Here is a 103,063-nt window from a genome sequence, read left to right on the forward strand (position 1 = left end):
GGCAGTTGCCATTGTTTTCTCCTTCAGGTTCAGATGAGAGATCAGTTCAAACTACACCCTTCGTCAAAACCCGCTTCTCGCGGGCGCTTTTCACGGCGCGCACTACGAAGCGGGCTATTCATCGGCGTACGCAGATCCTTCGCGCTTACGCTAATGAATACGGTAAGGCGCGCGATGCCGTCAGGCACCGCGCGCCAAGTCCATCCGGCAGCGGATTCCGATGCCGGCCAACGTTTGATGAGGGCGCCGGCTATGCCGGCGCCCTTTTCCGGGGGGAAGTTTGCCCATCCCACTGAAGGGTTCGCAAAGTGCCTCTCGTATTGGTGGGCCGTTAAGGCACCCGGCACGCTTTGCATCAGGCGTTCCTGCTCCTAATCGTCAGCCGGCGTGCGCATTGCGCGCCAACGCCGGCATCCCCAAAAGACTGCATCGTGGTGCGCCCGGGTTCACTCCCAGGACAGTGCACCGCCCGTCTGATATTCGATGACGCGCGTCTCGAAGAAGTTGCGCTCCTTCTTCAGATCGATCATTTCGCTCATCCACGGGAATGGATTTTCTTCGTTCGGGAACAGCGGATCAAGGCCGATCTGCTGGCAACGGCGGTTGCAGATGAAGCGCAGATAGCTCTTGAACATGGCCGCGTTCAGGCCGAGTACGCCGCGCGGCATGGTGTCTTCGGCGTAACGGTACTCGAGGTCGACCGCATGCTTGAACAGCTCGCGGATTTCCGCGCGGAATTCCGGGGTCCAGAGGTGCGGGTTTTCGAGCTTGATCTGGTTGATCAGGTCGATGCCGAAATTGCAGTGCATCGACTCGTCGCGCAGGATGTACTGGTACTGCTCCGCCGCGCCGGTCATCTTGTTCTGGCGGCCGAGCGCCAGAATCTGCGTGAACCCGACGTAGAAGAACAGCCCTTCCATCACGCAGGCGAACACGATCAGCGACTTGAGCAGCTTCTGATCGGCCTCGACCGTGCCGGTCTTGAACGACGGGTCGGTCAGCGTGTGGATGAACGGAATCAGGAACTCGTCCTTGGCGCGGATCGACTCGACTTCGTGGTACGCGTTGAAGATCTCGCCTTCGTCGAGGCCGAGCGATTCGACGATGTACTGATAGGCGTGCGTGTGGATCGCTTCCTCGAACGCCTGGCGCAGCAGGAACTGGCGGCACTCGGGCGCCGTGATGTGCCGGTAGGTGCCGAGCACGATGTTGTTGGCGGCGAGGGAATCGGCCGTGACGAAGAAGCCGAGGTTGCGCTTGACGACGCGCCGCTCGTCCTCGGTCAGACCGTTCGGGTCCTTCCAGAGCGCGATGTCGCGGGACATGTTGATTTCCTGCGGCATCCAGTGGTTCGCGCAGCCGGACAGGTATTTCTCCCAGGCCCACTTGTACTTGAACGGCACCAACTGGTTGACGTCGGTCTGGCCGTTGATGATGCGCTTGTCGGCGACGTTCACCCGCGCTTCGGCGGCGGGTGCGGGCACCGGTGTCGGCGCGACCGCGAAGTCGTTCGCGAAGATGTTTTGTGCGGAGACGGTTTGGGGAACGGCGCGCGTGGCGAATTGCGCGTCAGCAGCCGGTCCTGCGGAGGCGCGCAACGCATCGTGTTGCGTGCCGCTCGACGGAGCTACGGCAGTGATCTCGTCATCCCAGTTGAGCATAAATGTCACCATCAATTTAGAACGGTTTGTACCATCTTTTCGTGAGCGATAAAAGGGTTCGCTCACGAAAATGCCTGTTTTCGATTCGTGTTGAGACCTGCATACAACACTTTGTCATCGCACTGCGTGAATCGCATCGCGTGAGCCGCATCGCGAGCGTGTTGCCGGGGGCCTCGTCGTGATCGTCGTTGCGATCGAACGGAGCACCGGCAGGGCGGGTTCGCGATGCGCAGCGAACGCTCTCGGGACGCTGCGCCGGTGCCTGCGCCCGACGAGCTTCGCTGCTTGGCGCGCTGCATGAACGACTGCGCTTCGCGAGGAAGTCGCGGCGTTCGGGGCGTGCGCGAGTTGGGAAAAAATCGCCGCGCGAGACGCGCTGCGATCACATCTGCCGGAGCGGACAACGATGCGCAATTGCAATGTCGTTCGTCGGACGGTTGGCGCCACCGATATCGAGCTTCGCGTCCGGCTCGCGCCGGATGCTCGCAGGCATCGATTGCCGGCATGGCGTGTGGTCACGACGCCGGCAGGTTCGCTGCATCACTTCGGTTCGCGGTGGCGATATTCATCTTCTTCCTCCAGAGAAAAGCAGACGCGTCAACATCCACGGCAATCGACTTCAGTACTGCAACCAACCTGTACGCGAGTGTAGCATTCGAAAACGCACAGGAGAAGAAAAAACTACCAAATATTGTGCGGGTCGGATAGACCAAATCAATATCTTGTATGCCGGGTTGGGCGGGCAAAAGAGGGATCAAGGCAGGGAAAAAACGCGTCATAAGCCGGTTTCATGGCCTTGCCGGGCGAATCGCGGCCGCGCGCGCTTCGACTGAACGGAAGGCGAGGTTGTTCGAGTAGAAGAGGCGCCCGGGTCGGTCGGACCACGAGCAGACAAAGACAACGGGCCGGTATCCGGAATCGGGTCGATGGCTTCGCACATTGCGCTCATCGCGCGCGTCGTTTTTCCGGACGCCCGTCGACCCGGCCGGATCGGGTCATGAAAAAAGGCGCATGTGCAGGGAAGCGCATGCGCCAGAGACGTCCGCGAACGGCACGATGTCCGTCCGCGGCACAGGGGAAGGGGGCGTCATGCCGGCAGGTCGTAGCCGAACGCCTTCCTGAATCTCGCGTTGATGTCAGCGCGCGTCGGCGCGTAGTTCTGCGGCCCCTGGTGTTCGATCTTGAGCGCGCCCATCAGGCTGGCGAGGCGTCCGGCCGTCGCCCAGTCGAAACCCTTCTCGATGCCGTAGAGCAGACCGCCGCGGAATGCGTCGCCGCAGCCCGTCGGGTCCAGCACGCGCTCAGCCGCGACGGGCGGAATGTCGTCGACGCCCTTGCCGTGATAGATCTGCGATCCGTGCTCGCCGCGCGTGACGACGAGCGCGTCGACGCGGCTCGCGATCTCCTCGAGCGACCAGCCCGTGCGGTGGCTGACCAGGTTGGCTTCGTAGTCGTTGACCGCGACGTAGGTGGCGAGCCCGATGGCGTGCCGCAGCGAATCGCCGTCGAAGAGCGGCAGCCCCTGGCCCGGATCGAAGATGAACGGCACGCCCGCCGCCGCGAACTGCTCCGTGTGCTGGACCATGCCGTCGAAGCCGTCCGGCGCGACGATGCCGAGCTTGATGCCGGTCGCCGCGTCGGCGCGGTTCAGATGCGACTGCATCATCGCGCCGGGGTGGAAGGCCGTGATCTGGTTGTTCTCGAGATCGGTCGTGATCATCGCCTGGGCGGACCAGGCTTCGGGCACCACGCGCACGTAGTCGCGCGCGAGGCCCAACTGGTCGAGGCGGTCGAGATAAGGGCCGGCGTCGGCCGCGCCGAGCGTCGCCATGATGCGCGCGTCGCCGCCGAGCAGATGCAGCGAGTAGGCGATGTTGCCTGCGCAGCCGCCGAATTCGCGGCGCATCGTCGGCACGAGAAAACTCACATTCAGGATGTGAACCTGCTCGGGCAGGATGTGTTCCCGAAAGCGGCCTTCGAAGGTCATGATGTTGTCGTAGGCGAGCGAGCCGCAGATCAGCGTAGCCAAGGCGGAATGTCCTGTAGTGCGTGTGAAAGGAAAAGCGGGGAGGCGGATGCGTGCCGCGCGGCTTCCGCCGGAGCGGAGCGCCGCGCGGACGGGCCCGGTGAGTTACTTGAGCGCCGCGAGCGCGCCGTCGTAGTTCGGTTCGCTCTTGATTTCGCCGACGCGCTCGGCGTAAATCACGTTGTCCTTTTCGTCGATCACGACGACCGCGCGCGCCGTGAGCCCGGCGAGCGGGCCGCTCGTCACGTCGACGCCGTAGGCCTTCGCGAAGTCGCGGCCACGGAACGTCGAGGCGGTGACGACGTTTTCGATGCCTTCGGTCGTGCAAAAGCGCGCCGCGGCGAACGGCAGGTCGCCGGACACGACGACGACGACCGTGTTCGCGAGCTTGCCCGCGGCTTCGTTGAATTTGCGCGTCGAGGTGGCGCAGACCGGCGTGTCGAGGCTCGGCACGATGTTCAGCACCTTGCGCTTGCCGGCGAAGTCGTCGAGCGAGACGGGCTTCAGGTCGCGGCCGACGAGCGAGAATGCGGGCGCCTTCTGCCCGGCCGACGGGAACGTGCCGGCAACTTCGATGGGGTTGCCCCCCAGCGTGACTTGACTCATGTTGACTCTCCGGAAATCGGTGATGTGACGGAAAACCATGGCCGGCGCAGCCGGACACGGGACGTGCGCCGCGCCGGGCACGGCGCGCGGGGTGCTACCTACGGATAGAAAATCTCGAGCCGGAAGTTCGACGCGACGACGTTGCCGGTGTCGAGCCGCACGATCATCGTCTGCGTCGCGTTGGCGGGCAGGCCGGCTTCGATCGGCGTGCCGGGCTTCACGTAGTCCTGCGGCCGTAGCACGCGGCGTACCACGACGTTGTTTTGCCGGTCGAGCAGCGTGAGCTCGATCGACGGATACGCGAGCGCGACGCCGAAGCGGTTGCGCAGCGGCATTCTCAGTTCGAGGTGATGCGGGTCATCGATTTCGCGCAGATCGGAAGGCTCCACCTGCAGGCCGTCTATGTCGCGCGGCGGCTGCACGCGGCAGCCGAACTCGCGGCACACGTCGCCGTAAATGCCTTCCGAGGTCGGCCAATAGACCATCACGGTTTCGCGCAGCCACCAGGCCAGTTGTGCGGCGAGCAGGACGAGCAGCACGAGGGCGATCAGCGTGCCGGCGATTCTCCAGCCGACGTGGCGCGAGGCTCGGGCCGGCGTTTCGCGCGTGACGGCGAACGGCGCGGCGCCGTCTTCTTGTCCGGACAGCGTGGCGAACGGCTGCGAGGCGTCGCCCTGGGGGGGCGCCTTGGGGGCTGCCCCGGCGTTCCCGCGAGGCGCCGAGAAATGCGGCTCGGGATCGGCGCCGGATGCGGCGCGCGGCGCGGTCGCGAGCGTGGGCTCGGCGGCGCCGGGCTTGGCCGCCGCCCAGTCTGCGCGACGGAGTTCGGGTTCGGGCGGCGTGACGCTCGCTGCGGACGAGGCGGGTTGATTCCGGCTCGCGGCGGCGTCGTCCGCGAACCGGCCGGCGGCGCCCGGCGGCAACGGGCGTTGCGGGTCGGGCCGGTTGTCCGGGGCGCTGGCCGGCGAGTCGGCGGGCGGGGCGCGTCGCGCGTCGGTGCCCGTCGAGAGGGACGGCGACGCGCCTTGCGTCGTCGTGCCGTTGTCGGTCATCAGGACGGCGGCGACGTCAGCGCCTACCGGCGCGGCACCTTCGAATTCGCCGCTGGCGGGCAACTGATAGAGGCTGCCGGATGCGTCGAAGGTCTCCTGGCAGTGGCCGCAGCGCACGAGGCCGCGGCGCGCGGCGAGTTGCGGGGACTGGATACGGAAGACGGTTTCGCAGAATGGGCAGCGCGTTGCCAGGAGCATGAGGGCCGCGGATCCGGACAGATCGGTGGGTTGGCGATATCCGCCATTCTACTGGCAATCTATGCGCGGTCGACGCGCGTTCCCGCAAGGCAGACCCAGCCGTCGTGCTCGCGCCAGACGGCGATGTCGATCCAGCGCGCGTAGACGCGCGCCACCTCGTCGGCCTGCCGCGCCAGCACGCCGGAGAGCGCGATGCGCCCGCCTGGCTTGACCCGCGACGCGAGCATCGAAGCCATCAGCTTGAGCGGATTCGAGAGGATGTTGGCCACGACGATGTCGAACGTGCCCTCGGGGCAGTCGTCCGGCAGGCCGTAAGTCACGTCCGCGTGGTTGCGCAGACTGTTCTGGCGGGCCGATTCGACGGCCTGCGGATCGATGTCGATGCCGACCACGGGGTTTGCGCCGCATTTCTTCGCGAGGATCGCGAGGATGCCCGAGCCGCAGCCGTAATCGAGTACCGACTGGCCCGGCTGTACCGCCTGTTCGAGCCATTCCATGCACAGCCGCGTGGTCGGGTGGCTGCCCGTGCCGAACGCGAGGCCGGGATCGAGCTCGAGCACGAGCGCCTGCGGGTCGGGCGCCTCGTGCCACGACGGCACGACCCAGATGCGTTCGCCGATCCGGATCGGGTCGAACTGGGACTGCGTGAGGCGCACCCAGTCCTGCTCCTCGACTTCGCGCAGCGTGAAGGCCGGCGTTTCGTCGAGGCCGAGCGCGTTGGCCGCGGCCGCGACGAGCAACGCCGGATCGTGTTCTTCGGCGACGAGCGCGATCACGCGTGAGCGCTGCCAGGCCGTGCGCTCGGGCGTCAGGCCCGGCTCGCCGAAGAGCGGCTGCTCGTCGGGCGTGTCGGCGTCAGCGTCCTCGACCGAAACCGACAGCGCGCCGAGTTCGAGCAGCGCGTCGGACAGTTCGTCCGCGCGCTCCCGGTCCAGCTCCGCGATCAGTTCCCGGTAGCTCATGGATTACGCTTCTTCCGGCGCCACCTGCTGCCGCGCGGCGAGCCGGTTTTCGAGGTAATGGATGCTCGTGCCGCCCTCGACGAACTTCGCGTCGAGCATCAGTTCGCGGTGCAGCGGGATGTTGGTCAGGATGCCTTCGACGACCATCTCCGAGAGCGCGATGCGCATCCGGCGGATCGCCTGGTCGCGCGTGGCGCCGTAGGCGATCAGCTTGCCGATCATCGAATCATAGTTCGGCGGCACGAAATAGCCGTTGTAGGCGTGCGAGTCGACGCGGATGCCGGGGCCGCCCGGCATGTGCCAGGACGTGAGGCGGCCCGGCGACGGCGTGAACTTGAACGGGTCCTCGGCGTTGATCCGGCACTCGATCGCATGGCCCTTGAGCTGGATGTCGCGCTGGCGGAACGCCAGCTTCTCGCCGGCCGCGATGCGGATCTGCTCCTGCACGATGTCGATGCCGGTGATGAGCTCCGTCACCGGGTGCTCGACCTGCACGCGCGTGTTCATCTCGATGAAGTAGAACTCGCCGTTCTCGTAGAGGAACTCGAACGTGCCCGCGCCGAGATAGCCCATCTTCTTGCAGGCGTCCGCGCAGCGGTCGCCGATGCGGTCGAGCAGCCGCCGCGCGATGCCGGGCGCCGGCGCCTCCTCGATCACCTTCTGGTGGCGACGCTGCATCGAGCAGTCGCGCTCGCCGAGCCAGACGGCGTTGCGGAACGAATCCGCGAGCACCTGGATTTCGATGTGGCGCGGGTTCTCGAGGTACTTCTCCATATAGACCTGCGGGTTGCCGAACGCGCGGCCCGCTTCCTCGCGCGTCATGTTGACCGCGTTCACGAGCGCCGCCTCGGTGTGCACGACGCGCATGCCGCGCCCGCCGCCGCCGCCGGCCGCCTTGATGATGACGGGGTAGCCGATGGCCCGCGCGATCTTCACGATCTCCTTTGGGTCTTCGGGCAGCGCGCCTTCCGAGCCCGGCACGCACGGCACGCCGGTCTTGATCATGGTCTGCTTGGCCGTGACCTTGTCGCCCATCATGCGGATCGTCTCGGGGCGCGGGCCGATGAACACGAAGCCCGACTGCTCGACGCGCTCGGCGAAGTCCGCGTTCTCGGAGAGGAAGCCGTAGCCGGGGTGGATCGCCTCGGCGTCCGTCACCTCGGCGGCGCTGATGAGCGCCGGCATGTTCAGGTAGCTCAGGTTCGACGGCGCCGGCCCGATGCAGACGGCCTCGTCGGCGAGCTTCACGTACTTGGCTTCCTTGTCGGCCTCCGAGTAGACGACGACCGTCTTGACGCCCAGCTCGCGGCACGCTCGCTGGATGCGCAGCGCGATCTCGCCGCGGTTGGCAATGAGGATTTTTTCAAACATAGCGGGTATTCGACTCATCAGGGGGCGCCGTCCGAAGCCTTGCGGCGGCTACCCCGGAGAAACGGTCGGGCGCGCGGGGCTTCGGGCGCCGCGCGCGGCATGCAACGGGCGCGAGAACGTCGTCGCGCTCCGCAGGCGTTCAGGCGATCACGAAAAGCGGCTGGCCGTATTCGACGGCCTGTCCGTTGTCCACGAGAATTTCCTTGATGACGCCGGCCTTGTCCGATTCGATTTCGTTGAGCAGCTTCATCGCCTCGATGATGCAGAGCGTCTGGCCTTCCTTGACCGTGTCGCCGACCTGCGCGAACGGATCGGCGCCCGGCGACGGCGAACGGTAGAACGTGCCGACCATCGGCGAGGTCACCACGTGGCCCTGCGGCACGGCCGGCGCCGCGGGCACGCCGGCCGGCGCTTCGGCCGGATGGCCGGCCTGGGGCGCGACGGGGGCCGACACCTGGGTCGGGTAGGACGCGGCGGGCGACTGCACGTAGATGGGCGGCGCGTTCTTGACGATGCGCACCTTGCCTTCGCCCTCGGTGACTTCAAGCTCGGAGATGCCCGATTCGGAGACGAGGTCGATCAGCGTCTTCAGCTTGCGTAGATCCATTGTGCAGTCCCTTTCGATACGTGAAGGCCGGCTGGCGGTAGACGCGGCGCGCCGGCGCAGATGGGTGGTTGTCGGTGTGTCCTGTCGGTCGCGACCGGGCTTCAGGCGCCGGACCGGACGCCGAGTCGGTCGAGCGCGAATTCGAGCGCGTACAGGTAGCCTTTCCAGCCGAGGCCGCAGATCACGCCTTCGGCCTGGTCGGAGAAATACGAGTGATGCCGGAAGGGCTCGCGGCGATGCACGTTCGAGAGGTGAATCTCGACGAACGGAATGCCGACGCCTGCGAGGGCGTCCCGAACCGCCACGCTCGTGTGCGTGAAGGCGGCGGGATTGATCAGGATGAACCCGGTCTTCTCGTTGCGCGCGGCCTGGATGCGATCGACGAGCGCGCCCTCGTGGTTGCTCTGGAACGTCGCGAGCGCCACGCCTGCCTGCGCGGCCCGTTCGGCGAGCGCCTGATCGATCTGCGGCAGCGTCACGTGCCCGTACACCTCCGGTTCCCGGGTGCCGAGAAGATTGAGGTTGGGGCCGTGCAGAACCAGCAGTCGCGTCATGGTCGCTCTATTTCCGTGGAATTGCGCGAACTTTAGCGCTGATTAGAGAATTTTGTCCAGTTTTCCGAATGGTCGCCTCGACCGCTCCCGGGTTTTCCCGAGGCGGAGTCATGCGATCTCGCGGCAAATCGCGCAAAAGATACTGCAAAAAGTACCATTCGGCGCGCAAGATTCGGTCAATTCTTCTTGTCGGTCAGAGCGAATCGAGCGTGTGCCTGAGTTCGGCGGGTTGAATTTCGCCTAATTTTGTCGCGCGAACGGTGCCTTTGGCGTCGATTACGACCGTGAACGGCAGACCGCCCGCGTTGTTGCCGAACGCGCGCGCGAGGTCGGCGCCGCCGAAGCCGATGATGTAGACAGGGTAGTCGACGGGTACCTTTTGCAGGAACGCTTTCACGTTCGTGGCCGAATCCACGCCGAGCCCGACGAACTGGACGCCTTTTTTCGCGTACTCGCGCTGCAGCGACGAGAGTTCGGGCATCTCGCGCACGCAGGGGCCACACCACGACGCCCAGAAGTTGACCACGACCGGGTGGCCCTTGAAGCGGTTCAGCGATTGGGGCTGGCCGGCCGTGTTCGTGACGGCGGCCGACCAGAGTTGGCCGACCGCGCCCGGCTGGCCGGCGGCGCTTGCCGCGTCGGCCGTGCCGATCGCCCAGGGCGCGGCGAAGAATGCGACGAAGGGGCCGCCCACTCCGAAGGCGGCCAGCGCGGCAGCCGTGAGGATACGCTTGAAGTTCATCGTGAAAGGTTTCAGGTCGTGGAGGTCGGGACGCCGCTCTCGCTTTCGTCGAGCAGTTCCTGCAGCGTTCGCGCGTTCGCCCTCGGCAGACGGCCACGCGCATCGGCACGCACGGCGCCGCGCAGATCGTCGGTATTGTAGAGCGCCACGTGGATGCCGACCGGCTCCTCGTCGCGCGACGGCTTCCAGAGGAAGCTCAGCGTTTCCACGAAACCGCGCGCAGCGAAGTGGCGCGTCTCGGAGACGTCGTACTGAATGTTCGCGTTGAGCAGATGAATCGCGACTTCCTTGGGGTCGTCGCAGAAAATTTGCAGGTGGACGTCGGAATGCTCGCCGGCCGTGCCGTTCAGCACCGCACCCGTCAGGTACGGATGGTAGTCGTCGAGCCGCCGCATCCAGTCGAGCGCGACCTCGCGCAGGCGGCGCAGCACGGCCGGCTGGCTGTCGCCCTGGAACAGCGCCTGATATTCGCGGATCTCGTCCTCGATCTGGTCGTTGTCGGGCAGCCAGACGCCCTCGATACGGGTCTCGCCGGCGACCTGCCGTGCCGCCTTGCGCTTGGCCGTCGCGTAGTCGAGCCCGTCCTCGGCGATCATCCGCGCTGCCGCGATCGCGATTTCCTCGCGCACGCGTTCCGGATCGAAATGTGATCTGCGCACCATGGCGCCCATCATACTAGATAGGCAGGCCGGGGTCGCCGGGCGCCTCCGGACGCGCCCGGCGCCGGTCCGCGCCGCCCGAAAACGGCGGGGCCCTCGGGTACAATGACGCTCCTTGCCCGGAGCGGCGCGCGGTCGCCCCGCGTTTTCTTCCCAACCCGATCCACGACGCGCATGCGGCGCAACAGGCTTATGCACATCCATATCCTCGGCATCTGCGGCACGTTCATGGGCGGTCTCGCGGTGCTCGCGCGCGGCGCCGGCCATACCGTGACGGGGTGCGACGCGGGCGTCTATCCGCCGATGAGCACGCAGCTCGAGGCGCAGGGCATCCGCCTGATCGAGGGTTACGACGAGAGCCAGCTCGCGCTGAAGCCCGACCTGTTCGTGATCGGCAACGTCGTCTCGCGCGGCAATCCTCTGATGGAGGCGATCCTCGACCGCGGCCTGCCCTACGTCTCGGGCCCGCAGTGGCTCGGCGAGCACGTGCTCGCCGGCAAGTGGGTGCTCGCCGTGGCCGGCACGCACGGCAAGACGACGACCACGTCGATGCTGACCTGGCTGCTCGAGGACGCCGGCCTGAATCCGGGCTTCCTCGTGGGCGGCGTGCCGCTCAACTTCGGCGTGTCGGCGCGGCTGACCGATTCGAACTTCTTCGTGATCGAAGCCGACGAGTACGACACGGCGTTCTTCGACAAGCGCTCGAAGTTCGTCCATTACCGGCCCCGCACCGCGATCCTGAACAACCTCGAGTTCGATCATGCCGACATCTTCGCCGATCTCGCCGCGATCGAAACGCAGTTCCATCATCTCGTGCGCACCATTCCGCGCATCGGCCGGATCGTCTCGAACGGCTGCTCCGATGCGCTCGAGCGCGTGCTCGCGCGCGGCGCCTGGAGCGAGGTCGAACGCTTCGGCGTCGACGGCGGCTGGCAGGTGCTGCCGGCCGCGGACGGCGAGCCCGTCGACGAACGCTTCGCCGTCTATCACGACAGCGCGCGCGCGGGCGTCGTCGAGTGGCAGATTCAGGGCGAGCACAACCGGCTGAACGCGCTCGCCGCGATGGCGGCCGCGCGGCACGTCGGCGTGCCGCCCGCGCAGGCCGCCCGGTCGCTCGCGACGTTCCGCAACGTCAAGCGCCGCATGGAAGTGCGCGGCAGCGTCGACGGCGTCACGGTCTACGACGACTTCGCCCATCATCCGACCGCGATCGAAACGACCGTCGCCGGCCTGCGCGCGCGCGTGGGCCGCGCGGGCGCGCGCATCCTGGCCGTGCTCGAGCCGCGCTCGAACACGATGAAGCTCGGCGTGATGAAGGCGCAGTTGCCCGCCAGCCTCGCGGACGCCGACCTCGTGTTCGGCTACGGCGCGCCGCACGGCCGCGACGCGCTCGGCTGGGATCTGGCCGCGGCGCTGGCGCCGCTCGGCGCGAAGGCGCAGGCGTTCCACGACCTCGGTGCGCTCGTCGAAGCCGTCGCGGCGGTTGCGCGGCCCGGCGACCAGATTCTCGTCATGAGCAACGGCGGCTTCGGCGGCGTGCATCGGAAGTTGCTCGACGCGCTCGCGGTGCGGAGCGGCGCGTGATCGTCTATTTGCACGGCTTTCGCTCTTCGCCCCAGTCGTTCAAGGCGCGCCTGCTGGCGGCCCGACTCGGGCAGACGGGGCGTGAGCGCGAGTGGCGCTGCCCGGCGCTGCCGGTGTCGCCCGCCGAGGCCGTGGCGCTCGTCGAGCGCGAGGTCGAGCGCGAGGTCGAGCGCGGGGGCGACCCGCGGGGCGGACCCAAAACGCAGGCGACGGGCGGCGCGGCGGATCCGGCGGACGTGACGCTGATCGGCAGCTCGCTCGGCGGCTACTACGCGACGTATCTGGCCGAAAAGCACGGCTGGCGGGCCGTGTTGCTCAATCCGGCCGTCGTGCCGCAGCGCGACCTGGGCCGCCGCCTCGGCGAGCAGCCGCTCTGGCACGGCGGCGGCAGTATCGTGGTCGAGCCGCGCCATCTCGACGAACTGCGCGCGCTGGCCGTGACTTCGGTGACTCGACCCGAACGCTATTATCTGTTTGCCGCGACGGGCGACGAGGTGCTCGACTATCGCGAGATGCTGGCCCACTACCCGGGCGTGCGCACGCGGCTGATCGAGGGCAGCGACCACGGGATCAGCGAATTCGCCGATTACGTCGACGACGTGATCGCCTTCTGCGGGGCCGCGCCGAGGGCGGGATGACCGCCCGGGCGACAAGGCCGGCCGCGCGGCATCGAAAGTGCGGGAGGGCAGCGGCCCCGCGCGCGGCGCTTCTTTCCAGTATGTGGATCTACGGACCGTTCGCGCCTGCCGCGCCGGTCGATGCAAGTCTGAACGAGAGTATTGAGTGAACGTTTTCTTTGAGGAATCAGGCAGTTTCAAGGCCGGCAGCGTGCTGTCGCGCCAGGGCGATGCGTTTCAGGTCGAGTTGCCGGGCGGGCGTCGCGCGAAGGTCCGCGCGAAGGACGTGTTGATCGAGTTCGACAAGCCGGCGGCGGGCGAGCTGATGGAGCAGGCGGACGCCGCCGCCCAGGAAATCGACCTCGACTTCCTGTGGGAATGCGCGCCGCCGGACGAGTTCGCGTTCACGGCGCTCGCCGGCGAATATTTCGGCGCGACCTACGGCCCGGTCGAGCGCGCCGCGCTCGTGCTGCGTCTGCACGGCTCGCCCGTCTACTTTCGCCGCAAGGGGCGCGGCCAGTACCAGCGCGCGCCCGAGGAGCAGTTGAAGATGGCGCTCGCCGCGCTCGAGCGCAAGCGCCAGCAGGCGCTCGTGCAGGCGGAGTACGAGGAGGAACTGAAGGCGGGCCGGCTGCCCGCGGCGTTCGAGGGCAAGGCGCTCGGCCTGCTGACGAAGCCCGACAAGAACGCGATCGAGTACAAGGCGCTCGAGGCCGCCGCCGCCGCGCGCGGCATCTCGGCGCCGCGCCTGATGCTCGAATGCGGCGGCATCGCCTCGCCGCGCGCGCTGCACGAGGCCCGGTTTCTCGCCGAATTCTTCCCGCACGGCACGGGCTTTCCGCCGGTCGAGGTCGGTACGCTGCCCGACGATCTGCCCGAGGCCGCCGTCGAGGCATTCTCGATCGACGACGTGACGACGACCGAAATCGACGACGCGTTCTCGGTCGAGCGCCTGGCCGACGACCGCGTGCGCATCGGCGTGCACATCGCGGCGCCGGCGCTCGGCATTGCGCGCGGCGACACGGTGGACGCGATCGCGCGCGCGCGACTCTCGACCGTCTACATGCCCGGCGACAAGATCACGATGCTGCCCGACGATTTCGTCGACGCGTTCACGCTCAAGGAGGGCGGGCTGCGCCCGGCGCTCTCGCTCTACGTGATCGTCGACCGGCAGACGCAGGACATCGTCGCCTCCGAGACGCGCGCCGAGCGCGTGTTCGTGAAGAGCAACCTGCGGCACAACACGCTCGACGAGCTCGTGAACGAGGAAACGCTCGCGGCGGGCACGGGCGAATATCCGCACAAGGACGACATCGCCGTGCTCTGGCCGTTCGCCCAGACGCTCTTCGAGAAGCGTCAGCAGGCCCGCGCCGGCTACGGGCTGCGCCGCGAAGTACAGCGCAACACCGACTTCAACTTCTACGTCGAGGGCGAGCACGTCACGATCACGCCGCGCCGGCGCGGTTCACCGCTCGACCTGATCGTCGCGGAACTGGCGATTCTCGCCAATTCGAGCTGGGGCGCGTTCCTGCACGACCACGGCGTGCCGGGCATCTACCGCTCGCAGCGGGCCTTCGGCACGCCGGGTGGCCCGAAGCGCACGCGCATGCAGACGACGGCCGCGCCGCACGAAGGGCTCGGCGTCGCGCAATACGCGTGGAGCACGTCGCCGCTGCGCCGCTACGTGGACCTCGTCAACCAGTGGCAGTTGCTCGCCTGCGTGCAGCACGGCGTCGCCGCGAAGCTCGTCGCGCCGTTCAAGCCCAAGGACGCGGATCTGTTCGCGGTCGTGCAGGGTTTCGACGAGACCTATACGGCCTACGCCGACCATCAGCGGCGCATGGAGTATTTCTGGTGCCTGCGCTGGCTCACGCAGGAGCGGCGGCGCGAGGTGGCGGCGACGGTCGTCAAGGACGATCTCGTGCGTCTCGAGGAGGTGCCGCTGCTGCTGCACGTGCCGGCGCTCGGCGTGCATGCGCGCGGCACGCGGGTGCTGCTCGAAATCATGTCGATCGACGAGCTGACGATCGAGGCGTCGGCGCGGATGCTGCGCGTGCTCGACGCGCCGACCGTGACGGGCGCCGGCGACGAGGACGGCGACAGCGACGGCGAGGCGGACGGCGAGGCGGACGGCGAAGAGCAGGAACGGGTCGATACCGAAGAAAACGGGGCGCAGGACGAACCCCCGGCCGCCGGCGAGACCGGGAGCGGAGACGGCGAAGCCGACGGCGCGGCGAAGAACGAAACCGGCGACGCCGCCGGACCCGACGGCCATCACGCGACGGAGTCCCGCGAATGAGCGCGACGAACGACAGCGCGGGCGTCGCGCCCGACCGCTACGCCGTGGTCGGCAATCCGGTCGCGCACAGCAGGTCGCCGTTCATCCACGCGCAGTTCGCGCGGCAGACCGGCGAGCGCGTCGAGTACGGCCGGCTGCTTGCGCCGCTCGACGGCTTCGTCGCCGAGGTCCGCGCGTTCGCCGACGCGGGCGGGCGCGGGCTGAACGTGACCGTGCCGTTCAAGCTCGAGGCGCACGCGCTGGCCGACCGGCTCTCGCCGCGCGCGGCGGCGGCCGGGGCCGTCAACACGCTGCGCTTCGACGCCGACGGCATCTACGGCGACAACACCGACGGCGTGGGGCTCGTGCGCGACATCGAGGCGAATCTCGGCGTTGCGCTTGCCGGCAAGCGCATTCTGTTGCTGGGCGCGGGCGGGGCGGCGCGCGGCGTCGTGCTGCCGATGCTCGAGCGCGCGCCGCGCGGACTGGCGATCGTGAACCGCACGGCCGCGAAGGCCGAGGCGCTCGTCGCGCAGTTCGCCGACGCCGCGCGCGCGGCGCATTGCGCGCTGACGGGCGGCGGCCCGCAGACGGTCGAGCCGCGCCCGTACGACGTGATCGTGAACGCGACGGCCGGCAGTCTCGACGCCGCGCTGCCCGAGTGCGACGACCGCGCGTTCGGCGCGGGCACGCTCGCCTACGACATGATGTACGGCGCGCAGCCGACCGTGTTCATGCGGCATGCGCAGTCGCTCGGCGCGCGCGCGGCCGACGGCCTCGGCATGCTCGTCGAGCAGGCCGCGGAATCGTTCGAGGTGTGGCGCGGCGTGCGCCCGGATAGCGCGCCGGTGCTCGCGGCCCTGCGCGCGCAACTGGCCGGGCAGGCCGGCTGACGGGGCGCAGCGAGGTCCGGCGGGTCTTGCGGCGGTACGGACCGGCCCGCCGCAGACGGCCGGCGACGCGGGCAGGACTGACGAGAACGGGAACGGCCTGACGGGGAGATCGACAACGATGGCGAAGAGAGCGGCTGCGCGCCGCGGGGGCCTTTCACGCTGGCTTTTCTACGTCTGCGCGGTGGTCGTCTTCGCGTGGTTCGCGACCCAGGCTTACTACTTCGTCCAGATCGCCGTCTGGAGCCGCGTGAATCCGCGGACGACGGCGTTCATGCGCAACGACGCCTGGCATCTTCAGGCCGATCGGCCCGGCCTTGCGATCCAGCACGTCTGGGTACCCTACGGGCAGATTTCGCGCAACCTGAAGCGCGCCATCATCGCCTCTGAGGACGCCGATTTCGTCAACAACGACGGCTACGAGACCGACGCCATTCTCGACGCCTGGGAGGCGAACCGGTCGCGAGGCCGGATCGTGCGCGGCGGCTCCACGATCTCGCAGCAGCTCGCGCGCAACCTGTTTCTCTCGCGCGAGCGCAGCTATCTGCGCAAGGGCCAGGAGTTCGTCATCACCTGGATGCTCGAAACGCTGCTCGACAAGGAGCGCATCTTCGAGATCTATCTGAATTCGGTCGAGTGGGGCGTGGGCGTTTACGGCGCTCAGGCGGCCGCCCTTCATTACTACGGCATCCCGGCCTCGCGGTTGAGCGCGTGGCAGTCCGCGCGGCTCGCGGTGATGCTGCCGGACCCGAAGTACTTCGATACGCACCGCAACTCGCGCTACCTGGCCGAACGCGCGGCCGTGATCGCCCGCCGGATGGGCGCGGCCGAACTGCCGCGCTGATCGATCGGCGCTCCCGGCACCCGGCACTTCCCGGCCTTCCCGCGCTTCCCGCGCTTCCCGCATTTTCCCCCGGCGCTGACCGGCCGGCGTTACTGCCTCGCGAGCCGCGCGTTGTCGGGCAGCGGCAGGTTGTAGCTGGTGCGGAACGGATTGATGTCGAGCCCGCCGCGCCGCGTATAGCGGCCGTACACCGCGAGCTTGAGCGGGCGGCACGCGCGCTGGATGTCGACGAAGATGCGCTCGATGCATTGCTCGTGGAACCCGGCGTGGTTGCGGTACGAGATGATGTAGCGCAGGAGCCCGGCCTGGTCGATCTGCGGGCCCACGTAGCGGATCTGCACGCTGCCCCAGTCGGGCTGTCCGGTGACGGGGCAGTTCGACTTCAGCAGGTTCGACGTCAGCGTCTCCTCGACCGGCGCTTCGTCGAACGCGGCGCTCAGCAGCGACGGGTCGGGCTGATAGACGCTCGCCTCCAGGTCGAGCCGGTCGAGCGAGAGTCCCCCGAATTCCTCGAACGGCAACCTGCCGAACGCGGCCGGCAGCTCGAGCCGCACCGACGCGTGCGCGCCGCAGGCGGCGCTGGCGTCGCGTTGCAGTACGTCGCGGACCGCGTCGACCGACTCGAACGGCGTCTGCGAGAACGACCCCAGATAGAGCTTGAACGACTTCGACTCGATGATGTTCGGCGAATCGGCCGGAACGAGGAACGTCGCGATCGCGATCTGCGGCTTGCCGCGCGGGGTGAGCCACGACAGTTCGTAGGCGTTCCAGAGGTCGGTGCCGAAGAACGGCAGCGTCGCGCCGATGCCGATTTCCGCGCGCGCGCCGGCGCGGTCGATCGCAAAGAGCAGCGTCGGGTCGTATTGTCCGGTATAGGCGGCGGGTTTGCCGAGCGGAGAGTGTTCGGGCGTCATGATGATGCGTTGGTCACGCCGCTCGCGACGTGCCCGGTCGCCGTGACCGAGCGGGCCGATTCGCAGTGGCGGATCTGGTCGTCGAAGAAAAAGTCCGGTTCGAATTCGCGCAGGAACGGGCCCTTGTCGAGGCCGCCGAGGAACATCGCCTCGTCGATCTCGATGTTCCAGGCCATCAGCGTCCGGATGGCCCGCTCGTGCGCCGGCGCGGAGCGCGCCGTGACGAGCGCGGTCCGTATTTTCATGCGCGCGTCGCGGTCCGCGAGCTTCTGCAGGCGGTGCAGCGCTTCGAGCAGCGGCTTGAGCGGACCCTCGGCGAGCGGCAGCGCGCGGTTGTCGTGCTCGTGGCTCACGAACGCGCCGAGCCCGTCGCGCTGGAAGATGCGCTCGGCCTCGTCGGAAAACAGGACCGCATCGCCGTCGAACGCGATGCGGATCTCGTCGGCGTTGCGCTCCGACATTCTCGCCGATTCTGGCAGCACGCGCGCGGCCGGAAAGCCGGCGGCGAGCGCGTCGCGCACGTCCTCCTGGTTGGCCGAGAGGAAGAGCGCCGCGTTCAGCGGCTTCAGATAGGCGAACGGCGGGCGTCCGCGCGTGAACACGCCGCGCTCGACGGCGAGGCCGTGTTCGCGGCACGAGTTGAACGCGCGCAGCCCGCTGATCGGATCGCTGCGCGAGAGGATCACCACTTCGACGCGGCGCGCGTCGGCGTTCAGCGCGAGCAGCTTGCGGATCAGCGCGAACGCGACGCCGGGGCGGGCCGGCACGTTCAGCCGCTCGCGCTGCAGCGTCTCGTAGGCGCCCAGGTCGCCGAGCGGCCTGCCTGCCTCGAACACGCGGTTCTCCTCCTCGAAGTCGAAGAGGGCGCGCGACGAAATGGCGACGACCAGTTTGTCCGCAAGCGAAACGGCGGCCATGCGCGGGTTTCTCCCGGAAAGATCGGGTTAGCCGAGAAACAGCCGGTAGGCCGGGTTCTGCGTCTCTTCCCAGTGCGGGTAGCCGAGCGTCGCGAGAAAGCGCCGGAACTCGGCATCCTCCGCGACCGGCACCTGGAGGCCGACGAGAATCGAGCTGTAATCCGCGCCCTGGTTGCGGTAGTGGAACAGGCTGATGTTCCAGTTCGGCGCCATCGACGAAAGGAAGCGCATGAGCGCGCCCGGCCGCTCGGGAAACTCGAAGCGGAAGAGCCGCTCGTCGTGCGCGAGCGGCGAGCGTCCGCCGACCATGTAGCGGACGTGCTGCTTCGAGAGTTCGTCGCCCGTCAGGTCAACGGTCGCGAAGCCGTGCTGCTCGAAGGTTCCGGCGATCTGCGCGGACTCGCCGCGATTGCGGGTCTGCACGCCGACGAAGATGTGCGCGCGCTCGGCGTCGTCGATCCGGTAGTTGAACTCGGTCACGGCGCGCGTACCGACGAGTTCGCAGAAGCGTTTGAAACTGCCGCGCTCCTCGGGGATCGTCACGGCGAACACGGCCTCGCGCGCCTCGCCGACTTCGGCGCGCTCGGCGACGAAGCGCATGCGGTCGAAGTTCATGTTCGCGCCCGAGGTGATCGCAACGAGCGTCTGCCCGTGGATGTCCTCGCGCTCCGCGTACTGCTTCGCGCCGGCCACGGCCAGCGCGCCGGCCGGCTCGAGCACGCTGCGCGTGTCCTGGAACACGTCCTTGATCGCGGCGCACAGCGCGTCGGTGTCCACGGTCAGCACCTCGTCGAGCCAGTCGCGGCACAGCCGGAACGTTTCCTCGCCGACCAGCTTGACGGCCGTGCCGTCCGAGAAGAGGCCGACCTCGGAGAGCTCGACGCGGTGGCCGGCCGCGATCGACCGGGCCATCGCGCACGAGTCGTCGGTCTGCACGCCGATCACGCGGATTTCGGGGCGCACGGCCTTCACGTAGGCGGCCACGCCGGCGGCGAGCCCGCCGCCGCCGATCGGCACGAAGATGGCGTGGATCGGGGCCTGATGCTGGCGCAGGATCTCCATCGCGACGGTGCCCTGGCCCGCGATCACGTCGGGGTCGTCGAACGGATGCACGAACGTGAGGTCGCGCTCGCGCTGCAGTTCGAGCGCGTGGGCGTAGGCGTCGCTGTACGACTCGCCGACCTGCACGATCTCGACGGTCGGGCCGCCGTGCGCGCGCACGGCATCCACCTTGACCTGCGGCGTCGTGACGGGCACGCAGATCACCGCCTTCACGCCGAGCTTCGCGGCCGAGAGCGCGACGCCCTGGGCATGGTTGCCCGCCGAGGCCGTGATGACGCCGCGCGCGAGCGCCTGGGCGCCGAGTTGCGCCATCCGGTTGTAGGCGCCGCGCAGCTTGAACGAGAACACCGGCTGGTTGTCCTCGCGCTTCAGATAGACGGGGTTGCCGATCCGGACGGACAGGTTGGGCGCGCGTTCGAGCTCGGTCTCGCGGGCCACGTCGTAGACGCGGGCGGTGAGGATTTTCTTCAGATAGTCGTCGTGTGAGGCCATGCGGGGAACGCGCCTTGCGCTTGCGATACGGGAAAACGCTCATGATAGCGCCTTCGGCGGGCGCGCCGGCCGCCTGCGGGCCTGCCGATCCGGGATGCCGCGGGGTTTCCCGGGGTGCGGGCGGGCCGGGAAGCAGCCTAGTAAGGGGCCCAGTAAGCGGGCAGCGCGGGCACGGATCATGGGGTAAAATCGCGACTCGGATAAAGGATCGGAAGATGCACTGGCAGCCTCGGACCGCCCATTTGATGCCCGCGCGGCGCGGAACTTGCCCCGCCGCGCAGCGGCACGTCCGCCACGCACGATCGTGTCGCGGAGTCTGAGCGCCGGGAAACCGTCGGCGTGAGCCTTGCCGCCGCCCCCGTTTCCCGCATACCGTCCGCCATCCCCACATTACGGAAAGCGGACTCGATTTACCGTTGCGCCCCACGCGCAGCACCGTCAGTGCCAGTCCGATCCCGCCGGAGGAGCGGGCTGCGCTGACCCAAAGAGTCGTCCAATCATGAACGCACCTCAAGTTTTCGACCCCCACGGGGCCGCCGCTGCCGCGGCCGCCGACCTCGAGCCGCGCCTGCGCGAAATTCCCTACAACTACACGTCGTTTTCCGATCGCGAGATCGTCATCCGCCTGCTCGGCGAGCCCGCCTGGGCGGCGCTCGCCGAGCTGCGGGCCGAGCGCCGCACCGGCCGCTCGGCCCGCATGCTCTACGAAGTGCTCGGCGACATCTGGGTGGTGCGTCGCAATCCTTATCTCCAGGACGACCTGCTCGACAACCCGAAGCGCCGCGCGTTGCTGATCGAGGCGCTGAACCACCGCCTCGCCGAGATCGAGAAGCGCCGCCGGGCCGATCTGCTCGAGCACGGCGACGACGCCGGGCTCGGGCGCGCCGCGCGCGTCGAGACGCTGGTGGCCGCCGCGCGCCGCGCCGTCGAGGCGTTCGCGGGCGAGTTCGAGCATATGGCCGAGCTGCGCCGCCGCGCACTGAAGGTGCTGGGCCGCCGCACGCAGAAGGACAACATCCGCTTCGACGGCCTCTCGCGCGTCTCGCACGTGACCGACGCGACCGACTGGCGCGTCGAGTACCCGTTCGTCGTCCTGACGCCCGATACCGAGGCCGAGATCGCCGGTCTCGTGAAGGCCTGCTTCGAGCTGGGCCTGACCGTGATTCCGCGCGGCGGCGGCACGGGCTACACGGGCGGCGCGGTGCCGCTCACGCCGTTCTCGGCCGTCATCAACACCGAAAAGCTCGAGCAGCTCGGACCGGTCGAGCTGACCCGCCTGTCCGGCGTCGCGCGCGAGGTGCCGACGATCCATTCGGGCGCCGGCGTCGTCACGCGCCGCGTGACCGAGGCGGCCGAGGCCGCCGGCTACGTGTTCGCGGTCGATCCGACCTCGCTCGACGCCTCGTGCATCGGCGGCAACATCGCGATGAACGCGGGCGGCAAGAAGGCCGTGCTCTGGGGCACGGCGCTCGACAACCTCGCGTCCTGGCGCATGGTCGACCCCGAAGGGAACTGGCTCGACGTCACGCGTCTCGACCACAACCTCGGCAAGATTCACGACATCGCCGTGGCGCGCTTCGAGCTGAAGTGGTCCGACGGCGAGCACGCGCCCGGCGAGAAGCTGTTGCGCACCGAAACGCTCGAAATCGAGGGGCGCCGCTTCCGCAAGGCGGGGCTCGGCAAGGACGTCACCGACAAGTTCCTCTCCGGCCTGCCCGGCGTGCAGAAGGAAGGCTGCGACGGGCTCATCACGTCCGCGCGCTGGGTGCTGCACAAGATGCCCGCGCACACGCGCACCGTCTGCCTCGAATTCTTCGGCCAGGCGCGCGAGGCGATTCCGAGCATCGTCGAGATCAAGGACTACCTGTTCGCGACCTCGAAAGAGGGCGGCGCGATCCTCGCCGGCCTCGAGCACCTCGACGAGCGCTATCTGCGCGCGGTCGGCTACGCGACGAAGAGCAAGCGCAACGCGTTCCCGAAGATGGTGCTGATCGGCGACATCGTCGGCGACGATGCGGACGCGGTCGCTGCCGCCACGTCCGAAGTGATCCGCATGGCCAACGGCAAGAGCGGCGAGGGCTTCGTCGCGGTCAGCGCCGAGGCGCGCAAGAAGTTCTGGCTCGACCGCAGCCGCACGGCCGCGATCGCGAAGCACACCAACGCGTTCAAGATCAACGAGGACGTCGTCATTCCGCTGAACCGGATGGGCGAGTACACGGACGGCATCGAGCGCATCAACATCGAGTTGTCGATCAAGAACAAGCTGCAGCTCGTCGATGCGCTCGAAGCGTTCTTCCGGGCGGGCAAGGTGCCGGCCCTCGTCAACGCGGCCAAGACCGACGACGCGAACGAGATTCCGGGCGCCGAGCTGCTCGAAGACCGCGTGCAGCAGGCGCTCGAACTGCTGCGCAACGTGCGCGAGCGCTGGACGTTCCTGCGCGACCGGCTCGACCTGCCGCTGCGCGAGGCGCAGCACTATCTGGTGCAGCTCGGCTACGAGGCGCTGGCGGAGACGTTCGCGGACCGCGTCGACGCGCAGCCCGGCGCCACCGTTTTCCATGTCGCGCAGGATCGCACGGTGCGCGTGTCGTGGAAGCAGGAGATTCGCGCCGAGCTGCGGCAGATCTTCAACGGCGGCGCGTTCGAGCCGGTCCTCGACGAGGCCCAGGCAATCCATAAACAGGTGCTGCGCGGCCGGGTGTTCGTCGCGCTGCACATGCACGCGGGCGACGGCAACGTCCACACGAACCTCCCCGTCAACTCCGACAACTACGAGATGCTGCAGGACGCCCACGCGGCCGTCGCGCGCATCATGGCGCTCGCGCGCTCGCTCGACGGCGTGATTTCGGGCGAGCACGGCATCGGCATCACGAAGCTCGAATTCCTGACCGAGGCGGAGATCGCGGAGTTCCGCGCCTACAAGCAGCGCGTCGATCCGCAGGGACGCTTCAACGCGGGCAAGCTGCTCGAAGGCGCGGACCTGCGCAACGCCTACACGCCGAGCTTCGGGCTCATGGGCTACGAGTCGCTCATCATGCAGCAGTCCGACATCGGCGCGATCGCCAACTCGGTCAAGGACTGCCTGCGCTGCGGCAAGTGCAAGCCGGTGTGCGCGACGCACGTGCCGCGCGCGAACCTGCTCTACAGCCCGCGCAACAAGATTCTCGCGACGTCCTTGCTCGTCGAGGCGTTCCTCTACGAGGAGCAGACGCGCCGCGGCGTGTCGATCAAGCACTGGGACGAGTTCAACGACGTGGCCGATCACTGCACGGTCTGCCACAAGTGCCTGAGCCCGTGCCCCGTGAAGATCGACTTCGGCGACGTGACGATGAACATGCGCAACCTGTTGCGCAAGATGGGCAAGAAGAAGTTCAACGTGGGCAACGCGGCCGGCATGTTCTTTCTGAACGCGACGAACCCGCAGACCATCAACCTCGCGCGCACGGCGATGATGGGCCTCGGCTACAAGGCCCAGCGCCTCGGCAACGATCTCCTGAAGTCGGTTGCGAAGAAGCAGACCGCGCATCCGCCGGCGACGACGGGCCGCCCGCCCGTCGCCGAGCAGGTGATCCACTTCGTCAACAAGAAGATGCCGGGCAACCTGCCGAAGAAGACGGCGCGCGCGTTGCTCGACATCGAGGACAACAAGATCGTGCCGATCATCCGCAACCCGAAGACGACGAACGTCGATTCGGAGGCGGTGTTCTACTTCCCCGGCTGCGGCTCCGAGCGCCTCTTCTCGCAGGTCGGCCTCGCGACCCAGGCGATGCTCTGGGAGGCGGGCGTGCAGACCGTGCTGCCGCCGGGCTACCTGTGCTGCGGCTATCCGCAGCGCGGCTCGGGCCAGTACGACAAGGCCGAGAAGATCGTCACCGACAACCGCGTGCTGTTCCACCGCGTCGCGAACACGCTGAACTACCTCGACATCAAGACGGTGGTCGTGTCGTGCGGCACCTGCTACGACCAGCTCGCCGGCTACGAATTCGAGAAAATCTTCCCGGGCTGCCGGATCATCGACATCCACGAGTTCCTGCTCGAGAAGGACATCAGACTCGACGGCGTGACGGGCACGCGCTACATGTATCACGACCCCTGCCACACGCCGATCAAGACGATGGACCCGGTCAAGCTCGTCAACGAGCTGATGGGCGCGCAGAAGGACGGCTACCGGATCGAGAAGAACGACCGCTGCTGCGGCGAGTCGGGCACGCTCGCCGTGACGCGGCCGGACGTCTCGACGCAAATCCGCTTCCGCAAGGAAGAGGAGATCCGCAAGGGCGCGGCGACGCTGCGCGACCTGCCGGTCCTTGCCGAAGCGGGGGCCGGGGTTGCGCGCGGCGCCGGCACGCCCGACGTGAAGATCCTGACGAGCTGCCCGTCGTGCCTGCAGGGGCTGTCGCGCTACAACGAGGACGCGGGCATCGAGGCCGACTACATCGTGGTCGAGATCGCCCGTCACGTCCTCGGTGAAAACTGGATGGCGGATTACGTCGAACGGGCGAACAATGGCGGCATCGAGCGCGTGCTGGTCTGACGGCGGCCGCGCATGCTTTCGTCGCGTCAGGACGGTTCGGGAGTGAGGAATGGCGACGTGCGTATTCTGCAGTGAGGACGGCGGCGACGTGCTGTGGCAGGACGACCGGCTGCGCGTCGTGCTGGCCGCCGAGGCCGATTATCCGGGCTTTTGCCGCGTGATCTGGACCGCCCACGTCGCCGAGTTCTCGGAACTCGACGCCGCCGCCCGCCAGCACGTGATGCTAGCGGTCTACGCGGTCGAGCGTGCGCTGCGGCAGGTCATGCAGCCGGCCAAGATCAATCTCGCGAGCCTCGGCAACCAGGTGCCGCACGTGCACTGGCACGTCATCCCGCGCTTCACGAACGACGCGCATTTCCCGCTGCCCGTCTGGGCGCCGCGCCAGCGCACGGTGTCCGAGGCGCTGCTCGGCTCGCGCCGCGCGCAGGCGACGTTGCTGCGCGAGGCCGTGCGGCGCGAAATCGAACGGGCGCTCGCCTGATTCCGGAGGACCCGCAGACATGAGCGGATTGACGTCGCAGACGCCGGTGCCGACCGGCATCGTGGTGCACGCGGTATCGCGCGTGCTGGAGTTGCAATACGCGGACGGCCGCCGCTTTCGCGTGCCGTTCGAACTGCTGCGCGTCTACTCGCCGTCGGCCGAGGTGCGCGGCCACGGGCCCGGGCAGGAGACGCTGCAGACCGGCAAGCGCGAGGTCGCGATCACGGCGCTCGAGGGCGTCGGTCACTACGCGCTGCAGCCCACGTTCTCGGACGGCCACTCGACGGGCATCTATTCGTGGGATCTGCTCTACGACCTCGCGACGAACCAGGACGCGCGCTGGGCCGAGTACTTCGCGAAGCTGAAGGCGGCCGGCGTGGAGCGCGACGCGCCGATGCCGGCCGCGACCGCACCGCACGGCCACCGTCACTGACGGTTCCTGATACGATCCGGCCTGGCCCGTTAGCCGGGGCATCCGCCCGGCGTCCATAACCGCGACCCGCACCCGCAAAAGGAAGAGCGCGATGAGCAAGACCCATTTCGGCTATCAGACCGTCGACGAACAGGAAAAGGCGAAGAAGGTGGCCGGCGTGTTCCACTCGGTCGCCTCGAACTACGACCTGATGAACGACCTGATGTCGGGCGGGCTGCATCGCGCGTGGAAGGCCTTCACGATCGCGCAGGCGAACGTGCGGCCGGGCGCGAAGGTGCTCGACCTCGCGGGCGGCACGGGCGACCTGTCGATGGCGTTCGCGAAGAAGGCCGGGCCGACGGGCCAGGTCTGGCACACCGACATCAACGAGTCGATGCTGCGCGTGGGCCGCGACCGGCTCATCGACCGCGGCGTCGTCACGCCGGCGCTGCTCTGCGACGCGGAGAAGATTCCGTTTCCGGACCACTATTTCGACGTGGTCAGCGTCGCGTTCGGGCTGCGCAACATGACGCACAAGGATCTCGCGCTCGCCGAGATGCGGCGCGTGCTCAAGCCGGCCGGGCGTCTGCTCGTGCTCGAGTTCTCGAAGGTGTGGGAGCCGCTGAAGAAGGCCTACGACGTCTATTCGTTCAAGGTGCTGCCGTGGCTCGGCGAGCGCTTCGCGAGCGACGCCGACAGCTACCGTTACCTGGCCGAATCGATCCGCATGCACCCGGACCAGGAGACGCTGAAGACGATGATGGAAGCGGCCGGCCTCGAGGCGGTCAAATATTACAATCTGTCGGCAGGCGTGGTGGCCCTGCACGTCGGCACCAAGTACTGACTGACCGCATCGGCAGGCCCTGCGGTTTCGCCGGCCGACGGATGCCGTGCGGGCCGATCCGCGCGTATCTCATTGATCTGCGTCCCGACGCCGCCGGCTTTCTCCCCGGTCCGCCGGTCGATCTGCGCCGGTTTCCCCGCGTTCGAACGTTACAATAGATGCCCGCGGATGCCCGCGCCAGCCCGTGTCCGCGCGGGTTTCTCCTTTACGATCCGATGACTCTCGCCGCCAAGCCCTTTGCCGCCGCTGTCAATCATCTGCTTGCCCGCGAATCGTGGGCTCGCGAGCGCCTTGCTCCCTATGCCGGTAAAACCGCGCGGCTTTCGTGCGCGCCGGTGGCGCTCACGCTGTTCGTGCAGCCCGACGGCTATCTGGCGGCGGTCGGCGAACCGGGTGCGGGGAACGTCGACGTCACGCTCTCGTTGCCGGCCGGCGCCTTGCCCGCGTTCGCGCAGGGCGGCCAGGCCGCGCTCATGAAGCACGTGAAGATCGAGGGCGACGCCGAATTCGCGACGACGCTCGGCAAGCTCGCCGAGCATCTGCGCTGGGAGCCCGAGGAAGATCTGGCGCGGCTCGTCGGCGACGCGCCGGCTTCGCGTCTCGCGCAGTTCGCCCGCTCGATGGGCGGCGAGGCGCGCCGTACCGGGCGCAATCTGCTCGACTCGGTGATCGAATATCTGCTCGACGAGAATCCGCAGCTCGTGCGGCGCGCCGAGCTCGACGGCTTCAACGCCGAGCTTGCGCGCGCGCGCGACGCGCTGGCGCGAGTGGAAAAGCGCACGGAGCGTCTCGAGCAGAAAGTGGCCGTCAGCGCGGGCGCGTCGCCGCGCGACGCGCGCTAGGCCGCGGGCGCCCATCATGCGTTTCCTGCGCTTTCTGAAGATCGCCTGGACGGTCGTCCGCTTCGGGCTCGACGAGATGATGCTGAGCCGCATCGACGACCGCCGCGTGCGGCTGCTGTTGCGCATCACGACGATCGGCCGCCGCTTCGACGATCCGCCGGGCCGGCGGCTGCGGCTCGCGCTCGAGAGCCTCGGTCCCATCTTCGTGAAGTTCGGCCAGGTGCTCTCGACGCGGCGCGACCTCCTGCCCGTCGACATCGCCAACGAGCTCGCGAAGCTCCAGGACCAGGTGCCGCCGTTCGATTCGGACGTCGCGATCCGGATCATCGAGAAGTCGCTCGGCGCCCGCATCGACGAGCAGTTCGACGAGTTCGAGCGCGTGCCCGTCGCGAGCGCGTCCATCGCGCAGGTGCATTTCGCGAAGCTGAAGTCAGGCGAGCACGCGGGCAAGGCCGTCGCGATCAAGGTGCTGCGGCCGAACATGCTGCCCGTCATCGATTCGGACCTCGCGCTTTTGCGCGACATCGCGGTCTGGGCCGAGCGGCTCTGGTCGGACGGCAAGCGCCTGAAGCCGCGCGAGGTCGTGGCGGAATTCGACAAGTACCTGCACGACGAGCTCGATCTCATGCGCGAGGCAGCCAATGGCAGCCAGTTGCGCCGCAACTTCGCCGGGCTCGATTTGCTGCTCGTGCCGGAGATGTACTGGGAATACTGTTCGGCCGGCGTGCTCGTGATGGAGCGCATGGTCGGCGTGCCGATCAGCCAGGTGGAACGGCTGCGCGCGGCCGGCGTGGACATTCCGAAGCTCGCGCGCGAAGGGGTCGAGATTTTCTTCACCCAGGTGTTCCGCGACGGCTTCTTTCATGCCGACATGCATCCGGGCAACATCCAGGTGAGCCTCGACCCGGCGCATTTCGGCCGCTACATCGCGCTCGACTTCGGGATCGTCGGCGCGCTCTCGGACTTCGACAAGAACTATCTCGCGCAGAACTTCCTCGCGTTCTTCAAGCGCGATTACCATCGCGTCGCGACGCTGCACATCGAGTCGGGCTGGGTGCCGCCGAACACGCGCGTCGAGGAGCTCGAAAGCGCGATTCGCGCCGTCTGCGAGCCGTACTTCGACCGCGCGCTCAAAGACATTTCGCTCGGCCAGGTGCTGCTGCGCCTCTTCTCCACCTCGCGGCGCTTCAACGTCGAGATCCAGCCGCAGCTCGTGCTGCTGCAGAAGACCATGCTGAACGTCGAGGGCCTCGGCCGCTCGCTCGACCCCGAGCTCGACCTCTGGAAGACGGCGAAGCCCTACCTCGAACGCTGGATGACCGAGCAGATCGGCCTGCGCGGCTGGTACGAGCGCCTGAAGGTCGAGGTGCCGCAGTGGAGCAAGACGCTGCCGCAACTGCCGCGTCTCGTGCATCAGGTGCTGCTGCATCGCCAGGACGCGGCGCGTCCGGCCAACGAGGAGGCGATCCGGCAGATTCTCGCCGAGCAGCGGCGCACCAACCGGCTGCTGCAGGGCATTCTCGTGTTCGGCATCGCCGTGGGCGTCGGCATGGTGCTCGCGCGCATCTGGTTCGTGCTGGGCGCGGGCGGCTGAGCGGTCGAAGCCGGCCGGCCCGTGCGCGTCCCGTTTCCGCCCCTGCGCTTCCCCGGTCTCGTTTGATCTCGCTCGGCCCGGCGTCGTCGCGCCGCCCCCGGCTCTTGATTTCGCGCCCTTGCGCCCCCATCTTGCCGGCGGACGCAAGGCGGGCCTTCCGGTTCGGCAAATTCCGGGCCAGCCTGTTGTTTGCGGCTATAATTCAAGGCTTTGCAAGCATTTACTGGATTTCATCAGGAAGAGATCATGCCGATCTACGCTTATCGCTGCGAGTCGTGCGGCTTCGAGAAGGACGTGCTGCGGAAGATCAGCGATGCGCCTCTGACGCAGTGTCCGGGCTGCGGCAAGGACACGTTCCGCAAGCAGGTGACCGCGGCCGGATTTCAGCTCAAGGGTTCCGGCTGGTACGTGACGGACTTCCGCGGCGGCAGCGGCGGGGCAGGCGCGGCGGGCACGGCCGCGAAGCCGGCCGGCGATGCCGGCGGCAGTAGCGACGGCAACGGCAGCAAGGGCGGCGAATCCGGCGGCGCGGCGAGCGGCGAGTCCGGCGGCGGCAAGTCCGCCTCGGGCACGGAGAGTGCGGCGTCGGGCGCCGCGTCGTCCGGCGGCACGGCCAGTTCCTGAAAACCCCTGCGATCCGGGCGGGCTTCTCCGGGTCGCGCATCCGCCGTGTCCGACGGGCATGGCCTTCAGGCGGTGTACATGACGACCAAGACGACCAAGAAAACGACGCTCAAGTCGGTGTTCCTGACCGGGCTGCTGGTGCTGGTGCCGCTCGCCATCACGTTGTGGGTGCTCAATCTCGTCATCGGCACGATGGACCAGACGCTGCTGCTGCTGCCCGAGGCCTGGCAGCCCGAGCGGCTCTTCGGCGTGCGCCTGCCGGGGCTCGGCGCGGTGCTCACGCTCGCGTTCGTGTTCATCGTGGGCCTGCTCACGCAGAACTTCATCGGCCAGAAGCTCGTCGAGGGATGGAACGCACTCGTGCGCCGCATCCCGCTCGTCGGTCCGCTCTACAGCAGCATCCAGCAGGTTTCCGACACGCTGCTTTCGAGCAACGGCAACGCGTTCCGCAAGGCGCTGCTGATCGAATATCCGCGTAAGGGTTCCTACACGATCGCGTTCCTGACCGGCGTGCCCGGCGGCGACGTTGTCAATCATCTGCAGGAAGAGCATGTGAGCGTGTACGTGCCGACCACGCCCAACCCCACTTCCGGTTTTTTCCTGATGGTGCCGAAGCGCGAGGTGGTCGAGCTCGACATGACCGTCGATGCCGCGCTCAAGTATATTGTTTCGATGGGTGTCGTCGCGCCGTCCGCGCCGCCGCGCCGTCCCGCCGATCCGCCGCTGTAATGCCGGCGTGCCTCGCCTTCGGGCGGGCACGTCGTTCAATCTATGCATAACGAAAGACGAACATCATGTCGATGAGATCTGAATACTGCGGTCTGGTGACCGAACATCTACTGGGCCAAACCGTTTCGCTGTGCGGATGGGTACATCGCCGCCGCGACCACGGCGGCGTCATCTTCATCGACCTGCGGGATCGCGAGGGCCTGGTCCAGGTGGTCTGCGATCCGGATCGCGCCGACATGTTCAAGATCGCCGAAGGCGTGCGCAACGAATTCTGCGTGCAGGTGAAGGGCGTCGTGCGCGGCCGTCCGGAAGGCACGATCAACGCCGGCCTGAAGAGCGGCAAGATCGAGGTGCTGTGCCACGAACTGACCGTGCTGAACGCGTCGGTCACGCCGCCGTTCCAGCTCGACGACGACAACCTCTCGGAAACGACGCGCCTCACGCATCGCGTGCTCGACCTGCGCCGTCCGCAAATGCAGCACAACCTGCGCCTGCGCTACCGCGTGGCGATGGCGGTGCGCCGCTACCTCGATGCCGAGGGCTTTATCGACATCGAAACGCCGATGCTGACCAAGAGCACGCCCGAAGGCGCGCGCGACTACCTCGTGCCCTCGCGCGTGAACGCGGGCCAGTTCTTCGCGCTGCCGCAGTCGCCGCAGCTCTTCAAGCAGTTGCTGATGGTGGCGAACTTCGACCGCTACTACCAGATCGTCAAGTGCTTCCGCGACGAGGACCTGCGCGCCGACCGCCAGCCCGAGTTCACGCAGATCGACTGCGAGACTTCGTTCCTCTCCGAGCAGGAGATTCGCGACCTCTTCGAGAACATGACGCGTCACGTGTTCAAGGAGACGATCGGCGTCGAGCTCGACGCGACGTTCCCCGTCATGCAGTACGCGGAGGCGATGCGCCGCTTCGGCTCGGACAAGCCCGACCTGCGCGTGAAGCTCGAGTTCACCGAGCTCACCGACGCGATGAAGGACGTCGACTTCAAGGTGTTCAGCGCGCCGGCCAACACGAAGGACGGCCGCGTCGCGGCGCTGCGCGTGCCGAAGGGCGGCGAGCTCTCGCGCGGCGACATCGACGGCTATACCGAATTCGTGCGCATCTACGGCGCGAAGGGCCTCGCCTGGATCAAGGTGAACGAGGCCGCGAAGGGCCGCGACGGTCTGCAAAGCCCGATCGTGAAGAACCTGCACGACGCCGCGATCGCCGCGATCCTCGAGCGCACGGGCGCGCAGGACGGCGACATCGTCTTCTTCGCGGCCGACCGCGCGAAGGTCGTCAACGACAGCCTCGGCGCGCTGCGCCTGAAGATCGGCCACTCGGAGTTCGGCCGCGCGAACGGGCTCGTCGAGGCCGGCTGGAAGCCGCTCTGGGTCATCGACTTCCCGATGTTCGAATACGACGAGGAAGAAAACCGCTTCGTGGCCGCGCACCATCCGTTCACGAGCCCGAAGGACGAGCACATCGAGTACCTGGAAACGGACCCGGCGCGCTGCCTCGCCAAGGCCTACGACATGGTGCTGAACGGCTGGGAGATCGGCGGCGGTTCGGTGCGGATCCATCGCGAGGAGGTGCAGAGCAAGGTGTTCCGCGCGCTGAAGATCGGGCCGGAAGAGGCGCGTCTGAAGTTCGGCTTCCTGCTCGACGCGCTGCAGTACGGCGCGCCGCCGCACGGCGGGATCGCGTTCGGCCTCGATCGCATCGTGACGATGATGGCCGGCGCCGATTCGATCCGCGACGTGATCGCATTCCCGAAGACCCAGCGCGCGCAGTGTCTGCTGACGCAGGCGCCGAGCGAAGTCGACGAGCGGCAACTGCGCGAACTCCACATCCGTCTGCGTCAGCCCGAGCAGAAAGTGCAGTAAGCGCCTCCGCCGGCGGGCCGGAACCGGCGGCTCGCCGAAGGCAACTACGCGAAAAAGGCGCCTTGTGCGCCTTTTTCATTTCCTGCGCGCTTGCGTTACATTCGTCGGTAGCCGCCGCGCGCGAGCACCCGCCGTCTCCGCCATCCCGTCCGTCGCCATGTCAACGCAAAAGCCGCCGAAGATTCCCGAATCCGTTCTCGTCGTCATCCACACGCCGCAACGGGAGGTGCTGATTATCGAGCGCGCCGACCATGCGGGGTTCTGGCAGTCCGTCACGGGTTCGAAGGACCGGCTCGACGAGCCGCTCGCCGAAACGGCGGCGCGCGAGGTGGCCGAGGAAACCGGCATTGTCGTCGGCAGCGCCGGCGTGCCGCCCGACGCGTTGCTCGACTGGGCGCACCGGATCGAGTACGAAATCTATCCGGTCTGGCGGCACCGCTACGCGCCGGGCATCACGCGCAACACCGAGCACTGGTTCAGTCTCGAGGTGCCCGGGCGCGTCGAGGTAACGCTTTCGCCGCGCGAGCACACCGCCTTCCTGTGGCTGCCGTTCGAGGACGCCGCCGGGAAATGCTTTTCGCCGTCCAATCGCGAGGCGATCCTGCAACTGCCCGAACGTCTCGCGGCCCGAGCACGAGGACGCGGAGAGACACAGCGATGACGGACGGCGATGCGCGCGCCTCGTGCGGCGGAGCCGATACTGCCGGCCATGCGTTATCGTTCGCATGACCGTTTCACGACAGGCAACGAAGTCCGGCTGCTTTCCTCGGGCACCGCGCTGTTCGCCGCGATGATCGGGCGCATCGGCGCGGCAACGAACCTGTATTTTTCTCGATTTTTCGCGCCGACCTGACCGGCCGGGCCGTCTCGGCCGCGCCTGTCCGCACGCGATCGACGGTGCGTAGTGTGGGGTGTGCTGCGCACCAATCCCTATTTCGTGCCGGCCCGCCCGTCTGTTGCGCCTGCTTGTCGAGGTCCGGCCGCCGATCGGACGTAACGGCTTCGCGATGCTCGACCGCGCTGCGCCGTTTCTCTACCGCGCGCGGTTGCCGGCTGGCGTGCAGATTGCCGGGTATGGGACGACAATGCTGCACGGCAAGGTCGCCGCGAGCGATTCGAAAGGGGGCACGGTGGGCTCGTCGAATCCCGGCGCGTCGTGAGCCACGAGGCGAACGTGCCGACGGGTCCTGCATTCCGCCGGGATACGGGCGTTGCGAGAGGCGATCCTCGTCGCGTTCGACAAAGCTCGCTTCATCGAGCGGGCTCGCCACGAAGCGCGTCTGCTCGCGGAGCGCGCGACGAGCGGGTTCGCGTACCCGGCCTCGCGCGCCGGCATGAAGCCGCCGGCGGTCGGCGGTTACGACCGGCGCACCACGCTCGTGCGCCCCGGACCCGGCATGAAGACGTTTCCATGCGCACGGGCCGGCCGGTTAGAAAGCGGTTTCTAATAATTTCCTTGTTTCGTGGGCGGCCGTCCCCAACAATTGGACGTCCGTTCGATTTTTCATTTCGACTTCAACGAAACGGTACTTGAAGCTATGCGAAAAGGCGAACAGACTCGAGCCGCCATTCTGGACGCAGCCCTCGATCTGGCCAGCCGCGACGGACTGGAAGGATTGACGATCGGCCTTCTTGCCGACCGCATGCAGATGAGCAAGAGCGGCGTCTTCGCGCATTTCGGTTCGCGCGAGGATCTGCAGGTCGAGGTGGTGCGCGAGTACCATCGGCGCTTCGAAAACGAGGTGTTCTTTCCGAGCCTGCACGAGCCGCGCGGCTTGCCGCGCCTGCGCGCGATGCTCTCGCGCTGGATCGAGCGGCGCATCCACGAAGTGACGACGGGCTGCATCTACATCAGCGGCGCGGTCGAATACGACGATCGCGCCGACAGCCAGGTGCGCGAACAACTGGTCGCGAGCGTCACGATGTGGCGCGCCGCGCTGCTGCGCGCCATTTCACAGGCGATCGAGGAGGGGCATCTGCGCGCGGACACCGATCCGCAACTGATGCTGTTCGAAATGTATAGCGTGACGCTCGGCCTGCATCACGACGGACGCTTCCTGCACCTGCCGGACGCCGTTCGCCATTCGTGGGCCGCGCTCGAAAAACTGATCGTTTCGTATCGGAGCGCCGACCGCTGACGCCCGCCGTGCCGCAGGCCCTGGTCGCGCGCTTTCGCGCCGGACGACGGGGCCGTCGTGGCTCCCGGCATGGCCGGCTGCTCGAATCTGGAGAAACAGGTGATGGGACAGTACGCTGCGCCGCTGCGCGACATGCAGTTCGTGCTGCACGAGTTGCTCAACGTCGAGGCCGAGGTCCGGCGCATGCCGAAACACGCGGATCTCGACGCGGACACGATCAACCAGGTGCTCGAGGAGGCCGGCCGGTTCTGCTCGGAGGTGCTGTTTCCGCTCAATTCCGTGGGCGATCGCGAGGGCTGCCGGTATCAGGGCGACGGCGTCGTGACGACGCCCGCCGGGTTCCGCGAGGCGTACCGGCAATACGTCGAGGCGGGCTGGCCCGCGCTCGGCTGCGATCCGGCCTACGGCGGCCAGGGGCTGCCCGCGTTCGTCAACAACGCGTTCTACGAAATGCTCAACTCGGCGAACCAGGCCTGGACCATGTATCCGGGGCTCTCGCACGGCGCCTACGAATGCCTGCACGCGCACGGCACGCCCGAGCAGCGGCAGACCTATCTGCCGAAACTCGTCTCGGGCGCATGGACGGGCACGATGTGCCTGACCGAGCCGCACTGCGGCACCGACCTCGGCCTGTTGCGCACGAAGGCCGAGCCGGACGGCGACGGCTCGTACGCGATCACGGGCACGAAGATCTTCATTTCGAGCGGCGAGCACGACCTCGCCGAAAACATCGTCCACCTTGTGCTCGCGCGCCTGCCCGACGCGCAGCCGGGCACGAAAGGCATCTCGCTCTTCGTCGTGCCGAAGTTCGTGCCGGACGCGGCCGGCGCGCCGGGCGAGCGCAACGCCGTGAAGTGCGGCTCGATCGAGCACAAGATGGGCATTCACGGCAACGCGACCTGCGTGATGAATTTCGAGGGCGCGCGCGGCTGGCTCGTCGGCGAGCCGCATCGGGGCCTCAACGCGATGTTCCTGATGATGAACACGGCGCGTCTCGGCGTGGGCATGCAGGGCCTCGGTCTCACCGAAGTCGCCTACCAGAACGCGCTCGCCTACGCGAAGGAGCGCCTGCAGATGCGCTCGCTCTCGGGCCGCAAGGCGCCCGCGCTGCCGGCCGATCCGATCATCGTGCATCCCGACGTGCGCCGCATGCTGCTCACGCAGAAGGCGTGGGCCGAGGGCGCGCGCGCGTTCACCTACTGGGCCGCGCTGCATCTCGACAAGGAGCTTTCGCATGCCGACGAAGCCGAGCGCAAGGACGCGGCCGACCTCGTCGCGCTGCTCACGCCCGTCGTCAAGGCGTTCCTGACCGACAACGCCTTCGAGAGCGTCAACCTCGCGCTGCAGGTGTTCGGCGGCCACGGCTACATCGCCGAGTGGGGCGTGGAGCAGTACGTGCGCGACGCGCGCATCAACATGATCTACGAAGGCACCAACGCGATCCAGGCGCTCGACCTGCTCGGCCGCAAGGTGTTCGGCGACATGGGCGAGCGGCTCAAGAGGTTCGGCCGGATCGTGACCGCGTTCGTCGAGGCCGAAGGCGTGAAGCCGGAGATGCAGGAGTTCGTCAATCCGCTCGCGGATCTTGTCGAGAAGGTGCAGAAGCTGACGATGGAAATCGGCATGAAGGCGATGCAGGACCCGGACGAGGTGGGCGCCGCCGCCGTGCCGTATCTGCGCACCGTGGGGCACCTGGTGTTCTCGTACTTCTGGGCGCGAATGGCGCGCATCGCGCTCGACCGCGAAGCGTCGGGCGATCCGTTCTACAAGTCGAAGCTCGCCACGGCGCGCTTCTATTTCGCGAAGCTGCTGCCCGAAACCGCCGCGACGATCCGCCAGGCGCGCGCCGGCGCAAAACCGCTGATGGACATGGACGAAGCGCTGTTCTGACGGACGGCGCCCCGGAGCCGGCACGCGCCCGTTCGCCGGTCCGGACGGCGCTGGCATACGAGGCCCCGGCGGGCTCGCGGACGCAGGCGCCAGGTTTGCCGATCCGCGTTCTTCCCCGGCGGCGCATCCCCCGGCCCGTTTTGTCCGACGTCGCACATTCCGCTGGAGATATTACGTGAGCAATCCGATCATTCGCAGGGTGGCCGTGCTGGGCGCCGGCGTGATGGGCGCGCAGATCGCGGCGCATCTCGTCAATGCCCGCGTGCCGGTGCTGCTTTTCGATCTGCCTGCCAAAGAGGGTCCGAAAAACGGCATCGTGCTCAAGGCCATCGAGCACCTGAAGAAGCTTTCGCCCGCGCCGCTCGCCCTGAAGGACGACGCGCAGTACGTCACGCCCGCCAATTACGACGACGATCTCGGCCTGCTCGCCGGATGCGATCTCGTGATCGAGGCGATCGCCGAGCGCATGGACTGGAAGCACGCGCTCTATCGCCGCGTCGCGTCGCATCTCGGACCCGACGCGATCTTCGCGACGAATACGTCGGGCCTGTCGATCACCGGGCTTTCGGAGGGCTTCGACGACGATCTGAAGTCGCGCTTTTGCGGCGTCCACTTCTTCAATCCGCCGCGCTACATGCACCTCGTCGAGCTGATTCCGACCGCGCACACGCGGCCCGGGATTCTCGACCGGCTCGAAACGTTCCTGACGAGCGTGGTGGGCAAGGGCGTTGTGCGCGCGAAGGACACGCCCAACTTCATCGCGAACCGCGTCGGCGTGTTCTCGATTCTCGCCGTGATGGCCGAGGCGAAACGGTTCGGCCTGCGCTTCGACGTCGTCGACGACCTGACCGGCAGCCGCCTCGGCCGCGCGAAGTCGGCGACGTTCCGCACGGCCGACGTCGTCGGCCTCGACACGATGGTCCACGTGATCCGCACGATGCAGGACAGCCTGGCCGACGATCCGTTCTTCCCCGTCTATGCGACGCCGGCCGTGCTGACCGCGCTCGTGGAGCAGGGTGCGCTCGGCCAGAAGACGGGCGCCGGGTTTTATCGGAAGGAAGGCAAGGCGATCAGGGTGCTGGACCCTGACAGCGGCGAGTACGTCGAGGGCGGCGGCAAGGCGGACGAGCTGGTCGGCCGCATTCTGAAGCGTCCGGCCGCCGAGCGGCTCAGGCTGCTGCGCGAGACGGAGCATCCGCAGGTGCAGTTCCTCTGGGCGATCTTCCGCGACGTGTTCCATTACATCGCGGTGCATCTCGAATCGATCGCCGACAACGCGCGCGACGTCGATCTGGCGATCCGCTGGGGCTTCGGCTGGAGCGAGGGGCCGTTCGAGGATTGGCAGGCCGCCGGCTGGCAGCAGGTCGCCGAGTGGGTGCGGGCGGACATCGAGGCGGGCAAGGCGCTTTCGGACGCGCCGCTGCCGGCCTGGGTGTTCGAGGGGCCGGTCGCGGAGAACGGCGGCGTACACGGCCCGCAGGGTTCGTGGTCGCCGGCCGCGCGGCGTTTCGTGCCGCGTTCGGCGCTGCCGGTGTACGGGCGCCAGATGTTTCGCGCGCCGCTCGTCGGCGAGGTCGGCAACGATCCGCGCACGCGCGGCCGCACGCTGTTCGAGAACGAGCATCTGCGCGCCTGGGTCGACGATCGCGCGGGCGAGGACGACGTCGTCCTCGTCTCGTTCCGGACCAAGATGAACACGATGGGCGCGGGCGTGCTAGACGGCCTCGTGCGCGCGATCGAGCTCGCCGAATCGCAGTACCGGGCCGTCGTCGTCTGGCAGCCGACCTCGCTGAAGCCCGGCGCGCCGGGCGGTCCGTTCTCGGCCGGCGCGAACCTCGAAGAGGCGATGCCCGCGTTCATGCTCGGCGGCGCGAACGGCATCGAACCGGTCGTGAAGCAGTTCCAGCAGACGATGCTGCGCGTGCGCTACGCGAACGTACCGGTCGTGGCGGCCGTGTCGGGCATCGCGCTCGGCGGCGGCTGCGAGCTGCTGCTGCACTGCGCGAAGCGCGTCGCGCACGTCGAGAGCTACATCGGGCTCGTCGAGGTCGGCGTCGGGCTCGTGCCCGCCGGCGGCGGCCTGAAGGAGGCCGTGCTGCGCGCGGCCGATGCGGCGCGCGCGGTCGGCGCGGCGCCGGGCGATCTGCTGCGGTTCCTGCAGAAGTCGTTCGAGAACGCGGCCATGGCGAAGGTGTCGGGTTCCGCGTTCGAGGCGCGCGAGATGGGGTATCTGAAGCCCTCGGACACGATCGTCTTCAACGTGTTCGAGCTGCTCGACGCGGCGAAGCAGGAGGCGCGCACGCTGGCGGCGGTCGGCTATCGGCCGCCGCTGCGGCCGGCGGGCATTCCGGTCGCGGGCCGCTCGGCGCGCGCGACGATCGTGGCGTCGCTCGTCAATCTGCGCGACGGCGGCCTCATCAGCGAGCACGACTTCCGGATCGCGAGCCTCATCGCGAACGTGGTCTGCGGCGGCGACGTCGAGGCGGGCAGCCTCGTCGACGAGGCATGGCTGCTCGCGCTCGAGCGCCGCGCGTTCGTTGAGCTGCTGGCCACGCCGAAAACGCAGGAACGCATCGTGGGCCTGCTGCAAACCGGCAAGCCGGTGCGTAACTAGGAGCGCGAAATGACGAGACAGTTGCAGGACGCCTACATCGTGGCCGCGAGCCGCACGCCGATCGGCAAGGCGCCGCGCGGCGCCTTCAGGAACACCCGCCCGGACGAGCTGCTCGTGCACGCGCTCAGGGCCGCCGTCGCGCAGGTGCCGGGCCTCGACACGGGCGTGATCGAGGACGCGGTGATCGGCTGCGCGATCCCGGAGGCCGAGCAGGGGCTGAACGTCGCGCGCATGGCCGCGCTGCTTGCCGGGCTGCCCAATACGGTGGGCGGCGTGACCGTCAACCGCTTTTGCGCGTCGGGGCTCACGGCGCTCGCGATGGCGGCGGACCGCATCCGCGTGGGCGAGGCCGACGCGATGATCGCGGGCGGCTGCGAGTCGATGAGCATGGTGCCGATGATGGGCAACAAGCCGTCGCTGTCGCCGCATCTCTTCGACGCGGACGAGAGCCTCGGCATCGCCTACGGCATGGGGCTGACCGCCGAGCGCGTGGCCCAGCGCTGGAGCGTGAGCCGCGAGGCGCAGGACGCGTTCGCGGTCGAGTCGCACCGCAAGGCGCTCGCGGCGCAGCAGGCCGGCGAGTTCGCCGACGAGATCGCCCCGTACGCGGTAGCCGAGCGCACGCCGGACCTGGAGAGCGGCGAGATTCGCGTGGAGAACCGCGTCGTCTCGCTCGACGAGGGACCGCGCGCCGACACGAGCCTCGAGGCGCTCGCGAGGCTGAAGGCGGTGTTCGCGAAAGCGGGTTCGGTGACGGCCGGCAACAGCTCGCAGACCTCGGACGGCGCGGGCGCGCTGATCGTCGTATCGGAGAAGGTGCTCCGGCAGTTCGACCTGACGCCGCTCGCGCGCTTCGTGAGCTTCGCGGTGCGCGGCGTGCCGCCCGAGATCATGGGCATCGGGCCGAAGGAGGCGATTCCGGCCGCGTTGAAGGCCGCGGGCCTTGCGCTGGACGATCTCGACTGGATCGAGCTGAACGAGGCGTTCGCCGCGCAGTCGCTCGCCGTGATCCGCGATCTCGGCCTCGACCCGGCGAAGGTGAATCCGCTGGGCGGCGCGATCGCGCTCGGCCATCCGCTCGGCGCGACGGGCGCGATCCGCTCGGCCACGGTCGTGCATGCGCTGCGCCGCCGCAAGCTGAAGTACGGGATGGTGACGATGTGCGTCGGCACCGGCATGGGCGCGGCCGGAATCGTCGAGCGGCTGTAGGCCGGCCTCGCGCAAGGGCGATCGAATGAGCGCCGGCATTCCGACCGACCGCGCCGACGGCGTGTTCACCGTCACGTTCAACCGTCCGCAGCGCCGGTATGCGCTGACGGCCGCGGCGCTGTGCGCGACCTGGATGTTGATGAAGCGTGCGACGCTCGACGAGGTGCGCGCACAGATAGCCGCGGAAGTGGCGCAATCCGGACGGATGCGGGTCGCGCCGGCGGCGCGCGAAGCATGCGCGGCGTTTCTGCAAAGGCGCAGGCCCGATTTCAGCCGGTTCGATTCATGCGGGCCTGAGCCGCGATTTCGGACCGTGAATCCGGACCCCGATTCCAGGCCGCGACTTCAGACCGTCCCGTAATCGACGTAGCCCGATTCGCGGCAGAAGCTGACGAGCTTCAGCCCGGCGCGGCGCGCGATTTCGATGGCCAGCGACGAGGGTGCGGAAATGGTCGCCACGAGCGGAATGCCGACGCGCGCAGCCTTGCGCACCAGCTCGTAGCTCGCGCGGCTCGACAGGAACACGAAGCCCTGCTGCGGATCGGCGCGCTCCAGCACGAGCTGGCCGATCAGCTTGTCGAGCGCGTTGTGGCGGCCGACGTCCTCGAACGCGCGGACGATCCCGCCGTCGGCCGTGCACCAGGCGGCCGCGTGCAGACCGCCGGTCAGTTGCGTCAGCGCCTGATGTTCGGGCAACTCCCGCGCCGCGCGCGCGAGCGCGCCGGGCGCGAGCCGCTCGAGAAAGCCCGTGGCCGGCACGCGTTCGGGCTCGAGGTCGAGCAGATCGATGCTCTCGATGCCGCATACGCCGCAGCCGGTACGCCCGGCCAGCGCCCGGCGCTTTTCCTTCAGGGCGACGAACGCCTGCTCGACGACGCTCAGCCGCACCTCGGCATAGGGCAGGCCGCCGTCCTCGCGGAATTCGACCTCGATGTCGCGGATGTCCGCGTTGCGGCCGACGATGCCTTCCGAGATCGCGAAGCCGACCGCGAACGCTTCGAGGTCGCGCGGCGTGCACATCATCACGGCGTGCGAGATGCCGTTGAAGACCAGCGCGACCGGCCATTCCTGGCCGACCTGGTCGGTGAGCGTTTGAACGGCGTCGCCGCGGTGCCGGCGAACCTGCTGTTCGACGACTCCGGGCTGGCCGGCGATTTCGAGGGGATTCACGGAAAAGGACTCCATCGGTGCCAGAACGCGTGCGGCGCGGCGCCCCGGAACGCGGGTCCGCAGCCGGCGCGGAAGGCCCTAAAATACCTGAAGCCGGCCGCGCATGCTGCCGCACGCCTGCAAGGATATACCGTCATGGGATTGAACGAAGCGCCCCTGTTGTTCCGGTTCGAAGTCGAATCGTCGGAGAACCTCACCTTCATTCCGATGGCCGTGCGCTTCAATCTGGACCGCTTCGGCCTGCGTATTTCCCTCGATCAGTGGCAGTTGCTGCCGTACGAGGATCGCCGCCTGCTCGCGCGGTTTCCCGTCGACGACGCCGACGTGCAGATCGAGCCGAATTTCGACCACGCGCTTTTCGAGATGCTGCGTACCCACGCGGGCGTCGAGCCCGAGTGGTTTTCGCCCGAGGCGTCGCCGGCCTGGCGCGACACGGCGGCCGTGCCCGAGGGCATCGCGCATCAGGCCGGCCTCGCGGGCCTTGCCGCGCCGGACGTCGCGCAGTGGGCGCGGCTCACGCCGTTCCAGCGCTACGTGCTCGCCAAGCTCTCGCGCAAGCCGAAGGCCAATCACGATTTCGTTCCGGCCATGCGCGAGTTCGGTCTGGCCGGCGGCGTTTCCGGGAACGACGCTGGAAACGATACCGGGACCGATTGATCATCCCCTTTATCTTTTTCTCTCAAGGCCGCCCGCGTCCGTGTCGTTATCCGGTATGGCGTAGCCGACGCCCGGCGGCGGCCGGCCCGTGTTTCCCGATGTCCCGGCAGTCCGGTTAGTCCCGTTATTCCGTTGTCTCCGCCCGGTGCGATTCGAGCGGGGCGAACGATGCCCGGAACCCATGAATTTTCCCTTTTCGAAGCGGTTCTTCATCAATCTGGCGATTCTGGCGCTCGTGATCGGCCTGAACGTGCTCGTCGTTCGCCTGCTGATTCCCGCGCCGCGCCCGGTCGACGGGCCGGTCGGCGCGCAGGCGGCGCTGTCTGTCGTCGCGACGATGCTGGCGAGCGCCGCGCTGCTCGGCTATCTGTTCGGCGCTCGCCGGCAGCCGGGCGCGGGGCGGGCGGGCCTCGCGCTCGGGCGGCTGCGTCACGACGAGCGCTTTCACGATCTATTCGAAGCGCATCCGGTGCCGATGTACGTGTTCGAGCGCGGCACGCTGCGGTTTCTCGCGGTGAACGCGGCGACCGTCGAGCAGTACGGCTATGCCGAGCACGAATTCCTCGCGATGACGCTGCGCGACCTGCACGATCCGGACCACGTGGCCCGGCTCGAATCGCATCTGCAGCACATCGACGCGCTGGCCTCGAGCGGGCGCACGACGGCCGGCGTCTGGCATCACCGCCGCCGCGACGGCTCGCTCGTCTGCGCCGAGGTCTCGCATCACTCGCTGACGTTCATGGGTCGCGACGCGGTGTTCGTGCTCGCCGACGACGTGACCGTGCAGTTGCGGGCCGAGGCCGAGGCGCAGCGCTCGAACCAGATGCTCGAACTCGTGATCGACAACATCCCGCAGCGCATCTTCTGGAAGGACAGCGAGTCGCGCTACCTCGGCTGCAACATGGCGTTCGCGCGCGACGCCGGGCTGGCCTATCCCGAGCAGGTCGTCGGCAAGACCGACCTCGATCTCGCGTGGCGCGAATACGCCGACGCCCTGCGCGAGCAGGACCGCCGGGTCATCGAATCGGGCATGCCGCGCATGAACGTCGAGATCGACTTCCAGATCGACGGCGTGCCCCGCACGATCGTCGCGAGCAAGGTGCCGCTGCTCGACGGCGGCCGCGTGATCGGCACGCTCGGCTCGTACACCGACACCACCGAGCGCAAGCGCGCCGATCTCGCGCTGCGCCTGCAAAGCCGCGCGCTCGACGCGAGCGTGAATGCGATCCTGATCACGGGGCCGGGCGCGGGCGGCAACCTGATCGAGTATGCGAATCCGGCCTTCCGGCGCATCACGGGCTACGACCCGGGCGAGGTGATCGGTCAGGACTGCCGGCTGCTCCAGCGCGACGACCGCGATCAGGACGGCCTCGTGGCGATCCGCGAGGCGCTCGCGGCGAATCGCGAGGTGAGCGCGGTGCTGCGCAACTACCGCAAGGACGGCGCGCTGTTCTGGAATCACCTGCTGATCGCGCCGGTGCCGGACCACGACGGCAGGATTACCCATCACATCGGCATCATCAACGACGTGACCGAGCTCATCCGCTATCAGGAGCAGCTCGAATACCAGGCGAACTACGACGGCCTCACGCTGCTGCCCAACCGCAACCTGCTGCGCGAGCGGTTGCAGCGGGCGCTCGACGCGGCGCGGCGCGGCGCGCGCGGGCTGGCCGTGGTGTTCATCGACCTCGACGGCTTCAAGAACGTGAACGACAGCCTCGGCCACAGCGTCGGGGACCGGCTGCTCGGCGTGGTCGCGGAGCGGCTCGCGCGCTGCGCGCGGCCCGGCGACACGGTGGCGCGTCACGGCGGCGACGAGTTCGTGATCGTGATGACCGACGCGGTGGACGAGCCGGCGCTGATTCAATGGATGGAGCGTGCCCGCGCGATGCTCTCCGAGCCGGTCTGGCTCGACGGCACCGAGCTTTACGTCGGATGCAGCATGGGCGCGAGCGTTTATCCGCGCGACGGCGGCGATGCCGAAACGCTGCTCAAGAAGGCCGACATCGCGATGTACTGCGCGAAGGACATGGGACGCAACACGTTCCAGTTCTTCCGGCCCGCGATGAACGCGAGCGCCGACGAGCGGATGAACCTCGAGCGGCGGCTGCGCCGCGCGCTGCGCGACGACGAGTTCCTGTTGCACTACCAGCCGCAGGTGAGCGCCGACACGGGCCGCATCGTCGGCATGGAGGCGCTCGTGCGCTGGCTCGACCCCGAGGTCGGCCTCGTGCCGCCGTCGATCTTCATTCCGGTGGCCGAGGAGAGCGGGCTCATCGGGCCGCTTTCCGACTGGGTGCTGCGCGAGGCCTGCCGGCAGAACAAGGTCTGGCAAGAGAGCGGACTGCCGCCGGCGCGCGTGTCGGTGAACCTTTCGACGAAAGTGCTCCAGCAGCGCGACGTCGTTCAACTGGTCTCGCAGGTGCTGGCGGAGAGCGGGCTCGAGGCGCGCTACCTCGAGCTCGAGCTGACCGAGAGCGCGCTGATGGGCAACGCCGACGAGGCCGTGTCGATGCTCAGCGAGCTGCACGCGCTCGGCGTCAGTCTCGCCATCGACGATTTCGGCACCGGCTATTCGAGCCTCAGCTACCTGAAGCGGCTCTCGGTGGACCGGCTCAAGATCGACCGCTCGTTCGTCTCGGACATCGGCACGAACACCGACGACGAGACCATCACGTCGGCGATCATCGCGCTCGCGCATTCGCTGCAGTTGCAGGTGATCGCCGAAGGCGTGGAGACGTCGGCGCAGGTCGATTTTCTGCGCGAGCGCGCCTGCGACGAGATGCAGGGCTTCTTCTTCGCGCGGCCGGTGCCGGGCGAGGCCGCCGCCGCGCTGCTCCGGGCGGGCACGGCGCGCGGCGAGCGCGTCAGTCCGGCTTAGGGCCTGTCGTCGGCGCGAAGACCCTGGCGCGAAGATGTCGGCGCGAACCGACCCGGCGGGGGCCGGCCGCCGTCGGCGCGAGCCGGTCAATCGTGCGAACCGACCCTCGGTAGCGGCCGCGGGCGGCGGTTGTTGTCGGTCGCCACGTAGGTCAGCGTGGCCTCGGTCACCTTCACGACTTCGTCCGAGAGGCGCATGCGCTGCGCGTACACCTCGACCTCGATCGTCACCGACGTGTTGCCCGTCTTCACGATGTCCGCGTAGAAGCTCAGCAGGTCGCCGACGAACACCGGCTGCTTGAACACGAACGAATTGACGGCGACCGTCGCCACGCGACCGTTCGCGCGGCGGCTGGCGGGGATGGAGCCGGCGATGTCGACCTGCGACATGATCCAGCCGCCGAATACGTCGCCGTGCACGTTCGCGTCCGAGGGCTGCGGGACGACCCGCAGCGCGGGCGGCTTTTGCGGAAGGAGGACGGATTCGGTCATCGGGGCATCCATGTGGGGACAACGGGCGCGAGCGACGCGCATCGCCTTCTGCGACAATAGGCGGACGATAAATTGTACGGGAAAGCGCGGGGCGGCGACGGGCCGCTTCCGGGCACGGCCGCGGGGCGCCGCTTCTCCCGTCCCCTTCCCGTTTGCAGGCTGGTCCCCTATTCCATGCGCCGTTTTCCCGCTTCGAGCGAACCGCCGCCGCCCGCCGCCGGGCCGCGCAACGACTGGCAGACCATCGTCTCGCTGCTGCCCTATCTGGCCGCGTACCGCTGGCGCGTCGGGCTCGCGCTGACCTGCCTCATCGGCGCGAAGGTCGCCAATCTCGGCGTGCCGATCGTGATGAAGCACATCGTCGACAACCTCGCGTCGGTCCGGCATCTGACCGCGCTCGGCCGCGCCGAACATGCGCCCGGCATCGTGCTGATGGGCGGCGTCGGCCTGCTCGTGCTTGCCTACGCGGTGGTGCGCCTGTCCACCTCGCTCTTCACCGAGCTGCGCGAGATCCTGTTCTCGAAGGTGACCGAGAGCGCGGTCCGGCAGCTTGCGCTGAAAGTGTTCCGGCATCTGCACGGGCTGTCGCTGCGGTTCCACCTCGAGCGGCAGACGGGTGGCATGTCGCGCGACATCGAGCGCGGCACGCGCGGCATCACGCAGCTCATTTCCTACTCGCTCTACAGCATTCTGCCGACGCTCGTCGAGGTCGGGCTCGTGCTCGGCTTCTTCGTGGTTCGCTACGAGGCGTATTACGCCGTCGTCACGCTGATCGCGCTCGTCGCCTACATCGCGTTCACCGTGAAGATGACCGAGTGGCGCAGCCATTTTCGCCGCACCATGAACGAGCTCGATTCGCGCGCGAATTCACGCGCGATCGATTCGCTGCTCAACTACGAGACCGTCAAGTATTTCGGCAACGAGGCGTGGGAGGCGCGGCGCTACGACGAGAACCTCAAGCGCTACCGGGCCGCCGCGATCAAGTCCCAGTATTCGCTCTCGGTGCTGAACTTCGGGCAGCAGGCCATCATCGGCATCGGGCTCGTGTTCATTCTCTGGCGCGCGACGCAGGGCGTGATGGCGGGCCGCCTCACGCTCGGCGACCTCGTGCTCATCAACACGTTCATGCTGCAGCTCTACATCCCGCTGAATTTTCTCGGCGTCGTGTATCGGGAGCTCAAGCAGAGCCTCATCGACATGGATCGCATGTTCACGCTGCTCGATGTGTCGCGCGAGGTGGCCGACGCGCCCGATGCCCCGGCGCTCGCGGTGCGCGGCGGCGAGGTGCGGTTCGAGCACGTGAACTTCGGCTACGAGCCGTCGCGGCAGATCCTGCGCGACACGAGCTTCACGATCGCCGCCGGCACGACGACGGCCGTGGTCGGACACAGCGGCTCGGGCAAGTCGACGCTCGCGCGGCTCCTGTTCCGCTTCTACGACCTGGAACGCGGGACGGGCGGCGCGATTTCCGTCGACGGGCAGGACATCCGCGACGTGACGCAGGATTCGCTGCGCGCGTCGATCGGCATCGTGCCGCAGGACACGGTGCTCTTCAACGACACGATCTACTACAACATCGCCTACGGCCGTCCGTCGGCCACGCGCGACGAGGTGATCGCGGCGGCGCGGGCCGCGCACATCCACGCGTTCGTCGAGAGCCTGCCGCAGGGTTACGACACGCCCGTCGGCGAGCGCGGGCTCAAGCTTTCGGGCGGCGAGAAGCAGCGCGTCGCGATCGCGCGCACGCTGCTCAAGAACCCGCCGATCCTCGTGTTCGACGAGGCGACCTCGGCGCTCGATTCGCGCTCCGAGCGCGCGATCCAGGGCGAGCTCGACCAGATCGCCCGCGAGCGCACGACGCTCGTCATCGCGCACCGGCTTTCGACGGTCGTGCACGCGCAGCAGATCATCGTGATGGATCACGGACGCATCGTCGAGCGCGGCACGCACGCGCAACTGCTGCGCGCGGGCGGCCTGTTCGCGCAAATGTGGGCGCTGCAGCAGCGCGCGCAGTCGGAGACGGCGGAAGCGAAAGAAGAGTCGGCGCACGCCGGCGAGTCGCAGGGCGCGTAGCGGGGCGGAAGCCGAGCCTCGCGGGCGCGGCCGTTCCGTGCCCCAGGCCCCGGTTCCCGGGTCTTTCGGCGCGCCGGCTTCGGGGCATGGTCGGGCCGGATCGGGCTTTAGCGGTCGCTTTTCCCGCGCAGTCGCGCATCGAGCGACGTGAGCTGCGCGGGCGTGCCGACGTTTTCCCAGCATCCCTCGTAAAGCTCGCCGCTCGCGCGGCCCAGCGCGATCGCGTCGCGATAGTACGGGCCGAGCGCGCGCTTCGTGCCGCGCGGCAGGTCGCGGAACATCCGCGTGTCGTACAGACCGATGTTGCCGAACGTGTAGCGTGGCGCGCCGTCCGGCGTATCCGGCGTCAGACGGCCGTTTGCGAGGCCGAAGTCGCCCGCGCGGTGATACGGCGGGTTCGGCACCATCACGAGGTGCATGCCGGGTTCGGGCTGTCGCGCGAGGGCCTCGGCCCGTGCCGCGAGCGTCGCGTAGTCGAAATCGGTGTAGACGTCGCCGCTCACGGCGAGAAACACAGCCGGCCGGCCTCCGGTTTCGAGGCGGTCGAGCGCCTGCGCGATGCCGCCGGCCGTCTCGAGCGCCTCGCCTTCGGCCGAGTAGGCGAGCGTCACGCCCCAGCGCGCGCCGTCGCCGAGCGCGGCCTCGATCTGCGCGCCGAGCCATGCGTGATTGACGACGATCGTCGTGAAGCCGGCCGAGGCGAGGCGCTCGATCTGCCATTCGATCAGCGCCTTGCCGCCCGCGCGCAGGAGCGGCTTGGGGCAGGTGTCGGTGAGCGGGCGCATGCGTTCGCCGCGGCCGGCGGCGAAGATCATTGCCCGGCGGTCGAAGGGGGCCTGGGTCATGGGCGGCAGGGGACGAGGGTCACGGCGGCGGGTCAGAACGTGTAGCCGGTTTCGGCGCCCTGGCCGCGCAGCTCGTCGACGAGTCGCGCGAAGGCCGCGAGCGGCGCGTAGCGGTGCGCGACGCGGCTCGCGTAGCCGAGGAAGCGCGGCAGGTCGGCGAGGTAATGCGGTTTGCCGTCGCGATAGTTGATCCGGCAGAAGATCCCGAGCACCTTGATGTGCCGCTGCAGGCCCATCCACTCGAGCTGCCGGTAGAACTCGCCGAAGTCCGGATCGACGGGCAGGCCCGCCTTCTTCGCCCGTTCCCAGTACCAGGCGAAACAGTCGAGCTCGAAGGCCTCGTCCCAACTGATGAACGCGTCGCGCAGCAGCGAGGCGACGTCGTAGGTGATCGGCCCGCAGACGGCGTCCTGGAAGTCGAGCACGCCGGGGTTCGGCGTCGCGATCATGAGGTTGCGCGGCATGAAATCGCGCAGCATGAACACCTGCGGCTGGGCGCGCGCGCTCGAGGCCAGCAGCGCGAACGTCCGGTCGAGCACGCCGCGCGTCGCCGTGTCGAGTTCGCGGCCCAGGTGCCGGCCGAGATACCACTCGGGCATCAGCTCCATCTCGCGCAGCAGGAACGCCTCGTCGAACGGCGGCAGCACGTTCTCGCGCGAGGCGAGCTGCCAGCGGATCAGCGCGTCGAGCGCGTCGCGCATGAGTTCGCGCGAGCGGCTGCCCTCGCCGGCGTCGCCGAGCGCCTTCAGGTAGGACTGCGTGCCGAGGTCGGTGACGAGCATCAGGCCCGCGTCGAAATCGACCTCCAGCACCCGCGGCACGTGCACGCCCGCCTCGTCGAGCAGTTGCGCGACCTGGGCGAACTCGCGGCACTTTTCGGGCGGCGGCGCGTCGACGGCGATCAGCGTGGCGCCGTGCGCGCCGCCGCTCGCGATCCGGAAATAGCGGCGAAAGCTCGCGTCGGCCGAGGCCGGCACGAGGGTGTCGAGGTCGAGTGCGTATTGCGGCGAACGGGAGCGCAGCCAGGCGCGGAGCAGATCGAGACGGGCGTCGGCGGGACCGGGCGCGGCGGTAGGGGTCATGAAAGCCGGGTGCAAAATCAGGTGGGTCAACGTCTTGCCATATAATACCCCACGACTTTTTTGACGCGATTCGCGCCAGAGCCCGTGCAAGCGGTTCGGCCGCCCCGCCCGTCGCCAGCCTCGCCCGGCGGATGCCATCGATCACGCATGGGCCGGCCGTCGCGGCCCGGCTGCGCGGGCGGCCCGCCGCCACACGGGCGGAAGGGCGGCCGGATCGATTCGCCAAAACCCATACATGCCGCCCAGACAGTTTTTCCAGATACGCTCCACCAGTGACGACGGCATGCCGGGCATGCGGCGGCTCATCGCGGCGCTCATGGCCGTGCCGGGCCTCGTGCCCGCGTTCGCGCACGCGCAGCTTGCGGGCGACGCCGCGCAGCCGCAGCCGCTCGACGGCCAGTGGAGCCTGCGGCTCGCGCCGCAGCTCGAAGACCATCTGCTCGCGCCGGGCCAGCGCCCGTCGGTCTTCGTCATCGGCGATTCGACCACGGGCACGGCGGACACCGACGTCTCGGTGAAGGGCTCGGCGGAGTTGCGCCGCTACCAGTCCGTCATCAAGGCCGACGCGCTGCACTACGACGAAGACACGGACATGGCCGACGCCTACGGCAACGTCCAAGTCAACGAGGACGGCACGCTGTTTTCCGGTCCGGAGGGGCATCTGCAGGTCGACTCGGACGAGGGCTTCATGCCCGCGCCGAAGTACCATTTCACGGAGACGGGCGGCTCGGGCAGCGCCGCGCGGGCGGACCTGCTCGACAACGAGCGTTCGGTGCTGACGAACGGCACCTACACGGCCTGCCAGTGCACGTCGAACCCGTCCTGGTACATCAAGGGCAGCGAATTCGACTTCGACACGGGCAACGACGAGGGCGTCGCGCACAACGCCGTGCTGTTCTTCCAGAACGTCCCGCTTTTCGCGACGCCGTGGATGTCGTTCCCGCTCTCGGGCGACCGGCGCAGCGGGCTGTTGCCGCCGATGTTCTCGGTGAGCTCGACCAACGGCTACGAAGTCGCGCTGCCGTACTACTTCAACATCGCGCCGAACCGCGACCTGACGTTCACGCCGGAGCTGATCTCGAAGCGCGGTATTTTCACTCAGGCGAACTACCGGTATCTGTCGGCGAACTACTCCGGCTCGATCACCGGCGAATTCCTGCCCGACGACGCGATCACGAAGACCAACCGCTACGCGCTGTACATCCAGCACAACCAGAACTTCGGCAACGGTTTCGGCGGCTACATCTCGTACAACAAGGTGTCGGACAACACCTACCCCGAGGATCTGGGCCAGAGCGCGAACGAGATCATCAACGGCACGCAACTGCTGTACCAGCAGGAAGCGGGCCTCACGTACAACAACGGGCCGTGGTCGGTGCTCGCGCGCGAGCAGCACTGGCAGACGCTCGCGCCGTCGGTCGCGCCGTACGGACGCGAGCCCGAGTTGAACGTGAAATACTCGAAGTACAACGTCGACGGCTTCGACTTCGGCGCCACGGCCGACTATTCGCGCTTCACGATTACGACGCCGGATTCGACCGTGGGCGACCGCATCTCCTTCGACCCGTACCTGTCGTACACGCTGATGGGGCCGGGCTATTTCGTTACGCCGAAGGTGCAGTGGCACTTCGCGTCGTACAACCTGACCAACATCGGCACGGGCGCGGTGGCGGGCCAGCCGAAGGACTTCACCGAGTCCGTGCCGACTCTGAGCTTCGATTCGGGGCTCGTGTTCGAGCGCTCGGTTCACCTGTTCGGCGCGGATTACATCCAGACGCTGGAACCGCGCCTGTACTACGTCTACACGCCGTATCGCAACCAGTACTTCGCTCCGTTGTTCGATACGGCCGAGGCGGACTTCGGCCTCGCGGAAATCTTCACGCCGAACACGTTCGTCGGCGACGACCGCATCGCCGACGCAAACCGGGTCACGGCCGCGCTCACGACGCGCTTCATCGACCCGACGACGGGCGACGAGCGCGCGCGCTTCGTGCTCGCCGAGCAGTACTACATCCAGGACCAGCGCCTCGCGCTGCTGCCCGGCGAGACGACGCCCTCGACCGGGAGCCACTCGGACGTCATCGCCGGGGCATCGCTGAAGCTCGGGGCCGGTTTCGCTTCGCAAACCGCGATCTCATATAATGTCGACGACGACGACATCGCCCAGGCGACGGCGGGCTTTGGCTACAGTCCGGGGACCGGTCGCGTGCTGAATCTGGCGTACACGTATACTCGCGCCGACGCCACGCTCGACTACGAGCCGATCAACCAGATCCTGATTTCGGCGCAATGGCCGCTTTCGCACCGGGTGTACGGCGTAGGTCGTTTCAACTACGATCTCAGCGGGCATCAGGTCATCGACGGGCTGATCGGCCTGCAATACGACGCGGACTGCTGGACCATCGGCGTCGGCCTGCAGCACTACGTGAACGGCATAAACACCTCGGGCCTGCCGTCCTCGGGCACGCGCTTCCTGATGCAATTGACGCTCAAGGGATTGTCGAACGTCGACACGAGTCTCGTGACGGCGTTCAGGGAGAGCGTGCCGGGCTACACGCCGTTGCCGGGACCGCCGCCGCCGTCTTCGCGCTTTACCGACTATCAATGACGCACGCAGGGTTTCCGACGCTGCCGCGGCCGGCAGCATGCCGGCGCGGCGCTCGACGGGATGCAGGCAGGCGGGCGCTGTTGCCCGCCATCACTGGAGTATCGTGGGAATCATGAAAAAGCTTCGCCTGGCAGCGCTCGCTGCGAGTCTTTCCATCGCCGCGTGGTTTTTGCCGATCGCTCCGGCACAGGCCCAGCGTGCCGGCGTTCCGGCACCGGTCGCGAGCGCTCCCGCGGCTCCCGCACCGGCCACGGCCGAGGGCGCCAGCGCCCCGGATCAGGCGCAGAGCACGGCCGTCGTCCCGGTGCAGGTCCAGAGCTCGGGTGATACGGCGGATACCGCGGCCCAGCCCCAGCCCGTGGACGCGATCGCGGCCATCGTCAACGAAGGCGTGATCACGCAGCGCGAGCTCGACGAGCGCGTGGGCCTCATCGCGCGGCGCCTCGCCCAGCAGAACGCGCCGGTGCCGCCGATGGACCAGTTGCGCGGCCAGGTGCTCAACCAGCTAGTGCTCGAACGCATCCAACTGCAAAAGGCGGAAGACGACGGCATCAGGATCGACGACGCGACCGTGCAGCGCACGCTCGAGCGTCTCGCGCAGGCCAATCACATGGACCTCGCCACCTATCGCTCGCGCATCGAGGCCGAAGGCGTGCCGTGGACCACGTTCACGAACGACGCGCGCACCGAGCTCACGCTCTCGCGGCTGCGCGAGCAGGAGGTCGACAGCAAGGTCACCGTGTCGGACGCCGAAGTGGCGAACTACGTCGCGAGCCAGCGCGGACCGGATGCCGGCCAGGCCAACGATCTGCACTTCGAGCACATCCTGCTGAAGGCTCCGCGCAACGCGCCCCAGATCGACATCGACGCGGCCGAGGTCAGGGCGCAGGCGGTGCTCAAGGACGCGCTCGGCGGCGCCAATTTCGAGCGGCTCGCGAGGTCCGATTCGCAGGCGGCCGACGCGCGCAAGGGCGGCGATCTCGGCTTTCTGCCGGCCTCGAAGCTGCCGGCCGAATTCGTGACGGCCGCCTCGACGCTGTACCCGGGCGAGGTGAATCCGTCCGTGATCCGGACCGACCAGGGGTTCGAGATCGTGCGCCTCGTCGAGCGCCGCCCGAGTCTCGGCACGAATTCCGGCGACACGCCGAGAATCGTCCAGACGCACGTGCGCCACATTCTGCTGCGCGTCGGCGACGGCGCGTCCGAACAGCAGGCGCGCGACCGGCTGCTCGACATCCGCCGGCAGATTCTGGCGGGCGGCGATTTCGCCAGCTTCGCCCGCACCTGGTCGCAGGACGGGTCCGCGTCGCAAGGCGGCGATCTCGGCTGGGTCAGCCCGGGCGAGACGGTGCCGGAGTTCGAGCGCGCGATGAACAGCCTCCAGGTCGGCCAGGTCAGCGAACCCGTGCGCACCGAGTACGGCTATCACCTGATCCAGGTGCTGGGCCGCCGCGACGCGGAAGGCTCGGTGGCGCAGCAACTGGAACTCGCGCGCCAGGCGATCGGCCAGCGCAAGGCCGAGCAGGCCTACGCGGACTGGCTCCGGCAGCTACGCGACAGTTCCTACGTCGAGTACAAGATCAACATGGCCAGCGCGCAGTAGGGTCGCGCGGGCGTCTCGGGAAAACGTATCGTGAACGTCGCCGCTTCGTCGTCCGGGGTTGCCTCGCGGGGATCGGGGCCGCTGCGCATCGCGATCACGACCGGCGAGCCGGCCGGCGTCGGCCCGGAGTTGACGGCCGCGGCGCTGGCCGGCGCCGCGGCCCGCTGGCGCGACGCGCAGTTCGTCGTGCTCGGCGACCGGACGCTCGTCGCCGCGCGTGCCGCCGCGGTGGGCGTCGACTGGGCCGCGCTGGCCGACGCGACCGACGCCTCCGGGTTCGCGCGCGTGCGCGTCGAGCATCTGCCGCTCGCCGCGCCGGCCGAGGCCGGCCGGCTCGACGCCGCGAACGGCCGTTACGTGCTGGCGCTGCTCGACCGGGCGATCGACGGCGCGGTGGCCGGCGAGTTCGACGCGATCGTCACGGCGCCGCTGCAAAAGAGCACGATCAACGATGCCGGCGTGCCGTTCACGGGCCACACCGAATACCTGGCCGAGCGCACGCGCACGCCGCGCGTCGTCATGATGCTGGCCGGCACGAGCGGGCCGCGTCCGCTGCGCGTGGCGCTCGCGACCACGCATCTGCCGCTGCGGGACGTGGCCGACGCGCTCACCGTCGAGAGTCTCGTCGACACGCTGCGTATCATCGATCGCGACCTGCGCCGGCATTTCGGCGTGCCGCAACCGCGCATACTCGTGACGGGCCTCAATCCGCACGCCGGCGAGCACGGCTACCTCGGGCGCGAGGAAATCGACGTGATCGGCCCCGCACTCTCGATCGTCGGCGCCGGGGGCATCGACGCGCGCGGGCCGTACCCCGCCGATACGCTGTTCCAGCCGCGCTACCTGAACGAAGCCGACTGCGTGCTCGCGATGTACCACGACCAGGGGCTGCCGGTGCTCAAGTACGCGACGTTCGGCGAAGGCATCAACGTCACGCTCGGCCTGCCGATCGTGCGGACCTCGGTCGATCACGGCACGGCGCTCGATCTCGCCGGCACCGGCCGCGCGGACGCGGGCAGCCTGATCGCGGCGCTCGACACGGCCGTTGCGATGGCGCGCCATCGCCGCGCGGCCTGATTTTTCCTTCCTTTCGACGATGTCCACCAGCAGACAGCACCAGGGCCATTTCGCGCGCAAGCGTTTCGGGCAGAACTTTCTGGTCGACATGGGCGTGATCGATTCGATCGTCGGCGTGATCCGGCCGCAGCGCGGCGAGCGCATGGTCGAGATCGGCCCGGGGCTCGGCGCGTTGACCGGGCCGCTCGTCGAGCGGCTCGCGACGCCGGAGGCGCCGCTCCACGCCGTCGAACTCGACCGCGATCTGATCGGGCGGCTGCAACAGCGCTTCGGTGCGCTGCTCGAACTGCACGCGGGCGATGCGCTCGCGTTCGATTTCGGCGCGCTGGCCGCGCCGGGCGAGGTGCCGTCTCTGCGCATCGTCGGCAACCTGCCGTACAACATTTCTAGCCCGCTGCTCTTTCATCTCGCGCGCTTCGCGCCCTGCGTGATCGATCAGCACTTCATGCTGCAGAACGAGGTGGTCGAGCGGATGGTGGCCGAGCCCGGCAGCAAGGCATTCGGCCGGCTCACGGTGATGCTGCAGTACCGCTACGTGATCGACAAGCTGCTCGACGTGCCGCCCGAGGCGTTCCAGCCGCCGCCCAAGGTCGATTCGGCGATCGTGCGGATGATTCCGTACGCGCCGCACGAGCTGCCGGTCGTGGACGAGGCGGTGCTCGGCGAATTCGTGACGGCGGCGTTTTCGCAGCGGCGCAAGATGCTGCGCAACACGCTTGCGGCCTGGCGCGAGCGCCTCGATTTCGAGGCGCTCGGTTTCGATCTCGCGCGACGGGCGGAGGACGTGCCCGTGCCCGAGTACGTGCGGGCGGCGCAGGCGATTGCTGCCGGCGGCACGCCGGCGGGACACTGAGGGAAGGGCGGCCCGAAGCGGTTCGCCGCCCGATTCCCGCCGGGGCAGGACGGGCGGCGGAAACTCAGGCCGCAGCGGCCGTGTCGAGCCCGGCCTCGTAAGCCTTCAAATGACTGTAGGCGATGCGCAGCACGGTCGGCTCCGCGGTCTGCTGCTGGGCCGCGCCGCCGCGGCGCACGAGGTCGCCGAGAATGTGGTCGGCTTCGGTGCGCGAGCCGTTGCGCACGTCGCGCAGCATCGAGGCGGTCAGCGGCGAGCCGGCGGCGAACAGGATCGGGCGAGTGCGCGCGAGAAACGCCTCGCTGACCGCGAAGCCGTTTTCGGCCGCCACGGCACGGCATTCGTCGAACAGTCGCGCGACGACGCGCTGGCCGTCCGGCGTGCCGAGAATGTCGCCGACCGACGCCCGGAACAGGCAGGTGCTGCCCGCCAGCGTCGCGAGGAACACCCATTTCTCCCACATTTCCTGCAGGATCCGCTCGCTTGCCTTGAGGTCGAAGCCGGCGTTGCCGAGCACGTCGGCGACGGCGCGCACGCGCTCCGACAGGCCGCCGCCGAGCTCGCCGAACGCGATCGCGTGAGCCTCGTTCAGATGCACGATCTCGCGCTGGGCGTTGAGCGTCGCCGCGATCAGGCAGGTGCCGCCGAGCACGGCCTGCTCGCCGAAACGCTGCTGCAGCGTTTCCAGATGCCGCATGCCGTTCAGGAACGGCACGATGAGCGTCGACGCGCCGACGGCCGGTGCGAAGGAGGCGATGGCGTCGTCGAGATCGTAGGCCTTGCAGCTCAGCAGGACGAGGTCGAACGGCTCGCGTAGCGAGTCGCGCGTGACGGTCTGAACGTCGCGCAGCGTCAGGTCGCCGTGCGGACTGCGGATGACGAGCCCCGCCTCGCGCAACTGCGCGGCGCGCGCGGGGCGCACGAGAAACGTCACGTCCCGGCCGGCCGCTGCGAGGCGTCCGCCGAAATAACCGCCCAGCGCGCCCGCGCCGATCACCAGAATCCGCATGTCTGCTCCTTCGCCGGCCCCGTTGGGGCCGATGGTCCAATTGTCCGTTCGTGGGGGCGGCGCCTCGTGCGCCAAGTGTCCGGAAACGCCGCCTATGCTAGAGCAAACCGCCCGGCCGCGCTGGCGTCGGCACAGGCAGCGAGAAAACGGGGGCGAGGCGCTGGCCGGCAGGCAATTTGTGTTTTTGGTACAGTCCGGGTTTTCACGAAGGCAAAACGGAGTACACGATGCGCCTGCTTCATACGATGATCCGGGTCGGCAATCTCGACCGCTCGGTCAAGTTCTACACCGAGCTGCTCGGCATGAAACTGCTGCGCCGTCAGGACTATCCCGACGGCAAGTTTACGCTGGCTTTCGTCGGCTATACGGACGAGCGCGACGGCGCCGTGATCGAGCTGACCCACAACTGGGACACGCCGTCCTACGACCTCGGCGCGGGCTTTGGCCACCTCGCGATCGAGGTCGAGGACGCCTACGCCGCCTGCGAGAAGATCAAGGCGCAGGGCGGGACGGTCGTGCGCGAAGCCGGTCCGATGAAGCACGGTACGACCGTCATCGCATTCATCGCCGATCCGGACGGCTACAAGATCGAGTTCATCCAGAAAAAGACGTAAGCCCCGCCCTTGCCGCGTAACGACGGCGGTGCATGTCGCCGTCGTCGCGCGGCAAGCAGGCATGGAATCGGCCGGGCAAGCCGGCCGCGAAATGCGGCTTGCTGCGGCTTGCAACCCCGCGACCCGCGTTTCGCCCGCGTTCGCGCGGGCAGAACGGCCGCCCCGGTGCCGCCCGGCTACAGCGCCGGCACCATCTCCGGCGGATGGTGCCGCAGCGTCTTCCTCGCCTCCCGGAACTCGGGAAAGATCGATTCGACCGTCTGCCAGAATCGCGGGCTGTGGTTCATCTCGCGCAGATGCGAGAGCTCGTGGGCGACGACGTAGTCGACGATCGAAAGCGGGAAGTGAATCAGCCGCCAATTGAGGCGGATGCGTCCGTCGCTCGAGCAACTGCCCCAGCGCGTCGCCGCCGACGAGAGCGCATAGGCGCGAAATTCCACGCCGAGTCTCGGCGCATACACCCGCAGCCGTTCCCCGAAGATCCGCGTCGCCTCGCCCTGCAGCCATCCCTGCACGCGATCCTTGATCTGTTGCGTCTCGGCATGGGGCGGCAGCGGCAGGGCCAGCACGTTCGTCTGCGCGTCGAAGACGAGCTGGCCCGCGCCGAGCGCGACGCGCATGGGTTTGCCGAGATACGGCACCTGCGCGCCGTCACGCCATTCGATGCGCGGCAGGGCGCGCTGTTCGGTGCGCGTTTGCCACTCGGCGAGCTTGGCGAAGATCCAGCGCTGCTTTTCGACGATCGCGCTCTCGATGTCGGCGAGCGTGACCCAACGCGGCGCGGTGATGGTGAGGCCGCTGCCGTCGATGGCGAAGCCGATCGAGCGGCGCGACGAGCGCTTGAGCCGGTAGTGGAGCGTTTGCGCGCCGAGCGCGAGCTTGCGCAGCTTCGTGCCGTCGGGCGCGAGCGGCGCGGCGGGGGACGTGGGAGAGCCAGGGCGCGTCGGGACGGCCGGCGGCGCAGACGAGACCGCAGCGGGCTCCGGCTCCACGAAGAGCGGCAGGTCGAGTTGCCGGTTATCGAGCGCCGCGGCGTGTCTTGGTGTGGGTGGCTTCTTCTGCATCGGACTGGCCTGCTCCGAAAAGGCGGGCGGCGCGAGGATTGCCCTGCGTGTCAGATCCGCGAGGCGACCGCCGCCGTTTGCGTCTCGCCGTACGCGGCGGGATCGATGCGTCGCATCTCGGCTTCGATCCAGGCCTCGACGCGTGTGTTGACTTCGTCCGGCGAGAGCCCGGCGGTGTCGATGGGCGGGCCGATCGACACCGTGACTATACCCGGATATTTGATGAACGAGTTGCGCGGCCAGACGCGCCCCGCGTTGTGCGCGATCGGCACGACGGGCGCGCCGGCCTCGACGGCGAAGCGCGCGCCGCCGCTCTTGTACTGACCCTGCCTGCCGACGGGCGTGCGCGTGCCCTCGGGGAACATGATGACCCAGGCGCCTTCGGCGAGGCGCGCCTTGCCTTGCCTCGTGACCGAGCGGAACGCGCGTATGCCTTCCCGGCGGTCGATGTGGACCATCTTCAGCATGCCGAGCGTCCAGCCGAAGAACGGGATGCGCAGCAGTTCGCGCTTGAACACGTAGCAGAGCGGGCGTGGCATCAGCGCGGGGAAGGCGAGCGTCTCCCAGGCCGACTGATGCTTCGAGAGCAGCACGGCCGGGCCGTCGGGCAGGTTCTCGAGGCCCAGCACGCGGCAACGGACGCCGTTGAGCCAGCGCAGGGCGAACATCGTCGTGCGGCACCAGCCGACCACGATCCGGTAGCGGCGATCCGCGTGCAGGAACGGAAACACCGCCATGCAGAAGATCGCGTAGGGCACCGTGAAGGCGATGAAGTAGACGAAGAGCAGCAGGGAGCGGAGAAAGCGCATCGGTCGGGGCCGGTCAGGACGGGGGGCGCATCGCGGCCACTATGGGGCCTCAGAGCGATTCGTTGGAGAGGAAGTCGAGCGCGAAGGCGCGCAGGTCGTCGTGGATCTGGGTCCCTTCGGGCAGGCCGCCCGCCGCCAGCGTTTTTTCGCCCTTGCCGGTACGCACGAGATGCGGGCGGAAGCCGAGCGCGGCGCCGGCCTGCAGGTCGCGCAGCGCGTCGCCGACGACGGGCGTTTCCTTCGGATCGATCTCGAAGCGCTCGGCGATCATCCGCAGCATGCCGGGCCGCGGCTTGCGGCATTCGCACTGGTCGTCGGCCGTGTGCGGGCAGAAGAACACGGCGTCGATGCGGCCGCCCACCATCGCGGCGAGGCGGTGCATCTTCGCGTGCATGGCGTTGAGCGCGGCCATGTCGAAGAGACCCCGGCCGATGCCCGACTGGTTCGACGCGATCGCGACGCGATAGCCGGCCTGGTTCAGCCGCGCGATGGCTTCGAGGCTGCCCGGAATCGGAACCCACTCGTCCGGCGACTTGATGTACGCGTCGGAGTCGAGGTTGACGACGCCGTCGCGGTCGAGCACGACGAGCTTTCTGGCGGAACTGGTGGGCATGGCGCGCTCGGTCGATGGTCGGAGGTCAGGCGGCGAGCCGCGAAATGTCGGCGACGCTGTTCATCTGCCGGTGCAGCGCCGTGAGCAGCGCGAGCCGGTTGGCGCGCAGCGCCGGGTCTTCCGCGTTGACCATCACGTCGTTGAAGAACGTGTCGACGGTTTCTCGCAGCGCCGCGAGCGCCGTGAGCGCGCCCGTGTACTCGCGCGCGGCGAGTTGCGACTGCACGCGCGGCGCGACCTGTTCGAGCTGTGCGTGCAGCGCCTTTTCGGCGGCTTCGACGAGCAGCGCGGCCTGAATCGCGGCAACGGCTGCGCCGTCGGACTTCTTCAGGATGTTCGAAATCCGCTTGTTGGCGGCCGAGAGCGAGGCGGCCTCGGCGAGCGCCGCGAACTCGCGAACGGCGTCGAGCCGCGCCACGATGTCGTCGAGGCGCGTCGGGTTCAGCGCGAGCACCGCGTCGATTTCGCCGGCCGCGTGGCCGCGCTCGCGCAGCAGACCGCGCAGGCGGTCCATGCAGAACGCGTAGATCGCGGCCGTCGAATCGGCGACGGCCGGCAGGCCGGCGAATTGGGCGTGAACGAGGTTCAGCAGCTCGACGAGGTCGAGCGGCAACTGCTTTTCGACCAGAATCCGCAGCACGCCGAGCGCGTGACGGCGCAACGCGAACGGGTCCTTTTCGCCCGTCGGCGCGAGGCCGATGCCCCAGATGCCGACGAGCGTCTCGAGCTTGTCGGCGAGCGCGACGACGGTGCCCGTCGTCGTCGCCGGCAGCGCGTCGCCGGAGAAGCGCGGCTGGTAATGCTCCGAGCACGCGAGCGCGACTTCTTCCGGCTCGCCGTCGTGGCGCGCGTAGTAGGTGCCCATCGTGCCCTGCAGCTCGGGGAATTCGCCGACCATGTCGGTCAGCAGGTCGGCCTTGGCGAGCCGCGCGCCGCTCCGCGCGAGCGCGGCGTCGGCGCCGAGCCGCTGTGCGATCGCGCCCGCGAGCGCCTCGAGCCGCCCGACGCGCTGCAACTGCGAGCCGAGCTTGTTGTGATAGACCACGTTCGCGAGCAGCGGCACGCGCGCCTCGAGCGGCTTCTTCCTGTCCTGCTCGAAGAAGAACTTCGCGTCGGCGAGACGCGGGCGTACCACGCGCTCGTTGCCTTCGACGATGTCGCCGGGCGTGCCGGTCGCGATGTTCGAGACGATCAGGAAGCGCGAGCGCAGCTTGCCCGCCTCGTCGGTGAGCGCGAAGTACTTCTGGTTCGTCTGCATCGTGAGGATCAGGCATTCCTGCGGCACCTGCAGGAATTCGTCCTCGAAACGGCAGGCGTAGACGACGGGCCATTCGACGAGCGCCGTCACTTCGTCGAGCAGCGCCTCGGGCATCACGACGCGGTCGTCGCCGGCCGCCTCCAGCAGTTGCCGGCGGATCGACTCCCGGCGCGCGGCGAAGCTCGCGATGACGAAGCCCTTGTGTTCGAGCGTGCGCGCGTAGTCGTCGGCGTGGCTGAACGCGATCGCCCCTTCGGAGAGGAAGCGGTGGCCGCGCGTGGTGTCGCCGGCGTCGATGCCGAACGCGCCGACCGGCACGACGTCGCCGCCGTGCAGCACGGTGAGCCGATGCACCGGGCGCACGAACTGGATGTTGCTGCCGTCGGGACGCTGGTAGGTCATCACCTTCGGGATCGGCAGCTTCGAGATAGCGAGGGCCTCGTCGAGCACGGCCTGCAGGCCGTCGGCGAGCGTCGCGCCCGGTGCCGAATAGCGCAGGAAGAACGCCTCGTTCTTGCCGTCCGGCGCGCGTTCGAGCGCGCTCACGGCGAGCCCGGGAAAGCCGAGCGCGGCCAGCTTCTTCGCGAGCGGCGCCGTGGGCTGGCCGTTCGCGTCGAGCGCGACGGAGACGGGCAGCACTTTTTCGCGGACCTGCTTTTCCGGCGCGACGGCGCGCACGTTGCGGATCGTCACCGCGAGCCGGCGCGGGCTCGCATAGCGGTCGAACGACAGCTCGCCTTCGATCAGATCGCGCTCGGCGAGGCGCTTCGCGATGCCTTCGGCGAACGCGTCGTCGAGTTTCGCGAGCGCTCTCGGCGGCAGCTCCTCGGTCAGCAGTTCGACGAGCAGGGTGGCGGTGTGGGCGTGAGTCATGAGTCTGATGGTCCGGTCATTCCGTGTCGAGCTGGCGCTCGATCTTCAGCGGCGGCGCCCAGGCGGGCTTCGCGGCGTCCTCTTCGTCGGTGGCGAGGCCGGGCACGCCGCGCACCGGCTCGCCGATCATCGGGAAGCCGAGCTTTTCGCGCGAGTCGTAATAGGCCTGGGCGACCGCGCGCGAGAGTGCGCGAATCCGGCCGATGTAGGCGGCGCGCTCGGTCACGGAGATCGCGCCGCGCGCATCGAGCAGGTTGAACGTGTGGGCAGCCTTGAGCACGAGCTCGTAGGCGGGCAGCGCGAGCTGCTGCTCCATCATCCGTTTCGCCTCGGACTCGTAGGCGTTGAAGAACGTGAACAGCAGCTCGACGTTCGCGTGCTCGAAATTGTAGGTCGACTGCTCGACCTCGTTCTGGTGATAGACGTCGCCGTAGGTGAGGCGGCGCAGCACGGGGCCGGTCGGGCCCTGTTCCTCCCACTCGGTCCAGACGAGGTCGTAGACGTTCTCGACCTTCTGCAGATACATCGCGAGACGCTCGAGCCCGTAGGTGATCTCGCCGAGCACGGGCCGGCAGTCGAGGCCGCCCACTTGCTGGAAGTAGGTGAACTGCGTGACTTCCATGCCGTTGAGCCACACTTCCCAGCCGAGGCCCCAGGCGCCGAGCGTCGGGTTTTCCCAGTCGTCCTCGACGAAGCGCACGTCGTTCTGCTTCAGGTCGAAGCCGAGCGCCCCGAGCGAGCCGAGGTAGAGGTCGAGGATGTTCTCGGGGGCCGGCTTCAGCACGACCTGATACTGGTAGTAGTGCTGGAGGCGGTTCGGGTTCTCGCCGTAGCGGCCGTCCTTCGGACGGCGCGAGGGCTGCACGTAGGCGGCGCGCCACGGCTCCGGGCCGATCGCGCGCAGGAACGTGTGGACGTGCGAGGTGCCGGCGCCGACTTCCATGTCGATGGGCTGGAGCAGCGCGCAGCCCTGCTTGTCCCAGTAGGACTGCAGCGTCAGGATGATTTGCTGAAACGTGAGCATGAAGTGCCTTTCGGGGCCTTTTGAGGCGGAAATGCGGGCCAAACGCGGCGCGCGCCGGCCGATCCGCGCGCGGATCGCGTCGCTCGCGGCCTCCGGCCGGCGGGCAGACTTTTTGCCGAAACGTCGAATTTTACCGGATTGCCGCTGCCTTGAGACCGTCGCCGCGCGGACGGGGACGGCGCACGGGCGCGCGCCGCGTCTTGCGGCGCCGCGGCCGCGCGCGGCGCGCGGTGCCTTCAGGCCTTGCCGGCGCCGGCCGTCCGGCGCGAGCCGCCGGGGCGCCCCGAACCGAGGCCGAAGCCGAACGCGAGCAGCAGGAACGATATCGCCAGCACCGAGTTGTTGCCGCTCTTCACGTAAGGCGTGAGCCCCGTGGTGCCCTGGATGGCGACGTCGAGCGAGCCGACGGTGAACGTCGGCAGCCGCGCGATCACGTTGCCGTGCGAGTCGATGGCGGCCGTCACGCCCGTGTTGGTCGCGCGCAGCATCGGGCGACCCGTTTCGAGCGAACGCATCCGGGCCATCTGCAGATGCTGGCTCAGCGCGATCGTGTCGCCGAACCAGCCGAGATTGCTCGAATTGATGAGGATGCCCGGCGACGGGTCGTTCTCGTAGACGGTGCGGGCGATTTCCTCGCCGAAGATGTCCTCGTAGCAGATGTCGACGGAAACCGGCTGGCCGTGGACGAGGAACGGCTTCTGGACCGGCGTGCCGCGCGCGAAGTCGCCGAGCGGGATGTTCATGAGCCGCACGAACCAGTGGAAGCCCAACGGGACGAACTCGCCGAACGGCACGAGATGGTGCTTGTCGTAGCGGTACACGCCCGGCGCGCCCGGCGTGATGCCGAACAGGCTGTTCGTGTAGTCGGTCACCTGGCCGTCCGGCGTGACGGTGCCGCCCACCGCGCCGAACAGGATCGCGCTGCCGGTGTCGTCGGCGAACTGCCGGATCGCGAGCCCGAACGCCTGCGGCATCTCCTGCATCAGCACCGGAATCGCCGTCTCCGGCGTGACGATGAGGTCGGCGGGCTTTTCGGTGATGAGCTGCCGGAATTCCGTGAGCGATTCTTCGAAGCCGGCTTCGTCGAACTTCATGTTCTGCGGGATGTTGCCCTGCAGGAGCCGCACCGAGAGCGTCGCGCCCGACGGGACGGTCCACGAGACGAGCGGCAGCAGCAGTCCGGTCGCGATCATTGCCGCGAGGACCACGGCCGGCACGAGCGTGCGCGCGACGGGCGGACGGGGATGGGCCGCGGCGGGTCCGCGCCTGCGCGCGGCCGCCTGCGTGAGCACCTGGACAACCAGCGCCGCGGCGAGCGCCAGCGTCCAGCCGACGCCGTAGACGCCGACGATCGGCGCGACGCCGGCGAGCGGCCCGTCGATCTGGGCATAGCCGCTCGAAAGCCACGGGAAGCCCGTGAACACGGTGCCGCGCAACCATTCGCCGATCGCCCAGGCGCTCGCGAACGCGAGCGCGCCGTGCCAGGTCGGCGCGAACGGCCGGTCGTCGGCGCCGCCCGCGGCATGTCCGGCGCAGAAGGACCAGAGCGTGGCCGCGATAGCCGGATAGAACCCCAGATAGAGCGAGAACAGCGCGACCGCCGCGCCCGCGAGCACGGCCGGCATGCCGCCGTACACGTGCATACTGATGTAGAGCCACCAGACGCCGGTGACGAAATTGCCGAAGCCGAACGCCCAGCCCGTGAAGAGCGCGCTTTTCCAGTTCGTCGTGCGCGTGAGCCAGAAGTAGAGGAACGCGAAGATCGCGATTTCGAGCCACCCGCCGTGCGGCGTGGGCGCGAACGAGAGGGTGTTGAGCGCGCCGGCCGCGGCGGCGGCCGGGTAGTGCCAGCGCGGCAGCGTGCGGCCCGCCGATCCGCCGTCGGCGGTGGCGGCTTCGGGGCGTTCGTCGTGCAGGCGGGTCGGTATCGGTTCAGCCATGAGTTGCCAGGGGTGTCTGAATCGCGGGCGAAAACGGCGCGCTGAAAAAAGAAGGAACCGCTGTTCGCGGCGAAAAACGGGCCGGGCGATGCGTCAGGCGCCGGCCTTGCGCTCGCCGTGCGGGCCGGCGGCGGGCAGGGCGGGCCGCACGAGCAGCATGTGCACCTGGCGCGCGTCGGCGCGCAGCACCTCGAAAACCAGGTTGTCGATGCGGGCCTTCTCGCCGCGATGCGGCACGCGGCCGAAGTGATGCGTGACGAAGCCGCCGATCGTGTCCATCTCCTCGTCCGGGTAGTGCGAGCCGAACGCCTCGTTGAACTGGTCGATGCCGGTCAGCGCGCGCACGCGGTAGCGGCCGTCGGGCGAGGCGATGATGTTGCCGCTTTCCTCGTCGAAGTCGTATTCGTCCTCGATGTCGCCGACGATCTGCTCGAGCACGTCCTCGATCGTGATGAGGCCCGCGACGCCGCCGTACTCGTCCACGACGACGGCGAGGTGATTGCGGTTCACGCGGAAGTCGTGCAGCAGCACGTTCAGGCGCTTGGACTCGGGGATGAACACGGCCGGGCGCAGCATGCCGCGCACGTCGAACTCGTCCTCGGCATAGTAGCGCAGCAGGTCCTTGGCGAGCAGCACGCCGATGATGTTGTCGCGATTGCCTTCGTAGACGGGGTAGCGCGAATGCGCCTTGTCGAGCACGAACGGGATGAACGTGTCCGGGCTTTCCGCGATGTTGATGGCGTCCATCTGGGCGCGCGGAATCATGATGTCGCGTGCGCAGAGCTCCGAGACCTGGAACACGCCTTCGATCATCGAAAGCGAGTCGGCGTCGATCAGATTGCGTGCGTGCGCGTCCTGGAGAATTTCGAGAAGTTCGCCGCGCGAGTCGGGCTCGGGCGAGATGAAGTCGGTCAGCCGCTCGAGCAGCGAGCGCTTTTCATGGGGTTTGTCGGTGTGGCGTCGACTGGGATAGGCGTCGTTCATGGTGGTGCGCCCCGTAAGGCCGGGCGCGCTGTTGCGGAGCGTTAAGCATACACCACGCGTCGGGCGCGGCCGTGTCGGGCCGTGGCCGGGCGCAGGCGTTCGGGCTGGGCCGTTCCATCGTAGCGCAGATGGCCGCGCCGCGACGGCGAATCCTGCAGGGACGGGCCGCTGCCGGTCGGGGCGCGGAGGTAACGCGCGATAGGGTACGACGATAAACGCCCGACCCACAGGCGCACGACCGGACGGAAAATCCGCCGGCTCGGGCCGCTTCGCCCGCATGAACGCTTTCGGCCGCCGTCAGCGGCGGTCGGTCTGCTCCGTCGCGGCCTTCGTCACCCGCATCGCTCGAGCAGCTTCTCCAGCATCCGGTCGGGAATGCCGTTCGCGCGCAGCGCGTCGGTCGTGCGCTTCACGTAGTCGAGCGTCGTGCCGTAGCGCCCGCATGCGCAACCGAGCACGGTCCGCAGCGTGTCGTCGGCGAGCTTGCCCGTGTAGGTCGGCACGTCGCGGCGCATGACGAACGCGAGCGCCGGCACCCGCCGCCCGTCGTCGAGCACGCAGGACAGCCAGGCCGGGCGGTACGAGCCCATCGGCATCTCGCGTCGCCAGAGCGCCTCGAGATGAGGCATCGCGCCCTCGGCCGCCAGCCGGAACGCGATGCCCGTGCACGAGCCGCCGCGGTCGAGCGCGAGCACGAGGCCCGGCTGCTCGGGCGTGCCGCGATTGACGCGCGACCACAGGTAGAGCCCGCGATGGTAGCCGTGCACGCGCGCATGCACGCTCTCGACCGTGGGCAGGCCCGGATTCCAGATCAGCGAGCCATAGCCGAAGATCCAGAGGTCGTCGCGTCCGTTCCAGTGCCCGATCGCGCGCGCGAGCGAAACGCGCAGCTCTTCTTCGCTGAGCAGCCGCGCGTTGCCGAGTTGAGGCGGGTAATCGGGACACGTCCGCGGCCGGCCGGCGGCATCGGACGTGCCGGCTTCGGAGCCGGCGGGCAGGGGCGGGTCGTCGTCGGGGCGCGCGTTCATCGGGCGGGTTCGGGGTTCACTCCGGGGCTCACTTCGCAGGCTAACGGTAGGGATCGGGAAAGCCGAGCGAGGCGAGCACGCCGGTTTCGATCGACTCCATTTCCTCGGCTTCTTCGGGGTCTTCGTGGTCGTAGCCCTGGGCGTGCAGCGTGCCGTGCACGAGCAGATGGGCGTAGTGGGCGGCGAGCGGCTTGCCCTGTTCGACGGCTTCCTTTTCGACCACCGGACAGCAGAGCACGAGGTCGCCCGTTACCGGGTCGTCCGCGCTTTGCGCATAGGCGAACGTCAGCACGTTGGTCGCGTAGTCCTTGCCGCGATAGTTGCGGTTCAGTTGCCGCCCCTCGTCCTCGTCGACGAAGCGCACGGTCAGCTCGGCGTCGGCGAATAGCGCGGCTTTCACCCAGGCCGAGACGGTCGCGCGCGGCAGCGCCGCCTTGTGCGAGGCGAACGCCTTCGCGGCGGGGAACTGCACGGTCAGCTTCAGTTTCGGGGCGCGGGCCATGGGCGTCGGGCGTCGTTGGAATCGCGTTCAGCGCGTCTCGCCGCCGTCCTTCTTCGTGTGCGCGTCGTAGGCCTCGACGATGCGCGCGACGAGCGGATGGCGCACCACGTCGGCGCTCGTGAAGTGCGTCGTCGCGATGCCGCGCACGTTCGTGAGCACCTGCTGCGCCTCGATGAGCCCGCTCTTGTGGCCGCGCGGCAGGTCCACCTGGGTGGTGTCGCCCGTCACGACGGCCTTCGAGCCGAAGCCGATGCGCGTGAGGAACATCTTCATCTGTTCGGGCGTCGTGTTCTGCGCCTCGTCGAGGATGATGAACGCGTGGTTCAGCGTGCGGCCGCGCATGTAGGCGAGCGGCGCGATCTCGATCATCTGGCGCTCGAACATCTTCGCGGTCTTGTCGAAGCCGAGCAGGTCGTAGAGCGCGTCGTAGAGCGGGCGCAGATACGGGTCCACCTTCTGCGCGAGGTCGCCGGGCAGGAAGCCGAGCCGCTCGCCGGCCTCGACGGCCGGGCGCGTGAGCACGATGCGCTTGACCTGGTCGCGCTCCAGCGCGTCGACGGCGCAGGCCACCGCGAGGTACGTCTTGCCGGTGCCGGCCGGGCCGACGCCGAAAGTCACGTCGTGCGAGACGATCTGCCTGAGGTACTCGCGCTGCGCCGGCGTGCGGCCGCGCAGGTCGGCGCGCCGCGTGTAGAGCTTCGGCCCCTGTTCCTCGGGGTTCTCGTCGTCGTGGGCGGGCTCGTCGAACGGGCGGTCGGAATCGACGCGAAAATGCGGCCCGGAAGCCTCGTCGCCGTTGCCGGAATGCCGCGTCTCGACGAGCGCGAGCTGGATGTCGTCGACCGAAAGCGGTTCGCGCGCCTGGTTGTAGAAATTCTCGAGCGCCGTCATCGCGAGCTTCGCGCCGCGCCCGCGGATCGCGATGCGATGGCCGCGGCGCGAGAGCGTGACGTCGAGTGCCTGTTCGATCTGCCGCAGGTTTTCGTCGAGCGGGCCGCACAGGTTCGCAAGCCGCGCGTTGTCGTCGCGCGGCGCGGTGAATTCCAGATGCTGCTGGGTCGTCTTCAAGGTGTCAGTTGGATTCCGGTCGGGGACGGAGGGCGCACGCGCCGCCCGGGCGGCGCGTTTCGTCATTGTCCCACGGGTTGCGGCGGCGCGGCTTCGACGCGGGACCACCGGCCGGCGCGTCAGTGCGCGAGCGCCGGCGCGGCGTCCTCGTCGCGCGCGAGCACGAGTTCGCCGCGCAACGAGTGCGGGTACGCGTGGCCGATCTTCACGTCGACCATCTGGCCGATCAGCCGCGCGTGCGAGGCGACGGGCGCGGGGAAGTTCACGACGCGGTTGTTCCCGGTGCGGCCCGCGAGCTCGGTCGGGTCCTTGCGCGACGGGCCCTCGACGAGAATGCGCTCGACTTTGCCGACCATCGACTGGCTGATGCGCGCGACGTTTTCCTCGATCGTCGCCTGCAGGTGCTGCAGGCGCTTGAGTTTCACCTCGCGCGGCGTGTCGTCGGCGAGGTTCGCGGCGGGCGTGCCGGGGCGCGGGCTGTAGATGAACGAGAAGCTCGTGTCGTAGCCCATCTCCTCGACGAGCGCCATCGTCTTCGCGAAGTCTTCCCCGGTCTCGCCGGGGAAGCCGACGATGATGTCGGTCGAGAGCGAGAGGTCGGGCCGGATCGCGCGCAGGCGGCGGATCACCGACTTGTATTCGAGCACCGTGTAGCCGCGCTTCATGGCCATCAGCACGCGATCCGAGCCGTGCTGCACGGGCAGGTGCAGGTGGCTCACGAGCTTGGGCACTTTCGCGTAGACGTCGATGAGGCGCTGCGTGAACTCCTTCGGATGCGAGGTCGTGTAGCGGATGCGTTCGATGCCGGGAATGTCGGCGACGTACTCGATCAGCGTCGCGAAGTCCGCGATCTCGTGCGCGTCGGCGGCGAGCGCGCCGCCGATTCTCCCGCGATAGGCATTGACGTTCTGGCCGAGCAGCGTGACTTCGCGCACGCCCTGGTCGGCGAGACCGGCGATTTCGGTCAGCACGTCGTCGAGCGGGCGCGAGACTTCCTCGCCGCGCGTGTAGGGCACGACGCAGTAGCTGCAGTACTTGCTGCAGCCTTCCATGATCGAGACGAACGCGCTCGGCCCCTCGACGCGCGCGGGCGGCAGATGGTCGAACTTCTCGATTTCGGGGAACGTGATGTCGACCTGCGGACGACCGCTCGCGCGGCGCGCGTCGATCATCTGCGGCAGGCGGTGCAGCGTCTGCGGGCCGAACACGAGGTCGACGTAGGGCGCACGCGCGACGATGGCCGCGCCTTCCTGGCTGGCGACGCAGCCGCCCACGCCGATCAGCAGGTTCGGGTTCGCTTCCTTCAGCTCGCGCACGCGGCCGAGGTCGGAAAAGACCTTTTCCTGGGCCTTTTCGCGCACCGAGCAGGTGTTGAACAGGATGACGTCCGCGTCTTCGGGCGTGTCGGTCTTCACGAGTCCTTCGGCGGCACCGAGCACGTCGACCATCTTGTCGGAGTCGTACTCGTTCATCTGGCAGCCGAAGGTCTTTACATAAACTTTTCTGGTCATCGGGGTTCGCCGTTCGCAGTGGTTGACCTGGGGGCGTTCTCTTCAAGCGGGCCGCGTCAAGGCGGGCGGATTGCGCGTCGGGCCGTTCGCCGGTTCGTCGGCGCCTCGCGGGCAAGGCGCGCGGCGCGCCGGACGGGCCTTGTGGCCGCCCGGCGCATTTTCCGTATCCATGCGGAAACGCGCCGGTTGCGGCGCGGACGGGACGCTTTCGGGAGCCGCTTTCGAGGGCCCTTTGCGGCTTTCCCGGCTTCCCCGCCGATTCGACGCTTTTTCGATGCCGCCGCCACGGCTTTTCCGCGCAATCCGCCATTATAGCCGTCGGCGCTATTTTTCCGCGGGGTTCCCGCCGGCAGGCCGCCGGGCCTCGCGACCCCGATATCTCCCCGGATTCTTCAATTAAATTTGAAAATGGTTCAAATGCGAAATTAATTATCAAATTGACGCGCTGCAGCGACAATATAGACTTCGTTACCCGAAAAACCCGTTGCCATCCGGCTCGTCAGCCGCGTTCATGCAGCTCGATCACGTCACGCTCGTCACGCCCGATCTCGAAGGCGCCCGGCGCTTCTTTTGCGAGGTCGCGGGCCTCGACGAGGGGCCCCGGCCGCCGTTCCGCGTCGACGGCCACTGGCTTTACGCGCAGGGTCGCCCGGTCATCCACCTGATCGACGCGACGCTCGCCGCGGCGAGACCGCCGTCCGGCCGCGTGGCGCCGCGCATCGACCACCTGGCGTTCCGGGTCGGGTCCGGCGGCGAGTGGTCCGCCTTGCTCGGCCGGCTGCATGCGCACGGCGTGCCGTACCAGCTCGCCGAGGTGCCGGTCAGCGCGGAGTTGCAGCTTTTCGTTGCGCTCGCGCCCGGCATCGTCGTCGAATTCGTGACGGCCGGCCCCGGCGCTTCGGGCGCGACCTACTGATTTCCGGAGATTGATAACCATGCCCATTCCCCTGCTGGCACTCGCCATCAGCGCTTTCGCCATCGGCACCACCGAGTTCGTCATCATGGGCTTGCTGCCCGACGTCGCGCACGATCTGGCCGTGTCGATTCCGGCCGCGGGGCTGCTCGTGAGCGGCTACGCGCTCGGCGTCGCGGCCGGCGCGCCGCTGCTCGCGGTCGTGACGAGCCGCATGCCGCGCAAGATGGCGCTGCAACTGCTGATGGGCGTGTTCGTCGTCGGCAACGTGCTCTGCGCCGTGGCGGCCAGCTACCCGGTACTGATGATCGCGCGCGTCGTCACCTCGTTCGCGCACGGTTCGTTCTTCGGCATCGGCGCCGTCGTCGCCGCTTCGCTCGTGCCGGCCGAAAAGCGCGCGAGCGCCATCGCGCTGATGTTCACGGGCCTCACGCTCGCCAACGTGCTCGGCGTGCCGTTCGGCACGTTCGTCGGCCAGCAGTTCGGCTGGCGCGTGACGTTCTGGATCGTGAGCGGCTTCGGCGTGCTCTCGCTCCTCGGCGTGACCGCGCTGGTGCCGAATCGCCACGACAGCGGGCCGACCGGGCTGGGCCACGAAGTGCGGGTACTGCGCGATCCGCAGGTGTGGCTCGCGCTCGGCATGACGGTGCTCGGCTTCGGCGGCGTGTTCGTCGTGTTCACCTACATCGCGCCGATTCTCGAGCAGGTGAGCGGGTTTTCGCCGCGCGCCGTGACGCTGATCCTCGTGCTGTTCGGCCTCGGCCTCACCTGCGGCAACACGCTCGGCGGCAAGCTCGCGGACCGCGCGCTGATGCCCTCGCTGATGGGCATTCTCGCGCTGCTCGCGCTCGTCATGGCGGTGTTCTCGAAGACGAGCCATCTGCCCGTGGCGGCCGCGGTGACGGTGTTCGTCTGGGGCATCGCGGCGTTCGCGACGGTGCCGCCGCTGCAGATGCGCGTCGTCGAGAAGGCCGCCGCGGCGCCGCATCTCGCCTCGACGCTCAACATCGGCGCGTTCAATGTCGGCAACGCGGGCGGCGCGTGGCTCGGCGGCCTCGCGATCGCGCACGGATTCTCGCTCGACATGCTGCCCTGGGTGGCGGCGGCCGTGAGCGTCGCGGCGCTGCTGATGACGTGGGTGGCCTGGCGGTTCGACGCCCGCGCCGGGCTGGCGGCGAGCCCGGCGGCGATGGCGGGTGGGCAGGATGCCGGGTGCTGAGCGCCGCCTGGTCCGCCGAGGTGATCGTGGCCCGCCGCCGTGCGGGCTTTTTCATGTCCGCTCGTGGGGCTCGTATCGGCAAAGTCTCGACGGCGGCCTGCAACGGTTCCGGCAAGCGCTGCCGATAGGCATCGGCGGCCTGTTCCGCCGTCATGCCGGCCGCGTTGCGGTCGTGCCGGTCACATTCGGATCGAAAGATCCAGCGCCCGGTCGACGGCATCCTGAAGAACGCCAGAATCGGCGACACGGGCGACTCTCGCCGAGAAGGAATCCGGCGACAACGGGAGAAGCCGGCCTATGCCGGCCGTCGATTCCGCCCGCTTCCGCGAGAGCGCGGGAAAGTACAAAAGAACGGACGGAATTTCGGTGTGAAGATAACTTCGTTGGGCACGGCGTAGCCCGATGCTAGTCTTGCCTCCATTACCCGGCCGCGAGGCCGCCCGCGTCGCGCCGCGGCGCTCCATGGAGACAGTCATGCATTCACCGCTCACGCTGGTTCGCGACGACGAAGCCGGCGCCGTCGCCCGGGCCGAGGGTCCGTTCGACGCGCTCGAATATCTGGTCGGCGTCAATCTGGCCCGGCTGCGCGCCGAGCGCCAGCTCTCGCTCGATGCGCTCGCGCGTGCCTCGGGTGTTTCGCGCGCGATGCTCGCGCAGGTCGAATCGGCGCGCAGCGTGCCGTCCATCAAGGTGCTGTGCAAGGTGGCCGCCGCGCTGAAGGTGTCGGTGGCCGCGTTCCTGCGCCGCCATGCCGTCAACGGCTTCGAGCATTTGCCGGCCGATCGGGCGCCTCGCGTCGTCAGCGCGGACGGCCGCTATTCGTCGCGCGCGCTCTATCCCGATGCGCCCGACGGCGGGCCTCGCGCCGCCGAATTCCACGAGCTGCGCATCGCGCCGCTGCACACCGAACCCGGCACGCGCCGCGCGCCGGGCACGACGGTGAATCTCGTCGTGAGCGAGGGCACGCTCGAGGTCGTCGTGAACGACCGCCGCCAGTTGCTCGCGACGGGCGATGCCATCGTGTTCGACGCCGACCAGCCCCACAGCCTGCGCAATCCCGGCGATACCGAGGCGCGAGCGTTCGGCGTCACGCTCAACGCCGAAACGCCGCCGCGCTGGGACGTGCCGTCCGACGCGGTCCGGCACGCGCACTGAAAGAATCTCGCCCGCAAGGGCATGAATAGGCCGCCTGCATGATGCGGGCGGTTGTTGTATGCTTCGCCTTCGCCGGTCGATCCGGCAATCAGTGCGTCTTCAGGGCGGGGTGCAATTCCCCACCGGCGGTATGCCAGCGGTCTTGTCGTTCCCGACGGCCAGGCTGGCGAGCCCGCGAGCGCCTGCGCGACGTTGTTTCCCGTCGCGCGGGGTCAGCAGACCTGGTGAGAGGCCAGGGCCGACGGTCATAGTCCGGATGGAAGAAGATGTGCAGATGGTCATGTTTGCCCATCCGCGAGACCCCGTTTGTCCGGTCGGCGCGGCGCGCGTACCGGTCCGGCTTCGGGCCGCGCGTTGGGCGTTCTGTCTGTTTGCAATGCCCTGAAACGTTTTTCGCCCCATTTTTGCGAGGAGCGTTTCACCGATGTCCCTTACCGCCAGTTCCGCTTTTCCTTCCGCCGACAACGCGCAACCCGACGCGCTCGACGATCTCCCGCTGCTTTCGGCCGTGACGGTGCCGCCGCGCATCGCGGCCGCGTTGCAGGCGATGCGCGAGGGCCGTCCCGTCGTGCTGCAGGACGATCACGACCGCGAGGACGAGGCCGACCTGATCGTCGCTGCCGAGCGGCTCACTCCCGAAACGATGGCCCTTTTGATCCGCGAGTGCAGCGGCATCGTCTGCCTGTGCCTGCCCGACGAGAAGGTGCGCGCGCTCGAATTGCCGCCGATGGTTTCGCATAACGAGAGCCGCAACCGCACCGCGTTCACGGTCTCGATCGAGGCGCGCGACGGGGTGAGCACGGGCGTGTCCGCCGCCGATCGCGTCACGACGATCCGCGCGGCGATCGCGCCCGACGCGCAGCCGGCCGACATCGTGCGGCCCGGTCACGTGTTCCCGCTGCGCGCGGCGCCGGGCGGCGTGCTCGCGCGGCGCGGCCATACCGAGGGAACCGTCGATCTCGCGGTGCTCGCAGGCCTCGCGCCCGCCGGCGTGCTGTGCGAGCTGATGAACGAGGACGGCACGATGGCGCGCGGCGCGCAGGTCGAGCGCTTCGCCGCCCGTCACGATCTGCCGACGCTGACGATCGCCGAGCTCGTGGAATTCCGGCAGTCGCTTTCGGCGGTCCGCGAAACGCGCGAGTGCTGCGCCGACGAAGCCTGAGCGCGGCGCGCCGGCGGCGTTACGACTGCACGTCGCCGAACCCGCCGTTCATGCCGGCCTCGACGAGGGCCGGCAGCTTGTCCATCCGGTCGATGATCCGCGTGATCCCCATTTCGCGCAGCACGTCCGCGTAGCCCGCGGGCACGTGGCTCGCGCCGACGAAGGCGACCGTCTTCATGCCGGCCGCGCGTGCGGCGGTGAGCCCCGAAATGCTGTCCTCGACGACGAGGCAGCGTTCGGGCTCGACGCCGAGCTGCCGCGCGGCGAACAGATAGACGTCCGGATAGGGCTTCGGCCGTTCGACCTGCTCGGCGCTGAAGACGCGGGGCCCGAAGATTTCGTCGAGCCCGGCCAGCTTCACCGAGGCGCTTACGCGCGCCATTCTGCTGTTCGATACCACGGCCGCGGGCAGCGCGATGCGCTGCAGCGCATCGCGCACGCCGTCGATCGGACTCAGCGAGCGGGCCAGTTCGCGCTCGGTGCGGTGCTCGACCGTCTGCAGGAAATCGGCGGGCATCGCGAGGCCGAAACGTTCGGCGAGATGGACGAGAAAGCGCGAGGTCTGCTGGCCGAACGCTTCCTTGACGAGCGGCTTGAAGTCGATGCCGGGGAACGTTTCGGTCAGCGTGTCGAGCATGACGCGGTCGGCGATGATTTCGCTGTCGACGAGCACGCCGTCGCAGTCGCAGATGAGATGGTCGATCATGGGAGGGACGGCAGGGGAGCGGCGGCCGGCCCAGGCCGGTCCGCTCCGGAACGCGCAATGGGGCACAAGGCGACATGATACCGGCCGGCCGCCGTTCGCGTGGCGCCTCGCCGCGCGCGTGAACCGGATCGATCGCATCAATCTCATCAAGCGCACCGTGGCGGGCCGGCCCGCGTTCAATGCAGGTGGACGTAGAGCCAGGCGGCGGCCGCGCCGCCCGCGAGCGGTCCGAGCACGGGAATCCAGGCGTAGCGCCAGTCGCTGTCGCGCTTGCCCGGAATCGGCAGCAGCGCGTGCATGAGCCGCGGCGACAGATCGCGCGCCGGGCTCATCGCATAGCCGGTCGGGCCGCCGAGCGAGATGCCGATGCCGAGCACGAGCAGTCCGACCGGCAGCGCGTCGAGCGAGCCCAGGCCGACCTGCGGCGAGGCCAGGTAGAGCACGCCGAGAATCAGCACGAAGGTGCAGATCATTTCGGTGAGAAAGTTGTGCGGCACGTTGCGGATGGCCGGGGCGGTGCAGAACACGCCGAGCTTGACGTCGGGGTCGGTCTCGTCGGCGAAGTGTTGCCGGTAGGCGAGCCAGACGAGCAGCGCGCCGGCCATACCGCCGAGCATCTGCGCGGCCACGTAGCCGCCTACCTTGCTCCATGCGAACTTGCCGGCAAGCGCGAGCGAGAGCGTGACGACGGGGTTGAGGTGCGCGCCGCTCGACGACGCGGTCATGTAGACGGCGATGAAGACGGCCATCGCCCAGCCCATCACGATGACGATGAGGTCGGCGCCTTTGCCCTTGGTGCGGGCGAGCAGCACGTTGGCGACGGCGCCGTCGCCAAGCAGCACGAGCATGCCCGTGCCGGTGAATTCTGCGATGTACGGTGACATGTTGCGTAATCCTGATTAGCTGGAATGGATGTCGCGGCCCGATGCCGCGTGCCGCCGGTCGTCGGCCGGCGCGCGGATGGGACGAGGCGTGTCGGGAGAAGTCTTTCTGGAGGCGCGTTCGGCCGCGCTGCCTCAGGGCGCGTCGGCCCAGGCCTTCGCCGCGCGCACGGCGCGCTGCCAGCCGGCCAGGTAGCTGTCCACGTCGCGCTGGTCGAGCGCGGGCGCGAAGCGGCGTTCGAGCTGCCACTGCTGCTGGAGCTCGTCGACGCCGCTCCAGTAGCCGACCGCGAGGCCGGCGAGGTAGGCGGCGCCGAGCGCCGTGGTTTCGGCGATCTTCGGGCGCGCCACGCCGACGCCGAGCAGGTCCGCCTGGAACTGCATCAGCAGGTCGTTCGCGCAGGCGCCGCCGTCGACGCGCAGCTCGTCGATGCGGATGCCCGAGTCGGCTTCCATCGCCTTGAGCACGTCGAACGACTGATAGGCGATCGCGTCGAGCGCCGCCCGCGCGACGTGCGCGGCTTGGGTGCCGCGCGTCACGCCGAACAGCGTGCCGCGCGCGCGGGCGTTCCAGTGCGGCGCGCCGAGCCCGGCGAACGCCGGCACCAGATAGACGCCGTCGCTGTGCGGAACGCGCGCCGCCAGCGTTTCGATTTCCGGCGCGCTGCGGATGATGCCGAGGCCGTCGCGCAGCCACTGCACGACCGCGCCGGCGATAAAGATGCTGCCTTCGAGCGCGTACTGCACTTTCCCGTCGAGCTGCCAGCCGATGGTCGTCACGAGGTTGTTGCGCGACTCGATCGGCTTGTCGCCGGTGTTCATCACGAGGAAGCAGCCGGTGCCGTAGGTGTTCTTCACCATGCCGGCCCGGGTGCACATCTGGCCGAAGAGGGCTGCGTGCTGGTCGCCTGCCATGCCGGCGAGCGGCACCTTCGTGGCGAACAGCGTCGTGACGGTCGAGCCGTAGACTTCCGAGGACGGCCGCACGTCCGGCAGCATGCTGCGCGGAATGCCGAACAGCTCGAGCAGTTCGTCGTCCCACTGCAGCGTGTGGATGTTGAAGAGCATCGTGCGCGACGCGTTCGTGACGTCGGTGATGTGCAGCGCGCGCTTCGTGAGGTTCCAGACGAGCCAGCTATCGACCGTGCCGAACGCGAGCCGGCCCTGCTTCGCCTTCTCGCGCGCGCCCTCGACGTGGTCGAGGATCCAGCGGATCTTCGTGGCGGAGAAGTACGAGTCGATCGGCAGCCCCGTTTTCGCGCGAACCTTTTCCTCGAACCCCTGTTCCTTGAGCGTGTCGCAGAACGCGGCCGTGCGGCGGTCCTGCCAGACGATCGCGTTGTAGACGGGCTGGCCGGTCTCGCGATCCCAGACGATGGTCGTTTCGCGCTGGTTCGTGATGCCGATCGCGGCGATCGAGAGGCCGTTGATGCCCGCGTGCGTGACCGCTTCGGCGGCGACGCCGGCCTGGCTCGACCAGATCTCCTGCGGGTCGTGCTCGACCCAGCCCGGGTGCGGATAGATTTGCGGGAATTCCTTCTGCGCCGTCGCGACGACGTTGCCCCGGCGGTCGAACACCATGGCGCGGGAGCTCGTCGTGCCCTGGTCGAGTGCGAGGATGTACTGGTTCTCCATGTGTCTCATCTCCATGTGTGTTGTAGTTTATTGCCGGCCCGAGGCCGACGGGCGATGCCGCTTCGTCTTTCTTCGCGCGTTTTTCGTTGTGTTTCGTTTTCCGGCCGCTGCGCTTTATCCGTGTTGCGTGGCGGCGGTCGTCTCTTTCGCGAACCAGGCGTCGATTGCCTCGCTTACCTGCCTGAGCGTGCCGGGCTCGACGTGCAGGCCCCGTTTCGAGCGGCGCCACAGCACGTCCTGCGCGCTGCGCGCCCATTCGGCGTCGCGCAGATACCGCAGCTCCGCCTCGTAAAGTCCCGGTGCGAACCGCGTCCCCAGCGCGTCGGTCGAACGGGCGTCGCCGATCAGGCGATCGGCCCGCGTGCCGTAGGCGTGGGCATAGCGGCGCGCGAGATCCTTCGGCAGCCACGGATGGCGCGCCTCGAACTGTCGCGCGAAACGGTCGAAATCCGCGTCGGCGATATCGCCACCGGGCAGCGGCGTACCGGCGGTCCAGGCCGGCGCGCGTATGCCGAGCGGGCCGGCGAGGCGGTCCACCGCCTCCTCGGCGAGCTTGCGAAACGTCGTGATCTTGCCGCCGAACACCGACAGCAGCGGGGCCTCGCCCGACGGGGCGTCCAGCTCGAGCAGATAGTCGCGCGTGACGGCCGACGGATTGTCCGCGTGCTCGTCCTCGAGCAGCGGCCGCACGCCCGCGTAGCTCCAGCGGACGTCGTCGGGCGCGACCGGCCGGCTGAAATAGCGGCTGACCGAGTCGCAGAGATAGCGGATTTCGTCTTCCGAGATCGCGACTCGAGCGGGATCGGCGCGGTATTCGACGTCGGTCGTGCCGATCAGCGTGTAATCGTGCTCGTAGGGGATCGCGAACACGATCCGCTTGTCCGGGTTCTGGAAAATGTACGCGTGGTCGTGCTCGAAGAGCCGCCGCGTGACGATGTGGCTGCCCTTCACGAGCCGGATGCTGTGCCGCGACGGGCGGCCGAGCGCGCCGTGCAGCAGGTCGGCCACCCAGGGACCGGCCGCGTTCGCGATGGCGCGGGCGCGCACGTCGAGCCGCGAACCGTCCTCGCGCTGCAGTTGCGCCTGCCACGTGCCGCCTTCGCGCGCGGCGCCGACGAGCTTCGTGCGGGTCAGCACGCGCGCGCCGCGCTCGCTCGCGTCGAGCGCGTTGAGCACGACGAGGCGAGCGTCGTCGACCCAGCCGTCCGAATAGACGAAGCCGCGCCGGATCGAATCGACGAGCGGCGCGCCGGCCGGATGGCGGCGCATGTCGATGCCGCGCGAGCCGGGCAGTAGCTGGCGGCGCGCGAGATGGTCGTAGAGGAAGAGGCCGGCGCGGATGAGCCAGGCGGGACGCAGGGACGGCACGTGCGGCATGACGAAGCGCAGCGGCCGCATGATGTGCGGCGCCGCGCGCAGCAGCGTCTCGCGTTCCTGCAGCGCCTTGCGCACGAGGCCGAACTCGCGGTATTCGAGGTAGCGCAGGCCGCCGTGGATCAGCTTGGTGCTGGCCGACGAGGTGTGCGCGGCGAGGTCGTCCTGTTCGCACAGCAGTACGGAGAGGCTGCGTCCGGCGGCGTCGCGGGCGATGCCAGCCCCATTGATTCCGCCGCCCACGACGAGCAGGTCGTATGAGTGTGTCTGTGCCACCGGTTGTGCTCCCGCGCCCGGGAAACGGACTGCGCTGTACGAGAAAGAATGTATTCGAACCGAAAAATGTTCGTTTTCGAAACTTTATCGAGCAAATTCGAAAAAGTAAAGAGAACGGGACGGTTCCGCGGCGGGCGGCTCGCTGGCACAATCCGCACGGTCGGACGATACTCACGTCAGCCGTCGATCAACCATCGGAAATCGGGAATGAAAGGAATCATGCGTGGACTGGCGATGATCGGTGCCGCGGCGCTCGTGGCCGGCGTCGCGACCGGGTGTGCGAGCGTGCCGGGCACGGGCGGAGGGTGGGGCGCGCCGTCGTTCGCCGCGTTGCAGCAGCAATGCGGTGCGCAGCCGCTCGACTATGGGCGCGACGAGCAGCCCGTCTATTCGGCGGTGCTCGACGCCTACGTCGCCCGCCGGCACGGCCGGATCTCGCAGGATCAGTTCTGTGGGTTCCAGTCCGGTCTGGCCCAGCATTACACGACGCTTGCGACGAGCAGCGATCCGCAGGCGCGCAATCAGTGGGTCGCGTTCTTCAACGGGCAGCGCGCGAACGCCATCCACTGGCGCTCGGCCGTGGATCCGACGCTGCGCGGGTATTGACGTGGCGGTTCAGGGCAGGCCGGCGTGAGGCTCGTGTTCGAGCGGCGTAGTTAAGAAGGGACGATAAAAAAAGGACGAGAAGCGGTCGGGAGGCGTAGACGGGCCGCCGGCCGCCCCCGTCCGGGAGGCGGCCGGCGTTTTCGGCCTGGAAGAAAAAGAGGTCACGCGGGCGTGAAGCGCGCGGGTCCGCGTGACCATGCACTGCAGGCGCGTTCGTCCACTGCCGTGCGCCTGCATCGGGGATGGAGTCGGGCCTGTGCCCGGGCCGGGGCGCCGGCCCGCAAGGCGGGAGGACGGACGCGCGACCTGCTGCGCCCGGCGCCCGGCCTATGAAGATCGTTTGATGGCCCGCACCGCCGTGTCGCCGATCTCGGTGAGATGCCACGCCTCGTGGCCCGAGGCCAGCCGTTCCAACTGGACGAGCTGTCGTTCGAGCAAGGCGTCGAGTTCTTCCCGTTCCATTTCAAGCTGGTTCGGCGCGTCCTTGACGAGCAGCAGCGTGGCGAATTCATGCGGACTCAGCATCGTTCTCTCCATGGAGCGGCATCGGTGCGAGCGCGCGGCCGGCGGGGGCGGGGCTGCGGCAACAGATGCGGCGGGCGTGAGCGAAAGCCGGCCACGTTTCGTCCGGTCGTGACTCGCGGGCGGGTTATGGCGGCATCGGTGCTGCGAGCGGGCAGCGGGGAACTGGAGTGTAGTCAACGGTGCCCGGTTGTACAAACCGCGCCCCGAAAATTTTCCGTTTGACAAGCACGCCGGCCCGAGGCGGTTTAGCCTGACGGGCAAATCCTTGATTTCACTTCAAGTTTGCTTCGACGCGGGCGGTTTCGGGCGCGACGTGGAGCTGCGTGCCGGCGGCTTCGAGCGCCTCGCGCATGTCGGCGGGCGGCGCGGCGTCGGTGAAGAGCGCGTCGATCTGCTCCAGATGGCCCTGGCGCACGAGCGCCGGCCGGCCGAATTTGGAATGATCGGCGACAAGGAATATCGTTCTCGCGTGCGAGATGATCGCCTCTGCCACGCGCACCTCGCGCGTGTCGAAATCGCGGAGCGTACCGTCGGTTTCGATGCCCGAGGTGCCGATGATCGCGAAGTCCACCTTGAACTGCCGGATGAAGTCGATGGCGAGCTCGCCGACGATGCCCTTGTCCCACGGCCGCACGATTCCGCCCGTGATCAGCACCTCGCAGTCCGGATAGCCGCTCATCAGGCTCGCGACGTTCAGGTTGTTGGTGACGACGCGCAGGCCGCGATGGCGGTTCAGCGCTCGCGCAACTTCCTCGGTCGTGGTGCCGAGATTGATGAAGAGCGAAGCCTGGTCGGGAATATGCGATGCGGCGAGAGCGGCGATGCGGCGCTTTTCGTCGTGGAACATCCGCTGGCGCGCGGCGTAGGAGACGTTCTCCGAGCTCGTCGGCAGGCTGGCGCCGCCGTGATAGCGGCGCAGCAGGTTCATGTCGGCGAGCCAGTTGACGTCGCGCCGGATCGTCTGCGGCGTGACCGCGAAGTGCGAGGCGAGATCGTCCACGGTAACGAACCCGTCGCGCTGTACCCATTCGAGCAGTTCCTGTTGGCGGCTGTTCAGGCTCAGGCGAGGGTCTCGGGTCATGGCGGATACGGTGGGCGGTACGGTAGCGGCGTCAGGTGCGTGCCGGGGACGTTGCGCGTATTGTAAGACCTCCGGGACGTTGGCCCGTGGCGCCCGCCGGAAGGGGCGGGCCGGGCAAGCCGAAGCGCGTGCTTCGGCCGGCCGGGAAACGCGGATACGGCCCCGGACGGACAACCATCCAGCAAGGTGAAACAATTGGTTTATTACCGGAACTCGGGCCATCGGTGAGGGTCTGTGCTCCTCGCCTGCAGATTGACGAAACAACAGCTAAGATGCGGGATAAAAATGGCGGATAGTGTTTACCATACGGCACCGGATAGCCATGCCGCCGAGCATGTTCCGTGCCGCGCCGCCGCAGATACCACGCCGCCGACACTGCTTTGGGAGCACGACACAATGCGCAACGACATTGAGCCCCGCCACGAAATGCCCTGGCGTATCGAGGACATCGACCTCACCCGTATCGACCGTCAGCGCGCCGTCGCCAACGAAGACTTGCTGCTGTTGCTGTGCGCCGCGTCGTTCATCGAGAGCGGCTCGGATCTCTACACGAGCAACCTGAGCAAGTTCTTTCACGACGACCCGGAAGTTTCCGCCTGGCTGAACAGCGCATGGGAGCCGGAAGAGTTGCAGCACGGCCGCGCGCTGAAGACCTACATCGGCTACGTCTGGCCGGAGTTCGACTGGGACACGGCGTTTCGTAATTTCTTCGAGGAGTATTCGAAGACCTGCTCGGTGGAGGGCTTCGAGAAGAGCCGCGCGCTCGAGATGGTCGCGCGCTGCGTGGTCGAGACCGGCACGGCCACGCTGTACCGCGCGATCGGCGAATGCTCGGACGAGCCGGTGCTCAAGGAGATCACCGACAACATCCGGATCGACGAAGTGCGCCACTACAAGTACTTCTTTCGCTACTTCAAGAAGTACAACAAGGTCGAGGGCCACGGGCGCCTCGCCGTGCTCGGGGCGCTGATGCGCCGCGTGCTCGAAATCCGCAACGAGGATTCGGAGATCGCGCTGCGCCACGTGTTCGCGATCCGTTACCCGGACCGCGTCAACGATTCCGCCTACAACCGCGAGCGTGCGGCGCGCGTGAACGCGCTCGTGCGGCGCAATCTCTCGGCGGACATGTGCGTGAAAATGCTGCTCAAGCCGCTCGACTTGCCCGCGAAGATCCAGCCGGGCGTGCATTACCCGCTCGCCAAGCTGACGCAGCACGTGTTTTTCCGCTGAAAACGGCCGGCGGTTCGCGAAGTCCGTGGCCGACGAGGCCGAGGCCCGCCTGATTCCGGAGCCCGCGCGACGCGGGCTCTTTCCTCTTTCTTTTGTGCAGACCCGGTGGTGCTTGCCGATAGGGGAGCCTTGCGATGACCGATTCGAGCGCCCGTGCGCATCCGGCGCAGCGACAGGCATTCGATGAATGGCCGCGGACTTTGCTGGACTGGTTCGATGGCACCGCGCTCGAGCGCAAGCTCGGCTTCACCGCCTCGCTCGTCACGGGCCGCGCCGACGGCCGGATCGGCACGTCATTGCTCGGCATCGGCGAGTGCTATGCGCCCGATTCCCGCGCGCTGTGCTTCGCCGTGTGGGCGGGATCGCGCACGGCTGCCACGCTGGCCGCAGGCGCGCCGGCAGCGCTGACGTTCGTGTTCGACGAGGCGTTTTATCAGGTGCAGCTCGACGTAGCCGCCATGCGGTCCGTACCGGCCGCGCAGCACGCCGGCCTCGCCTGCTTTCGCGGCGTGCTGGCGTCGGGCGAGGCGCAACGCGTGCCTTACGCGCGGCTGACGTCCGGCATGACGTTCGAACTCGAGGAGAATCGGCGCGACGAGGTGCTCGAGCGCTGGCGCGCCCAGATCGCGTGGTTGCGCGAGGCGGTTTCGGCCGCGTGAGCGCGCAGCGCAGCCGAACGGCCGCGCTGCGCTCCGAAGAAGCGCCGACTAGCGTTCGCGCGGCTCGTCGCCGTTGCGGCCGGCCTTGCCGGCCGGCCGGCCGCCGAGCAGCGCGCCCGGATTGGCTTGCGGCGCTTGCGGCTTGTGTTGCTGCGGACGGGCGGACGGACCGTCGTGCGCCGCATGATGCGCGCGATCGTGATCGCGTGCCGGGTCGCGCCGGGCGGATTCGTGGCGGCCGTGACCGTTGCCCGTCGCGCCTTTCGCGTGCGGCTTCGCCGGCTGACCCGATCCGCCCGCCGGTCTCGCGGGACGGTTGCCCGAATTGTTGGGCGCGCCAGCCGGTTTCTGCGCGCGCCGGCCCGGGCCGCCGGCTCCGTTCGCCACGCCGGCCGACCGCCCCGCGTTGCCCTGACCCCCTGCCTGTGCCGGCTTGGCCGCCGGCGGGTTGTTCCGTCGTTCGGACTGGCCCGATGCGCGCTCCTGTCCCTGGCGCGGCGCCCGCCCGCCGCCGCCCTGGCCGCGTCGTAGCTGGATCGGCTCCGGCTTCGCGTTCGGGTCCGGCTCGAAGCCCGCGATGACTTCCTGCGGGATGCTGCGCTTGATGAGCTTCTCGATGTCGCGCAGCAGTTGCAACTCGTCGACGCAGACGAGCGACACCGCTTCGCCCGTCGCGCCCGCGCGGCCCGTGCGGCCGATCCGGTGAACGTAGTCCTCGGGCACGTTCGGCAGGTCGAAGTTGACGACGTGCGGCAACTGGTCGATGTCGATGCCGCGCGCGGCGATGTCGGTCGCGACGAGCACCTGCAGCGTACCGTCCTTGAATTCGGCAAGCGCGCGCGTGCGGGCCGACTGGCTCTTGTTGCCGTGAATCGCCATCGCGCTGATGCCGTCCTTTTCCAGTTGCTCGGCAAGGCGGTTCGCGCCGTGCTTCGTGCGCGTGAACACGAGCACCTGGAACCAGTTGTGCTCGCGAATCAGGTGCGTGAGCAGCTCGCGCTTGCGGTCGCGGTCCACGGGGTGGATCTTCTGCGCGACCGTTTCGGCGGTCGTGTTGCGGCGCGCGACCTCGATGAGCGCGGGCGAATCGAGCAGATTGTCGGCGAGCGCCTTGATCTCGTCGGAGAAGGTCGCCGAGAACAGCAGGTTTTGGCGCTGCGCGGGCAGCCGCGCGAGCACGCGCTTGATGTCGTGGATGAAGCCCATGTCGAGCATCCGGTCGGCCTCGTCGAGCACGAGGATCTCCAGTTGCGACACGTCGATGGTCTTCTGCTGCATGTGATCGAGCAGGCGGCCCGGCGTCGCGACGACGATGTCGACGCCGCGCCTGAGCGCATCGATCTGCGGGTTGATGCCGACGCCGCCGAACATTACCGTCGACTTCAGCTTCAGATGCTTGCCGTAGGCGCGCACGCTTTCCTCGACCTGGGCGGCGAGCTCGCGCGTCGGCGTGAGGATCAGCGCGCGCACGACGCGCTTGCCGCCCGGCGCGGGGGGCATGGTGGAGAGGCGTTGCAGGATCGGCAGCGTGAAGCCGGCCGTCTTGCCGGTGCCGGTCTGCGCGCCGGCGAGCAGGTCGCCGCCGCCGAGCACGGCCGGAATGGCCTGGGCCTGGATCGGCGTCGGCGTGGTGTAGCCCAGTTCGTGAACGGCGCGGACAAGCGGTTCGGACAGGCCGAGGGAATCGAAAGACATGAGATACCTGTTAGTTTCATGCAATGAGTGTCGCGAGCGGCGAGAACGCCTTGCCGCGGCACGCGTCGCCACGGCGGCCCGTCCTGTGAAGGACGGACGTGTGGGCCGGCGCGGGGACACGCGACGAGTCGCAGCGCGAGGCGGGACGAAAGGCCCGCGCATCGCTCGACGGGGCGGCACGCCAGTGCGCGTGCCGAAGATCGGCCGTCCATGCAGACAGGCCATCGGGCATCAAGTTGCATCGCATCGCCGCGGACACTGCGGCGGCGGCGCGATGGGCGGGGTCGGACGCATCACGAGGGAGCGGACTCGACACCGTGCGGACATCCGCCTGCCGGTCGGGCCGGCGGCCCGACTCGCGGGCTGCGCGGCGCAACGGGCGCAGACGGAGTATAACCGCCCGAAATTAACGGGGGATGAAACGACGCGAAGCCCGGCTCGCACGATGGCGCGGGACGGGCTCCGGCGAGTCGACACTATATCAGGAGCGCGGCCTTCGCGTGGGGCTGGGCGCGGGTCGGTCGCTTCGTCGTGTCGGCGCTCGGGCCTGCCTGCGCGAACGGGCACTGCCGGCCATGCGGCGTCGCCCGGCCCGCGGGATCGGCCGGAATTCCCATCCGTGGAGTGAGAAAGGAAAAGACGAGGCGGGACGAGGCAGCGAGCGGGTGCGCCGAGCCCTACTCGTAGCCGAGCCGGTGGCTCAGAATGGGCGCGCAGAACAGCGCGATCGCGCAGCCGGCTGCCTTGCCTTCGATCGCGGCGAGCGCGTAGGGCACGTGAGGGTGCATGAACAATCCCGGCACCTGCGGCAGGCAGTAGAGCGCGGCGAGCCCGATGAAGACCCGCTCGACCGTGGCGATGCGCCAGCCCTGCGTGCGCGCGACGGCCGCCGCAATGATGCGCAGCAGGCCGAACGCGACCAGCGCGCCGACGGCGGTCTGCTCGCGGATCAGGTAATCAGGAAGCCAGTCGCTCATGCTTTGTCCCTACGGCGGCAGGAAGCCGTCCTCCCGGGCGGATTTAGCAAGTGTTGGGCCAGTGCGCGGCCGCGGTTCCGGCCGGCGTCGTTTTGTCTCGTTCAGACGATATTGTGGCATCGGGTCGGCGTGTTTGCCGCCTCGGAGCGCGTAAATTTTTCACCGAAAGCGTTGCGCGGCTGAAACAGGCAGGCGGTTTTCCGCCACGGCGGGCGGGGCGCGGCGTCGCGGCCGGCCGCGCCCCGCCTGGCTTTGACCGGTGTTTCGGGCGCCGGAGCCGGCGGTTTCAGTCGTGAACAGGACCGGCGGCGGGCTTGCGGGCGTCGAGCCGCAAAAAACGCGTTCGGGCGTTCGGAGGCAAAGCGCTTTCCGCTTTGCCCCGGCCGGTTCGGTATGCTCCGCCGGCCATGGGGCCGCCCCCGGCAGTCTTCGCCGGCGCGGGTCGGCGGACGGCGGACGGCGGACGGCGGGCGGCGGGCGGCGGACGGCGGACGGGCGGATCGGGGCGGGAGCGTCCGGTTGCTTCGCCGGCGCGCACATTTGTTCGCGTTCGACCGGTAAAAAGGCGGGCCAAATCGTATCAAATGGGATACGCCACGCCATCGGGGATCAAAAAATCATGCCGACGCTCGTTCACGAGACCGATCTTGCCGCACCGATCCATCGCTCCCAGGGGAGGAGCGGCGGTCGGGCGATCGCGTCCTCCGCCGCGGCCAGCCGTTTTTTCCCGGCTTCGAGAGCGGGCCGGCAGAACGCCCCCGACGGGCACCAGCGGTTCGAGCTGTTCGCCGAAACGCCCGGCGAGATCGCCGAGCCCGAGGACGGGATGCGTCGCGCATTCCGGCTCGCCCATCCGCTGCTGAACGACGCGGCGAGCGGCCGGACCCAGGCGTTCTGGGTTCGCGACATGGCAGCGTGGGCCGCGATCGGCAGCGGCCACTATCCGCATCTGAAGGAGATCAGCCAGCGTCACCAGAATCTCGGCGACGCCGGTATGCGCGAGTTGGCTGCCGCGCTGCGCAATCTGAAGGGCGAGCTGACCGAGCTCGATCTGAGCCACAACGACATCGGCGACGCGGGTGCGCGCGAGCTCGCGGCGGCGCTGCGCGAATCGGCCTTCCCCGTGGCCTCGCTCCTGCTCGCCTCCAACGGCATCGGCGACGCGGGCGTGCGCGAGCTGGCCGCCTTGTTGCGCGATCCGCGCTGCGGGCTGATCGCGCTGAAGCTCGGCGACAACGCGTTCGGCGAAGGCGGCGCCCGGGCGCTGGCCGCCGCGCTGCGCGATGCGGCCTGCCGGCTCGCCCTGCTCTCGCTCAATTACAACGGCATCGGCGATGCGGGCGCCTATGCGCTGGCCGCCGGCCTCGAACATCCGCATTGCAGGCTGACTTCGCTCGGCCTGCGCCGAAGCCGCATGGGCGACGGCGGCATACAGGCGCTTGCCGCGGCGCTGCGCGCGCCGCACGACGGGCTGCCGCCGATCGAGCTCGACCTTGGCGACAACCGCATCGGTGCCGCGGGCGTGCGCGAACTCGTCGCCACGTTGCGCGATCCGGCAGGCAGGCTCGTTTCGCTGGATCTCGACGGCGCGCGCGTGGACGACGAAGTGGTCCGCACGCTGGCCGCCGCGCTGCGCAGGCCCGCTTGCCGGCTGAGGCGGCTCGGCCTGAGCGACAACGGCATCACCGTGGCGTCGATGCCGGACCTCGTCGCTGCGCTTTGCGATCCGGGCGGCAGACTCGTCGAGCTGAACCTGTGCGTCAACGACATCGGCGACGCCGGCGCGGGCGCGCTGGCCGTCGCGCTGCGCAGCCCGCAGGGCCGGCTGGCCTCGCTCGGCCTCGCACTGAACAACATCGGCGAGGCCGGGGTGCGGGAACTGGCCACAGCGCTTTGCGATCCGCGCGGCGGTTCCGTTCCGCTCAGCCTGAACTTGAGCTACAACCGCATCGACGACGCCGGCGCCCGGGTGCTGGCCGACGCGCTGCGCAATCCGGCCTGCCGGCTCGGCTCGCTGGACCTGAGCGGCAGCGATGTGAGCGACGCCGGCGCGCGTGCGCTGGCGGCGGCATTGCGCGATCCGGGCTGCCGGCTGGCCTCGCTGACGCTCAGGGGCAGCGACGCGCTCGACGACGAGGGCGTGCGCGCGCTGGCTGTCGCATTCTGCGATTCGGGCTGCACGCTCGACATGCTCGACGTGAGTTCCGCCAACATCAGCGAACTGCTTCGGCACGAACTGCGGCGGCTGGACCTCGAGCCGCTTGGCAAGACGATGAGGGTTTGACAGGAGGACGGCCGCGGCATCGCGTCGGCCGGGCAGGGGGAAGGTGGAGCGGGGCGCGGACGACCGTGCCCCGCAAGGCCTTTCGTCGCGAACGGCAGCGACGTCTCGTGACGCCGCCGCGCGATCGATCCATTTCAGTCAGTCGATACGGCGAAACTCGCCGCTCAGGGCACGAGCCATAGCGCTGCCGCGTAGATGACGAGCGAGACGACGAAGGTCACGGCCGTATAGCCCATTACGCGCTGAATCCGGATGCCGGCAATCGCGACGACCGGCACGGCCCAGAACGGTTGCAGCATGTTCGACACGTTCTCGGCCATCGCCACGCCCATCGCGGTGCGCGGCACCGAGGCGTGCAGGCTCAGCGCCGCGGGCAGGACGAACGGTCCCTGCACGGCCCAGTGGCCGCCCGCGCTCGGCACCAGCAGCGTGATGATGAGCGAGCTCAGGTAGCTCCAGAGCGGCAGCGTGACGGGCGAGGCGATCGTCACGAACGCCTTGGCGATCATCGAGGCGAGACCGGTGCCGTGCATGATGCCCATGATGCCGCCGTAGACCGGATACTGCAGCAGCATCGAGCCGGTCTGGCGCGCCGCGCGCCGGATCGCGTCGGCATAGCCGATCGGCGTGCGCTGCAGCGCGAGTCCGATCAGCAGGAAGATCAGGATCGTCGTGTTGATGTCGAGGTCGAAGCCCGTCGCGTGCCAGGTCATCGCGAGGTAGCCGACGCCGAGCGCGAGCAGCAGCAGCGTGCCGAGCATCGACTGCTCGAGGCGCGTCGCGAACGAGGCGGGGCCGGCGGCGCGCGTGTGGGGATCGGCGTCGGCCGTCGCGGTGTCGGGCTCGCGCGCGTTGTCGAACGCGACGACGTGTTCGGGTTTCGGGTGCATCCTGATGAAGATGACCGTCATGACGACGACCACGAGCACGGTCGGCACGAAGACGAACGGCGCGAACACGGTGGTGGAGAGCGGCACGATGTGGCCCGTCGCCTTTTCGACGAGGTTCAGCGCGTTGCCGCGCGACGCCTGGGACAGCGCGATCGAGCTCGACAGCCCGCTGTTGCAGATCGACCAGGCGGAGTAGCTGCCGGCGACGAGCCACGCGAAATCGACCTTCACGCGCCGCGCGATTTCGCGCGAGAGCAGCGCGCCGACGATGAGCCCGAGTCCCCAGTTGAGCCACGCCGCGACGGCGACGACCGGAAACACGAGCAGCGCGGCGCGGGCAGGGGTCTGCACCGTCGAGGCGAGCTTGCGCAGGCCGCGCTGGACGATGGGCGCGTCGGCGATCGCGTAGCCGGTCGCGAGAATCAGGATCATCTGCAGCGCGAAGCCGAGAATGCCGAAGGTGCCGTCGTACCAGGACTTGAGCAGCGTCGGCACCGTGCCGTGCGGCGCAATGGCCAGCGCCAGCACGCCGACCACGAGAGTCAGACCGATCGACAGCACGAAAGGATCGGGCATGACGCGCTCGAACACGTAGACGAGGCCGGCTACGATGCCTTGCCGTTCGGCGGGATGCGCGATAGCGGGGTAAGTGTCTCGATTCATGGTTATAGCTCTTCGATGCCGCGCGGCCGACATGGACGGCCGGCGCAGGCGCGACCGGCGCGGTGCGCCGGCCGGCGGGATGTTCCCGGGCGGTGGGGCCGGTCTTTACCCTGTGTCTGATCTCCAATCGGCACGCCCGTCTGCCCTGCCGCCATCGCGAAGCTCGCCGGCCTGCGCGTCCGATGCGCGTCGGGCCGGCTTCCGGCAGGGTAAGCGGCGGTCGTGTCGCCCTCTGATTCTGATGTTCGTATATAGAACAAGCATTCGATTTACGAACAAGCTATTATTCGTTGCCTCCGTCGCGGCTGTCAAGGCTGCGAAGCGGGGCCGGGCCGGCGGTCCGACAGGGCTGCCGAGGCCGCCGAAAACCCGCTTGCCCGATCCTGAATTCCTCATCGACGCCTGCCGTCCTCGCATGCCTGCGCGCGGACTCTCCGTATAACGCCCGTATTGCCTCGCTCGATTTATAAAGGCATCCGAATTATCGGGAAGAAATCGGAAATGATTCGATCGGCCGGATTTTCATGGGGATTTTTCCCGAAAAACGCCTTTTCTCCAGCCGACATTCCTTGACAATAAACGCCGGGAAATTTGTTAGTCTGATTTTCAGGGAGCAGCGTCGCCGGCGACACGGCCAACGGCGTGAAGACAGTTTCATCTTCCCGGAACGACAACGACAGGAGAGTTGAATCATGCTGAATTGGATCGTGAAATGGGCTTCGCACCACGCGCCTTCTCCCGAAAGGCAGGCTGAAAGCGCGTTGATCGAGTTGCGCATGGAATTGTTCCGGGCCGAGCAGCGCGTGCTCGATGCCCAGATCCATGCCGATTACTACCGGTCGCGCATCGCGTTCTGCGAAGAGGTGCTCAAGAAAGGCATCGAGCAGGTCTACGACTATCGCAACGATCAGCACGAGACCTTCCAGGCGCCGCGGCCCAGCCTGAAGCTGACGGCCGCGCAATGAGCGCGGACGGCGTCTGCCCGGCCGCGGGCGGGCAGGCTGATCATTCTTGACAGTCTTGCCCGGCTAAATCGGATATATAAGTCCCTGTATTGCCGTTAATTCAGGTCAATCGAAATTTACCGATTTTTTTATTGACGGTACGGTCGGGATGAGTCATTCGAAATTCGTCGGCAGAGGGGTCGTTCGGGAGATCGGCGTCTGTCGCGACAGGGTCGTGCTGGACCTCGCCTGTCTGCGCTCGGGCAGCGCGGTCGACAGCGAAGGCCGGTATGTCGCGATGTTTTCCGCCGACCAGATTCACGAACTCATCTCGAAGCTGAACCAGTCGCTGCTCGAAATCGAGGCGGATGCGTCGTGGCGCGACCGGGAACAGGTCCGGTAGCGCATCGGGAAAGCCCCGGCTCCGCGCGCAGTCCGACCGGAGCGACGTACCGGAAATCACCGTTTTTCGTCCTCGCGACGCCGGCTTCGCCCCGCCCTGTCGGCGGCGGGCTCGCGGTCGGCGGGGCGATCGAGTTCATGCATTTCAAACACGCCATCATCGAATTCTTCCGCGGTGGCCGGAGCGGGGATCGGCCGGTGAGGCCGTTCCGACGCTTCGTGCTGAACCTCAAGCGCGACCGTCATGCCTGGGCGGCGCTCGAGGCCTATGCGGACGCCTGCGAGTCCGACGCGCCGGGCCTGGCTCACGCGCTGCGCGCGCAGCGGCGCGAGCAGTCGGACCGGCTCACGCACTGCGCGCCGACCGTGCTGCGGGTGTTCAGCCTCGCGCAGACCGCGGCGGCGGACCAGTCCGACTACGCGCATTCGGCCTGGGAGCACGTGCGTCGACACCTGATCGCCGTGCTCGAAGAGGCGCCGTCCGCGCGCGAGAAGGGCGTGGACGACGCGCAGCCGCTATCGCGCTCGCCCGTTGTCCGGTTGCCCGTCAATCGGGGTTCGTGAGATGCTTGCCGCAGCGACGGGATAGGCCCGCGCCGCTCACTGTGCGTGGAAAACATTCATCAAGCATGTGCCGACGAGCCTGGAAACGGTGCCAGGCCCGTCGGCTGGACGGCGGCCGCATCTGGCCGTCGCCTGGCGGTTCGGCAAGGGCACGAGGCCCGTCGCCGGACGACGACAACAGATAACAAATTCGCGTGTGGAGCATTATGAGAATTGCAGCTCTGGATGACGATCCGGCACAGACGGAGTTCGTCTGTCAGACCCTGGCGGCAGCCGGGCACGTGTGCCACGCGTTCGCCAAGGGCGCGGACCTGCTCAAGCAGTTGCGCCGCGAGTCGTTCGACCTGCTGGTGCTCGACTGGAGCATTCCCGACATCGGCGGCGACGAGGTGCTGCGCTGGGTGCGCCAGAACCTGCCGGCCCGCCTGCCGATGCTGTTCATGACCGGCCGCAGCCGCGAGACAGACATCGCGCAGATGCTCAACAACGGCGCCGACGACTACGTGGTGAAGCCCGTCGCCGCCTCGGTGCTGCTCGCGCGCGTGGGCTCGCTGCTGCGCCGCGCCTACGAGTATCACGCGCCGGCGCCGAAGGAGACGTTCGGCCCGTACGAGTTCGATCTCAAGAGCCGCCAGGTCAGGGTGAAGGAGCAGCAGCTCACGCTGCCGCAAAAGGAGTTCGAGCTGGCCTTGCTGTTGTTCCAGCACCTCGGTCAGCCGCTCTCGCGCGCGCATATCCTTGACGTGATCTGGAAGCAGTCGGAGGATATCCCGTCGCGGACGATCGACACGCATGTGTCGACGCTGCGCTCGAGGCTCGGCCTGCGCCCAGAGAATGGCTACAGGCTGATGCCGATCTATGGTTACGGATACCGCCTGGAACAGGTGGAAAGAGAGAACGGGTGATGACGGGGGAGTGCGAGCCGCTGACGGCGCGACGGAACACGGGACGCCGGGCGGCAGCCGGCCCGCAGAAATTGCACGGATTTTTCCTGGACCGGGCGGCGGCATCGCCGCTTCTCGTCTGCGCCTTCGCGCTCGGCGCGCCGCTGGCGGCGCACGCGCAAAGCGCGTCGGCTCCATCGCGCGGCACCATCGCCTACACGACGCAACCCGGCGATTCGCTCTATAACGTCGCGGACCGCTACCTCGCCGATCCGGGCGACTGGACCGCGCTCGCGCGCCTCAACCGGGTCGGCACGCCCGAGCATCTGCAGCCGGGCCACACGCTGCGCCTGCCCGTCGCGCTGCTTCGCCAGGTCAGCCAGGCCGCCGGCGTGCTCGCGACGAGCGGCCCCGCGAGCCGGTCCTGGCGCAACGGACCTTTCCTGCCGCTCATCGAGGGCTCGAGTCTCGTCGAGGGCGATCGCATCCAGACCGGCGACGAAGGGTTCGCCACGCTCGAATTGCCCGACGGCACGCACCTCGTCATCCTGCCCAATTCGCTCGTCGAGATCGGCACGCTGCGCCAGACGGTACTGACGGGCTCCGTCGACCGCGTGATGAATTTGCGCCGCGGCGAGGTGGACAGCGAGGTCACGCACGCGACGAAGAAGGACGACCGCTTCCAGATCCGCTCGCCCTCGGTCGTGGCGGGCGTGCGCGGCACGCGCTTCCGGGTCGACTACGCCGACAACGGCTCGACGGCCGTCGAAGTGCTCGACGGCGCCGTCGGCGTCGACAACGCGCGCGCGGCGCCCGCGCGCGGCGTGCCGTTGCAGGCGTCCACGCAACTCGTGACGGCGCGTCACGGCAGCCTGACGCCGGCCGGCGCGGCCGTGGGCAGTCCGCGCCTGCTGCTCGACGAGCCCACGCTGATCCGGGCCGCGCGGGTCCAGTCCGACGCCGACGTCTACTTCGACGTCAAGCCGCTCGACGGCGCGCACGGCTACCGCGTGCAGATCGGGCGCGACGCCGGTCTGCTCGACCTGATCCGCGACGTCCGGTCCGACGGGACGCACGTCGTCGTCGGTCCGCTGCCCGACGGCACCTACTTCGTGCGCGTGAGCGCCATCGACGCCGACGGTCTCGAAGGCATGCCCGCCACCTACGCGTTCGAGCGCCGCCGGTTCTCGCTGTCGGCGTCGGCCGGCGCCGCCGGCGCGCACAATTACGTCTTCCGCTGGATGGCCGGCCGCTCGGCGAGCCCGACGCACTACCGCTTCGTGCTCTCCGCGTCGAAGGATCTGCACGCGCCGCTCGTGGACCGTTCCGATCTGCCCGGCAACGCGCTGACCGTGAGCAATCTGGCGCATGGCGTCTATTACTGGACCGTGATCGCCGAGCAGTTCGACCACGGCCGTTTCTATCAGAAGGTCGGCGCCGTCCAGTCGTTCAGGATCGAACAGTAATATGGAGGGCGGATGAGCGTCAGGCTGCTCGCGCGCCTTGGCCGCTCCGTCGGGCATCGTTTCCTGTTCGAGTGGGGCGGCACTGTCTGCGTCGGCGTGGCCGCGCTGCTGCTCGGCATTTTCTGCCATCTGACCGCGAGCGCCGATCATCTGGTCTACGACGTCTGGCTCAGGCTGCATCCGCGGGCCGTGTCGCCCGACATCGTGGTCGTCGACATCGATAACGCCAGCGTCGCCGCGCTCGGCCGCTGGCCCTGGCCGCGCAGCATCCACGCGAAGCTCGTCGACCGGCTGGCCGACGACGGCGCGGCCGCGATCGTCTATGACGTGCTGTTCACCGAGCCCTCGCCCGACGACGCGCAGTTCGCCCGCGCGCTCGCGCGGCGCCCTTCGTTCCTGCCCGTCCTGCTCGAGCCCGCCGACGAGACGGGGCGGCGCGACGTCGTGCTGCCCGTCGCGTCGCTCGGCGCGGCCGCGGCCGGGCGCGGCCACATCAATCTCGAGGTGGACGGCGACGGCGTCGTGCGCAGCGTCGCGCTTTTCGAGGGCGACGACCGTTCGCGCTGGCCGCAACTGATGCTGTCCGTCTGGCGCGCGGTCCGCTCGGGCGCCGTGCCGGTCGGGACGAGCGGCGCGGCCGTCCGGCGCACGCTCGCGGCCACGACGGCCGGCGGCGCCGACAGCGAGGCGCGCGTGCTGATTCCGTTCAGCGGCCGCGCCGAGTCCTACCGCCATTTCTCGTTCGCCGACGTCCTCGCCGGCCGCGTGCCGCCCGATCAACTGCGCGGTCGCGTGGTGCTGGTCGGCGCGACGGCCTCGGGGCTCTACGACCGCTTCTCGACGCCGCTCTCGGGCGACCTGGGCCCGATGCCCGGCGTCTACATCCACGCGAACGTGCTCGACATGCTGCTCAACGGCACGGCCATCGAGCCCGCCGCGCCGCATTGGGTCGCGCTGGCCTCGCTCGTGCTGCTCGCGACGATGCTGGCCTGCCTGCCCGTGCTCTCGCCGCTGCGCACGCTGCTGCTGACGGCCGGGCTCTGTCTCGCCGCGCTGGCGGGCAGCTCGGCCCTGCTGTTCGTCCTGCAGATCTGGTTCTCGCCCGTGCCGGCGATGCTCGCGCTCGTCGTCGTCTACCTGGCCTGGAGCTGGCGGCGGCTCGAGATGACGATGTCCTATCTGCGCAAGGAACTGCGCCGGCTTGCCGACGAGCCGTATCTGCTGCCCGAGGCGCCCGCCATGCAGAAGGGCGAGTTCGGCAGCGATCCGCTCGCCCAGCAGATGATGCTGATGGCCCAGGCCGCGCAGCGGCTGCAGGACATGCGGCGCTTTGTCTGGGACAGCCTCGACAGCGTGCCCGAGCCGATTCTCGTGGCCGACCTGCACGGTGTCGTGCTGATCGCCAACCATGCGGCGCGCGAATACTTCGCACGCCTGAATGCGGGCGCCGCCGAGGGGCGCCGCATGCAGGAGGCGTTCGGCGGCCTCGCGCTCGTCAAGACCATCGACGCGAGCACCGACGCGGCGGCGCTCGCGCTCAAGGCGTGGCCGGCCCTGCTCGACCCCGCGCGCAGCGAGTTCGCCGCGCTGATGGCCGAGGGCATCGAGGTGCGCGACGTCAACGACCACGAGCACGTGCTGCGCTACGCGCGCTGCACCAACGCGCAGGGGCTCGACATCGGCTGGATCGCGGGCCTCTTCGACGTGACCGCGCTGCGCGACGCCGAGCGGCAGCGCGAGGACGCCCTGCGGCTGCTCTCGCACGACATGCGCTCGCCCCAGGCGTCGATCCTCGCGCTGATCGAGACCGAGCGCGAGCGCGGCACGATCGGCACGGGCCCGGCGTACGACGCGATGGCGCGCATCGAGCGCTACGCGCGGCGCGCGCTCGTGCTCGCCGACGATTTCGTGCAGCTCGCGCGGGCCGAATCGCAGGCCTATGCGTTCGAGCCGACGAGCCTCGCCGAACTGCTGATCGACGCGAGCGACGAGGTCTGGCCGCAGGCCCAGGCGAAGGGCATCCAGATCGACGTGCCGCTCGGCGCGGGCGGCACGGCCAGCGCCGGCTGGGTGCACGCCGACCGGTCGCTGATGGCCCGCGCCCTCGTGAACGTGCTGAACAATGCGGTAAAGTACAGTCCGCCCGCCACGCGGATCGTCTGCACGATCGGCGCGGCGCGGGGCATGCCGGCGCGCGTGGTCTGCTCGATTAGCGACCAGGGCTACGGCATCGCACCCGAGGATCAGGCGAGGCTGTTCGAGCCGTTCAGGCGGTTTCACGAGAAGGGCCGGCCGGAAGTGGAGGGCGTGGGGCTCGGCATGGTGTTCGTGAAGACCGTCGTTTCGCGGCACGGCGGCGACGTCTTCGTCGAAAGCGAGCCGGGCAAGGGCACGACGCTGACGTTCTCGCTGCCCGGGCTCGATGCGCCGTCCGTCTGATCCGTTGTGCCGTTCCCCGTTACCGATGAGGCTTGCGTGAAGAATCTGCTGACGACCTGTTCCTTGCTGGGCGCCCTGCTGCTGGCCGGCTGCGCGGGCATAACGACCGACGTGCACACGCTCGGGATGCAACAGACGCCGCAGGGGGCGCTGACCTGGCGCTTCGTCAGCGTGCCGGACGACGGCGCGAGCCCGAGCCCCGACAGCGCACCCTACGCGGCGCTCGTGCGCGACGGTCTCGCGCAGCGCGGCTTCACCGAGGACCCGAAGGGGACCGTGCATTATCTGGTCGCCGTGGAGTACGAGACGCATCCGGCTTCGGTTCATGTCGCCGAGACGGGGTGCAGTGCCGCCCCGGGCGGTTGCGGCACGCAAGCGAGCGCCGGGCTGTCGTGGTTCGGCAAGTCCTACGAGCACTCGATGACGCTGCGCCTGCTGGCCTTGCCGGGCGGCGACGAGGTCTACCGCGTCAGCACGGCAAGGCGCGATCACGACCCCGATCCGCAGCACGCCATGCCGTATCTCGTGGCCGGCGCGCTGGCGCAGTTTCCGTATGCCGGCGCTTCCGACTGGCGCGTGAAGTTCCGCAGCGACGGGCACGGCGGCACGCCGCAGATCGTATCGGTGAAGCCCGTTACCGACGGGCAGTGAGTTTGCCGGCGCGCCGGCGCCGCCGGCCCCCGCTTGCCTGGGGCCGCGCCCGATCCGGCGGTCTAATGGCGGCGTTTGCCCAGCGGGTCTGGCGGCAGCAGCGGTTCTTGCGGCGGCAGGACCGACCGGCAGTGGGCGATCCAGCTCGCGGCGAACAGCACGGCCAGCACCATGGCGATGACGATCGCGATCCGCAGGTCGGTGAAGTAAGGGTAGGGGTAGTCGGCCATGGCGCTTACCCCATCAGCAGGATGATGAAGCCGATCAGCGGCGGCCAGACGACGGCCAGGCCGAGCGTAAGCCGCATGTCGTAAGAGACGCGCATTGTTATTTCTCCCCGATTCCCCGTTTATATTTCGCCGAGCTTAGGCGAGTTTTCACCGTTCTGTAGTCAACAATTGTCAGGGGGCGGTCCGGCATTGCCCGACTGTGCTCTGAATCCGTGTACCCAACTGTTTCTTTTTTGCGCCCTCGAACGGGCGCGAGAATGGGCGCGTTTTCATCCGTATCCCGCACGCGCGTTTCCGCCGGCGCCTGTCTTTCCGCTTTCTATTTTTACCGATTATTTCCAGGCGGTTCGCCGGTTTAAAAGCACGCAACCGGATTATCGCAGCGATTTTATAAAATCAATACGCCCAACATTATCGTTTCGTTAAATATAATTAACTGTTTTGTTTCTGGTGGCGGAATTAATATCGCCGTCAAGGATGTTTCGAATACGGGACTTCCGGGTGGCCTGATTTGTTTTTAAAGGCCTCGATATTATTTTGATCACTGGATTATCGAGAATGGCGCGCGCCCGACGAATGGGCCGCCGTTCCGATGACCGAAGGAAACGAAACATGACTGACCTGTCGCGACGCAAGATGCTGGTCGGTGCCGCAGCCTCCGCCGCCGCGCTGGGCGTGGCCGCCACGGCGAAGGCGGCTTCGTTCGGCAACCCCGATCATCCGGCCGAAGGCGCCATCAACGCGAAAAGCCCGACGAGCCTGAGCGACCCGGGACCGCAGAATCCGGCGCTCGCCGGCCAATTTCCCTCGACGCAAAATCCGCCGCCGACCGACGTCAACGGCATGTCGGAATTCTGGGCGTCTTTCAATAACGCACCCAAACGCATTCAGAACGGCGGCTGGGCCCGCCAGGTAACCCAGGACGATTTCGCGATTTCCGCCGACATTTCCGGCGTGAATATGCGCCTCGCGCAAAACGGCATTCGCGAAATGCACTGGCACCAGCAGGCGGAATGGGCGGTCATGCTCGACGGCCATTGCCGCGTGACCGTGATCGACGAATTGGGCCGGCCGCAGGTCGCCGACGTGAAAACCGGCGATCTCTGGTATTTCCCGGCGGGGCTGCCCCATTCGCTGCAGGGCATCGGCTCGACCGGCGCCGAATTCCTGATCGCGTTCGACAATGGGCGGGCGTCCGAATTCAACACGCTGCTGCTCACCGACTGGATCGCGCACACGCCGCCCGAGGTGCTCGCGAAGAACTTCGGCGTGCCGGCCGACTCGTTCAGGAACATTCCCGTCGACAACCTCTGGATTTTCCAGGGCGAGGACCCGGGTCCGCTCGCGTCCGACCAGGCGGCCGTGAAGTCGCCGCGCGGCGCGCCTCCGCATCCGTTCGTCTTTTCGCTCGGCGACTCGAAGCCGGTGCGCCAGACGGCGGGCGGCATGGTGCAGATCGCCGACAGTACCAACTTCACTGTGTCGACGACCGTCGCGGCGGCGCTCGTCACCGTGAAGCCGGGCGCCATGCGCGAGCTGCACTGGCATCCGAACGCCGACGAATGGCAGTACTACATCAAGGGCCAGGGCCGCATGACCGTGTTCGACACGGGTCCGAAGGCGATCACCAACGACTTCCGCGCGGGCGACATCGGCTACGTGAAGAAGAGCCTCGGGCATTACGTGGAGAACACGGGCGACACCGATCTCGTGTTCATGGAGATCTTCAAGTCCGACCACTACGCCGAGGTCTCGCTGTCCGACTGGCTGACGCACACGCCGCCGCAGATGGTCATGGAGCATCTGAACATCAGCCCGGACGTGCTCGCGAAGTTCCCGAACAACCGGCCCGACGTGGTGCCGGTCTGACGGCCCGGGCGGGGCGTCCGGCGGGCCGGGACGCGCGGCGGCGGCCGGCCGCTCCCGCGCGGACCCGACGGCCCGCGCCTCGCGCCGACGCGGCCACGGCCGCCCTGCACACTGAACACGAGATACCAGCATGCCACCCATTCTCAAGCTGATTCAGGCGAACGCCGCGCCGATGAGCGGCGCGACCGAGCGGACGGAGCGCGCCGCGCGCGAGGCCATGAACGGACGCCGCACGGGCCTGCGCGCCTTCCTGCCATTCGTCGGGCCGGCCGTGATCGCCTCGGTCGGATACATGGACCCGGGCAACTTCGCGACCAACATCCAGGCCGGCTCCACGACGGGCTACGAACTGCTGTGGGTCGTGGCGCTCGCGAGCCTCGTGGCGATGCTGTTCCAGGCGATGTCGGCGAAGCTCGGCATCGTCACCGGCCGCAATCTCGCGGAGCTGTGCCGCGACCAATTTCCCCGACCCGTGGTGCTCGGCATGTGGGGCGCCTCGGAAGCCGCCGCGATGGCCACCGACATCGCCGAGTTCCTCGGCGGCGCGCTCGGCGTCTCGCTGCTCTTTCACGTTTCGATGTTCGCCGGCATGGTCGTCACGGGCCTCGTCACGTCGGCGATCCTGATGCTCGACCGCGGCGGGTTCCGGCCGCTCGAAATCGCGATCGCACTGCTCGTCGCGACGATCGGGCTCAGCTACGTCTGCGAACTCGCCGTCGCGCCGCCCGACTGGCACGCGGCGCTCGTGGGCACCGTCGTGCCGCGCCTGCACGGCGCGTCCTCCGTCACGCTGGCCGTCGGCATCATCGGCGCGACCATCATGCCGCACACGCTTTACCTGCATTCCGGGCTCACGCAGCACCGCACGCCGGCCCGCAACGAAACGGAGCGACGCCGGCTGCTTTCGTTCTCGAACCGCGAGGTGCTCGTCGCGCTCGGCATCGCCGGCTTCGTGAATCTCGCGATGGTCATGATGGCGGCGTCCGCGTTCAGCAAGTCGGCGCCCGGCATCTCGGACATCGGCGTGGCCTACCACGCGCTCGTTCCGCTCCTCGGCGTCGGCGCGGCCACCGTGTTCCTCGTTTCGCTGATGGCCTCGGGCATGTCGAGCTCGGCCGTCGGCACGATGGCGGGCCAGGTCATCATGCAGGGCTTCGTCGACTTCCGGATTCCGGTCTGGACGCGCCGTATCGTGACGATGGTGCCGGCGTTCGTCATCGGCCTCAATTGCGACACGGTGAACGCGATGGTCATCAGCCAGGTGGTGCTGAGCTTCCTGCTGCCGCTGCCGCTCGTCGCGCTCGTCGTGCTGTCGTCGCGGCGCGCCGTGATGGGCCGCTACGTGGCCGGCAAGGCGACGATCTGCATGGCCGCGCTCGCCACGGCGGCGATCGTCGCGCTGAACGTCGTCCTCGTCTGGCAGGCGCTAGCCTGATGCGGCCTGGGCCGGCGACTCTGGAAACGCGAATTCTGGTTGAAACTTAAGGAGAACGACAGATGGGATCGTTGAGTATCGGACACTGGCTGATCGTGCTGGCCATCGTTTCGCTGCTGTTCGGCACGCGCAAGCTCAGGACGCTCGGCGGCGACCTCGGCACCGCGATCAAGGGATTCAAGGACGGCATGCGCGACGACGACACGGCCGCCGATGCCGCTGTACCGTTTCGGGCGGAGGCGGGCGCGGCCCCGGCAGCGGCGGGCACCGCCGCCGGGGCGAACGAGGCGGCGCGTCCGGCCACGTCCGGCGAGCGCGAGGCGGCGGCCCACTAAGCTCGCGATGGCCGCGGACCGTTCGGCGTGTGGCCATCGCGGACCGGCGGCGAGGCGCGGCGATGCAGACGATGCCGCCCTTGTCCCCGTTGCCGCGCCGTCCCGGTCGTCAGCCGGCGACCGCCTGCGCGAGTTCCGAGATGCGCATCGCGCCTTCTTCGAGCAGGAAGAGCCGGAAGGCTTCGGCAACCGGTTCGAGCCGCTTGTCGGTGCGATGGACGATGCGCCAGGGCCGCGTCCACGGCGAATCGTCGACGTCGAGCACGCTGAGCATGCCCGCGCGCACTTCGAATTCGACCGTATGCGCCGACACGAAGCTGATGCCCATGCCCGCGATGACGGCCTGCTTGATCGTCTCGGTGCTCCTGAATTCGAGCGTGTCCTTCAGGTCGAGCCTGCCGCCGAGGCATTGCTCGAACGCGTTCCAGGTGTCCGAGCCGCGCTCGCGCACGATGAAGCGCTCGTTGGCGAGCTCGGACAGGGTGATCGGCGCGCGGCCCGCCAGACGGTGGCGCGGCGGCGCGACGATCAGGAACGCATGCGGCGCGAACGGCTCGCTGACGATGCGCGGATCGGTCGGTTCGCCGACCATCACGGCGAGATCGATGCGATTCTCGTCGAGGCGGCGCAGCAGGTCGTCGCGATTCTCCACGATGAGCTGGGGTTCGACGCCGCAGTGCTGGCCGACGAATTCGGCGACGAGCTTCGGGAAGAAGTAGATGCCCGCGCTGATAACGCCGATGTTGAGCTGGCCGCCCTCGCCGCTGCGGATTTTCGCGAGGCTTTCCTCGGCTTCCTGTACGCAGCGGATGATGGCCTGGCTGTAGCGGAGCATTTCCTGTCCCGCCGAGGTCAGGTAGATCTTCTTGCCGAGCTGCTCGAACAGCGCGATGCCCGCGTGCTCCTCGAGATGCTTGATCTGCACGGATACCGCGGGCGGGGACAGATTCAGCTCGTCGGCGGCTCTCGAAAAGCTGAGGCGGCGGGCGACGGTCTCGAAGGTTTTTATCTGACGAAAGGTGGCGTTTTTCACGGCGTCTCACAATGCATGACCACGACGGCCGGGACGACGCGGCGCAGCCGGACGGACCCTCGCGCCGGCTTCTCACTCGCGCGTCACGCGGGCGATCCGCCTGTCTCCCTGGGGGACAGCCCGCGTTGTGCCGGCGATCTTCGATACACGAATTCGCAGCAACATAAACCAACACAATTCAACACAAACCAATACAAATAATCTGCACACCGACATATGTGCGTGCATGTGCGGCAGTATGCCACGCGACGGAATTCGTGATGACTGCTCCCTCGCCCTGGGCAGGGCTGGCCGATCCGGCGCGAGATAGACGGATGCGTGAGGCGGGCGTTATTGCGCCCGGGGACGAGACGCCTGGGCGCTTCCCGATGAGGCGATGGCATGAGACGTGCTGCAAGTCGGCGTGAGCCTGAGCAGCGCGGGCCAGCGCCGGGCCCAGTCGCCGTCGTGCGTGAGGCCGGATACGACCTGCATCTGCGCGCAATGCAGGCCCGTCGCATCGGCGGAATCGACGAAGCGCCGTGCCACGTCGGGCGGCACCACTTCGTCGTCGGCGCTGGCGAAATGCAACTGCGGAATCGCCGCCACGCGCGCCGCGTAATCGATCGGATTCAGCGATTCCGGCATCGGCGAGACGTGATGCAACCGGTTCACGAACGCGTCGTCGAGATTGCCGGCCACGGTCCGGATCGACGCCACGTCGGTGCGGCGCGCCGCCACGAGCACCGCGATCGCCGCGCCGCCCGAATAGCCGGTCAGGTTGATGGGCTGGCCCGGCGTGCGTGCGGCAAGCCGGCTCACCGCGTCGTCTATCGACGCCACCACCGCCGGCGCGAAACGCCGGCCCGTCCACCAGGCAATGCCGCAGCGCGGGTTCGACGCCATCGGCGTGAACTGGCACGGGCGGGCGAGATACGCGACGTTCGGCGCCGGGTCTGCCGCCGCCAGCGCGAGGCCCGTTGCCGCGAGCGGCGTCGGGTCCAACGACGGTTCGCTGCGCGAGACCCAGGCCAGGCCGTCGCCTTCGATGTAGAGGTCGAGCGGCGCGTCGGGACGCGTGATGCGCGTGAACGCCGTCAGGACGAAGCCGTCCGCCGCTATCTGTTCGCGTTCGAGTCCGGCGGGTTTCGCGAGGGCATCGGCGTGCGCGTTGCGGTCGAGCGGGGCGCAGCCGCTGGCGAGCAGGCCGCAGGCCAGGACGGAAAGCAGCAGGGCTGCCGGGGAGCGCGGACGCGGGAGCGGTGGACGCGACACGCTAATTCTGAGCCAGAGCCGCGAAGTGGCCGAGCGCGTCGGCCAGGCTCGAGATGGCGCTGGCCCAGTCGCCGCGGGCGGGCTGGCGGAACAGGCGCAGCGACGGATACCAGGGCGAGTCGTCGCGCCCGAGCAGCCAGCGCCAGTCGGGCACGAACGGCAGCAGGACCCAGG

At 68.4% G+C, this 103,063-nt stretch carries 92 protein-coding genes, 2 pseudogenes and 1 riboswitch (1 of these 95 only partly in view); of the genes and pseudogenes, 49 read left to right on the top strand and 45 right to left on the bottom strand.

Annotated elements, in window-relative coordinates:
* From CY652_RS14710 to CY652_RS14765, 13 genes are all read right to left on the bottom strand, one after another.
* A protein-coding gene (locus CY652_RS14710) for a histone H1-like DNA-binding protein (protein ID WP_102131450.1) crosses the window boundary here: on the bottom strand, positions 1-12 show its start. 564 nt of this gene lie to the left of the window's left edge; 12 of the gene's 576 nt are visible here — the first part of the coding sequence; its start codon is at positions 10-12; its stop codon lies beyond the left edge, outside the window.
* A gap of 29 nt (positions 13-41) precedes the next feature.
* Positions 42-356: a hypothetical protein gene (locus CY652_RS24870; protein WP_102131451.1), complete on the bottom strand. Its 315-nt coding sequence runs from the start codon at positions 354-356 to the stop codon at positions 42-44.
* 90 nt (positions 357-446) lie between these two features.
* Positions 447-1,661 carry a ribonucleotide-diphosphate reductase subunit beta gene (locus CY652_RS14720; protein WP_102131452.1) on the bottom strand — a complete coding sequence of 405 codons (1,215 nt, stop codon included), beginning with the start codon at positions 1,659-1,661 and terminating at the stop codon, positions 447-449.
* Positions 1,662-2,176: 515 nt separating this feature from the next.
* On the bottom strand, positions 2,177-2,440 hold the full coding sequence (locus CY652_RS24065) for a hypothetical protein (protein ID WP_146010111.1): 264 nt from the start codon (positions 2,438-2,440) through the stop codon (positions 2,177-2,179).
* A 308-nt stretch (positions 2,441-2,748) separates the two neighbouring features.
* Positions 2,749-3,690, bottom strand: coding sequence for a carbohydrate kinase family protein (locus tag CY652_RS14725; RefSeq protein ID WP_102131453.1), 942 nt, complete (start codon positions 3,688-3,690; stop codon positions 2,749-2,751).
* A gap of 102 nt (positions 3,691-3,792) precedes the next feature.
* Complete coding sequence (gene tpx / locus CY652_RS14730) at positions 3,793-4,293, bottom strand: thiol peroxidase (RefSeq protein ID WP_102131454.1); 501 nt, start codon at positions 4,291-4,293, stop codon at positions 3,793-3,795.
* 98 nt (positions 4,294-4,391) lie between these two features.
* Entirely contained in the window at positions 4,392-5,543 is a 1,152-nt protein-coding gene (locus CY652_RS14735; RefSeq protein WP_102131455.1) for a zinc-ribbon and DUF3426 domain-containing protein, read from the bottom strand.
* 59 nt (positions 5,544-5,602) lie between these two features.
* Entirely contained in the window at positions 5,603-6,505 is a 903-nt protein-coding gene (gene prmA / locus CY652_RS14740; protein WP_102131456.1) for a 50S ribosomal protein L11 methyltransferase, read from the bottom strand.
* A gap of 3 nt (positions 6,506-6,508) precedes the next feature.
* Positions 6,509-7,876, bottom strand: coding sequence for an acetyl-CoA carboxylase biotin carboxylase subunit (accC, locus tag CY652_RS14745; protein ID WP_102131457.1), 1,368 nt, complete (start codon positions 7,874-7,876; stop codon positions 6,509-6,511).
* A 139-nt stretch (positions 7,877-8,015) separates the two neighbouring features.
* On the bottom strand, positions 8,016-8,483 hold the full coding sequence (gene accB / locus CY652_RS14750; protein WP_102131458.1) for an acetyl-CoA carboxylase biotin carboxyl carrier protein: 468 nt from the start codon (positions 8,481-8,483) through the stop codon (positions 8,016-8,018).
* A gap of 101 nt (positions 8,484-8,584) precedes the next feature.
* On the bottom strand, positions 8,585-9,037 hold the full coding sequence (aroQ, locus tag CY652_RS14755; RefSeq protein WP_102131459.1) for a type II 3-dehydroquinate dehydratase: 453 nt from the start codon (positions 9,035-9,037) through the stop codon (positions 8,585-8,587).
* 193 nt (positions 9,038-9,230) lie between these two features.
* Positions 9,231-9,779 (bottom strand): TlpA family protein disulfide reductase, encoded by a 549-nt coding sequence (locus CY652_RS14760; protein WP_102131460.1) that lies wholly within the window; start codon positions 9,777-9,779, stop codon positions 9,231-9,233.
* Positions 9,780-9,790: 11 nt separating this feature from the next.
* Positions 9,791-10,441 (bottom strand): UDP-N-acetylmuramate--alanine ligase, encoded by a 651-nt coding sequence (locus tag CY652_RS14765; RefSeq protein WP_102131535.1) that lies wholly within the window; start codon positions 10,439-10,441, stop codon positions 9,791-9,793.
* Positions 10,442-10,630: 189 nt separating this feature from the next.
* Here CY652_RS14765 and mpl point away from each other — a divergent pair, with 189 nt between their 5' ends.
* The 5 genes from mpl to mtgA all read left to right on the top strand — a co-directional run bounded on the left by mpl (position 10,631) and on the right by mtgA (position 16,651).
* On the top strand, positions 10,631-12,022 hold the full coding sequence (gene mpl, locus CY652_RS14770) for a UDP-N-acetylmuramate:L-alanyl-gamma-D-glutamyl-meso-diaminopimelate ligase (RefSeq protein WP_102131536.1): 1,392 nt from the start codon (positions 10,631-10,633) through the stop codon (positions 12,020-12,022).
* Entirely contained in the window at positions 12,019-12,660 is a 642-nt protein-coding gene (locus tag CY652_RS14775) for a YqiA/YcfP family alpha/beta fold hydrolase (protein WP_102131461.1), read from the top strand. The genes mpl and CY652_RS14775 overlap by 4 nt, the downstream gene beginning before the upstream one ends.
* A gap of 145 nt (positions 12,661-12,805) precedes the next feature.
* On the top strand, positions 12,806-14,938 hold the full coding sequence (locus tag CY652_RS14780) for a ribonuclease catalytic domain-containing protein (RefSeq protein ID WP_102131462.1): 2,133 nt from the start codon (positions 12,806-12,808) through the stop codon (positions 14,936-14,938).
* On the top strand, positions 14,935-15,810 hold the full coding sequence (gene aroE, locus CY652_RS14785) for a shikimate dehydrogenase (protein WP_102131463.1): 876 nt from the start codon (positions 14,935-14,937) through the stop codon (positions 15,808-15,810). The genes CY652_RS14780 and aroE overlap by 4 nt, the downstream gene beginning before the upstream one ends.
* Before the next feature lie 118 nt (positions 15,811-15,928).
* A complete protein-coding gene (mtgA, locus tag CY652_RS14790; protein ID WP_102131464.1) occupies positions 15,929-16,651 on the top strand; it encodes a monofunctional biosynthetic peptidoglycan transglycosylase in 723 nt (240 codons plus the stop codon).
* Positions 16,652-16,740: 89 nt separating this feature from the next.
* Here mtgA and queF read toward each other — a convergent pair whose 3' ends face one another.
* The 3 genes from queF to ilvA are packed head-to-tail and all read right to left on the bottom strand — an operon-like array spanning position 16,741 to position 20,036.
* Entirely contained in the window at positions 16,741-17,565 is an 825-nt protein-coding gene (gene queF / locus CY652_RS14795; RefSeq protein WP_102131465.1) for an NADPH-dependent 7-cyano-7-deazaguanine reductase QueF, read from the bottom strand.
* A complete protein-coding gene (locus CY652_RS14800; RefSeq protein WP_102131466.1) occupies positions 17,562-18,482 on the bottom strand; it encodes a 5'-nucleotidase in 921 nt (306 codons plus the stop codon). Before CY652_RS14800 ends, queF begins: the two co-directional genes overlap by 4 nt.
* Before the next feature lie 27 nt (positions 18,483-18,509).
* Entirely contained in the window at positions 18,510-20,036 is a 1,527-nt protein-coding gene (ilvA, locus tag CY652_RS14805) for a threonine ammonia-lyase, biosynthetic (RefSeq protein ID WP_102131467.1), read from the bottom strand.
* Between the two features lie 499 nt (positions 20,037-20,535).
* Here ilvA and CY652_RS14810 point away from each other — a divergent pair, with 499 nt between their 5' ends.
* The 18 genes from CY652_RS14810 (at position 20,536) to CY652_RS14890 (ending at position 40,176) form a co-directional block, all read left to right on the top strand.
* The gene (locus tag CY652_RS14810) at positions 20,536-24,570 is read left to right on the top strand and encodes a DUF3683 domain-containing protein (RefSeq protein WP_102131468.1); all 4,035 of its coding nucleotides are present in this window, start codon (positions 20,536-20,538) and stop codon (positions 24,568-24,570) included.
* A 49-nt stretch (positions 24,571-24,619) separates the two neighbouring features.
* On the top strand, positions 24,620-25,051 hold the full coding sequence (locus CY652_RS14815) for an HIT family protein (RefSeq protein ID WP_102131469.1): 432 nt from the start codon (positions 24,620-24,622) through the stop codon (positions 25,049-25,051).
* 19 nt (positions 25,052-25,070) lie between these two features.
* Positions 25,071-25,484 carry a gamma-butyrobetaine hydroxylase-like domain-containing protein gene (locus CY652_RS14820; protein ID WP_102131470.1) on the top strand — a complete coding sequence of 138 codons (414 nt, stop codon included), beginning with the start codon at positions 25,071-25,073 and terminating at the stop codon, positions 25,482-25,484.
* A 91-nt stretch (positions 25,485-25,575) separates the two neighbouring features.
* Entirely contained in the window at positions 25,576-26,307 is a 732-nt protein-coding gene (ubiE, locus tag CY652_RS14825) for a bifunctional demethylmenaquinone methyltransferase/2-methoxy-6-polyprenyl-1,4-benzoquinol methylase UbiE (RefSeq protein ID WP_102131471.1), read from the top strand.
* A gap of 215 nt (positions 26,308-26,522) precedes the next feature.
* The gene (locus CY652_RS14830) at positions 26,523-27,149 is read left to right on the top strand and encodes a ubiquinone biosynthesis accessory factor UbiJ (protein ID WP_102131472.1); all 627 of its coding nucleotides are present in this window, start codon (positions 26,523-26,525) and stop codon (positions 27,147-27,149) included.
* A 16-nt stretch (positions 27,150-27,165) separates the two neighbouring features.
* The gene (gene ubiB, locus CY652_RS14835; protein WP_102131473.1) at positions 27,166-28,743 is read left to right on the top strand and encodes a ubiquinone biosynthesis regulatory protein kinase UbiB; all 1,578 of its coding nucleotides are present in this window, start codon (positions 27,166-27,168) and stop codon (positions 28,741-28,743) included.
* Between the two features lie 246 nt (positions 28,744-28,989).
* Complete coding sequence (locus CY652_RS14840) at positions 28,990-29,367, top strand: FmdB family zinc ribbon protein (protein WP_102131474.1); 378 nt, start codon at positions 28,990-28,992, stop codon at positions 29,365-29,367.
* A 78-nt stretch (positions 29,368-29,445) separates the two neighbouring features.
* The gene (locus CY652_RS14845) at positions 29,446-30,096 is read left to right on the top strand and encodes a DUF502 domain-containing protein (protein WP_102131537.1); all 651 of its coding nucleotides are present in this window, start codon (positions 29,446-29,448) and stop codon (positions 30,094-30,096) included.
* 65 nt (positions 30,097-30,161) lie between these two features.
* Entirely contained in the window at positions 30,162-31,964 is a 1,803-nt protein-coding gene (gene aspS / locus CY652_RS14850; RefSeq protein ID WP_102131475.1) for an aspartate--tRNA ligase, read from the top strand.
* A 157-nt stretch (positions 31,965-32,121) separates the two neighbouring features.
* Entirely contained in the window at positions 32,122-32,625 is a 504-nt protein-coding gene (gene nudB / locus CY652_RS14855; RefSeq protein WP_102131476.1) for a dihydroneopterin triphosphate diphosphatase, read from the top strand.
* A gap of 48 nt (positions 32,626-32,673) precedes the next feature.
* Positions 32,674-32,817, top strand: a complete 144-nt coding sequence (locus CY652_RS24505; RefSeq protein ID WP_180970614.1) for a hypothetical protein — start codon at positions 32,674-32,676, stop codon at positions 32,815-32,817.
* Between the two features lie 154 nt (positions 32,818-32,971).
* Positions 32,972-33,124 (top strand): hypothetical protein, encoded by a 153-nt coding sequence (locus tag CY652_RS24510; RefSeq protein ID WP_180970616.1) that lies wholly within the window; start codon positions 32,972-32,974, stop codon positions 33,122-33,124.
* A 51-nt stretch (positions 33,125-33,175) separates the two neighbouring features.
* Entirely contained in the window at positions 33,176-33,412 is a 237-nt protein-coding gene (locus tag CY652_RS14865; RefSeq protein ID WP_102131478.1) for a hypothetical protein, read from the top strand.
* 90 nt (positions 33,413-33,502) lie between these two features.
* Positions 33,503-34,102 carry a TetR/AcrR family transcriptional regulator gene (locus tag CY652_RS14870; protein ID WP_102131538.1) on the top strand — a complete coding sequence of 200 codons (600 nt, stop codon included), beginning with the start codon at positions 33,503-33,505 and terminating at the stop codon, positions 34,100-34,102.
* 102 nt (positions 34,103-34,204) lie between these two features.
* A complete protein-coding gene (locus CY652_RS14875) occupies positions 34,205-35,992 on the top strand; it encodes an acyl-CoA dehydrogenase C-terminal domain-containing protein (protein ID WP_102131539.1) in 1,788 nt (595 codons plus the stop codon).
* 175 nt (positions 35,993-36,167) lie between these two features.
* Positions 36,168-38,606: a 3-hydroxyacyl-CoA dehydrogenase/enoyl-CoA hydratase family protein gene (locus tag CY652_RS14880; protein ID WP_102131479.1), complete on the top strand. Its 2,439-nt coding sequence runs from the start codon at positions 36,168-36,170 to the stop codon at positions 38,604-38,606.
* Positions 38,607-38,615: 9 nt separating this feature from the next.
* Complete coding sequence (locus CY652_RS14885) at positions 38,616-39,815, top strand: acetyl-CoA C-acyltransferase (protein ID WP_102131480.1); 1,200 nt, start codon at positions 38,616-38,618, stop codon at positions 39,813-39,815.
* Positions 39,816-39,840: 25 nt separating this feature from the next.
* The gene (locus CY652_RS14890) at positions 39,841-40,176 is read left to right on the top strand and encodes a hypothetical protein (protein ID WP_102131481.1); all 336 of its coding nucleotides are present in this window, start codon (positions 39,841-39,843) and stop codon (positions 40,174-40,176) included.
* Here CY652_RS14890 and fdhD read toward each other — a convergent pair.
* Positions 40,161-40,985: a formate dehydrogenase accessory sulfurtransferase FdhD gene (gene fdhD / locus CY652_RS14895; RefSeq protein WP_102131482.1), complete on the bottom strand. Its 825-nt coding sequence runs from the start codon at positions 40,983-40,985 to the stop codon at positions 40,161-40,163. The two genes, CY652_RS14890 and fdhD, sit on opposite strands and share 16 nt — an antisense overlap.
* Positions 40,986-41,120: 135 nt before the next feature.
* On the opposite strand from fdhD, the gene CY652_RS14900 reads away from it, so the two are divergent.
* Together CY652_RS14900 and CY652_RS14905 are read left to right on the top strand one after the other, a co-directional pair.
* Positions 41,121-41,642 (top strand): nitrate reductase associated protein, encoded by a 522-nt coding sequence (locus CY652_RS14900; protein WP_102131540.1) that lies wholly within the window; start codon positions 41,121-41,123, stop codon positions 41,640-41,642.
* A gap of 181 nt (positions 41,643-41,823) precedes the next feature.
* A complete protein-coding gene (locus tag CY652_RS14905; protein WP_102131483.1) occupies positions 41,824-44,523 on the top strand; it encodes a sensor domain-containing protein in 2,700 nt (899 codons plus the stop codon).
* Between the two features lie 86 nt (positions 44,524-44,609).
* Here the strand turns inward: CY652_RS14905 and CY652_RS14910 are convergent, their stop codons facing one another.
* Positions 44,610-45,014, bottom strand: coding sequence for an acyl-CoA thioesterase (locus CY652_RS14910; protein WP_102131541.1), 405 nt, complete (start codon positions 45,012-45,014; stop codon positions 44,610-44,612).
* Between the two features lie 174 nt (positions 45,015-45,188).
* Here CY652_RS14910 and CY652_RS14915 point away from each other — a divergent pair, with 174 nt between their 5' ends.
* Positions 45,189-47,087, top strand: coding sequence for an ABCB family ABC transporter ATP-binding protein/permease (locus CY652_RS14915; protein WP_102131484.1), 1,899 nt, complete (start codon positions 45,189-45,191; stop codon positions 47,085-47,087).
* Positions 47,088-47,194: 107 nt separating this feature from the next.
* Here CY652_RS14915 and murU read toward each other — a convergent pair whose 3' ends face one another.
* A complete protein-coding gene (gene murU / locus CY652_RS14920; RefSeq protein WP_102131485.1) occupies positions 47,195-47,902 on the bottom strand; it encodes an N-acetylmuramate alpha-1-phosphate uridylyltransferase MurU in 708 nt (235 codons plus the stop codon).
* 62 nt (positions 47,903-47,964) lie between these two features.
* Positions 47,965-49,014: an aminoglycoside phosphotransferase family protein gene (locus CY652_RS14925; RefSeq protein ID WP_102131486.1), complete on the bottom strand. Its 1,050-nt coding sequence runs from the start codon at positions 49,012-49,014 to the stop codon at positions 47,965-47,967.
* A gap of 235 nt (positions 49,015-49,249) precedes the next feature.
* Between CY652_RS14925 and CY652_RS14930 the strand changes: the two genes are divergently transcribed.
* From CY652_RS14930 to rsmA, 4 genes are all read left to right on the top strand, one after another.
* Positions 49,250-51,622, top strand: coding sequence for an LPS-assembly protein LptD (locus CY652_RS14930; RefSeq protein WP_258002327.1), 2,373 nt, complete (start codon positions 49,250-49,252; stop codon positions 51,620-51,622).
* A gap of 112 nt (positions 51,623-51,734) precedes the next feature.
* Positions 51,735-53,225: a peptidylprolyl isomerase gene (locus CY652_RS14935; protein WP_102131488.1), complete on the top strand. Its 1,491-nt coding sequence runs from the start codon at positions 51,735-51,737 to the stop codon at positions 53,223-53,225.
* A 30-nt stretch (positions 53,226-53,255) separates the two neighbouring features.
* Complete coding sequence (pdxA, locus tag CY652_RS14940; protein WP_102131489.1) at positions 53,256-54,302, top strand: 4-hydroxythreonine-4-phosphate dehydrogenase PdxA; 1,047 nt, start codon at positions 53,256-53,258, stop codon at positions 54,300-54,302.
* Positions 54,303-54,321: 19 nt separating this feature from the next.
* The gene (gene rsmA / locus CY652_RS14945; protein ID WP_102131490.1) at positions 54,322-55,155 is read left to right on the top strand and encodes a 16S rRNA (adenine(1518)-N(6)/adenine(1519)-N(6))-dimethyltransferase RsmA; all 834 of its coding nucleotides are present in this window, start codon (positions 54,322-54,324) and stop codon (positions 55,153-55,155) included.
* 64 nt (positions 55,156-55,219) lie between these two features.
* On the opposite strand, the gene panE is transcribed toward rsmA, so the two are convergent.
* Positions 55,220-56,164, bottom strand: coding sequence for a 2-dehydropantoate 2-reductase (gene panE / locus CY652_RS14950; RefSeq protein ID WP_102131491.1), 945 nt, complete (start codon positions 56,162-56,164; stop codon positions 55,220-55,222).
* A gap of 227 nt (positions 56,165-56,391) precedes the next feature.
* Between panE and gloA the strand changes: the two genes are divergently transcribed.
* Positions 56,392-56,778, top strand: a complete 387-nt coding sequence (gene gloA / locus CY652_RS14955) for a lactoylglutathione lyase (RefSeq protein ID WP_102131492.1) — start codon at positions 56,392-56,394, stop codon at positions 56,776-56,778.
* A gap of 176 nt (positions 56,779-56,954) precedes the next feature.
* On the opposite strand, the gene CY652_RS14960 is transcribed toward gloA, so the two are convergent.
* From CY652_RS14960 to miaB, 11 genes are all read right to left on the bottom strand, one after another.
* On the bottom strand, positions 56,955-57,842 hold the full coding sequence (locus CY652_RS14960; RefSeq protein WP_102131493.1) for a M48 family metallopeptidase: 888 nt from the start codon (positions 57,840-57,842) through the stop codon (positions 56,955-56,957).
* Between the two features lie 50 nt (positions 57,843-57,892).
* The gene (locus CY652_RS14965) at positions 57,893-58,651 is read right to left on the bottom strand and encodes a lysophospholipid acyltransferase family protein (protein ID WP_102131494.1); all 759 of its coding nucleotides are present in this window, start codon (positions 58,649-58,651) and stop codon (positions 57,893-57,895) included.
* 49 nt (positions 58,652-58,700) lie between these two features.
* Positions 58,701-59,264, bottom strand: coding sequence for a D-glycero-beta-D-manno-heptose 1,7-bisphosphate 7-phosphatase (gene gmhB, locus CY652_RS14970; protein ID WP_102131495.1), 564 nt, complete (start codon positions 59,262-59,264; stop codon positions 58,701-58,703).
* A 25-nt stretch (positions 59,265-59,289) separates the two neighbouring features.
* Positions 59,290-61,395 (bottom strand): glycine--tRNA ligase subunit beta, encoded by a 2,106-nt coding sequence (gene glyS, locus CY652_RS14975; protein WP_102131496.1) that lies wholly within the window; start codon positions 61,393-61,395, stop codon positions 59,290-59,292.
* A gap of 16 nt (positions 61,396-61,411) precedes the next feature.
* Positions 61,412-62,419, bottom strand: a complete 1,008-nt coding sequence (gene glyQ / locus CY652_RS14980; protein ID WP_102131497.1) for a glycine--tRNA ligase subunit alpha — start codon at positions 62,417-62,419, stop codon at positions 61,412-61,414.
* 236 nt (positions 62,420-62,655) lie between these two features.
* Positions 62,656-64,359 carry an apolipoprotein N-acyltransferase gene (lnt, locus tag CY652_RS14985; protein ID WP_102131498.1) on the bottom strand — a complete coding sequence of 568 codons (1,704 nt, stop codon included), beginning with the start codon at positions 64,357-64,359 and terminating at the stop codon, positions 62,656-62,658.
* 93 nt (positions 64,360-64,452) lie between these two features.
* The gene (locus CY652_RS14990) at positions 64,453-65,343 is read right to left on the bottom strand and encodes an HlyC/CorC family transporter (RefSeq protein ID WP_102131499.1); all 891 of its coding nucleotides are present in this window, start codon (positions 65,341-65,343) and stop codon (positions 64,453-64,455) included.
* A 332-nt stretch (positions 65,344-65,675) separates the two neighbouring features.
* Entirely contained in the window at positions 65,676-66,371 is a 696-nt protein-coding gene (locus CY652_RS14995) for a gamma-glutamylcyclotransferase (protein WP_102131500.1), read from the bottom strand.
* A 40-nt stretch (positions 66,372-66,411) separates the two neighbouring features.
* Complete coding sequence (gene ybeY, locus CY652_RS15000) at positions 66,412-66,873, bottom strand: rRNA maturation RNase YbeY (RefSeq protein ID WP_102131501.1); 462 nt, start codon at positions 66,871-66,873, stop codon at positions 66,412-66,414.
* Positions 66,874-66,900: 27 nt separating this feature from the next.
* The gene (locus CY652_RS15005) at positions 66,901-67,941 is read right to left on the bottom strand and encodes a PhoH family protein (protein WP_102131502.1); all 1,041 of its coding nucleotides are present in this window, start codon (positions 67,939-67,941) and stop codon (positions 66,901-66,903) included.
* A 119-nt stretch (positions 67,942-68,060) separates the two neighbouring features.
* Positions 68,061-69,452, bottom strand: a complete 1,392-nt coding sequence (miaB, locus tag CY652_RS15010; protein ID WP_102131503.1) for a tRNA (N6-isopentenyl adenosine(37)-C2)-methylthiotransferase MiaB — start codon at positions 69,450-69,452, stop codon at positions 68,061-68,063.
* Between the two features lie 511 nt (positions 69,453-69,963).
* On the opposite strand from miaB, the gene CY652_RS15015 reads away from it, so the two are divergent.
* The 4 genes from CY652_RS15015 (at position 69,964) to ribB (ending at position 73,901) form a co-directional block, all read left to right on the top strand.
* Positions 69,964-70,368, top strand: coding sequence for a VOC family protein (locus CY652_RS15015; protein ID WP_102131504.1), 405 nt, complete (start codon positions 69,964-69,966; stop codon positions 70,366-70,368).
* A 19-nt stretch (positions 70,369-70,387) separates the two neighbouring features.
* A complete protein-coding gene (locus tag CY652_RS15020; protein WP_102131505.1) occupies positions 70,388-71,584 on the top strand; it encodes an MFS transporter in 1,197 nt (398 codons plus the stop codon).
* Between the two features lie 474 nt (positions 71,585-72,058).
* Complete coding sequence (locus CY652_RS15025; RefSeq protein WP_102131506.1) at positions 72,059-72,739, top strand: helix-turn-helix domain-containing protein; 681 nt, start codon at positions 72,059-72,061, stop codon at positions 72,737-72,739.
* Positions 72,740-72,830: 91 nt separating this feature from the next.
* A riboswitch (FMN riboswitch) is annotated at positions 72,831-73,011 on the top strand.
* Positions 73,012-73,163: 152 nt separating this feature from the next.
* Positions 73,164-73,901, top strand: coding sequence for a 3,4-dihydroxy-2-butanone-4-phosphate synthase (gene ribB / locus CY652_RS15030; protein ID WP_102131507.1), 738 nt, complete (start codon positions 73,164-73,166; stop codon positions 73,899-73,901).
* Positions 73,902-73,920: 19 nt separating this feature from the next.
* On the opposite strand, the gene CY652_RS15035 is transcribed toward ribB, so the two are convergent.
* The 4 genes from CY652_RS15035 to glpD all read right to left on the bottom strand — a co-directional run bounded on the left by CY652_RS15035 (position 73,921) and on the right by glpD (position 78,773).
* A complete protein-coding gene (locus CY652_RS15035; RefSeq protein WP_102131508.1) occupies positions 73,921-74,607 on the bottom strand; it encodes an HAD family hydrolase in 687 nt (228 codons plus the stop codon).
* Positions 74,608-74,783: 176 nt separating this feature from the next.
* The gene (locus tag CY652_RS15040) at positions 74,784-75,491 is read right to left on the bottom strand and encodes an MIP/aquaporin family protein (RefSeq protein ID WP_102131509.1); all 708 of its coding nucleotides are present in this window, start codon (positions 75,489-75,491) and stop codon (positions 74,784-74,786) included.
* Positions 75,492-75,623: 132 nt separating this feature from the next.
* Positions 75,624-77,123 (bottom strand): glycerol kinase GlpK, encoded by a 1,500-nt coding sequence (glpK, locus tag CY652_RS15045; RefSeq protein WP_102131510.1) that lies wholly within the window; start codon positions 77,121-77,123, stop codon positions 75,624-75,626.
* A 114-nt stretch (positions 77,124-77,237) separates the two neighbouring features.
* The gene (gene glpD, locus CY652_RS15050) at positions 77,238-78,773 is read right to left on the bottom strand and encodes a glycerol-3-phosphate dehydrogenase (protein ID WP_102131511.1); all 1,536 of its coding nucleotides are present in this window, start codon (positions 78,771-78,773) and stop codon (positions 77,238-77,240) included.
* Positions 78,774-78,980: 207 nt separating this feature from the next.
* On the opposite strand from glpD, the gene CY652_RS15055 reads away from it, so the two are divergent.
* Complete coding sequence (locus tag CY652_RS15055) at positions 78,981-79,379, top strand: hypothetical protein (protein ID WP_374703664.1); 399 nt, start codon at positions 78,981-78,983, stop codon at positions 79,377-79,379.
* 327 nt (positions 79,380-79,706) lie between these two features.
* Here CY652_RS15055 and CY652_RS15060 read toward each other — a convergent pair whose 3' ends face one another.
* Both CY652_RS15060 and CY652_RS15065 read right to left on the bottom strand, forming a co-directional pair.
* Complete coding sequence (locus CY652_RS15060) at positions 79,707-79,904, bottom strand: hypothetical protein (protein WP_102131512.1); 198 nt, start codon at positions 79,902-79,904, stop codon at positions 79,707-79,709.
* A gap of 271 nt (positions 79,905-80,175) precedes the next feature.
* Complete coding sequence (locus CY652_RS15065; RefSeq protein ID WP_102131513.1) at positions 80,176-80,985, bottom strand: DeoR/GlpR family DNA-binding transcription regulator; 810 nt, start codon at positions 80,983-80,985, stop codon at positions 80,176-80,178.
* A gap of 396 nt (positions 80,986-81,381) precedes the next feature.
* Here CY652_RS15065 and CY652_RS15070 point away from each other — a divergent pair, with 396 nt between their 5' ends.
* On the top strand, positions 81,382-82,215 hold the full coding sequence (locus CY652_RS15070; RefSeq protein WP_102131514.1) for a ferritin-like domain-containing protein: 834 nt from the start codon (positions 81,382-81,384) through the stop codon (positions 82,213-82,215).
* Between the two features lie 134 nt (positions 82,216-82,349).
* The gene (locus tag CY652_RS15075; RefSeq protein WP_102131515.1) at positions 82,350-82,874 is read left to right on the top strand and encodes a hypothetical protein; all 525 of its coding nucleotides are present in this window, start codon (positions 82,350-82,352) and stop codon (positions 82,872-82,874) included.
* A gap of 48 nt (positions 82,875-82,922) precedes the next feature.
* Here CY652_RS15075 and CY652_RS15080 read toward each other — a convergent pair whose 3' ends face one another.
* Positions 82,923-84,569 carry a DEAD/DEAH box helicase gene (locus CY652_RS15080; RefSeq protein WP_102131516.1) on the bottom strand — a complete coding sequence of 549 codons (1,647 nt, stop codon included), beginning with the start codon at positions 84,567-84,569 and terminating at the stop codon, positions 82,923-82,925.
* 677 nt (positions 84,570-85,246) lie between these two features.
* Positions 85,247-85,546 carry a hypothetical protein gene (locus CY652_RS15085; RefSeq protein WP_102131517.1) on the bottom strand — a complete coding sequence of 100 codons (300 nt, stop codon included), beginning with the start codon at positions 85,544-85,546 and terminating at the stop codon, positions 85,247-85,249.
* A 619-nt stretch (positions 85,547-86,165) separates the two neighbouring features.
* Here CY652_RS15085 and CY652_RS15090 point away from each other — a divergent pair.
* Complete coding sequence (locus CY652_RS15090) at positions 86,166-87,830, top strand: hypothetical protein (protein ID WP_102131518.1); 1,665 nt, start codon at positions 86,166-86,168, stop codon at positions 87,828-87,830.
* Positions 87,831-87,994: 164 nt separating this feature from the next.
* Here the strand turns inward: CY652_RS15090 and CY652_RS15095 are convergent, their stop codons facing one another.
* Positions 87,995-89,383 (bottom strand): TIGR00366 family protein, encoded by a 1,389-nt coding sequence (locus CY652_RS15095; RefSeq protein WP_102131519.1) that lies wholly within the window; start codon positions 89,381-89,383, stop codon positions 87,995-87,997.
* 692 nt (positions 89,384-90,075) lie between these two features.
* Between CY652_RS15095 and CY652_RS15100 the strand changes: the two genes are divergently transcribed.
* From CY652_RS15100 to CY652_RS15130, 7 genes are all read left to right on the top strand, one after another.
* Positions 90,076-90,348, top strand: a complete 273-nt coding sequence (locus tag CY652_RS15100) for a hypothetical protein (RefSeq protein WP_102131520.1) — start codon at positions 90,076-90,078, stop codon at positions 90,346-90,348.
* Between the two features lie 148 nt (positions 90,349-90,496).
* Positions 90,497-90,730 carry a hypothetical protein gene (locus CY652_RS15105; RefSeq protein ID WP_102131521.1) on the top strand — a complete coding sequence of 78 codons (234 nt, stop codon included), beginning with the start codon at positions 90,497-90,499 and terminating at the stop codon, positions 90,728-90,730.
* 197 nt (positions 90,731-90,927) lie between these two features.
* Positions 90,928-91,293 (top strand): hypothetical protein, encoded by a 366-nt coding sequence (locus CY652_RS15110; protein WP_180970618.1) that lies wholly within the window; start codon positions 90,928-90,930, stop codon positions 91,291-91,293.
* A 206-nt stretch (positions 91,294-91,499) separates the two neighbouring features.
* On the top strand, positions 91,500-92,198 hold the full coding sequence (locus tag CY652_RS15115) for a response regulator transcription factor (protein WP_102131523.1): 699 nt from the start codon (positions 91,500-91,502) through the stop codon (positions 92,196-92,198).
* Positions 92,198-93,643 (top strand): FecR domain-containing protein, encoded by a 1,446-nt coding sequence (locus CY652_RS15120; RefSeq protein ID WP_102131524.1) that lies wholly within the window; start codon positions 92,198-92,200, stop codon positions 93,641-93,643. The genes CY652_RS15115 and CY652_RS15120 overlap by 1 nt, the downstream gene beginning before the upstream one ends.
* Positions 93,644-93,655: 12 nt before the next feature.
* Positions 93,656-96,082, top strand: a complete 2,427-nt coding sequence (locus CY652_RS15125) for a CHASE2 domain-containing protein (RefSeq protein WP_102131525.1) — start codon at positions 93,656-93,658, stop codon at positions 96,080-96,082.
* Positions 96,083-96,118: 36 nt separating this feature from the next.
* Positions 96,119-96,733: a DUF4136 domain-containing protein gene (locus tag CY652_RS15130; RefSeq protein ID WP_102131526.1), complete on the top strand. Its 615-nt coding sequence runs from the start codon at positions 96,119-96,121 to the stop codon at positions 96,731-96,733.
* Between the two features lie 62 nt (positions 96,734-96,795).
* Here the strand turns inward: CY652_RS15130 and CY652_RS24515 are convergent, their stop codons facing one another.
* Positions 96,796-96,963 (bottom strand): hypothetical protein, encoded by a 168-nt coding sequence (locus CY652_RS24515; RefSeq protein WP_180970620.1) that lies wholly within the window; start codon positions 96,961-96,963, stop codon positions 96,796-96,798.
* 612 nt (positions 96,964-97,575) lie between these two features.
* Between CY652_RS24515 and CY652_RS15135 the strand changes: the two genes are divergently transcribed.
* The 3 genes and pseudogenes from CY652_RS15135 to tatA all read left to right on the top strand — a co-directional run.
* On the top strand, positions 97,576-98,832 hold the full coding sequence (locus CY652_RS15135) for an oxalate decarboxylase family bicupin (RefSeq protein WP_102131527.1): 1,257 nt from the start codon (positions 97,576-97,578) through the stop codon (positions 98,830-98,832).
* A gap of 130 nt (positions 98,833-98,962) precedes the next feature.
* Positions 98,963-100,267: an Nramp family divalent metal transporter gene (locus tag CY652_RS15140; protein ID WP_102131528.1), complete on the top strand. Its 1,305-nt coding sequence runs from the start codon at positions 98,963-98,965 to the stop codon at positions 100,265-100,267.
* 62 nt (positions 100,268-100,329) lie between these two features.
* Positions 100,330-100,492 (top strand): annotated as a pseudogene (tatA, locus tag CY652_RS24875) (Sec-independent protein translocase subunit TatA); the annotation flags it as partial.
* A 219-nt stretch (positions 100,493-100,711) separates the two neighbouring features.
* Here the strand turns inward: tatA and CY652_RS15150 are convergent.
* The 3 genes and pseudogenes from CY652_RS15150 to CY652_RS24880 all read right to left on the bottom strand — a co-directional run.
* On the bottom strand, positions 100,712-101,635 hold the full coding sequence (locus tag CY652_RS15150) for a LysR family transcriptional regulator (RefSeq protein WP_102131530.1): 924 nt from the start codon (positions 101,633-101,635) through the stop codon (positions 100,712-100,714).
* Between the two features lie 330 nt (positions 101,636-101,965).
* Positions 101,966-102,847, bottom strand: a complete 882-nt coding sequence (locus CY652_RS15155; protein ID WP_258002329.1) for an alpha/beta hydrolase — start codon at positions 102,845-102,847, stop codon at positions 101,966-101,968.
* A gap of 43 nt (positions 102,848-102,890) precedes the next feature.
* Positions 102,891-103,063 (bottom strand): annotated as a pseudogene (locus CY652_RS24880) (glycosyl transferase family 8); the annotation flags it as partial.

Origin of the sequence: Burkholderia sp. WAC0059 (genome assembly GCF_002870125.1) — a bacterium.
Lineage (GTDB): Bacteria > Pseudomonadota > Gammaproteobacteria > Burkholderiales > Burkholderiaceae > Paraburkholderia.

Coding starts and splice junctions, on each gene's coding strand:
- CY652_RS24870 (WP_102131451.1), bottom strand. CDS start 356: ATGCAAAGCGTGCCGGGTGCCTTAACGGCCCACCAATACGAGAGGCAC.
- CY652_RS14720 (WP_102131452.1), bottom strand. CDS start 1,661: ATGCTCAACTGGGATGACGAGATCACTGCCGTAGCTCCGTCGAGCGGC.
- CY652_RS24065 (WP_146010111.1), bottom strand. CDS start 2,440: ATGACGCGTTTTTTCCCTGCCTTGATCCCTCTTTTGCCCGCCCAACCC.
- tpx (WP_102131454.1), bottom strand. CDS start 4,293: ATGAGTCAAGTCACGCTGGGGGGCAACCCCATCGAAGTTGCCGGCACG.
- CY652_RS14735 (WP_102131455.1), bottom strand. CDS start 5,543: ATGCTCCTGGCAACGCGCTGCCCATTCTGCGAAACCGTCTTCCGTATC.
- prmA (WP_102131456.1), bottom strand. CDS start 6,505: ATGAGCTACCGGGAACTGATCGCGGAGCTGGACCGGGAGCGCGCGGAC.
- accC (WP_102131457.1), bottom strand. CDS start 7,876: ATGTTTGAAAAAATCCTCATTGCCAACCGCGGCGAGATCGCGCTGCGC.
- accB (WP_102131458.1), bottom strand. CDS start 8,483: ATGGATCTACGCAAGCTGAAGACGCTGATCGACCTCGTCTCCGAATCG.
- aroQ (WP_102131459.1), bottom strand. CDS start 9,037: ATGACGCGACTGCTGGTTCTGCACGGCCCCAACCTCAATCTTCTCGGC.
- CY652_RS14760 (WP_102131460.1), bottom strand. CDS start 9,779: ATGAACTTCAAGCGTATCCTCACGGCTGCCGCGCTGGCCGCCTTCGGA.
- CY652_RS14765 (WP_102131535.1), bottom strand. CDS start 10,441: ATGGTGCGCAGATCACATTTCGATCCGGAACGCGTGCGCGAGGAAATC.
- mpl (WP_102131536.1), top strand. CDS start 10,631: ATGCACATCCATATCCTCGGCATCTGCGGCACGTTCATGGGCGGTCTC.
- aroE (WP_102131463.1), top strand. CDS start 14,935: ATGAGCGCGACGAACGACAGCGCGGGCGTCGCGCCCGACCGCTACGCC.
- mtgA (WP_102131464.1), top strand. CDS start 15,929: ATGGCGAAGAGAGCGGCTGCGCGCCGCGGGGGCCTTTCACGCTGGCTT.
- queF (WP_102131465.1), bottom strand. CDS start 17,565: ATGACGCCCGAACACTCTCCGCTCGGCAAACCCGCCGCCTATACCGGA.
- CY652_RS14800 (WP_102131466.1), bottom strand. CDS start 18,482: ATGGCCGCCGTTTCGCTTGCGGACAAACTGGTCGTCGCCATTTCGTCG.
- ilvA (WP_102131467.1), bottom strand. CDS start 20,036: ATGGCCTCACACGACGACTATCTGAAGAAAATCCTCACCGCCCGCGTC.
- CY652_RS14810 (WP_102131468.1), top strand. CDS start 20,536: ATGAACGCACCTCAAGTTTTCGACCCCCACGGGGCCGCCGCTGCCGCG.
- CY652_RS14815 (WP_102131469.1), top strand. CDS start 24,620: ATGGCGACGTGCGTATTCTGCAGTGAGGACGGCGGCGACGTGCTGTGG.
- CY652_RS14820 (WP_102131470.1), top strand. CDS start 25,071: ATGAGCGGATTGACGTCGCAGACGCCGGTGCCGACCGGCATCGTGGTG.
- ubiE (WP_102131471.1), top strand. CDS start 25,576: ATGAGCAAGACCCATTTCGGCTATCAGACCGTCGACGAACAGGAAAAG.
- CY652_RS14830 (WP_102131472.1), top strand. CDS start 26,523: ATGACTCTCGCCGCCAAGCCCTTTGCCGCCGCTGTCAATCATCTGCTT.
- ubiB (WP_102131473.1), top strand. CDS start 27,166: ATGCGTTTCCTGCGCTTTCTGAAGATCGCCTGGACGGTCGTCCGCTTC.
- CY652_RS14840 (WP_102131474.1), top strand. CDS start 28,990: ATGCCGATCTACGCTTATCGCTGCGAGTCGTGCGGCTTCGAGAAGGAC.
- CY652_RS14845 (WP_102131537.1), top strand. CDS start 29,446: ATGACGACCAAGACGACCAAGAAAACGACGCTCAAGTCGGTGTTCCTG.
- aspS (WP_102131475.1), top strand. CDS start 30,162: ATGTCGATGAGATCTGAATACTGCGGTCTGGTGACCGAACATCTACTG.
- nudB (WP_102131476.1), top strand. CDS start 32,122: ATGTCAACGCAAAAGCCGCCGAAGATTCCCGAATCCGTTCTCGTCGTC.
- CY652_RS24505 (WP_180970614.1), top strand. CDS start 32,674: ATGCGTTATCGTTCGCATGACCGTTTCACGACAGGCAACGAAGTCCGG.
- CY652_RS24510 (WP_180970616.1), top strand. CDS start 32,972: ATGCTCGACCGCGCTGCGCCGTTTCTCTACCGCGCGCGGTTGCCGGCT.
- CY652_RS14870 (WP_102131538.1), top strand. CDS start 33,503: ATGCGAAAAGGCGAACAGACTCGAGCCGCCATTCTGGACGCAGCCCTC.
- CY652_RS14875 (WP_102131539.1), top strand. CDS start 34,205: ATGGGACAGTACGCTGCGCCGCTGCGCGACATGCAGTTCGTGCTGCAC.
- CY652_RS14885 (WP_102131480.1), top strand. CDS start 38,616: ATGACGAGACAGTTGCAGGACGCCTACATCGTGGCCGCGAGCCGCACG.
- CY652_RS14890 (WP_102131481.1), top strand. CDS start 39,841: ATGAGCGCCGGCATTCCGACCGACCGCGCCGACGGCGTGTTCACCGTC.
- CY652_RS14900 (WP_102131540.1), top strand. CDS start 41,121: ATGGGATTGAACGAAGCGCCCCTGTTGTTCCGGTTCGAAGTCGAATCG.
- CY652_RS14905 (WP_102131483.1), top strand. CDS start 41,824: ATGAATTTTCCCTTTTCGAAGCGGTTCTTCATCAATCTGGCGATTCTG.
- CY652_RS14910 (WP_102131541.1), bottom strand. CDS start 45,014: ATGACCGAATCCGTCCTCCTTCCGCAAAAGCCGCCCGCGCTGCGGGTC.
- CY652_RS14915 (WP_102131484.1), top strand. CDS start 45,189: ATGCGCCGTTTTCCCGCTTCGAGCGAACCGCCGCCGCCCGCCGCCGGG.
- murU (WP_102131485.1), bottom strand. CDS start 47,902: ATGATCTTCGCCGCCGGCCGCGGCGAACGCATGCGCCCGCTCACCGAC.
- CY652_RS14925 (WP_102131486.1), bottom strand. CDS start 49,014: ATGACCCCTACCGCCGCGCCCGGTCCCGCCGACGCCCGTCTCGATCTG.
- CY652_RS14930 (WP_258002327.1), top strand. CDS start 49,250: ATGCCGCCCAGACAGTTTTTCCAGATACGCTCCACCAGTGACGACGGC.
- CY652_RS14935 (WP_102131488.1), top strand. CDS start 51,735: ATGAAAAAGCTTCGCCTGGCAGCGCTCGCTGCGAGTCTTTCCATCGCC.
- rsmA (WP_102131490.1), top strand. CDS start 54,322: ATGTCCACCAGCAGACAGCACCAGGGCCATTTCGCGCGCAAGCGTTTC.
- panE (WP_102131491.1), bottom strand. CDS start 56,164: ATGCGGATTCTGGTGATCGGCGCGGGCGCGCTGGGCGGTTATTTCGGC.
- gloA (WP_102131492.1), top strand. CDS start 56,392: ATGCGCCTGCTTCATACGATGATCCGGGTCGGCAATCTCGACCGCTCG.
- CY652_RS14960 (WP_102131493.1), bottom strand. CDS start 57,842: ATGCAGAAGAAGCCACCCACACCAAGACACGCCGCGGCGCTCGATAAC.
- CY652_RS14965 (WP_102131494.1), bottom strand. CDS start 58,651: ATGCGCTTTCTCCGCTCCCTGCTGCTCTTCGTCTACTTCATCGCCTTC.
- gmhB (WP_102131495.1), bottom strand. CDS start 59,264: ATGCCCACCAGTTCCGCCAGAAAGCTCGTCGTGCTCGACCGCGACGGC.
- glyS (WP_102131496.1), bottom strand. CDS start 61,395: ATGACTCACGCCCACACCGCCACCCTGCTCGTCGAACTGCTGACCGAG.
- glyQ (WP_102131497.1), bottom strand. CDS start 62,419: ATGCTCACGTTTCAGCAAATCATCCTGACGCTGCAGTCCTACTGGGAC.
- lnt (WP_102131498.1), bottom strand. CDS start 64,359: ATGGCTGAACCGATACCGACCCGCCTGCACGACGAACGCCCCGAAGCC.
- CY652_RS14990 (WP_102131499.1), bottom strand. CDS start 65,343: ATGAACGACGCCTATCCCAGTCGACGCCACACCGACAAACCCCATGAA.
- CY652_RS14995 (WP_102131500.1), bottom strand. CDS start 66,371: ATGAACGCGCGCCCCGACGACGACCCGCCCCTGCCCGCCGGCTCCGAA.
- ybeY (WP_102131501.1), bottom strand. CDS start 66,873: ATGGCCCGCGCCCCGAAACTGAAGCTGACCGTGCAGTTCCCCGCCGCG.
- miaB (WP_102131503.1), bottom strand. CDS start 69,452: ATGACCAGAAAAGTTTATGTAAAGACCTTCGGCTGCCAGATGAACGAG.
- CY652_RS15015 (WP_102131504.1), top strand. CDS start 69,964: ATGCAGCTCGATCACGTCACGCTCGTCACGCCCGATCTCGAAGGCGCC.
- CY652_RS15020 (WP_102131505.1), top strand. CDS start 70,388: ATGCCCATTCCCCTGCTGGCACTCGCCATCAGCGCTTTCGCCATCGGC.
- CY652_RS15025 (WP_102131506.1), top strand. CDS start 72,059: ATGCATTCACCGCTCACGCTGGTTCGCGACGACGAAGCCGGCGCCGTC.
- ribB (WP_102131507.1), top strand. CDS start 73,164: ATGTCCCTTACCGCCAGTTCCGCTTTTCCTTCCGCCGACAACGCGCAA.
- CY652_RS15035 (WP_102131508.1), bottom strand. CDS start 74,607: ATGATCGACCATCTCATCTGCGACTGCGACGGCGTGCTCGTCGACAGC.
- CY652_RS15040 (WP_102131509.1), bottom strand. CDS start 75,491: ATGTCACCGTACATCGCAGAATTCACCGGCACGGGCATGCTCGTGCTG.
- glpK (WP_102131510.1), bottom strand. CDS start 77,123: ATGGAGAACCAGTACATCCTCGCACTCGACCAGGGCACGACGAGCTCC.
- CY652_RS15055 (WP_374703664.1), top strand. CDS start 78,981: ATGAAAGGAATCATGCGTGGACTGGCGATGATCGGTGCCGCGGCGCTC.
- CY652_RS15060 (WP_102131512.1), bottom strand. CDS start 79,904: ATGCTGAGTCCGCATGAATTCGCCACGCTGCTGCTCGTCAAGGACGCG.
- CY652_RS15065 (WP_102131513.1), bottom strand. CDS start 80,985: ATGACCCGAGACCCTCGCCTGAGCCTGAACAGCCGCCAACAGGAACTG.
- CY652_RS15070 (WP_102131514.1), top strand. CDS start 81,382: ATGCGCAACGACATTGAGCCCCGCCACGAAATGCCCTGGCGTATCGAG.
- CY652_RS15075 (WP_102131515.1), top strand. CDS start 82,350: ATGACCGATTCGAGCGCCCGTGCGCATCCGGCGCAGCGACAGGCATTC.
- CY652_RS15080 (WP_102131516.1), bottom strand. CDS start 84,569: ATGTCTTTCGATTCCCTCGGCCTGTCCGAACCGCTTGTCCGCGCCGTT.
- CY652_RS15085 (WP_102131517.1), bottom strand. CDS start 85,546: ATGAGCGACTGGCTTCCTGATTACCTGATCCGCGAGCAGACCGCCGTC.
- CY652_RS15090 (WP_102131518.1), top strand. CDS start 86,166: ATGCCGACGCTCGTTCACGAGACCGATCTTGCCGCACCGATCCATCGC.
- CY652_RS15095 (WP_102131519.1), bottom strand. CDS start 89,383: ATGAATCGAGACACTTACCCCGCTATCGCGCATCCCGCCGAACGGCAA.
- CY652_RS15100 (WP_102131520.1), top strand. CDS start 90,076: ATGCTGAATTGGATCGTGAAATGGGCTTCGCACCACGCGCCTTCTCCC.
- CY652_RS15105 (WP_102131521.1), top strand. CDS start 90,497: ATGAGTCATTCGAAATTCGTCGGCAGAGGGGTCGTTCGGGAGATCGGC.
- CY652_RS15115 (WP_102131523.1), top strand. CDS start 91,500: ATGAGAATTGCAGCTCTGGATGACGATCCGGCACAGACGGAGTTCGTC.
- CY652_RS15120 (WP_102131524.1), top strand. CDS start 92,198: ATGACGGGGGAGTGCGAGCCGCTGACGGCGCGACGGAACACGGGACGC.
- CY652_RS15125 (WP_102131525.1), top strand. CDS start 93,656: ATGAGCGTCAGGCTGCTCGCGCGCCTTGGCCGCTCCGTCGGGCATCGT.
- CY652_RS24515 (WP_180970620.1), bottom strand. CDS start 96,963: ATGGCCGACTACCCCTACCCTTACTTCACCGACCTGCGGATCGCGATC.
- CY652_RS15135 (WP_102131527.1), top strand. CDS start 97,576: ATGACTGACCTGTCGCGACGCAAGATGCTGGTCGGTGCCGCAGCCTCC.
- CY652_RS15140 (WP_102131528.1), top strand. CDS start 98,963: ATGCCACCCATTCTCAAGCTGATTCAGGCGAACGCCGCGCCGATGAGC.